This is a genomic window from Acidovorax sp. ACV01 (assembly GCF_014851495.1).
GTDB lineage: Bacteria > Pseudomonadota > Gammaproteobacteria > Burkholderiales > Burkholderiaceae_C > Acidovorax > Acidovorax radicis.
Genome location: NZ_JACUZT010000005.1, coordinates 1 through 115,343, shown reverse-complemented (window position 1 = coordinate 115,343; position 115,343 = coordinate 1). Strand labels below are relative to the sequence as shown.

General features: G+C 64.1%; 100 protein-coding genes, 2 tRNA genes, 1 rRNA gene and 1 riboswitch (1 of these 104 running past the window's edge). Of the genes, 29 read left to right on the top strand and 74 right to left on the bottom strand.

The features are described from left to right. Positions 1–1,132 carry the 3' portion of an MATE family efflux transporter gene (locus tag IB243_RS15620; RefSeq protein WP_192428183.1) on the top strand. 236 nt of this gene lie to the left of the window's left edge, so 1,132 of the gene's 1,368 nt are visible here — the last part of the coding sequence; its start codon lies beyond the left edge, outside the window; its stop codon occupies positions 1,130–1,132. Here IB243_RS15620 and phoR read toward each other — a convergent pair. From phoR to pstS, 7 genes are all read right to left on the bottom strand, one after another. Then, entirely contained in the window at positions 1,086–2,432 is a 1,347-nt protein-coding gene (gene phoR, locus IB243_RS15615; RefSeq protein ID WP_010457906.1) for a phosphate regulon sensor histidine kinase PhoR, read from the bottom strand. The genes IB243_RS15620 and phoR overlap by 47 nt on opposite strands. A gap of 117 nt (positions 2,433–2,549) precedes the next feature. Further along, a complete protein-coding gene (gene phoB / locus IB243_RS15610) occupies positions 2,550–3,257 on the bottom strand; it encodes a phosphate regulon transcriptional regulator PhoB (protein ID WP_029412769.1) in 708 nt (235 codons plus the stop codon). 21 nt (positions 3,258–3,278) lie between these two features. Continuing rightward, positions 3,279–3,980 (bottom strand): phosphate signaling complex protein PhoU, encoded by a 702-nt coding sequence (gene phoU / locus IB243_RS15605; protein ID WP_010457902.1) that lies wholly within the window; start codon positions 3,978–3,980, stop codon positions 3,279–3,281. A gap of 11 nt (positions 3,981–3,991) precedes the next feature. Continuing rightward, on the bottom strand, positions 3,992–4,774 hold the full coding sequence (gene pstB, locus IB243_RS15600; RefSeq protein WP_010457898.1) for a phosphate ABC transporter ATP-binding protein PstB: 783 nt from the start codon (positions 4,772–4,774) through the stop codon (positions 3,992–3,994). Positions 4,775–4,834: 60 nt separating this feature from the next. After that, positions 4,835–5,689 (bottom strand): phosphate ABC transporter permease PstA, encoded by an 855-nt coding sequence (pstA, locus tag IB243_RS15595; protein ID WP_010457896.1) that lies wholly within the window; start codon positions 5,687–5,689, stop codon positions 4,835–4,837. Positions 5,690–5,731: 42 nt separating this feature from the next. Then, complete coding sequence (pstC, locus tag IB243_RS15590; RefSeq protein ID WP_370540345.1) at positions 5,732–6,721, bottom strand: phosphate ABC transporter permease subunit PstC; 990 nt, start codon at positions 6,719–6,721, stop codon at positions 5,732–5,734. A 111-nt stretch (positions 6,722–6,832) separates the two neighbouring features. After that, positions 6,833–7,855, bottom strand: a complete 1,023-nt coding sequence (gene pstS, locus IB243_RS15585) for a phosphate ABC transporter substrate-binding protein PstS (protein WP_010457892.1) — start codon at positions 7,853–7,855, stop codon at positions 6,833–6,835. A 279-nt stretch (positions 7,856–8,134) separates the two neighbouring features. Here pstS and IB243_RS15580 point away from each other — a divergent pair, with 279 nt between their 5' ends. Then, complete coding sequence (locus IB243_RS15580; RefSeq protein WP_057270484.1) at positions 8,135–9,613, top strand: Ppx/GppA phosphatase family protein; 1,479 nt, start codon at positions 8,135–8,137, stop codon at positions 9,611–9,613. Between the two features lie 57 nt (positions 9,614–9,670). After that, positions 9,671–10,204, top strand: coding sequence for a hypothetical protein (locus IB243_RS15575; protein WP_225584984.1), 534 nt, complete (start codon positions 9,671–9,673; stop codon positions 10,202–10,204). Positions 10,205–10,248: 44 nt separating this feature from the next. Here IB243_RS15575 and IB243_RS15570 read toward each other — a convergent pair whose 3' ends face one another. From IB243_RS15570 to IB243_RS15550, 5 genes are read right to left on the bottom strand one after another with little or no spacing between them, the layout of a single operon-like run. Beyond that, on the bottom strand, positions 10,249–10,713 hold the full coding sequence (locus IB243_RS15570; RefSeq protein WP_192428179.1) for a histidine phosphatase family protein: 465 nt from the start codon (positions 10,711–10,713) through the stop codon (positions 10,249–10,251). Beyond that, positions 10,710–12,878: a polyphosphate kinase 1 gene (ppk1, locus tag IB243_RS15565; protein ID WP_225584983.1), complete on the bottom strand. Its 2,169-nt coding sequence runs from the start codon at positions 12,876–12,878 to the stop codon at positions 10,710–10,712. Before ppk1 ends, IB243_RS15570 begins: the two co-directional genes overlap by 4 nt. A gap of 39 nt (positions 12,879–12,917) precedes the next feature. Then, complete coding sequence (locus IB243_RS15560; protein ID WP_192428460.1) at positions 12,918–14,006, bottom strand: glycosyltransferase family 1 protein; 1,089 nt, start codon at positions 14,004–14,006, stop codon at positions 12,918–12,920. Then, positions 14,003–14,878 carry a UDP-2,3-diacylglucosamine diphosphatase gene (locus IB243_RS15555; protein WP_192428175.1) on the bottom strand — a complete coding sequence of 292 codons (876 nt, stop codon included), beginning with the start codon at positions 14,876–14,878 and terminating at the stop codon, positions 14,003–14,005. Before IB243_RS15555 ends, IB243_RS15560 begins: the two co-directional genes overlap by 4 nt. Then, positions 14,878–15,714: a GNAT family N-acetyltransferase gene (locus tag IB243_RS15550; protein ID WP_192428173.1), complete on the bottom strand. Its 837-nt coding sequence runs from the start codon at positions 15,712–15,714 to the stop codon at positions 14,878–14,880. The genes IB243_RS15555 and IB243_RS15550 overlap by 1 nt, the downstream gene beginning before the upstream one ends. A gap of 243 nt (positions 15,715–15,957) precedes the next feature. Here IB243_RS15550 and IB243_RS15545 point away from each other — a divergent pair, with 243 nt between their 5' ends. Together IB243_RS15545 and IB243_RS15540 are read left to right on the top strand one after the other, a co-directional pair. Then, positions 15,958–18,870, top strand: a complete 2,913-nt coding sequence (locus IB243_RS15545; protein WP_192428459.1) for an EAL domain-containing protein — start codon at positions 15,958–15,960, stop codon at positions 18,868–18,870. Positions 18,871–19,015: 145 nt separating this feature from the next. Next, positions 19,016–21,241, top strand: coding sequence for a bifunctional diguanylate cyclase/phosphodiesterase (locus tag IB243_RS15540; protein WP_192428171.1), 2,226 nt, complete (start codon positions 19,016–19,018; stop codon positions 21,239–21,241). A gap of 229 nt (positions 21,242–21,470) precedes the next feature. Here the strand turns inward: IB243_RS15540 and IB243_RS15535 are convergent, their stop codons facing one another. The 6 genes from IB243_RS15535 to IB243_RS15510 all read right to left on the bottom strand — a co-directional run bounded on the left by IB243_RS15535 (position 21,471) and on the right by IB243_RS15510 (position 28,324). Further along, positions 21,471–22,511 carry an amino acid ABC transporter substrate-binding protein gene (locus tag IB243_RS15535; RefSeq protein WP_192428169.1) on the bottom strand — a complete coding sequence of 347 codons (1,041 nt, stop codon included), beginning with the start codon at positions 22,509–22,511 and terminating at the stop codon, positions 21,471–21,473. A gap of 25 nt (positions 22,512–22,536) precedes the next feature. Next, positions 22,537–23,097 carry a GNAT family N-acetyltransferase gene (locus tag IB243_RS15530; protein WP_225584982.1) on the bottom strand — a complete coding sequence of 187 codons (561 nt, stop codon included), beginning with the start codon at positions 23,095–23,097 and terminating at the stop codon, positions 22,537–22,539. 82 nt (positions 23,098–23,179) lie between these two features. Further along, on the bottom strand, positions 23,180–24,514 hold the full coding sequence (glmM, locus tag IB243_RS15525) for a phosphoglucosamine mutase (protein ID WP_192428165.1): 1,335 nt from the start codon (positions 24,512–24,514) through the stop codon (positions 23,180–23,182). Positions 24,515–24,619: 105 nt separating this feature from the next. Continuing rightward, positions 24,620–25,447 carry a dihydropteroate synthase gene (gene folP / locus IB243_RS15520; RefSeq protein WP_192428163.1) on the bottom strand — a complete coding sequence of 276 codons (828 nt, stop codon included), beginning with the start codon at positions 25,445–25,447 and terminating at the stop codon, positions 24,620–24,622. A 116-nt stretch (positions 25,448–25,563) separates the two neighbouring features. Continuing rightward, positions 25,564–27,486 carry an ATP-dependent zinc metalloprotease FtsH gene (ftsH, locus tag IB243_RS15515; protein WP_057225747.1) on the bottom strand — a complete coding sequence of 641 codons (1,923 nt, stop codon included), beginning with the start codon at positions 27,484–27,486 and terminating at the stop codon, positions 25,564–25,566. Between the two features lie 175 nt (positions 27,487–27,661). Continuing rightward, complete coding sequence (locus tag IB243_RS15510) at positions 27,662–28,324, bottom strand: RlmE family RNA methyltransferase (protein ID WP_192428161.1); 663 nt, start codon at positions 28,322–28,324, stop codon at positions 27,662–27,664. 47 nt (positions 28,325–28,371) lie between these two features. Here IB243_RS15510 and IB243_RS15505 point away from each other — a divergent pair, with 47 nt between their 5' ends. After that, positions 28,372–28,845 carry a YhbY family RNA-binding protein gene (locus IB243_RS15505; protein WP_010457873.1) on the top strand — a complete coding sequence of 158 codons (474 nt, stop codon included), beginning with the start codon at positions 28,372–28,374 and terminating at the stop codon, positions 28,843–28,845. Further along, the gene (locus tag IB243_RS15500; protein ID WP_010457872.1) at positions 28,845–29,621 is read left to right on the top strand and encodes a hypothetical protein; all 777 of its coding nucleotides are present in this window, start codon (positions 28,845–28,847) and stop codon (positions 29,619–29,621) included. Before IB243_RS15505 ends, IB243_RS15500 begins: the two co-directional genes overlap by 1 nt. Before the next feature lie 36 nt (positions 29,622–29,657). On the opposite strand, the gene IB243_RS15495 is transcribed toward IB243_RS15500, so the two are convergent. The 5 genes from IB243_RS15495 to carA all read right to left on the bottom strand — a co-directional run bounded on the left by IB243_RS15495 (position 29,658) and on the right by carA (position 35,669). Continuing rightward, entirely contained in the window at positions 29,658–30,107 is a 450-nt protein-coding gene (locus tag IB243_RS15495; protein WP_010457871.1) for a DUF4149 domain-containing protein, read from the bottom strand. 11 nt (positions 30,108–30,118) lie between these two features. Continuing rightward, positions 30,119–30,595, bottom strand: coding sequence for a transcription elongation factor GreA (gene greA / locus IB243_RS15490; RefSeq protein WP_010457870.1), 477 nt, complete (start codon positions 30,593–30,595; stop codon positions 30,119–30,121). A gap of 181 nt (positions 30,596–30,776) precedes the next feature. Then, the gene (gene carB / locus IB243_RS15485; RefSeq protein ID WP_192428159.1) at positions 30,777–34,043 is read right to left on the bottom strand and encodes a carbamoyl-phosphate synthase large subunit; all 3,267 of its coding nucleotides are present in this window, start codon (positions 34,041–34,043) and stop codon (positions 30,777–30,779) included. A 10-nt stretch (positions 34,044–34,053) separates the two neighbouring features. Continuing rightward, entirely contained in the window at positions 34,054–34,476 is a 423-nt protein-coding gene (locus IB243_RS15480) for a hypothetical protein (protein WP_010457868.1), read from the bottom strand. A 20-nt stretch (positions 34,477–34,496) separates the two neighbouring features. Beyond that, the gene (carA, locus tag IB243_RS15475; RefSeq protein WP_192428157.1) at positions 34,497–35,669 is read right to left on the bottom strand and encodes a glutamine-hydrolyzing carbamoyl-phosphate synthase small subunit; all 1,173 of its coding nucleotides are present in this window, start codon (positions 35,667–35,669) and stop codon (positions 34,497–34,499) included. A gap of 291 nt (positions 35,670–35,960) precedes the next feature. Here carA and IB243_RS15470 point away from each other — a divergent pair, with 291 nt between their 5' ends. After that, positions 35,961–36,776, top strand: coding sequence for a hypothetical protein (locus tag IB243_RS15470; RefSeq protein ID WP_192428155.1), 816 nt, complete (start codon positions 35,961–35,963; stop codon positions 36,774–36,776). 59 nt (positions 36,777–36,835) lie between these two features. Here the strand turns inward: IB243_RS15470 and IB243_RS15465 are convergent, their stop codons facing one another. From IB243_RS15465 to rpsB, 16 genes are all read right to left on the bottom strand, one after another. Further along, a complete protein-coding gene (locus tag IB243_RS15465; RefSeq protein WP_192428153.1) occupies positions 36,836–37,609 on the bottom strand; it encodes an RNA methyltransferase in 774 nt (257 codons plus the stop codon). A gap of 12 nt (positions 37,610–37,621) precedes the next feature. Further along, a complete protein-coding gene (gene rnhB, locus IB243_RS15460) occupies positions 37,622–38,248 on the bottom strand; it encodes a ribonuclease HII (RefSeq protein WP_029412735.1) in 627 nt (208 codons plus the stop codon). Continuing rightward, positions 38,214–39,377 (bottom strand): lipid-A-disaccharide synthase, encoded by a 1,164-nt coding sequence (gene lpxB / locus IB243_RS15455; protein WP_192428151.1) that lies wholly within the window; start codon positions 39,375–39,377, stop codon positions 38,214–38,216. Before lpxB ends, rnhB begins: the two co-directional genes overlap by 35 nt. A 10-nt stretch (positions 39,378–39,387) precedes the next feature. Continuing rightward, a complete protein-coding gene (gene lpxA / locus IB243_RS15450; protein WP_057225736.1) occupies positions 39,388–40,176 on the bottom strand; it encodes an acyl-ACP--UDP-N-acetylglucosamine O-acyltransferase in 789 nt (262 codons plus the stop codon). Between the two features lie 21 nt (positions 40,177–40,197). After that, entirely contained in the window at positions 40,198–40,638 is a 441-nt protein-coding gene (gene fabZ, locus IB243_RS15445; protein ID WP_010457855.1) for a 3-hydroxyacyl-ACP dehydratase FabZ, read from the bottom strand. A gap of 16 nt (positions 40,639–40,654) precedes the next feature. Continuing rightward, entirely contained in the window at positions 40,655–41,638 is a 984-nt protein-coding gene (lpxD, locus tag IB243_RS15440) for a UDP-3-O-(3-hydroxymyristoyl)glucosamine N-acyltransferase (protein WP_192428149.1), read from the bottom strand. A gap of 24 nt (positions 41,639–41,662) precedes the next feature. Continuing rightward, positions 41,663–42,184 carry an OmpH family outer membrane protein gene (locus IB243_RS15435; protein WP_010457852.1) on the bottom strand — a complete coding sequence of 174 codons (522 nt, stop codon included), beginning with the start codon at positions 42,182–42,184 and terminating at the stop codon, positions 41,663–41,665. Next, positions 42,184–44,481, bottom strand: coding sequence for an outer membrane protein assembly factor BamA (gene bamA, locus IB243_RS15430; protein ID WP_010457849.1), 2,298 nt, complete (start codon positions 44,479–44,481; stop codon positions 42,184–42,186). The genes IB243_RS15435 and bamA overlap by 1 nt, the downstream gene beginning before the upstream one ends. 45 nt (positions 44,482–44,526) lie before the next feature. Then, entirely contained in the window at positions 44,527–45,891 is a 1,365-nt protein-coding gene (gene rseP, locus IB243_RS15425) for an RIP metalloprotease RseP (protein WP_192428147.1), read from the bottom strand. Between the two features lie 26 nt (positions 45,892–45,917). After that, on the bottom strand, positions 45,918–47,096 hold the full coding sequence (ispC, locus tag IB243_RS15420; RefSeq protein WP_029412730.1) for a 1-deoxy-D-xylulose-5-phosphate reductoisomerase: 1,179 nt from the start codon (positions 47,094–47,096) through the stop codon (positions 45,918–45,920). Next, a complete protein-coding gene (locus tag IB243_RS15415) occupies positions 47,096–47,950 on the bottom strand; it encodes a phosphatidate cytidylyltransferase (RefSeq protein WP_192428145.1) in 855 nt (284 codons plus the stop codon). The genes ispC and IB243_RS15415 overlap by 1 nt, the downstream gene beginning before the upstream one ends. A gap of 27 nt (positions 47,951–47,977) precedes the next feature. Further along, entirely contained in the window at positions 47,978–48,709 is a 732-nt protein-coding gene (uppS, locus tag IB243_RS15410) for a polyprenyl diphosphate synthase (protein WP_192428143.1), read from the bottom strand. A gap of 23 nt (positions 48,710–48,732) precedes the next feature. Beyond that, entirely contained in the window at positions 48,733–49,293 is a 561-nt protein-coding gene (frr, locus tag IB243_RS15405; protein ID WP_057225725.1) for a ribosome recycling factor, read from the bottom strand. A 51-nt stretch (positions 49,294–49,344) separates the two neighbouring features. Then, positions 49,345–50,067, bottom strand: coding sequence for a UMP kinase (gene pyrH / locus IB243_RS15400; RefSeq protein WP_010457839.1), 723 nt, complete (start codon positions 50,065–50,067; stop codon positions 49,345–49,347). A gap of 59 nt (positions 50,068–50,126) precedes the next feature. Beyond that, positions 50,127–51,059 carry a translation elongation factor Ts gene (gene tsf / locus IB243_RS15395; RefSeq protein WP_192428141.1) on the bottom strand — a complete coding sequence of 311 codons (933 nt, stop codon included), beginning with the start codon at positions 51,057–51,059 and terminating at the stop codon, positions 50,127–50,129. 104 nt (positions 51,060–51,163) lie between these two features. Further along, positions 51,164–51,916, bottom strand: a complete 753-nt coding sequence (rpsB, locus tag IB243_RS15390) for a 30S ribosomal protein S2 (protein WP_010457835.1) — start codon at positions 51,914–51,916, stop codon at positions 51,164–51,166. Positions 51,917–52,110: 194 nt separating this feature from the next. Here rpsB and IB243_RS15385 point away from each other — a divergent pair, with 194 nt between their 5' ends. The 3 genes from IB243_RS15385 to IB243_RS15375 all read left to right on the top strand — a co-directional run bounded on the left by IB243_RS15385 (position 52,111) and on the right by IB243_RS15375 (position 56,353). Next, complete coding sequence (locus IB243_RS15385) at positions 52,111–53,469, top strand: amidase (RefSeq protein ID WP_192428140.1); 1,359 nt, start codon at positions 52,111–52,113, stop codon at positions 53,467–53,469. Positions 53,470–53,518: 49 nt separating this feature from the next. After that, on the top strand, positions 53,519–54,751 hold the full coding sequence (locus IB243_RS15380; RefSeq protein WP_192428138.1) for an FAD-dependent oxidoreductase: 1,233 nt from the start codon (positions 53,519–53,521) through the stop codon (positions 54,749–54,751). 75 nt (positions 54,752–54,826) lie between these two features. Further along, complete coding sequence (locus IB243_RS15375; protein WP_192428136.1) at positions 54,827–56,353, top strand: NAD(P)H-hydrate dehydratase; 1,527 nt, start codon at positions 54,827–54,829, stop codon at positions 56,351–56,353. A gap of 81 nt (positions 56,354–56,434) precedes the next feature. Here the strand turns inward: IB243_RS15375 and IB243_RS15370 are convergent, their stop codons facing one another. Beyond that, positions 56,435–57,175, bottom strand: coding sequence for an AraC family transcriptional regulator (locus IB243_RS15370; protein ID WP_192428134.1), 741 nt, complete (start codon positions 57,173–57,175; stop codon positions 56,435–56,437). 98 nt (positions 57,176–57,273) lie between these two features. Between IB243_RS15370 and IB243_RS15365 the strand changes: the two genes are divergently transcribed. Then, positions 57,274–58,281 carry an alpha/beta fold hydrolase gene (locus IB243_RS15365; protein ID WP_192428133.1) on the top strand — a complete coding sequence of 336 codons (1,008 nt, stop codon included), beginning with the start codon at positions 57,274–57,276 and terminating at the stop codon, positions 58,279–58,281. Between the two features lie 120 nt (positions 58,282–58,401). On the opposite strand, the gene rnr is transcribed toward IB243_RS15365, so the two are convergent. Further along, the gene (gene rnr, locus IB243_RS15360; RefSeq protein WP_192428131.1) at positions 58,402–60,732 is read right to left on the bottom strand and encodes a ribonuclease R; all 2,331 of its coding nucleotides are present in this window, start codon (positions 60,730–60,732) and stop codon (positions 58,402–58,404) included. Positions 60,733–60,751: 19 nt separating this feature from the next. Here rnr and IB243_RS15355 point away from each other — a divergent pair. Further along, a tRNA-Leu gene (locus IB243_RS15355) sits at positions 60,752–60,836 on the top strand. Between the two features lie 187 nt (positions 60,837–61,023). Continuing rightward, a tRNA-Leu gene (locus tag IB243_RS15350) sits at positions 61,024–61,108 on the top strand. Between the two features lie 156 nt (positions 61,109–61,264). On the opposite strand, the gene IB243_RS15345 is transcribed toward IB243_RS15350, so the two are convergent. After that, a complete protein-coding gene (locus IB243_RS15345) occupies positions 61,265–64,027 on the bottom strand; it encodes a DUF349 domain-containing protein (protein WP_192428129.1) in 2,763 nt (920 codons plus the stop codon). 946 nt (positions 64,028–64,973) lie between these two features. Here IB243_RS15345 and IB243_RS15340 point away from each other — a divergent pair. The 4 genes from IB243_RS15340 to IB243_RS15325 all read left to right on the top strand — a co-directional run bounded on the left by IB243_RS15340 (position 64,974) and on the right by IB243_RS15325 (position 69,005). After that, entirely contained in the window at positions 64,974–65,813 is an 840-nt protein-coding gene (locus tag IB243_RS15340) for a lytic transglycosylase domain-containing protein (RefSeq protein WP_192428127.1), read from the top strand. An 89-nt stretch (positions 65,814–65,902) separates the two neighbouring features. Beyond that, positions 65,903–66,058: riboswitch (ZMP/ZTP riboswitch) on the top strand. A gap of 35 nt (positions 66,059–66,093) precedes the next feature. Continuing rightward, complete coding sequence (gene glyA / locus IB243_RS15335; RefSeq protein WP_192428125.1) at positions 66,094–67,338, top strand: serine hydroxymethyltransferase; 1,245 nt, start codon at positions 66,094–66,096, stop codon at positions 67,336–67,338. 21 nt (positions 67,339–67,359) lie between these two features. Continuing rightward, complete coding sequence (nrdR, locus tag IB243_RS15330) at positions 67,360–67,809, top strand: transcriptional regulator NrdR (protein WP_010457813.1); 450 nt, start codon at positions 67,360–67,362, stop codon at positions 67,807–67,809. A 293-nt stretch (positions 67,810–68,102) separates the two neighbouring features. Next, positions 68,103–69,005: a DMT family transporter gene (locus IB243_RS15325; RefSeq protein WP_010457811.1), complete on the top strand. Its 903-nt coding sequence runs from the start codon at positions 68,103–68,105 to the stop codon at positions 69,003–69,005. 38 nt (positions 69,006–69,043) lie between these two features. Here the strand turns inward: IB243_RS15325 and IB243_RS15320 are convergent, their stop codons facing one another. After that, a complete protein-coding gene (locus IB243_RS15320; protein WP_192428124.1) occupies positions 69,044–70,861 on the bottom strand; it encodes a bifunctional UDP-sugar hydrolase/5'-nucleotidase in 1,818 nt (605 codons plus the stop codon). A gap of 193 nt (positions 70,862–71,054) precedes the next feature. After that, the gene (gene aroC, locus IB243_RS15315; protein WP_192428122.1) at positions 71,055–72,152 is read right to left on the bottom strand and encodes a chorismate synthase; all 1,098 of its coding nucleotides are present in this window, start codon (positions 72,150–72,152) and stop codon (positions 71,055–71,057) included. Between the two features lie 166 nt (positions 72,153–72,318). On the opposite strand from aroC, the gene IB243_RS15310 reads away from it, so the two are divergent. After that, a complete protein-coding gene (locus IB243_RS15310; RefSeq protein ID WP_225584981.1) occupies positions 72,319–74,553 on the top strand; it encodes an EAL domain-containing protein in 2,235 nt (744 codons plus the stop codon). A gap of 32 nt (positions 74,554–74,585) precedes the next feature. On the opposite strand, the gene IB243_RS15305 is transcribed toward IB243_RS15310, so the two are convergent. Next, on the bottom strand, positions 74,586–75,038 hold the full coding sequence (locus tag IB243_RS15305; RefSeq protein ID WP_057225702.1) for a CBS domain-containing protein: 453 nt from the start codon (positions 75,036–75,038) through the stop codon (positions 74,586–74,588). 110 nt (positions 75,039–75,148) lie between these two features. On the opposite strand from IB243_RS15305, the gene IB243_RS15300 reads away from it, so the two are divergent. Next, positions 75,149–76,462 (top strand): O-acetylhomoserine aminocarboxypropyltransferase, encoded by a 1,314-nt coding sequence (locus IB243_RS15300; protein WP_057225842.1) that lies wholly within the window; start codon positions 75,149–75,151, stop codon positions 76,460–76,462. Positions 76,463–76,547: 85 nt separating this feature from the next. Beyond that, positions 76,548–77,366 (top strand): alpha/beta fold hydrolase, encoded by an 819-nt coding sequence (locus IB243_RS15295; protein WP_192428120.1) that lies wholly within the window; start codon positions 76,548–76,550, stop codon positions 77,364–77,366. Positions 77,367–77,409: 43 nt separating this feature from the next. Here IB243_RS15295 and IB243_RS15290 read toward each other — a convergent pair whose 3' ends face one another. After that, the gene (locus tag IB243_RS15290) at positions 77,410–78,660 is read right to left on the bottom strand and encodes a DUF418 domain-containing protein (RefSeq protein ID WP_192428118.1); all 1,251 of its coding nucleotides are present in this window, start codon (positions 78,658–78,660) and stop codon (positions 77,410–77,412) included. 123 nt (positions 78,661–78,783) lie between these two features. Here IB243_RS15290 and IB243_RS15285 point away from each other — a divergent pair, with 123 nt between their 5' ends. Further along, positions 78,784–79,119 (top strand): Mpo1-like protein, encoded by a 336-nt coding sequence (locus IB243_RS15285; RefSeq protein WP_192428116.1) that lies wholly within the window; start codon positions 78,784–78,786, stop codon positions 79,117–79,119. A 96-nt stretch (positions 79,120–79,215) separates the two neighbouring features. On the opposite strand, the gene IB243_RS15280 is transcribed toward IB243_RS15285, so the two are convergent. After that, positions 79,216–80,511 carry a YihY family inner membrane protein gene (locus tag IB243_RS15280; RefSeq protein ID WP_192428114.1) on the bottom strand — a complete coding sequence of 432 codons (1,296 nt, stop codon included), beginning with the start codon at positions 80,509–80,511 and terminating at the stop codon, positions 79,216–79,218. A gap of 21 nt (positions 80,512–80,532) precedes the next feature. Between IB243_RS15280 and IB243_RS15275 the strand changes: the two genes are divergently transcribed. From IB243_RS15275 to IB243_RS15265, 3 genes are all read left to right on the top strand, one after another. Next, positions 80,533–80,991, top strand: a complete 459-nt coding sequence (locus tag IB243_RS15275; protein ID WP_192428112.1) for a DUF2069 domain-containing protein — start codon at positions 80,533–80,535, stop codon at positions 80,989–80,991. Between the two features lie 90 nt (positions 80,992–81,081). Then, on the top strand, positions 81,082–82,506 hold the full coding sequence (locus IB243_RS15270) for an FAD-binding oxidoreductase (RefSeq protein ID WP_192428110.1): 1,425 nt from the start codon (positions 81,082–81,084) through the stop codon (positions 82,504–82,506). A 93-nt stretch (positions 82,507–82,599) separates the two neighbouring features. Next, positions 82,600–83,067, top strand: coding sequence for a GNAT family N-acetyltransferase (locus tag IB243_RS15265; RefSeq protein ID WP_057225693.1), 468 nt, complete (start codon positions 82,600–82,602; stop codon positions 83,065–83,067). 184 nt (positions 83,068–83,251) lie between these two features. On the opposite strand, the gene IB243_RS15260 is transcribed toward IB243_RS15265, so the two are convergent. From IB243_RS15260 to IB243_RS15190, 15 genes are all read right to left on the bottom strand, one after another. Then, complete coding sequence (locus tag IB243_RS15260) at positions 83,252–83,740, bottom strand: GNAT family N-acetyltransferase (protein ID WP_192428108.1); 489 nt, start codon at positions 83,738–83,740, stop codon at positions 83,252–83,254. Next, a complete protein-coding gene (locus tag IB243_RS15255) occupies positions 83,737–84,015 on the bottom strand; it encodes a hypothetical protein (protein ID WP_192428106.1) in 279 nt (92 codons plus the stop codon). Before IB243_RS15255 ends, IB243_RS15260 begins: the two co-directional genes overlap by 4 nt. Positions 84,016–84,087: 72 nt before the next feature. Further along, the gene (locus IB243_RS15250) at positions 84,088–85,125 is read right to left on the bottom strand and encodes a PfkB family carbohydrate kinase (protein ID WP_192428104.1); all 1,038 of its coding nucleotides are present in this window, start codon (positions 85,123–85,125) and stop codon (positions 84,088–84,090) included. A gap of 31 nt (positions 85,126–85,156) precedes the next feature. Beyond that, positions 85,157–86,650, bottom strand: coding sequence for a xylulokinase (xylB, locus tag IB243_RS15245; RefSeq protein ID WP_192428102.1), 1,494 nt, complete (start codon positions 86,648–86,650; stop codon positions 85,157–85,159). Between the two features lie 147 nt (positions 86,651–86,797). Continuing rightward, positions 86,798–87,733: an AraC family transcriptional regulator gene (locus tag IB243_RS15240; protein ID WP_192428100.1), complete on the bottom strand. Its 936-nt coding sequence runs from the start codon at positions 87,731–87,733 to the stop codon at positions 86,798–86,800. A gap of 41 nt (positions 87,734–87,774) precedes the next feature. Beyond that, positions 87,775–89,166 (bottom strand): D-arabinitol 4-dehydrogenase, encoded by a 1,392-nt coding sequence (dalD, locus tag IB243_RS15235; protein ID WP_192428099.1) that lies wholly within the window; start codon positions 89,164–89,166, stop codon positions 87,775–87,777. Between the two features lie 19 nt (positions 89,167–89,185). Continuing rightward, positions 89,186–89,920: an SDR family oxidoreductase gene (locus IB243_RS15230; RefSeq protein ID WP_192428097.1), complete on the bottom strand. Its 735-nt coding sequence runs from the start codon at positions 89,918–89,920 to the stop codon at positions 89,186–89,188. Then, on the bottom strand, positions 89,917–90,969 hold the full coding sequence (locus IB243_RS15225; RefSeq protein ID WP_056163517.1) for an ABC transporter ATP-binding protein: 1,053 nt from the start codon (positions 90,967–90,969) through the stop codon (positions 89,917–89,919). Before IB243_RS15225 ends, IB243_RS15230 begins: the two co-directional genes overlap by 4 nt. Positions 90,970–91,021: 52 nt before the next feature. After that, on the bottom strand, positions 91,022–91,870 hold the full coding sequence (locus IB243_RS15220; RefSeq protein WP_056163515.1) for a carbohydrate ABC transporter permease: 849 nt from the start codon (positions 91,868–91,870) through the stop codon (positions 91,022–91,024). Positions 91,871–91,887: 17 nt separating this feature from the next. Continuing rightward, positions 91,888–92,751 (bottom strand): carbohydrate ABC transporter permease, encoded by an 864-nt coding sequence (locus tag IB243_RS15215; protein ID WP_057270516.1) that lies wholly within the window; start codon positions 92,749–92,751, stop codon positions 91,888–91,890. A 230-nt stretch (positions 92,752–92,981) separates the two neighbouring features. Then, positions 92,982–94,316: a sugar ABC transporter substrate-binding protein gene (locus tag IB243_RS15210; RefSeq protein WP_192428095.1), complete on the bottom strand. Its 1,335-nt coding sequence runs from the start codon at positions 94,314–94,316 to the stop codon at positions 92,982–92,984. Positions 94,317–94,710: 394 nt separating this feature from the next. Next, the gene (locus tag IB243_RS15205; RefSeq protein WP_192428093.1) at positions 94,711–97,194 is read right to left on the bottom strand and encodes a TonB-dependent receptor; all 2,484 of its coding nucleotides are present in this window, start codon (positions 97,192–97,194) and stop codon (positions 94,711–94,713) included. A gap of 306 nt (positions 97,195–97,500) precedes the next feature. Beyond that, complete coding sequence (locus IB243_RS15200; RefSeq protein WP_192428091.1) at positions 97,501–98,586, bottom strand: FecR domain-containing protein; 1,086 nt, start codon at positions 98,584–98,586, stop codon at positions 97,501–97,503. Next, complete coding sequence (locus tag IB243_RS15195) at positions 98,583–99,095, bottom strand: sigma-70 family RNA polymerase sigma factor (protein ID WP_192428089.1); 513 nt, start codon at positions 99,093–99,095, stop codon at positions 98,583–98,585. The genes IB243_RS15200 and IB243_RS15195 overlap by 4 nt, the downstream gene beginning before the upstream one ends. Before the next feature lie 83 nt (positions 99,096–99,178). Next, the gene (locus IB243_RS15190) at positions 99,179–99,697 is read right to left on the bottom strand and encodes a hypothetical protein (RefSeq protein WP_192428087.1); all 519 of its coding nucleotides are present in this window, start codon (positions 99,695–99,697) and stop codon (positions 99,179–99,181) included. A gap of 116 nt (positions 99,698–99,813) precedes the next feature. Between IB243_RS15190 and IB243_RS15185 the strand changes: the two genes are divergently transcribed. From IB243_RS15185 to xth, 4 genes are all read left to right on the top strand, one after another. Then, entirely contained in the window at positions 99,814–100,653 is an 840-nt protein-coding gene (locus IB243_RS15185) for a thymidylate synthase (protein ID WP_192428085.1), read from the top strand. 104 nt (positions 100,654–100,757) lie between these two features. Beyond that, positions 100,758–101,369, top strand: a complete 612-nt coding sequence (locus IB243_RS15180) for a DUF4337 domain-containing protein (protein ID WP_192428083.1) — start codon at positions 100,758–100,760, stop codon at positions 101,367–101,369. A 17-nt stretch (positions 101,370–101,386) separates the two neighbouring features. Continuing rightward, a complete protein-coding gene (locus tag IB243_RS15175; RefSeq protein ID WP_192428081.1) occupies positions 101,387–101,875 on the top strand; it encodes a dihydrofolate reductase in 489 nt (162 codons plus the stop codon). 75 nt (positions 101,876–101,950) lie between these two features. After that, the gene (gene xth / locus IB243_RS15170) at positions 101,951–102,727 is read left to right on the top strand and encodes an exodeoxyribonuclease III (protein WP_192428079.1); all 777 of its coding nucleotides are present in this window, start codon (positions 101,951–101,953) and stop codon (positions 102,725–102,727) included. Between the two features lie 205 nt (positions 102,728–102,932). Here the strand turns inward: xth and IB243_RS15165 are convergent, their stop codons facing one another. The 12 genes from IB243_RS15165 to rrf all read right to left on the bottom strand — a co-directional run bounded on the left by IB243_RS15165 (position 102,933) and on the right by rrf (position 115,341). Further along, entirely contained in the window at positions 102,933–103,871 is a 939-nt protein-coding gene (locus IB243_RS15165; protein ID WP_192428077.1) for a PA2169 family four-helix-bundle protein, read from the bottom strand. A gap of 190 nt (positions 103,872–104,061) precedes the next feature. After that, positions 104,062–105,693 (bottom strand): nitrogen regulation protein NR(I), encoded by a 1,632-nt coding sequence (ntrC, locus tag IB243_RS15160; RefSeq protein WP_192428075.1) that lies wholly within the window; start codon positions 105,691–105,693, stop codon positions 104,062–104,064. A 323-nt stretch (positions 105,694–106,016) separates the two neighbouring features. Beyond that, a complete protein-coding gene (gene glnL, locus IB243_RS15155) occupies positions 106,017–107,039 on the bottom strand; it encodes a nitrogen regulation protein NR(II) (protein WP_192428457.1) in 1,023 nt (340 codons plus the stop codon). Positions 107,040–107,135: 96 nt separating this feature from the next. After that, entirely contained in the window at positions 107,136–107,642 is a 507-nt protein-coding gene (locus IB243_RS15150) for a hypothetical protein (protein ID WP_010457745.1), read from the bottom strand. A gap of 212 nt (positions 107,643–107,854) precedes the next feature. Beyond that, a complete protein-coding gene (gene glnA, locus IB243_RS15145; protein WP_010457743.1) occupies positions 107,855–109,270 on the bottom strand; it encodes a type I glutamate--ammonia ligase in 1,416 nt (471 codons plus the stop codon). Positions 109,271–109,444: 174 nt separating this feature from the next. Beyond that, complete coding sequence (locus IB243_RS15140) at positions 109,445–110,266, bottom strand: molybdopterin-binding protein (RefSeq protein ID WP_192428073.1); 822 nt, start codon at positions 110,264–110,266, stop codon at positions 109,445–109,447. Beyond that, positions 110,263–111,201 (bottom strand): EI24 domain-containing protein, encoded by a 939-nt coding sequence (locus tag IB243_RS15135; RefSeq protein WP_225584980.1) that lies wholly within the window; start codon positions 111,199–111,201, stop codon positions 110,263–110,265. The genes IB243_RS15140 and IB243_RS15135 overlap by 4 nt, the downstream gene beginning before the upstream one ends. Positions 111,202–111,239: 38 nt before the next feature. Further along, positions 111,240–112,253, bottom strand: coding sequence for a sterol desaturase family protein (locus tag IB243_RS15130; protein WP_192428069.1), 1,014 nt, complete (start codon positions 112,251–112,253; stop codon positions 111,240–111,242). Between the two features lie 79 nt (positions 112,254–112,332). Beyond that, a complete protein-coding gene (locus IB243_RS15125; protein WP_192428456.1) occupies positions 112,333–113,163 on the bottom strand; it encodes a polysaccharide deacetylase family protein in 831 nt (276 codons plus the stop codon). Continuing rightward, entirely contained in the window at positions 113,163–114,146 is a 984-nt protein-coding gene (locus IB243_RS15120; RefSeq protein ID WP_192428067.1) for a beta-propeller fold lactonase family protein, read from the bottom strand. Before IB243_RS15120 ends, IB243_RS15125 begins: the two co-directional genes overlap by 1 nt. Positions 114,147–114,387: 241 nt before the next feature. After that, positions 114,388–115,140, bottom strand: coding sequence for a 16S rRNA pseudouridine(516) synthase (locus IB243_RS15115; RefSeq protein WP_192428065.1), 753 nt, complete (start codon positions 115,138–115,140; stop codon positions 114,388–114,390). Positions 115,141–115,228: 88 nt separating this feature from the next. Beyond that, positions 115,229–115,341, bottom strand: a 5S ribosomal RNA gene (gene rrf / locus IB243_RS15110). Positions 115,342–115,343 lie beyond the last annotated feature (2 nt).

The window sequence follows — 115,343 nt, the reverse complement described above, 5'->3', positions numbered from 1 at the left end:
CCTGGGCCGGTCTCTGCGGCAGTCGCTGTACCTGTGCGGCGTGGCCTCACTGGTGGGCATGGCCATCCTGCTGTCCCCCGGACCCCTGCTGCGCTGGACCGAGGTGCCGCCGGCCCTGCGCACCGAGGTGGAAAGTTACCTGGCCGTGCTGGCCCTGGCATTGCCGCCTGCCCTCCTCTTTCGCATCTACAGCACCTTGAACCAGGCTCTGGGGCGCCCCCAACTGGTGACCTGGCTGCAGGTGGGCTCGCTGCTGATCAAGCTGCCCCTGTCGATCTGGTTCACCTTTGGCGGCGCAGGGCTGCCCGCGCAGGGCGTGGTGGGATGCGCCTGGGCCACCCTGGTGGTCAACTGCAGCATGCTCGCGCTGGCGATCTGGCTGCTGCGCACGCGGGACATCTACGGGCCCCTGCACATCTGGCGCCGCATGGAGCCCCCGCACTGGCCCACCATCGGGGGGTTTGCACGGTTGGGCATCCCGGCGGGGCTTGCCGTCATGGTCGAGGTGACGTCGTTCACACTGATGGCGTTGTTCATTGCACGCCAGGGCACCACCGCATCGGCGGCGCACCAGATCGCGGCCAATGTGGCGGCTGTGCTCTACATGGTGCCGCTGTCGCTGGCCATCGCCACCAGCGCCCGCGTCAGCTACTGGCTGGGCGCTGGCGATCCCGCACGGGCGCGCAAGGTGGTTTTTATAGGTTTTAGGCTCTCTGCGCTTATTGGTATTGCGCTAGCAGCTATTTTATTGATAGCAAAAAGTCACATTGGCGGTGTGTACTCCACCAACACCGGCGTGGTGGCCCTGACGGGCGGGGTCATGGTGTGGGTCGCGGCGTACCACGCAGCCGATGCGCTGCAGACACTGTGCGTGTTCGTGTTGCGCTGCTACCGCATCACCGTGGCGCCGCTGGTGGTGTATTGCGTGCTGCTGTGGGGGGCAGGCTTGGGGGGTGGCTACCTGCTGGCCTACCAGGGCCAGGGGCCCTGGGCAACGGAACCATCGCCCACCCCCTTCTGGGCCGCGAGTGCCGTGGCCTTATGGATAACCGCGGCGCTTTTCATGGCCATGCTCTGGACAGCCATCAGTCCGGCAGCAAGAACCCGCGCAGCCGGTTCGCCGGAAAGGTGACCGTGAACACCGAGCCCTTGCCCAGGGTGCTGGCAATGTCCAGCGTGGCACCATGCCGCTGCAGGACATGCTTGACGATGGCCAGCCCCAAGCCTGTGCCGCCGGTCTCGCGGGAACGGCTGCGGTCCACGCGATAAAAGCGCTCTGTCAGGCGCGGCAGGTGCTCGGGGGCGATACCCGGCCCCGTGTCTTGCACCGAGAAAACTGCGCGGCCATCTTCCATGCGGTGCCACGCCACCGTGATCACCCCGCCCGCAGGCGTGTAGCGCACTGCATTGCTGATGAGGTTCGACAACGCGCTTTGCAGCTCGGTGGGCACACCCGCAATGTCGCCTTCGGCCTGCAAGGCGTTCATCGGCGGAAAAACCATGACATGCTGGCGCGGCTGGTTCTGCGTGAGCAGGGACGACAACGCACGCCCCTCCTCTTCGCAGCGCTGCATCAGTGCCTGAACAGGTGTCCACTCTGCCATGCCGGGTGGCGGGCTGCCCTCCAGGCGCGACAGCGTCAAGAGGTCTTGCACCACGCTTTGCATGCGCAGCGCCTGTTGGGCCATCATGCCCAGGTAGCGAGACCGCTCTTCCGCGCTCAAGGGCAGCGTCTGCAGGGTTTCGACAAAACCGGTCAACACGGTCAGGGGCGTGCGGATCTCATGGGACACATTGGCCACGAAGTCACGCCGCATGGCCTCGGCCTGCTCCAGCGCCGTGACATCGCGCGACAGCAGCAGGGTGCGCCCATCGCCATAGGGGTGCAGATGCACCGAGATGCGCACCGGCCGCGAAGGCGTGCTGAAACGCCCCTCCAGCACCACATCGTGGGTGAAGTCCTGGGCGGCAAAGTAGGCGGTGAACTCGGGGTCACGCACCAGGTTGCCGATCGACTGCATCACATCGCGCTGCGCATCAAAGCCGAACTGGCTGGCCGCCATCTGGTTGCACCACTCGATGCGGCCTTGCGCATCCAGCAAGACCACTCCATTGGGCGTGGCCTGCAGCGCGGCCAGGATCTCCTGCAGCCGGTCCTGGCTGTCGCGGATCTGGGCCTCCTGCCTGCGCAAGAGGCGCCGCGCACGGTCTGCCGCCTCGCCCCAAATACCGCGCATGGCCGGGACTTCGGACAGATCCCCCGTGCGCAGCCAGCGCAGCACGCGCGCACCGCGCAGCAGGTCCCAGACAAACCAGGCCCACGCCGCCAAGGCTGCACCCAGGGCAGCGCCCCAGGGGCCGCCACCGTGCCACCACCCCAGCCCACCACCCGCTATCTGCCAGAGCAGGAAATACGAAATACGCCACAGCATGCGGTCAGCAAAGCCTTCTCAGAAAAGCAGGGGCGCATCCTGTGCGCCCCATCGACAACATCAGGCTTGCGCCCTCAGCACCCGTTCACCCTATTGCAGGGGATCGTGAACAGGCGCTCACGCCTGCAACTGCACCTGGGGCTGTGCCGTGAGCCGGTAGCCCGCACCGCGCACGGTTTCCACCATCACGGAGGCGGCGCCCAGCGCTTCGCGCAGGCGCTTCACATGCACGTCCACCGTGCGCTCCTCGATGAAGACATGGTCGCCCCACACCTTGTCGAGCAGCTGCGAGCGGCTGTGCACACGCTCGGCATGCTTCATTAGGAAGTGCAGCAGCTTGAACTCCGTAGGACCCACCTTGAGCGGCTGGCCCTGGAAGGTCACGCGGTACGTTCCGGCATCGAGCACCAGCTCGCCAATGGTCACGCTGTCGCTGACCTGCTCGGGCGCACGACGGCGCAGCACCGCGCGGATGCGGGCCAGCAGTTCCTGCGTGGAGAACGGCTTGGTGATGTAGTCGTCCGCACCAGCATCGAGCCCAGCAATCTTGTCGGGCTCATCGCCGCGGGCCGTGAGCATCAGGATCGGGATCGGTTTGGTGCGGCTGTCGGCCCGCCATTTGCGGGCCAGCGACAGGCCGCTTTGTCCGGGCAGCATCCAGTCGAGCAGGATGACGTCGGGCAGCACGGCATCCAGCTCGCGCTGGGCCGAGTCTCCGTCTTCCGCCCAGAAAGGCTGGAATCCGTTGTGGCGCAGATTGACAGCAATCAGCTCGGCAATCGCGGGTTCGTCCTCCACGATGAGGACGCGTGGGAGCTTTCTCATAAATGTGCCAAAGCCCTTTCGCTACAAGACAGCCGACTCGATCTCGTCGAGGGCAGTGTGGCGCACATCCTTGCCCTTGACCAGATAGATGATGAGCTCGGCCACATTCTTGGAATGGTCACCGATGCGTTCGATCGCCTTGGCCAGGAACAACAGGTCCAGGCTGGGCGAGATGGTGCGGGGGTCTTCCATCATGTACGTGATGAGTTTGCGCACGAAGCCATCGAACTCCTTGTCGATCAGGTCATCCTCCTTGAGGATGGCCACAGCCGCCTTGACGTCCAGCCGCGCAAACGCATCCAGCGTCTTGCGCAACTGGCCGGAGGCCAACTCGGCGGCCACGCGCAAATCGCTGGAGGGAAGTGAACGCGGCGCACCGCCCTCAATGATGGAACGCACCATGCGGGCCATCTTGTTGGCCTCGTCGCCCATGCGCTCGAGGTTGGCCGTAGCCTTGGAGAAAGCCAGCAACAGGCGCAGGTCGCGCGCGGTGGGCTGGCGGCGGGCGATGATAGACGACAGCTCCTGGTCGATTTCGACCTCCATCGCGTTGATGCGGGTTTCCATCGAAGCTACGGTCTCCACGGCCTCCAGGCTGAACTGGGACAGGGCGTACACAGCCTGCCGAATCTGCGATTCCACCAGGCCGCCCATCTCCATGACACGGGCGGACACGCTGTTGAGTTCGCTGTCGAACTGGGACGAAAGATGTTTATCGGGCATCTGCTGTCTCCTTAGCCGAAACGGCCGGTAATGTAGTCTTCGGTTTCCTTGCGCTCGGGCTTGAAGAAGATCTGTTCGGTGGCGCCGAACTCGATCATCTCGCCCAGGTACATGTAGGCCGTGTAGTCGCTGCAACGGGCTGCCTGCTGCATGTTGTGCGTCACGATGGCAATCGTGTAGTCGTGTTTGAGCTCGTCGATCAGCTCTTCAATCTTGGCGGTGGACAGCGGGTCCAGCGCCGAGGTAGGTTCGTCGAGCAGCAGCACCGAGGGCTTCACCGCCACACTGCGTGCAATGCACAGGCGCTGCTGCTGGCCGCCGGACAGCGACAGACCGCTCTGGTGGAGCTTGTCCTTGACTTCGGTCCACAGGGCGGCCTTGGACAGCGCCCATTCCACGCGGTCATCCATCTCGCTTTTGCTCAGCGTTTCGTAGAGCTTCACGCCAAAGGCAATGTTGTCGTAGATGGACATGGGAAACGGCGTGGGCTTCTGGAACACCATGCCGATGCGCGCACGCAGCAGGTTGATGTCTTGCTTGGCGTCCAGGATGTCCTGGCCGTAGAAGTTGATCGTGCCCTCGGCACGCTGACCCGGGTACAGGCTGTACATGCGGTTGAGGGTGCGCAGCAGGGTGGACTTGCCACAGCCCGAGGGACCGATGAAAGCGGTCACCTTGTGCTCGGCAATGTTGAGGCTGACGTTGCGCAGTCCCTGGAACTTGCCGTAGAAGAAGCTCAGGTTGCGCAGTTCCAGCGCATTTTTGCTGGGGGTGACGGTAGCAGTGGCGTTCATTGTCAAATCCTGAAAATGGAGGCGGTCTTGTCTGTGTGTGCGATGCGAGGGCGGGCAGGATCAGACGCGGTTTTTCTCGCGCAGGAACACCCGTGCCACGACGTTGAGAATGAGCACGGACAGCGTGATGAGCAAGGCACCGCCCCAGGCCAGGCGCACCCAGTTTTCATAGGGACTCAGGGCAAACTGGAAGATCACCACCGGCAGGTTGGCCATGGGCGCATTCATGTTGGTACTGAAGAACTGGTTGTTGAGTGCGGTGAACAACAAAGGCGCCGTCTCGCCGCTGATGCGGGCGACGGCCAGCAGCAGCCCCGTCATCACACCGCTGCGCGCAGCGCGCAGGGTGACCATGGTGGACACCTTCCAACGCGGCGCCCCCAAAGCGAAGGCCGCTTCACGCAGGCTGCCGGGCACCAGGCGCAGCATGTTCTCCGTGGTGCGAACCACCACTGGCACGGCAATGAGCGACAGCGCCAGGCTACCGGCCCAACCCGAGAAGTTGCCGACCGTCGCCACGGCAATGGCATAGACGAACAGGCCCAGCACGATGGAGGGCGCAGACAACATGATGTCGGTCACAAAGCGGGTGAGCTCGGCCGTTTTGCTCTGGTCGCCATATTCCGCCAGGTACACGCCGGCCAGAACACCAATCGGTGTGGATACCAGTACGGTAAAACCCACCATCATGAGACTGCCGACGATGGCGTTGGCCAGGCCCCCGCCTTCCGATCCCGGGGCTGGCGTCGACTGGGTGAACATGTTCCAGTCCAGCGCGGCAAAACCGTTGGAGAGCAGAACGCTCAGGATCCAGAGCAGCACGAACAGGCCCAGCACCATTGCACCCAGGGACAGGGTCAGACCGATGGCATTGGAGCGCTGGCGCTTTTTGTAGAGTTGTTGGTTGAATTCCATGGAGCTTGTCTCAAAAGAGGTTCATGGTCAGGGCGGGCGGAGTCAAAGGCCCTTGGCTTTTTCGGCGCGCAGCATCATGATCTTGGCCGCCGAAAGCACAACGAAGGTAATCACGAACAGCAGGAAACCCAGCGCGAACAACGTGGAAAGGTGAAAGTCGGCAGCTTCGCCGAACTCATTGGCGAGCGTGGAGGCAATCGAGGTCCCCGGGGAGAACAGCGACGTAGGCATGCGGTTGGCATTGCCGATCACAAAGGTCACCGCCATGGTCTCGCCCAGGGCACGGCCCAGGCCCAGCATCACCCCGCCGATCACCCCCTTTTGCGTGTAGGGCAACACGACGCGGCGCACCACCTCCCAGGTCGTGCAGCCCAGGCCGTAGGCGGACTCGCGCAGGATGGGCGGAACAATCTCGAACACGTCGCGCATCACGGCAGCCACAAAAGGCAGCACCATGAACGCCAGCACAATGCCAGCCGCCAGGATGCCGAACCCGTTTGTGCTGCCCCCAAACAGAAACCCGACCAGCGGCATGGAGCCCAACAGCTTTTGCACCGGCATCTGGAAGTAGTCCGCGAACAGCGGGGCAAACACAAAGAGGCCAAACATGCCGTAGATGATCGAAGGCACCGCCGCCAGCAGCTCCACTGCAGTGCCCAGCGGGCGCCGCAGCCACACGGGGCATGTTTCCGTCAGAAAAAGGGCGATGCCGAAAGCGAGTGGCACTGCGATCAGCAGCGCAATGCCTGCACTGGCCAAGGTGCCGACGATGGCAATCGCGGCGCCGAACTCTTCGTTGATGATGTCCCATTCCACGCGCCAGATGAACTGGGCACCGAATTTGTGAAACGTCGGCCACGCGTAGACAAACAGCGAGACGATGATGCCCAGAAGCGCTACCAGCACCAGCAGCGAAAGACTTTGGGTGAGACGATGGAAAAGGATGTCCTGAAGACGCTGCCGCTTGGCAATCGATACCATCGACTCTGTGGGGGCGTCTGTCTTCTTGACGGACCCGGATTGCGAACTCATGGTGGTTCCCACGCTCATATTGACTCCCATCTGGCTTCTGGAGATCCCCACAAACCAGCACCCATCGGCCAGACCAGCCGGCCAATGGTGGGTATTTTGGGGCAGACTGGCTTATTTCTTGATCTGCGACCAGACTTTGGAGCGGATCTCGGCGGTCAGGCTGTCAGGCAGCGGGACATAGTCCAGATCCGCAGCCATACCCTTGCCGTTCTTGAACGCCCAGTCAAAGAACTTCAGCACTTCAGCCGATTGGGCTTTGTCCGCAGGGTCCTTGTACATCAGGATGAAAGAAGCCGTGCTGACGGGCCAGCTTTCGGCACCCTTGGCATTGACCATCGAGATGCCCATGCCCGGCACGCTGAACCAGTCTGCGCTGGCTGCTGCGGCGGCGAAGGTCTTGTCGTCAGGGCTCACATACTTGCCGTCCGCATTCTGCAGCTGCAGGAAGTTCATGTTGTTCTTCTTGACGTAGGCGTATTCCACGTAGCCCACTGCGCCCTTCACCCGGGTCACATTGGCGGCCACGCCTTCATTGCCCTTGCCACCCACGGACGAAGCGGCTGGCCATTTCACGGCAGCGCCCTTGCCCACGGAATCTGCCCATTCCTTGCTGACGGCAGACAGGTAGTCGGTCCAGTTGAACGTGGTGCCCGAACCATCTGCGCGGTGGACCACGGTGATGTTCTGGTCTGGCAGGGTCTTGCCAGGGTTCAGTGCAGCAAGCTTGGCATCATTCCACTTGGCGATCTTGCCCAGAAAGATTTCTGCCAGCACAGGGCCGGTGACGCGCAGTTCGCCAGGCTTGAAGCCTTCCAGGTTGACCACGGGCACCGTGCCACCAATGATGGCGGGGAACTGCACCATGCCGTCCTTCTCCAGATCGGCACCAGAAACCGGCGCATCAGAGGCACCAAAGGCTACGGTCTTGGCGCGAATCTGGCGGATACCGCCGGACGAACCGATGGACTGATAGTTCAGCCCTGTGCCGGTTTCCTTCTTGTAGGCTTCGGCCCATTTGGCGTACATGGGAAACGGAAAGGTAGCGCCCGCGCCGGTGATGTCCGCTGCAAAGGCACTGCCTACCGCCATGGTGGCGAGTGCTACAGCAACGGTTTTGAGAAATGTGCGTTTCATTATTCAGTACCTTTTGGCTAGGGTTATCAGGAACAGGATGAACTCTAGGGCCCCAAGATGACAATTCAGTGACACACAAACCCTCGTCGTAGCCAACTGCCACACGACCACCCGCCTTTACCCGATGCGGCTTGCATCGTCATGAATTTGTCATGCAAGCGGCAGACACTGGCAAAGATCACAGCCCGCCCTCCCACCGCCCTTGTGGCAACGTGCGTCGCGGGGGGGCACACCAGATGGTCGCGGTACCATGCCGAACGAAGCTCCAACCAGAAAAACATGCAGAACGGCACACGCCTCGCCGCAGTCGACCTCGGCTCCAACAGTTTTCGCCTCGAAATCGGGCGCTATGAGTTCGGTCATATCCAGCGGGTGGAATACCTCAAGGAGACCGTGCGCCAGGGCAATGGCCTTGACGAAGATCGCAATTTGACACGCGACGCCATGGAGCGTGGCTGGGCCTGCCTGGCGCGGTTTGGCGAGCGGCTGGCCGGGTTTCCACGCGCCCAGGTTCGCGCCGTGGCCACACAGACGCTGCGCGAGGCACGCAACCGGGAAGAGTTTCTGTTGCGCGGCAGCGAAGTGCTGGGCTATCCCATCGACGTCGTCTCTGGCCCCGAGGAAGCACGGCTGATTTACCAGGGCGTAGCCCGCTTGCTTCCGCAATCCGACGAGCGCCGCTTGGTGGTGGACATCGGTGGGCGTTCCACCGAATTGATTTTGGGCCAGCAGTTCACACCCCACGCCGTGGCTTCGTACCGGGTGGGCAGTGTTGCCTGGTCGCAGCGCTACTTTGCCAACGGCGAGTTCACCGCGCAGGCCTTCCTGGCAGCCGAGATCGCAGCCAAGGCCGTGTTAGACGAAGCGCTGGAGACCTTCCAGCCCGACGCCTGGGAGATAGCCTATGGATCATCCGGCACCGCCGGAGCCGTTGGCGACGTGCTGACGGCTGCGGGTGGGCCACAAGGCCTCATCACCCGCGAAGGCCTCCATTGGCTGCACGAGCGACTGCTGCGCGCCCAGTCAGCGGACCGCATACGCCTGGAAGGCCTCAAGGAAGAACGGCGCGCCGTCATCGGCGGAGGCATCAGTGTGTTGCGCGCCGTGTTTGACCTGCTGGACATCGAGCAGATGCATGTCGCCCAGGGTGCCTTGCGCCAAGGTGCACTCTACGATCTGCTCGACCGCGAACAACCTGGCACCGACCTGCGGACCACCACCGTAAATGGCCTGATGCAGCGGTTTGGTGTGGATATAGAACACGCGGAGCGTGTCGCACGCACTGCGTGTGCCCTGTTTGATCAGGCCATGCCTTTCGGGAGCGAGCGCGCATCGCGAAAACTCGATTGGGCCGCCCGGCTGCACGAGATTGGCTGCCTGATCTCCCACAGCGACTACCACCGCCACGGCGCTTACATCCTCGACAACACCGACGCCGCTGGATTTGCCGTCCCCGAACTTCACCGCCTCGGGATACTGGTTCAAGGGCAACGCGGCAAGGTGCGCAAACTGGAAGCGGACTTGCAAGACTCCGTCTTCGCGCTTCAGCTGCTCAGCATGCGCCTGGCCGTGGCACTGTGCCACGCCCGCCGCGACCCGGACACGGCCGGTCTTTCGTTGCAAACAGAAGGCCCGCGTTTCATTCTGAGAGCCCGCGCCGGCTGGGCGGCGATCTTTCCACAATCGGCACACCTGCTGCGCGAGGAAATTCAGGCATGGCTAAAGACACCTTGGGAACTGGTGGTTGACCTACCGTGAGCATCAGAAATAAACTATATAAACTGTTTATACCGTTTATCGAAAAATTCCTTTGTCATGACCACATCCAGCACCACTACTGCGCCAGCAGCCCTCGCACCGAACCCCGCGCCAGCAACTCCGGCAAAGTCGGTCAAGACCACTGCTGCGACTACCAAGACCTCGGCCAAAGCAGCGGTTGCCGCCAAGCCACCGAAAAAATTGGCGGCAAAGCCCGCCGCGGTTCCCAAGAAAAAGGCACCCAGCGCCAAACAGGTGACACCCAAACAGCCCAAGGCACCCACACCGGCAGCCACCCGGGACGTCAAGGCCAAGAAGCCCAAGCTGGTGCGCGACAGCTTCACCATTCCCAAAGACGAATACGCAGTCATCGAAACACTGAAGCAGCGCTCAGCCGCTCTCGCCCAGCCGGTGAAGAAAAGCGAGCTGCTGCGTGCGGGCCTCAAGGTCTTGGCAGCGATGTCCGACGCGGCCCTGCGCAGCGCGGTGCAGGCAGTGCCATCCATCAAGACGGGACGCCCGAAGGCAGACGCAGCACCGGCAACACCCATGCCAGCCACAAAGACGACCACCAAAGCCACGCGCAAGTAAGCCCACTGTTCTGCGCCGGGTGAGGCCCCTCGGCGCAACCGGCATCAAAGAAACTCGGGAGATTGGACCGCGATCAGCAACGTCTGGCTCTGGTCCAGCCGTTGCCGCTGTCTCAACCACCAGACAGCCCCCTTGCGCACGGCGCACTCCGAAGCCTGGAGCCCCATCAACTGCGCAATGGTCTGGCCCAGCACGGGTTGATGGCCCACCACCAGCACCGTGCCCTTGGCGCGTGGCCATTGCACAAGATCCAGCAGATCCTGCGGAATTGCACCAGGTAACAGCTCGGCGCGCATCTTGAATTTTCGCCCCAGAGCGCTTGCAGTCTGCTCCGTGCGCCGCGACGGACTGGCGAGCACACGCAAACCTTCGGGCAATTGCCGGTCCAGCCAGGCGGCCATGCGTGCAGCCTGCTTCTCCCCACGCGACGTCAAAGCTCTCGCCAGATCGTCACCCCCCTCTGCGGGCTCTTCCGCCTCCGCATGGCGCCACAAAATGAGGTCCATCATGCCGTCCCCTGATCCACGTGCGCCACCGATGGGGCCGGACCATACCGGACCATCAGAGCGTTCTGTGCGCCCAAACCATCCTGGGGACGAGGAGCCCTGCCGTAGGAGCCATCTGCGTTCAGGGTCCAGGCATCCCGTTCATCATGCAGATAGGCGACCAGGCATTCATCGACAATCTGCTGACGCAGGCGAGGGTCGGTCACGGGCCAGGCCAGCTCCACCCGCCGCATCATGTTGCGGTTCATCCAGTCGGCACTGGAGAGATACAGATCCTCCTCATTCCCGCTGCGGAAATAGAAAACGCGCGTGTGTTCCAGAAACCGGCCAATGACCGAGCGCACACGGATGTTGTCGGTCACCCCAGGGACTTGGGCAGCCAACATGCAGGCACCGCGCACGATGAGGTCAATGCGTGCCCCGCGCTGGCCGGCCGCAATCAGGGCGCGCATCAGGGCCTCGTCTGTCAGGGCATTCATCTTGGCGACGATGCGCGCATCCTCTCCCCTACTGGCGGCCAGCCCCACTTGTTCGATTTTTTCCAGCATGCGCCGGTGCAGATGGAACGGCGCCAGCATCAGCTTGCGCAGCTTGGGCGGACGGTTCTGGCTCGCCAGATGGTTGAACACCCCATCCATGTCAGCAGTGGTTTCCTCATCGGCCGTGAGGTAGCTCAGATCGGTATAGAGCCGCGCAGTACGCACGTTGTAATTGCCGGTGGAAAGGTGCCCATACCGCCGCAGTTTTCGCCCTTCCCTGCGCGTAACGAGCAGCATTTTGGCGTGCGTCTTGAGCCCCACCACACCGTAGACCACCTGCGCACCAATGGACTCCAGGGCCTCGGCCCAGTTGATATTGGCCTCTTCATCAAACCGGGCCTTGAGTTCCACCACGGCCATGACCTCCTTGCCGCGACGCACCGCCTCGGAGAGCAGATCCATGAGTTCGGAGTCCGCCCCGGTTCGGTAGATCGTCTGTTTGATGACGAGCACGTCCGGGTCATTGACGGCTTCGCGCAGAAAGGCGAGTAACCCATCAAAACTTTCGAACGGCTGATGGATCAGCACATCGTGCTTGCGCAGTTGCTCCAGAATGGACACGCCGGACTGCAATTGCCGAGGCCAGGCAGAGTTCCAGGGCGCAAACAGGAGGTCCGGGGCATCCACCAGATCCACGAGTTGTGTCAGTCGCACCAGATTCACGGGACCCTGCACCCGGAACAGGGCAGCTGCCGGCAAGGCAAATTGCGCCAACAGAAAATCCGACAGAAACTGCGAACATCCAGAAGACACCTCCAGCCGCACCGCTTGCCCGTAGTGCCGGTGCTGCAAGCCCTGGCGAAGTGCGGTCCGCAGATTGCGCACGTCCTCCTCGTCCAGTGCCAGGTCTGAATGGCGCGTGACGCGGAACTGCGAGAACTCCGTGACCTCGCGCCCCGGGAACAAATCCTCCAGATGCGCCCGGACAATGCTGGAAAGACTCACGAAAAGCGCTTCCCCGGGGGCAACGCGGTCAGGCATGCGAATGAGTCTTGGCAGGGCCCGGGGCACCTTGACGATGGCGATCTCGTTCTCGCGGCCAAAGGCGTCGCGACCTTTCAACCGGACAATGAAATTCAGCGATTTATTGGCTACCTGTGGAAACGGATGTGCCGGATCCAAGCCCACCGGAATCAGCAAAGGCCGAACTTCGTCCAAAAAATAATCGTGGACCCACCGCTTTTGCGCGGGAGAACGCTCGCTGTAGCCCACGATGCGAATCCCGTGTGCGGCAAACGCCGGCACCAAGGACTCGTTGTACAGCGTGTACTGCCGCTCCACAAGGCCGTGCACCTTGGCGGCCATGGCTTCGAAGGACGCCGTTGAATAAAGCCCCTTGGTCTCGCCCTTCTGCGCCGCGGTGATGTGTGGCGCAGCGCGCACCTCAAAAAACTCATCGAGATTGGAAGACACGATGCACAGATAGCGCAGCCGCTCCAGCAAGGGGACATCCGTCCGCACGGCCCAGTCAAAAACCCTCTCATTGAAAGCCAGGATGCTGTGATCTCTGTCCAGAAACATCTGAGGAGGGTGGCTGGTGGATTGCACTAACGTACAGCTCGTGCCACTGTCATGCAACAGGGAGGTGGTGGCATGTGTGCCAGCATGATCGAAAGGCAAAGGCAACATGGGTACGCAAACGCGGCAAGTGCAGGATGCCTGCAGTATTTAACGCCCAGATGACAGCGATGTGACAGGTTTTGTGACAGTCACACAAGATGCATCCTGCACACGGGCGGGGACCAGGTACTGTTCAAACAGCCGGGCGGCATGAGCCCAGGTGAAATCGAGTGCCCGCGCGCGCGCTTCGGACCGGGGAATCGCCAAGGCCTGCTGGCTTGCCAGGAGCAGATCATCCTGCAGCACACCCCCTTTAGGGGCCTGGCCAGAATGCGCTCCCAGCACTTCCATGGGGCCATCCTCGGGATACGCTGCCACAGGCGTCCCGCAGGCCATGGCCTCCAGCATGACCAAACCAAACGTTTCTGACCGGCTTGGAAATACAAACACATCAGCGGCCGCATAGACCTCTGCCAGAGCCGCGCGATCCAGGATGCCCAGCCAACGAACCTGCGGGTACTTCGCCTTGAGACGTGCCTCCAGCGGCCCGACTCCACAAACCACCTTGGAGCCCGGCATGTCGAGCCGGAGGAAAGCTTCGATGTTCTTTTCGTACGAAATCCGCCCCACATACAGCGACACCGGGTGCGCCAGAGTGCCCATGAGCGGGCTCTGGGTGGTTGCGCCATGGAACGGAAAAACCCGCGTGTCGACTCCATGGGTCCACGGGCGCAAATTGCGGAAGCCCCGACGCTCCAGCATCTGCAGAACGCCTTGCGTGGGCACCATCACTCCCGAGGATGGACGGTGGAAATGCCGGAACAGCGCGTACCCCCAACCAAGCGGCACACGCAGCGCCGCATGCAATATTTCCGGAAAACGCGTGTGGAAAGCCGACGTGAACGCCAGGCCCTTGCGCAGGCAGTAGCGGCGCCCCGCCCAGCCCAGCGGCCCTTCTGTGGCAAGGTGGATGGCATCGGGCTGCATGGCGTCCAGTACCTCTGCCACGCGCTTTGTCGGCCGCACGGCCAGGTCGATGCCGGGATAGCCAGGGCATGGACGGGTTGCAAATTGACCGGGGTGCAGCACTTGCACCTCGTGCCCGGCAGTTTCAAGCGCCTGCACCAGTTCCAGCAGGGTGGTAACCACCCCATTCACCTGGGGAAGCCAGGCATCGGTCAACAAGGCAATTTTCATAACACAACAGCGGCCTCGGCCTCGGCCTGGGGGATATTTGCGACCGGAGAAGCCGGCCACTGCAGCAGTTCCAGTCGGCCGTCCATGTGCTCGACCAGGGCGGTGTGGCTTTCCACCCAGTCGCCGTCATTGCAATACAGGGTCCCGCCGATCTCCCGCATCTCAGCACGGTGGATATGGCCACACACCACGCCATCATGTCCCCTGCGGCGCGCTTCGGCTGCCACGGCCACTTCAAAATCAGTGACGTAGTTCAGTGCTTTCTTGACCTTGCCCTTCAGGTACGCCGACAGGGACCAGTAGGGCAAACCCACGCGGGCACGCAGGGTGTTGAGGTGCCGGTTGAGTTTGAGGGTGAACTCATACAGGTTGTCGCCCAGATACGCCAGCCACTTGGCACACTGGATGACTCCATCAAAGTGGTCGCCGTGCGTGACCCAGAGACTGCGACCATCGGCCGTCGTGTGAACCGCATCGGCCCGCACCTCGATGCCACCAAAAGAGTGGCCTACGAACGCACGGGCGAATTCGTCATGGTTGCCGGGTACAAACACCACCCGACACCCTTTGCGCGCGCGGCGCAGGAGCTTTTGCACCACATCGTTGTGGGCTTGTGGCCAGAACCACTTGCGGCGCAGTTGCCAACCATCCACGATGTCGCCGACCAAGTAAAGGTGATCGCTGGGATGGTGCTTGAGAAAGTCCAGCAATGCGACCGCCTGGCAACCTGGAGTACCCAGATGCAGATCAGAAATAAAGACCGCGCGGTACCGGCGATGACCAGCGGCGGATGCCTGCGCGTCGTCGGCTGTGTCCTCGGGGCCCAAGGACGGTTCCATCCAGGGACCCAAGGCATCGAACGCGGTGCGCATCAGGCCCCCAGAAAATGCTTGCGATAGCGGGGATGAAGATCTGCCAGACGCATCAGCATCGGCAGGTCTGCGGTGTTGAAATCCGGGTCCCAGGCCGGAGCGCCCAACACGCGTGCCCCGAGCCGCAGGTAGCCTTTGATGAGTGCTGGGGGCTCTACCGTGATCGAGCCATCAAGCTGCTCCACGGGCAAGGGCAACCGGGGGAGCACGTGGTATTCGATGGGGGCCAGGTGCGTCTTGCGCACCTGCTGCCAGATGCTGGCGGCAGCATCGCCGCTCACAACGCCGTTGTAGAGCATGGGAATGCTCGCGCAGCCGATCATGGTGTCCAACTGGTTGCGCACCATGAAATCCGCCAACGCGCTCCACAAGGCCATGATCACGCCACCGTGGCGATGATCGGGGTGCACGCAACTGCGCCCCAGTTCCACCATGCGGGGACGCAGCGAACGCAGCCGCGTGAGATCGAACTCGGTATCGCTGTAGGTACCACCAACGCGTCGGGCTTGTGCCGGAGTGAGCACCCTGTAAGTCCCAATGACTTGCTGGCTCTGGGCATCGCGCACCAACAGGTGTTCGCAGTAGTCGTCGAAGAGGTCCACATCATGGCCCGGGATGGGGGTCGTCAATCGAGCGCCCATTTCCGCTGCAAACACGTCGAACCGCAGCCGCTGCGCCTGGCGCACTTCGTCTTCATGGCGCGCCCAGGCCACCTGAATGGCGCCACGTTCCGGCACCAGACGCGCTGCGCCAGACAGAGTACCCGCACCACGAAGTCCCCTCGGAGAAGCAACTTCGGCTGGCAGGGGCGGTGTCAAGGTGGGCAATTCATTCATGGTGCAACATCTCCTTGCGTCAGGACGGTTTCGGCTGGAGGCCCCAACCATGGGCTGGGAACCGTTTTCCCCTGGGAGCGAGTGTGAAATTGGCACATGACGCAGCCATGTCGATGGCATGTCAATGCCGTGACATGCGTACCCTGGGAAGGCACCTACGCAGGCAATCGTTGGGCCTGCATAATTGGTCCAGGAACTCGTACCGTGCACGCCTCCTTCCCCGCCCGCCCCCGAAGCCCTGCCATGGGCGCGCTGGTCGTGTTTGTTCTGGCGGCACTGTGTGCAGGCGCTTTGGTGTGGGCGTTGGAGCGTCAGGAACAGGCACAGCAGCGCACTCAGGTGACAGACATGGCGGGCGACCATGTGCAGGCCTTGCAGCGCGCCATCGAACTGGCCCTGTCCGCCAACAACACCCTGGTCGCCTTGGTACGCCAAGGCAAAGGGCAGGTGACGCAGTTTGAAGAGATCGGCACCCAGATGCTGCCGTTCTACCCTGGCATTGCGGCCATGGGCCTGTCCCCCAATGGCGTGGTTAGGCACGTGGTGCCGCGCCAGGGCAACGAAAGCTCCATCGGTTTCGATCAACTCAATGACCCGCGTCAAGGTCGCGAATCCGCCAGGGCACGGGAGTCAGGCCTGCTGACCCTGGCTGGCCCCATGGAGCTGGTGCAAGGCGGGCTGGGGGTGGTGGGGCGCCAGCCGGTCTATCTGGAGGATGCCCAGGGTCACCGCACCTTCTGGGGCTTTACCTACGTCACCATCCGCCTGCCCGAGGTGCTCGCCACTGCGCGCCTGCCGCAACTGACCCAGCGGGGATACCACTACCGGCTGTGGCGCATCCGGCCCGATACGGAAGAAGAGCAGACGATTGCAGCCTCTGCACCGCCCCCGGGCCCCGATGCCGTGGGCCGGTCGCTGACCTTGCCCAATGGACAGTGGACGCTGAGCCTGACCCCCATCAAGGGTTGGGGAGACCCGGGCGTGCTGGCCATGCGATGCGCGATCGCCTTGCTGTTTGCCTTGATGATGGCCTACGTGGCCCGGCTGCTGTTCGAGCTGAAAGAGCATGAGCGCGGCCTGGCCTACCAGGTGGCGCAGCGCACCTCGGAAATCCAGGCAACCCAGCAGCAATTGCACGCCACCATCGACGCCATACCGGATCCGCTTTTCGAGCTCGACCAGGATGGTTTTTACTGCAGCGTGCACAGCCCGCGCGCGGAGCTGCTCATGGCCCCCGCCGAAACGCTGGTGGGACGCAACGTGGCCGATGTGATGCCTGCGCTGGCGGCCTTGTCAGTGATGGACGTGCTGAATGAAGCCCAGGCGCAGGGCTGGTCCACCGGGCGGCAGATCATGCTCGACCTGCCCCGCCTGGGCGCCACCTGGTTTGAGTTGTCTGCGGCGCGCAAGGCGACTTCCCCCAACGCAAAACCCCGGTTCATTGTGCTGTCGCGCGACATCACCGAGCGCAAGCGGTCCCAGGAGCAGTTGCAACTCACCGCGCAGGTGTTTGACCAGAGCAGTGAAGCCATCGTGATCGCCGATGCAGCCCATACCATCGTGCGCATCAACAGGGCGTTCACGCGGATCACGGGGTATGCAGAAGCCGAAGCGGTAGGGCAGTCAGTGCGTCTACTCACCGTCGCGGGGCCCGGCCAAGACTTCGATGCGGATACCGTCTATGCACAGCTGCCGCAGGGCGGAAGCTGGGAAGGCGAAGCCCTGGGACACCGCAAAGACGCCTCCACTTACCCCCAGTGGCTGTCGGTCAGCAGTGTGCGAGACGGCAATGGTGTGGTCACCCATTCCATCACGCTGTTCCGTGACATCACCCAGCAGCGCGAGGCCCAGGACCGCATTCAACGCCTGGCGCACTTCGACCCGCTCACGAACCTGCCCAACCGCGCGCTGCTGGCAGAACGCGCCCATCGCCACATTGCCGATGAGCAGGTACGGGGTGGCACACTGGCGATGCTGTTTCTAGACCTGGACCACTTCAAGAATGTCAATGACTCACTGGGCCACAGAATTGGCGACATCCTGCTTGTGGCGGTGGCACAAAGGCTTCAGTCCCTCTTGAGGCCCCAGGACACGGTCTCGCGCCTGGGCGGTGACGAGTTTCTTCTGTTGCTCCCATCCACCACTGCAAGCGCTGCCGCCGAAATGGCCATGCAGTTGCTCGCGGCCGTGGCCCAGCCGTTTCAGATCGATCCTTACGAGCTCACCACCACCTTGTCGGTCGGCATTGCGATGTATCCGGCCGATGGCGAATCGTTCGACACGCTGTACCAACGGGCGGATGCCGCCATGTACCGCGCCAAACAAAACGGGCGCAACCGGTACGGATTTTTTACCGCCGATATTGAAGCGCGTACGGCCCGCGCCTTGCTGATAGAAAACGCACTGCGCCGTGCACTGGAGCGCAATCAGTTTGAGCTGCACTACCAGCCACAGGTCTCGCTCTCCACGCGCCAGGTGGTAGGCGCGGAGGCCCTGCTGCGCTGGCGCCACCCCGAGCTGGGCCTGGTGTCACCGGCAGAGTTCATCCCCGTCGCCGAAAGCAGCGGCATGATCGTGGCGATTGGCGAATGGGTCATCCACACGGCGGTGACCGACATCAAGCGCTGGCTGGATCTGCACCTGCCCCTGCGGGCCGTCTCCGTGAACGTTTCTGCCGTGCAATTCAGGCACCCTCAACTGCCCGAGATGGTGACCCGCTGCCTGGAACAGGCCGGCCTGCCGGCCCGCAGGCTGGAGCTGGAGCTGACCGAAGGTGCCGCCGTCGACGACCCTGCCGCTGCACTGGCGATGATGGACCAGTTGCACGACCGGGGCGTGCGCCTGTCGATGGATGACTTTGGCACCGGGTACTCGTCGCTGAGCTATCTCAAGCGCTTTCAGATCTACAAGCTCAAGATCGATCAATCGTTCGTACGCGATCTTGAAGAGGATGCCAACGACCGCGCCATCGTCAGCGCCATCATCCGCATGGCGCAGGCTCTGGGCATGCAGACCACGGCCGAAGGGGTGGAAACCGACGGACAGCTCGAGTTTCTGCACGCGCAGGGCTGTGATGAAGCCCAGGGCTTTTACTTTAGCCGCCCACTGCCGGCCGACGCCTTCGAGGCCTACCTGCGCGGACAGCAGGCACGCTAAGGCTGGCTAAGATCGTGAACACGTTCTTACTTGGTGCTGCGACGGTGCGGAAGGTGCGGGAGGGGCGCCGGCGGCTGTAAGGGAGCACTGCTACACTTTGGTACAAATTACCAAGGCCGCCAGGCCCTACGCCCGTACCGGTCTCATGTTTGCGCCGTTCAGCACTCCAGAATTGCAGCGTCCTGGAGTTGCCACCGACACTCCCCTGCAACGCGCGCTGCGCGAACAACAAACCCTGCTCGACAGCGCAGGCGTGGGCATTGTGTTCCTGCGCCAGCGCAGTGTGGTGCGCTGCAACCAGCGGTACGCCGAGATTTTTGGCTATGCCAGCCCCGAGCGGTTGGTGGGACTCAACACCGAGGCGTTCTACCCCTCGCGCGAGGCGTTTCGCGATCTGGGCCGCACCGCCTATCCCGTGCTGGCCCAGGGCCAGGCATTCCGCGTCGAGCGCCAACTGCGCCGATGCGATGGCAGCTTGTTCTGGGGCAGCCTGACGGGGCGGCTCATCAACCCACAGGACACGACAGAAGGCTCCATCTGGATCCTGGACGACATCGATGAGCAAAAGCGCGCCCAGGCGGCGCTGGGTGCGGCAGTGCGTGAAAAGCAGTTGCTCTTCGACAGCGCGATGGTGGGGATCGCGTTCCTGCGTGACAGGCATCTGACCCGCTGCAACCACCACTTTGAACAGATGCTGGGCTACCAGCCGGGAGAACTGGCAGGCAGCCCCTCGCGCCAGTGGTACGCCAGCGATGCCGCCTGGGAAGAAGTCGGCCGCCGGTGCTATCCGCAGCTGGCCGCAGGCCACTCCTACGAAGGCGAGCTGGAGCTGTGCCGCAAGGACGGGACCCCCGTGATCTGCGAGGTGCGCAGCAAGTCCATCGACCCTGCCGATCCGTCCCAGGGCTCCATCTGGATCACCATGGACATCACGGAGCGCAAGCAGGCGCAGGCCCTGCTTGCCAGCACCCACGAAGACCTGGAAAGGCAAGTGCAGGACCGCACCCGCGAACTGCGCGAAACCGTGGACAACCTGCACCGTGAGATCAACGACCGCAAGGCCGATCAGGAGCGCATCTACTGGCTGGCCCACTACGACGCCCTGACAGGCCTGCCCAACCGCACGCTGCTGGCCGAACGGGCACAGCAGGCCATCCGCGTCGCCCAGGAAGGCAACACGCCGCTGGCCCTGATCTTCCTGGACCTGGACCATTTCAAGCATGTGAACGACTCCCTGGGCCACCGCGTGGGCGATGCGCTGCTGGTGGAGATCGCCAAGAGGCTTCGTGCAGTGGTGCGCGACAAGGACACGGTCTCGCGCCTGGGGGGCGATGAATTCATCCTGCTGCTGCCCGGCGCCAACGCGCACGGCGCCGCCCGCGTGGCCGGCAAACTGCAGGAGGCATCGCGCCAGCACTACCAGATCGACCACCACGAGCTGACCATGGCGCCATCCATGGGCATCGCGCTGTTCCCGCAAGATGGCGCGGACTTCGACACGCTGACCCAATCGGCCGATGTGGCCATGTACCGCGCCAAGCTGGATGGCCGCAACACTTTCAAATTCTTCACCCCCGAAATGCAGGCGCAGTCGGTGCGCGCGCTGCAGCTGGAAAACGCCCTGCGCCGTGCGCTGGAGCGCAACCAGTTCCACCTGCACTACCAGCCGCAGATGAGTCTGACCAACGGCTCCGTACGCAGCGTGGAAGCGCTGCTGCGCTGGCAGCACCCGCAGCTCGGCGGAGTGTCGCCGGCAGAGTTCATTCCCATTGCCGAAGACAGCGGGCAAATCCTGCAGATTGGGGAATGGGTGCTGCGCACCGCGCTGGCTCAGCTCAAAACCTGGCGCACCAGCGGTTTTCCCAAACTGACAATGGCCGTGAACCTGTCTGCCATCCAGTTTCGCCAGCCCCAGCTGCCGGAGCTGGTGAGCCGCATGCTGGCCGAATTCGATCTGCCGCCCGACTCCCTGGAACTCGAACTGACCGAAGGCGTGGCGGTGGACGACCCGCATGCCGCGGTGGCCACCATGGACCAATTGCACGCGCGCGGCGTGCGCATGTCGATGGACGACTTTGGGACCGGCTACTCATCGCTGAGCCAGCTCAAGCGCTTTCAGATTTTCAAGCTCAAGATCGACCAGTCGTTCGTGCGCGACCTGGGCGATGACGGCAACGACCGCGCCATCGTGAGCGCCATCATCCGCATGGCCCAGGCGCTGGGCATGCGCACCACGGCCGAAGGCGTGGAGACCGAAGGCCAATTGGCCTACCTGCGTGAGCAGGGCTGCGACGAGGCGCAGGGTTACCACTTCAGCATGCCGCTGTCTGCGCCAGAATTGGAAATTTTCATGCGGCGGCAGCTGCATTGAACAACGTTTGCCGACAGGACCATGCCCAGACCAATGGCTCCTGAAAGAGCCACGGGAGCCACGGGAGCCACAGGCAACCGCATCGGGTGGAACAATTAGATAAAAATAGCCTCTGGCGCTTGATACACAAGCGTTAAAAGCTATTTATTTAATAGCAAACAAAATTCAAGCCGCCGGAAGACCGAACACCCAGCGCCTCACCGCCCAAGTTGACCCCAACCCACCGAGATCAGCGGATCGGGAAGGCGTACATCAGGCCCTGCTTGTTCCACAGATTGTTGAGACCACGTGGCAGCGCCAGAGGCGACTTCTGACCGACATTGCGCTCAAAGATCTCGCCATAGTTGCCCGTGGTCTTGACAGCGCGCAGCAGCCAATCACGGTCCAGCCCAAGCAGCTTTCCGGTGTCTTCCGAGGAGGTCCCCACGATGCGCTGCACCACCGGCTGGGTACTGCTGGCCTTCAGCTGGTCCGCATTGGCCTGCGTCACGCCGTGCTCTTCGGCTTCGATGAGGCCGTAGATCACCCACTTGACCACGGCAAACCACTCGTCGTCACCCCGCCGCACCAAGGGTCCCAGGGGCTCCTTGGAGATCAGTTCCGGCAAGATGGTGTGTGTTGTCGCGCCTTGCGGAACACCACTGCGCAGGGATGCCAGACCCGATGCATCGGTGGTGAACGCGGTGCAGCGGCCTGCCAGATAGGCGGACGTTGCAGCATCCACCTTCTCGAACATCACGGGCTTGATGTCGAGGTCGTTGGCACGGGAATAGTCAGCCAGGTTCTTTTCGGTCGTGGTCCCCGACTGCACACATACGGTCTGCCCCTTGAGCTGGCGGATGTTCTTGATCTTGCTCTTGGCAGGCACGATGAAGCCCTGGCCGTCGTAGTAGGTCACGGCCGTCTGGTGCAGGCCCAGCGATGCGTCACGTGCCAGCGAGAACGTGGTGTTGCGCGACAGCACATCCACCTCACCGGATTGCAAGGCGGTGAAGCGTTGTGGCACGTCCAGCGGCACATACTTGACCTTCTGGCCATCGCCCAGCACTGCGGCGGCAAGCGCCCTGCAGACATCGACATCGAGGCCTGACCACTTGCCGCTGGAGTCCGCCATCGCAAACCCGGCCAGCCCGGTGTTGACGCCACACACCACCTGCCCGCGCGCCTTGATGCCATCGAGCGTCTTGCCCGCATGGGCGGCGGGCGCCGCGAGCAACCCCGCCAATGCAGTGGCGCCCACCGCGGCGATCTGGCCCAGAAATGTCTTCATACGGTCTTGTCTCCCGGAAAATGATTCAGAGTGCCGCAGGTGGCGCAGCCTCTGCCCCATCCAGCATCTTCTGCAGGAACTGGGCTTGCCCCATGCTGGGGTCGAGCGTGTAGGCGGCAAAGCCTTCCCGTTCATATGCGCGCAGGGCACTGTGGTTGCCTGAAAGCACTTCCAGCGTGAGCTTGCAGGCACCACGCTCGCGCGCCAGTGCCTCCACCGACTGCAGCATGCGCTGGGCAATGCGGTGACCCCGCCAGCCGGGCGCCACCACCACGTCATGCACGTTGACCAGGGGCCGGCACGCAAAGGTCGAAAAACCCTCCAGGCAATTGATCAGGCCCACGGGCACCTCGCCATTCAGCGCCGAGGCGTCAGCCGCCCATGCGATCACGCTGAAAGCCTGCGGCCGCTGGCGCAGCGCCTCGGGCAAGCCGCGCTGGACCTCGGCACTGAGCGGAGCGCCGCCACCGGCCACGTCCCTTGCATAGCCGTCGAGCAACTCAACCAACGCCTGGGCTTCCCGGGCGTTGCCATAGTCCACGGGGCGGACGGTGATGGCGGAGGGTGTGTCAGTGTTTGAAGGCATCAATGGTTCGGGGCTGGCGGTAAAGACAGCAGCGTAGCGGATCGCACGGCGTGCCCACCGGTTGAGAGGGCCTGCGGAGCCATCAGCCGGCACGGGCCGCGTCGGCCAGCTTCTGCGCACAGGTGCTGGCCTGCTGCGCGTCGCGCGCTTCCACCATCACCCGCAGCAGCGGTTCGGTGCCGCTCGCGCGGATCAACACACGGCCCGATGCGCCCAGCTCCTGCTCAACCGCCTGGGTGGTGTCTGCCAGCAAGCGGTTGGCTTTCCAGTCCTGGCCAGGGGCCAGGCGCACATTCAGCAGCACCTGCGGATAAAGCGTGATGTCGGCCAGCAACTGCGCCAATGTGCGGCCGCTGCGCACACAGGCCTGCAGCACCTGCAGTGCGCTCACCAAGCCGTCGCCGGTGGTGTGGCGGTCCAGCGCCAGCAGGTGGCCCGAACCCTCGCCGCCCAGCACCCATTTGTGCCGTGCCAGTTCTTCGAGCACATAGCGGTCGCCCACCTTCGCACGCACAAACTTCACACCCCGGGCCTGGAGCGCCACTTCCACCGCCATGTTGGTCATCAGGGTGCCCACGACGCCCGGCACATGCTCATCGCGGCCCATGCGGTCCGAAGCCATGAGGTACAGAAGCTCGTCGCCGTTGTACAGGCGCCCCGTGGCATCGACGATCTGCAGGCGGTCCGCGTCGCCATCGAGCGCAATGCCATAGTCGGCGCGGTTGGCGCGCACGGCGCGCACCAGCGCATCAGGGTGCGTGGCCCCCACCTCGTGGTTGATGTTGAGGCCATCGGGCGAGCAGCCTATCGACAACACCTCGGCACCCAGCTCGTGGAAGACCTTGGGCGCCACCTGATAGGCCGCACCGTGTGCCGCATCGACCACAATCTTGAGGCCCTTGAGGGTCAGGTCCTGCGGAAACGTGCTCTTGCAGAACTCGATGTAGCGGCCAGCGGCATCATCGAGCCGCCGCGCCTTGCCCAGGCTGGCCGAATCGGCCCACACGGGTGGCTCGCCCACTGCGGCCTCCACAGCCTGCTCCCAGGTGTCGGGCAGCTTGGTGCCCTGTGCGCTGAAAAACTTGATGCCATTGTCGGGATAGGCGTTGTGGCTGGCGCTGATGACCACCCCCAGGCTTGCACGTTGCGCGCGGGTCAGGTAGGCCACGCCTGGGGTGGGCAAGGGGCCCAGCAGCACCACGTCCACACCGGCGGAGTTGAAGCCTGACTCCAGCGCACTTTCCAGCATGTAGCCCGAAATGCGGGTGTCCTTGCCAATCAGCACGGTGGGTCGGTCCTCGGTCCTGCGCAGCACGCGCCCGACGGCATGGGCAAGGCGCAAAACAAAATCCGGGGTGATCGGTGGCTGCCCGACGGTGCCACGAATCCCATCGGTTCCAAAGTATTGGCGCATCATGTTCTAGCGTCTCCTCGTATGAATCTCATTGTTTGTTATCCACGGCCAGAGGGCCTGGCATGTGCTCATTCATACAACGCCACAGACCACCCAAGACCGAATCCATCAGGCCGCTTGCATCGCGCGCCACACGGCGAGCGCCGCCACCGTTTCGCGGACATCGTGCACGCGCACCACCGAAGCGCCCCGCTCCACGGCCAGCACAGCGGCCGCCACACTGGGCACCATGCGCTGCTCTACTGCCAAGCCCGTCACCGCCCCCAGCGATGACTTGCGGGACCAGCCTGCCAAAAGAGGATAGCCCGCAGCCCGCAACGCCGACTGGTGCGCCAGCAGCGCAAAATTCTGCTCCACCGTCTTGCCAAAACCAATGCCCGGGTCCAGCACAATTCGATGCTTTTTGACTCCTCGCGCTTGTATATCAAGCGCAGAGCGCTGCAAAAAGTATAGCACCTGCGCCACCACATCGCCCTCCATCGGGGCCGCTTGCATGGTCTGGGGATCGCGGTGCATGTGCATCAGACAGACCCCGCATTGCGGGTGCGATACCACCACCTCCGCCGCCCCCGGCTGGCGCAGCGCCCAGATGTCATTGACGATGTCGGCGCCCAGGTCCAGCACCGCGCGCATGACCTCGGGCTTGTAGGTGTCGATAGAAATGGGTACGCCCAGGGACACCGCGCCCTGCACCAGCGGCACCACACGCGCTAGCTCTTCGTCCAGAGGCACCGCCGGACTGCCGGGGCGCGTGGATTCCCCGCCAATGTCCAGAATGTGTGCGCCGTCGCGCAACAACTGCTCGCAATGCCGCAGGGCCGCTGCAGTGGAGGCATGGCGCCCGCCGTCGGAGAACGAGTCCGGCGTAACATTGACGATACCCATCACACGGGGCTCTGTCAGGTCAATGGTGAAACGGGAGGTCTGCCAGATCATGGGAGCATCGAGAAAAGGTCACGGGCGCTTTCCTTTTGAAGATCGGGAAGCAGCACAACACCGGCCATGAAAAACGGGGCACAAGGCCCCGTTTCAACGAATGGACCGGCCAGCACTCAGGCGGCCGATGGCGCGGTGTCCGTCGTCACCGCAGGCGTGCCACCGCTGGAATTGTCACCGCCCGATGAGGGAGGAGTGCGTGGCGTCCAATCCTTCGGAGGACGGGGCTCCTTACCAGCCATGATGTCGTCCAGCTGCTCGGTATCGATGGTTTCCCATTCGAGCAAGGCCTTCGCCATGGCGTGCATCTTGTCGCTGTTCTCCTCGATCAGGCGGCGGGCCAGGTTGTACTGCTCGTCGATGATGCGACGCACTTCCATGTCCACCTTTTCCATGGTCTGCTCGCTCATGGTGGTGGTCTTGGTCACCGAACGGCCCAGGAACACTTCGCCTTCGTTTTCTGCATAGACCATGGGGCCCAGCGCATCCGTCATGCCGTAACGGGTGACCATGTCACGCGCAATGTGCGTGGCACGCTCGAAGTCGTTGCTGGCGCCGGTGGTCATCTGGTTCATGAACACTTCTTCGGCAATACGGCCACCGAACAGCATGCTGATCTGGTTGAGCATGTACTCGCGGTCGTAGCTGTAGCGGTCTTGTGCAGGCAGGCTCATCGTCACGCCCAGGGCACGGCCGCGGGGAATGATGGTGACTTTGTGCACCGGGTCGCACTTGGGCAACAGCTTGCCGATCAGCGCGTGGCCGGACTCGTGGTAGGCCGTATTGCGGCGCTCTTCCTCGGGCATGACCATGCTCTTGCGCTCAGGGCCCATCAGGATCTTGTCCTTGGCCTTCTCGAAGTCCTGCATTTCCACGGTGCGGGCGTTGCGGCGCGCAGCCATCAGTGCTGCTTCGTTGCACAGGTTGGCCAAGTCGGCACCGCTCATGCCGGGCGTACCGCGGGCGATGATGCTCGGGGCCACGTCCTGCCCGATCGGGATCTTGCGCATGTGCACGTTCAGAATCTGCTCGCGGCCACGGATATCAGGCAGCGTCACATACACCTGGCGGTCGAAGCGGCCGGGGCGCAGCAGCGCAGCGTCCAGGATGTCGGGGCGGTTGGTCGCAGCCACCACGATCACGCCCAGGTTGGTCTCGAAGCCGTCCATCTCGACCAGCATCTGGTTCAGGGTCTGTTCACGCTCGTCGTTGCCGCCGCCCAGGCCCGCACCACGCTGGCGGCCCACGGCGTCAATTTCATCGATGAAGATGATGCAGGGGGCGTTCTTCTTGGCGTTGTCGAACATGTCGCGCACACGGGCCGCGCCCACGCCGACGAACATTTCCACGAAGTCCGAGCCCGAGATGCTGAAGAACGGCACCTTGGCTTCGCCCGCGATGGACTTGGCCAGCAGGGTCTTGCCGGTACCAGGAGGGCCGACCAGCAGCAGGCCGCGGGGAATGCGGCCACCCAGCTTCTGGAACTTCTGCGGGTCCTTCAGGAAGTCCACAACTTCCTTGACTTCTTCTTTAGCCTCGTCGCAACCCGCAACGTCCGCGAACGTGACCTGGTTGTTGTTCTCGTCGAGCATGCGTGCCTTGCTCTTGCCGAAGCTGAAGGCACCGCCCTTGCCGCCGCCCTGCATCTGGCGCATGAAGTACACCCACACGCCGATCAGCAGCAGCATGGGGCCCCAGCTGACCAGCAGGGTCATGAGCAGGGAGCCTTCTTCGCGGGGCTTGACGTCGAACTTGACGTTGTTGTTGATGAGGTCGCCCACTAGGCCGCGGTCGAGGTAGGTGGCCGTCGTGCGGATCTTGCGGTCGTCATTGGTGACGGCCACGATCTCGGTGCCGCCCTGGCCTTCCTGGATGGTCGCGCTCTTGATGCGGTTGCTGCGGACTTCCTCCAGGAATTCCGAGTAGCCGACGTGGCCTGCGCTGGCGCCAGAACGGGTGTCAAACTGTTTGAACACCGTGAACAGCACCATGGCAATAACGAGCCACACGGCAATTTTTGAAAACCACTGATTGTTCAAGCGGGGCTCCAGTTGCGGAAAACAGAAAACGGACACACTGCCGTCATGGCACGCATGTGCGGCCCATTTTAGGTGTTTCAAGCCATCCGGCCATCCCTATTCCCCCTAGCGGCCATGGAAACAGCACGGGCTTTGGGGTCGGATTTCACAGATTCTTGACTTGAGGCAAGCCCCTTCAGGGGGCCTCCTTGAGGCCCATGCCCACCAAAAAGGTTTCGGACGATTTATCGCGCGAGGCCTTGGGCTTCAACGGTTTGACCACTTTGAAGGTCTGCTTGAACAGCGTGACGAGATCACTGTAACCACTGCCGTGAAAAAGCTTGACGACGAGGGCCCCATCCGGTTTCAAATGGTTGCAAGCAAACTCCACGGCCAGCTCGACCAGGTGGGCAATGCGCGCCGCATCGGCCGATTCGATACCGGACAGATTGGGGGCCATGTCCGAAACCACCACATCCACCACCTTGCCGTCGAGCGCTGCCTCCAGCCGCCCCAGCACGTCGGCCTCTCGAAAATCTCCGTTGATATAGGTGACGCCCTCGATGGGTTCCATGGGCAGGAGGTCCAGCGCAATGATGGTGCCATTGAGCTGGCCCGCTGCAGCCCCAGCCGGCGACATGCGCCTGCGCAGGTACTGGCTCCAGGCGCCAGGCGTGGAGCCCAGGTCCACCACGGTATACCCAGGCTTGATGAGACCCAGTTGTTCGTCGATTTCCTTGAGCTTGTAGGCTGCGCGGGCCCGAAAACCCTCTTTGTGGGCCAACTTGACATAGGTGTCGTTGACATGGTCATTCAACCACGCCTTGTTGACCTTCTTGCTTTGGGTTTTGACTTTCATACAGCTCCATTGTCTCTCGACAATCCGCACCGCCGATAATACGGCCCATGCCCCAAATTCAACTGACTCCCGCCGAGCGCCGGGAACAACGCGCCAACGCCCACCACCTGGACCCCGTCGTCCTGATCGGCGGCGATGGCCTGACCCCTGCCGTTCAGAAGGAAATCGACGCTGCCCTGAATGCCCACGGGCTGATCAAGGTGCGTGTTTTCAACGACGACCGCGTGGCCCGGGAACTGATGTACCAGCAGCTCACCGCAGAACTCAACGCTGCACCGATTCAGCACATCGGCAAGCTGCTGGTGCTCTGGCGCCCTCAGCCGGTCAAGGAGCGCACGGTCGATGAAGACCGCATGCCCGGCCCGCGCGACGTCAAGGTCCTGAAATACAGCAAGCGCGGCGGCCAGCGCCCCGAGATCAAGCAACTGCGCGTGCTGGGCAACCAGCGCCTCACTTCGGGTGGGCAGATCAAGCGCGCCAAGCCCAAACAAAAATCCATCAAGAAGCGCCAGGCGGACTGATGAGCCCTGAAGCAGTCCCTGCAACCTTTGCAGCACCTGCCGGCACGGCGCCCGCCCGCCACATCCTCTGCATGAAATGGGGCACGAAATACGGCCCCGAATACGTCAACCGGCTTTACGCCATGGTGCGCCGGCACCTGAGCGGGGACTTTCACTTTGTCTGCCTGACCGATGACAGCGCCGGTATCCGCAGCGAGGTGCAATGCCTGCCCATCCCGGCGCTCGATCTGCCGCCGGGCATTCCCGAACGGGGCTGGACCAAGCTGGTCACTTTCAGCAAGGACCTGCACGGACTCCGGGGCACGGCCTTGTTCCTGGATGTAGACGTGGTCATCACCGGCCGCCTGGACGATTTCTTTACTAGGCCGGGCGAGTTTCTGATCATCCACGACTACAAGCGCCCCTGGCGCGTCACGGGCAATTCATCGGTCTACCGGTTTGAACTCGGGGCGCACCCAGACGTGCTGGAGCACTTTCGCGCGCATTTCGCAGAAATCCGCGAACAGTTCCGCAACGAACAGGCTTATCTCTCGGATTTTCTGCATCGGCAAGGCAAGTTGCAGTACTGGCCCGAAGCGTGGTGCCCGAGTTTTAAATACCACGGCATACCGACTTGGCCGACCAACTACTGGCGCGCCCCGTTCGTGCCAGCCGGTGCGCGCATCGTGATTTTTCATGGGGAGTGCAATCCGCCCGATGCACTGGCCGGGCGGCGCAACCGGCGGTTTCGCTACATCCGACCCGCGACCTGGGTAGCAGAGCATTGGCGCGAATAGTCGGCCCCACCTCGGACTGAGAGCCCAGGCCACGACTCAAGCGCTGTCTGGCCCATCGGCGGCAGATGAAGGCTTCAGATCGTGGCGCAGCGTGTGCCACAGCACGGCCAATGCGCAGCACCACTGAAGCACATACATCACCGTCCCCACGCTGTGCCACAGGCGCAGATCCTGCCGCGCCACAATGCGCGGTGCGACGCCAAACTGCGTGAGCAGCGCCAGCAGCAGACCGCCAAGTATGAAAACCATAGCAGCTTGCGCCCATGGATACTGCGCTACGGCCTGTTTTGGCCTTGAAACCAGCAGCAAAACCAGGCAACAAGCCACCGCCACCCAGGTCTGCGCCGCGAACAGCTTGGCCGCCATGTTGCCCGCCACCATGGGCGACGGAAGGTGGGCAAACAGCATCGGAACCACCAGAAACCCAATGGTGGTCAGGCTGCCCCACCAGAGGGCAGCCACCAAAGCGGGGAGGCGATGGAGCATGCCGCGCCTGTTCACTGGTAGCTGACCGCCACCACTTCGTAGCGACGAACGCCGCCGGGCGCCTGCACTTCGGCAGTGTCGCCCTCCTCTTTGCCGATCAGTGCCCGGGCAATGGGGCTGGAGATATTGATCAGGCCGAGCTTCAAATCTGCCTCGTCTTCGCCCACGATCTGGTACTTCACCATATCGCCAGACTCTTCGTCCTCCAGTTCAACCGTGGCGCCGAAAACGACCTTGCCACCGCCGTCCACGCCGCTCGGATCAATCACCTGGGCCACCGAGAGTTTGCCCTCGATCTCCTGAATACGGCCCTCGATAAAGCCCTGGCGATCCTTGGCAGCGTCGTAGTCGGCGTTTTCGCTGAGGTCGCCTTGAGCGCGCGCTTCGGCAATAGCCGTGATCACGCCCGGGCGCTCGACGGTCTTGAGGCGGTGCAGCTCTTCCTTGAGCTTTTCAGCGCCGCGCTTGGTAATCGGAATGGTGGCCATCGTGTTGCGTCTCCAAAAGTCAAAACGGTGAAAGCGCCAAGAGCACTTCCACCGGTCAGTCACCACATCACGCCCGGGCTGCGCAGGGCGATACAAATGGCAAGTCTACAAAAGGAAACCGCCGCACGTTGCCGCGCGGCGGTGTCTGTTCAGGCGAAGATTATGCCGCTTTTGCCGGGGCTCAGGCGACCAGTTGGGCGTGCAGCTCCTGCACCGAATAGACGTCGAGCTTGTCCAGGTACTTCATGCCTTCCACCGCCGCTTCGGCGCCGAAGATGGTGGTGAAGGTGGTCACGCGGGCCAGCAGCGACGAGGTACGGATGGCACGCGAATCGGCAATCGCATTGCGGCGCTCTTCCACGGTGTTGATGACCATGACAATTTCGTTGTTCTTGATCATGTCCACGATGTGCGGGCGGCCTTCGGTGACCTTGTTGACCACCTTGACCGGCACGCCGGCCGCTTCAATCGCAGCGGCCGTGCCCTTGGTGGCCACGAGCTCGAAGCCCAGGGCGACGAGCTGGCGTGCGATGTCGACAGCGCGCGGCTTGTCCGCGTTCTTCACGGTCAGGAACACCTTGCCCGAGGTGGGCAGCTTGGTGCCCGCGCCGAGCTGGCTCTTCACGAAGGCTTCGCCGAAGGTCTTGCCCACACCCATCACTTCACCGGTGGACTTCATCTCGGGGCCGAGGATGGTGTCCACGCCCGGGAACTTCACGAAGGGGAACACGGCCTCCTTCACGCTGAAGTACGGTGGTGTCACTTCCTTGGTGATGCCTTGCGACGCCAGCGTCTGGCCGGCCATGCAGCGCGCGGCCACCTTGGCCAGCTGGATGCCGGTCGCCTTGCTCACGAAGGGCACCGTGCGCGAGGCGCGCGGGTTCACTTCGAGCACGTAGATCACGTCCTTGCCGTCGACTTCCTGGATGGCGAACTGCACGTTCATCAGGCCCACCACGCTCAGGCCGTCGGCCATGGCGGCGGTCTGGCGCTTGATCTCGTCGATGGTGGGCTGCGACAGGTAGTACGGCGGCAGCGAGCAGGCGGAGTCGCCGCTGTGCACGCCCGCCTGTTCGATGTGCTCCATCACGCCACCGATGAAGGTGACGCCGGCGGAGTCGCGCACGCAGTCAACATCGCACTCGATGGCGTTGGACAGGAAGCGGTCCAGCAGCACGGGCGAGTCGTTGCTCACCTTGACGGCTTCGCGCATGTAGCGCTCCAGGTCACGCTGCTCGTGCACGATTTCCATCGCGCGGCCGCCCAGCACGTAGCTCGGGCGCACCACCAGGGGGTAGCCCAGGGCGGCGGCCTTTTCCAGGGCCTCGGGTTCGGTGCGCGCAGTCGCGTTGGGCGGCTGGCGCAGGCCCAGCTCGCCCAGCAGCTTCTGAAAGCGCTCGCGGTCTTCGGCCGCATCGATCATGTCGGGGCTGGTGCCGATGATGGGCACGCCAGCGGCTTCCAGGCCCAGGGCCAGCTTCAGAGGCGTCTGGCCGCCGTACTGCACGATCACGCCGACCGGCTTTTCCTTGTCCACGATCTCCAGCACGTCCTCAAGCGTCACAGGCTCGAAGTACAGGCGGTCGGACGTGTCGTAGTCGGTAGAGACTGTCTCAGGGTTGCAGTTGACCATGATGGTCTCGTAGCCGTCCTCGCGCATCGCCAGCGCCGCATGCACGCAGCAGTAGTCGAACTCGATGCCCTGGCCGATGCGGTTGGGACCGCCGCCCAGCACCATGATCTTCTTGTTGCTGGTGGGCTCCGACTCGCATTCCGCGACGCCGCCGTGCGTGGCAGCTTCATAGGTGGAGTACAGGTACGCCGTATTGGTGGCGAACTCGGCCGCACAGGTGTCCACGCGCTTGTACACCGGGCGCACCTTCAGTGCGTGGCGTGCTTCGCGCACGGCCTTTTCGGTGGTCTTGAGCAGCTTGGCCAGGCGGCGGTCGGAGAAGCCCTTTTGCTTGAGCGTGAACAGCGTGCCCGCGTCGAGCGCCGCCAGGGCGCCCTCGCCTTTTTCGGCCACCAGCTTGTCGATGTCGAGTTCGATCTTCACGATCTGCTCGATCTGCACCAGGAACCACTTGTCGATCTTGGTGAGGTCAAACACTTCGTCGACCGACAAACCCATGGCGAACGCGTCGCCCACGTACCAGATGCGCTCGGGGCCGGGCTCGCCCAGTTCCTTTTCGAGCACTTCGCGGTCCTGGGTCTTCTCGTTCATTCCGTCCACGCCCACTTCCAGGCCGCGCAGGGCCTTCTGGAAAGATTCCTGGAAGGTGCGGCCCATGGCCATGACCTCGCCCACGGACTTCATCTGCGTGGTCAGGCGGCTGTCGGCGGTCGGGAATTTCTCGAACGCGAAACGCGGGATCTTGGTGACCACGTAGTCGATGGAAGGCTCGAACGACGCGGGCGTGATGCCGCCCGTGATCTCGTTGCGCAGCTCATCGAGCGTGTAGCCCACGGCCAGCTTGGCAGCGACCTTGGCAATGGGGAAACCCGTGGCCTTGGAGGCCAGCGCCGAGGAGCGCGAGACGCGCGGGTTCATCTCGATCACGACCATGCGGCCGTCCTGCGGGTTGATCGAGAACTGCACGTTGGAGCCGCCCGTGTCCACACCGATCTCGCGCAGCACTGCCAGGGAGGCATTGCGCAGGATCTGGTATTCCTTGTCGGTCAGCGTCTGCGCGGGGGCCACGGTGATCGAGTCGCCGGTGTGCACGCCCATCGGGTCCAGGTTCTCGATGGAGCAGATGATGATGCAGTTGTCCGCCTTGTCGCGCACCACTTCCATCTCGTACTCTTTCCAGCCGAGCAGGGATTCTTCGATCAAGAGTTCGTTGGTGGGCGAGGCTTCCAGGCCGCGCTTGCAGATGGTCTCGAACTCTTCTGGGTTGTAGGCAATGCCGCCGCCCGTGCCGCCCAGCGTGAAGCTGGGGCGGATCACGGTGGGAAAGCCCACGCTCTTTTGCACAGCCCAGGCTTCATCCATGCTGTGGGCGATGCCCGAGCGCGCGGATCCCAGACCGATCTTGGTCATGGCGTCCTTGAACTTCAGGCGGTCTTCGGCCTTGTCGATGGCCTCGGGCGTGGCGCCGATGAGCTCGACCTTGTACTTGTCGAGCACGCCGTTGTGCCACAGGTCCAGCGCGCAGTTGAGCGCGGTCTGGCCGCCCATGGTGGGCAGGATGGCATCGGGGCGTTCCTTGGCGATGATCTTCTCGACCGTCTGCCAGGTGATGGGCTCGATGTAGGTCACGTCGGCCGTGGCCGGGTCGGTCATGATCGTCGCGGGGTTGCTGTTGATCAGGATGACCTTGTAGCCCTCCTCGCGCAGCGCCTTGCAGGCCTGTACGCCGGAGTAGTCGAATTCGCAGGCCTGGCCGATGATGATCGGGCCAGCGCCGATGATGAGAATGCTTTGGATGTCTGTGCGTTTTGGCATGGTGCGTCGATCAGTCGATCGTGGGTTCGGCTGCCTGGGGGCTGGAGGTAGGGGCAGAGGCTGCTGCGTCTGCGGGCAAACGCCGCTGGGTCAACTTGGCAAGCAGCGCCTGCACCCGTTCGGGAGGAAGGTTCTTCTGCATCAGTTGCAGCAGGCCGTCGCCCTGAATCAGCGGGCGCAGGACCTCTTCTTCCGCGTCATAAAACGTCACTTCCCACTCCTGCAGCAGTTCTGCAAAGGCGGCATCGTCCTGGGTCTTGCCCTTGGCCACGAGCGTGACGAGAGGCATCGCCTTGTTCTCGATAAACGCTTTTTTGTAGGGCTTTTGCGCCCAGCGCTCGGTGAACCACTCACGGTGGGGCGATGGCAGGGTCAGGACACGCTTGTGGATCGCCTTTTCCAGCGATGCGAGAGGGAAGCTGAAGAGTTTCATGGCGCTGTTTCCTCCCGTGCTCAACCGGCTTTCGCCGCGCGCATGGCGTCGGTGAAGCGGTCGAAGAGATATGCAATGTCGTGCGGCCCGGGGGAAGCTTCAGGATGCCCCTGGAAGCAAAATGCCGGCTTGTCCTTGTGGACCAGCCCTTGCAACGTGCCGTCAAACAGGCTGACGTGCGTGGCGCGCAGATTGGCAGGAAGCGATTCCATGTCCACCGCAAAACCGTGGTTCTGGCTCGTGATGCTCACGCGGCCGGTGTCCAGGTCCTTCACCGGGTGGTTGGCACCATGGTGGCTGTGCGTCATCTTGAAGGTCTTGGCGCCTGCGGCCAGGGCCATGATCTGGTGACCCAGGCAGATGCCGAACGTGGGCATGCCACTGTCCACGATGGTGCGGGTCGCTGCGATCGCGTAGTCGCAAGGCTCCGGATCGCCAGGGCCATTGGACAGGAAAACGCCATCGGGCTTGAGTGCCAGCACGTCGGCGGCAGGCGTCTTCGCGGGTACCACGGTGACCTTGCAGCCGCGCTCTGCCAACATGCGCAGAATGTTTTTCTTCACACCAAAGTCATAAGCCACCACGTGGAACTGCGGCGCTGCCAGCTCGCCGTAGCCAGAGCCCAGCTTCCATTCGGTCTGCGTCCACTCATAACGCGATACCGTGGTCACCACCTGGGCCAGGTCCAGCCCGGCCATGTTGGGGGCCGCCTTGGCCTTGGCAATGGCTTCGTCGATGAGCGCCTGCGTGACAGACTGGCCAGCGGCAAGGCCGATGATGGCGCCGTTTTGAGCACCCTTGCTGCGCAGCAGGCGAGTGAGCTTGCGGGTATCGATGTTGGCGATGGCAACGGTCTTCTCGCGCACCAGGTACTGCGAGAGCGTTTCTGTGGAGCGGAAGTTGCTGGCCAGCAGGGGCAGGTCTTTGATGATCAGGCCTGCAGCATGGACCTTGTCGGCTTCGATATCCTCCACATTGACGCCGTAGTTGCCGATGTGCGGATACGTGAGGGTCACGATCTGCTGGCAGTAGCTCGGGTCGGTGAGGATTTCCTGGTAGCCGGTGATGGCGGTGTTGAACACCACTTCGCCGACGGTGGTGCTGGTGGCACCAATCGAATTGCCGATAAAGACCGTGCCGTCTGCGAGCGCCAGGATGGCGGGCGGGAAATTTCCCTGTAGAGACAAAAGCACTGGGTTCTCCGGATGGTTACGGTCGCCCGGCGCCTGCAGGCCGCTTGCAAAGGATATTTGCAATCGAGTGCCAGCGGCTGCTCTCAGATGGGTTGTTGCTTTGGGTGCGGTCGGGCGACGCTGTTGCGAGAAAAGCTCCCGATTATACCCTTCAGGGGGTAATCAACGGCAAATGCATGTCTTGCATAACCTTGTTACGTAAGCAAGTGTTCCAGGCATTTCAGGGAACAACAGCCGCCCTAGACTTCGGCCGGTTTCCATCCCTCACACCCACACCAAAGGCTGCCTCCCATGCGCGTTTTTCTCCGCCCCCTCGCCCTGTCCCTGGCCAGCCTCTGTGCCACCATGGCAGCCCATGCCCAGGAATTGGCCAAATATCCCCAGGTCTTCGTGGCCCCCCAGGGGGTTGAAGTCGTGCTGGCACCCACCGTGGACGGGAAACAGGCCCTGGTGCGCGTGAGCGGCATCAACGACCCCATCGACCAGATTGTGTTTCTGAGCCAGCTGGAGCAGCAGGGCTCGGCGCGCGAGGTGTACGCCACCACGCTCGACGGCCGCAGCTACGGCCTGCTGCAAAAGCAGAGCCAAGCCTATCGCAATGGTGAACACTATGTGGTGTACCTGCCCGGCAAACGCGATGGCGTGCCACTGGCCTTCAGCGAAGAAAAGAGCAAGGCCTTCAAGCTGGCCGACCTGCAGGCCAGCTACAAGAGCCAGCAAAAACAGGGACTGCAGGAAAAGCTGGCCCGCTTTGACCGCAACAAGCGCCTGGCGGGCGTGCAGGCCGAACTGGCCAAGGCCGACCAGGATGCCACGGCAGCATGCGGTACCTCAGTGAAAACCAACGTTGACTGGGCCACGATTGATGACGAGAAACTCCAGACACTGAGCATCGGCAGCTTCTGCGGCGTGGTGGCATCAGAGCTGGAATCCATGTGCCGCAACACCCCCGCCTTCAAAAGCACGGCGTCCGGCGTGGGCTTGGTGCAATGCAAATTCGCACCGCAACTGAAGATCCGCGTGGAGAACCAGCAAGTGCTGTTCAGCACCGAGAAAGATGCCGCCAACCAGGGTGAATTCGTGCGCCAATTCCTGCGCAATCTCTAAAAAGGTAAAGGACAGCAGGCAAATCCAGCCTGCTGGAGGCAGCCCCAAAAGACGGGGTTTCAGCGCCCAGCGCCGCTCGCATGCAGGCAAATCGCTGCAGCGGCCGCCACATTCAGCGACTCCTCGCCGCCAGGCTGCGCGATGCGGATGTGCATCGCGGCCCGCGCCTCCAGGGCTGGGGAAACGCCCTGCCCTTCGTGGCCCAAAACCCAAGCGCAAGGCCAGGGCAAGGCGGCACGGTGCAGCCAGTCTCCGGCGTGCGAACTGGTCACCAGCATAGGTACCTCCAGCGATTGGAGTTCGCCGAGCTCCACGCCTTCGATCAGGTCCAATGCGAAATGCGCGCCCATGCCTGCGCGCAACACCTTGGCGGACCACAACGCGGCGCTGCCCTTGATGGCGACCACTTGGCGGAATCCAAATGCCGATGCACTGCGCAGGATAGAGCCCACATTGCCGGCGTCCTGCACGCGGTCCAACACGACGGTCGCCGCACCCGGGCGCAAGGCGGCAGGCGACGGCAGATCAATGATGAAACCCATGCGCGCCGGTGATTCCAGACCACTGATGTCGGCAAACAGCGAGTCGGCAATTACTACTATTTTCATAGCAGCCTGCACCCACTCCACTTGCGCCAGGGGCCAAAAAGACTCAGAAAACACCGCAATCGATGCACGCTGTCCCCGTTCCACGGCCGCGCGACACAGGTGATCCCCCTCCAGCCAGACCCGGCCCTGCTTGCGGTAGGCCGTGGTGTCCTGCGCAAGACGGCGCAGGTCTTTCACGAACGTGTTATCCCGTGAATGGATGGTAGTGATGGAGGAAGATGTCATGGGTGGGCAGATTCAGCCGCGCAGGTTCTGCGCCACGGGTGCAAAGGAACGCCGGTGGTGAACGCAGGCCCCATGCTCTCGCAGGGCCGCCATGTGCACGGCCGTGCCATAGCCTTTGTGGCCGGCAAATCCGTATTGGGGAAATTCTTCATGCACTTGCACGCACCAGCGGTCGCGGTGCACCTTGGCCAGGATGGATGCGGCCGAGATGGCTGGCACCAGCGCATCGCCCTTAACGATGGCCTCGGCCTGGATGCCCAGCGTAGGCAGCCGATTGCCATCGACAAGCACCATGACAGGCTTCAGGCGCAGCCCCATCACGGCCCTCCGCATGGCCAGCATGGTGGCCTGCAGGATGTTGAGCTGGTCGATCTCCTCCACGCTGGCCTCGGCAATGCTGCAGCACAGCGCCTTGGCGCGGATTTCGTCATAGAGCCTCTCGCGCCGGGCCGGCGTGAGTTTCTTGGAGTCTGCAAGACCGGCGATCGGGTTCAGGTCATCCAGGATGACAGCGGCAGCCACCACGGGCCCCGCCAGCGGGCCACGGCCCGCTTCATCCACGCCGGCCACAAGACCTTCCGGGTGCCATGGCAGGCAGGCCTGTTCAGGCAGCGGGATGGAGGATTTTCTGGATCGCATCGGCTGCCAGTTGGGGAGTGTTGCGTAACAGGCTTTCATGCAGCACGGTAAACCGCTGCTCCAGGGCCGTGATTTTCTCGGGATGGTGCTGGCGCGCATCCAGCCATTGCAGCGTTGCTCCACAGAGCGCCTGAGGTGTCGCGGCATCCTGAATCAGCTCGGGCACCACGAATTCACCACACAGGATGTTGGGCAGCCCCACCCAGGGCTGCAACTGTTTGCGACGCATGAGCCACCAGCTCAGTGGGTGCATGTGGTAGCCGATGACCATGGGACGCTTGAACAGGGCAGCCTCCAGCGTGGCGGTACCGCTGGCGATCAACGTGGTGTCGCAAGCGGCGAGCACGGCGTGGGACTGCCCGGATACGACTTGAACCGCACCACCCAGTCCAGCGGCCTGCGCTGCCTGCACGATGCGGTCGCGCAGCGCCGGAACGGCTGGCAATATCAATTTAATAGCTGGGCGCGCTTGAAGAATAAGCGCTGCAGCCTCAAAAAATGGCCGGGTGATGTAGGTAATCTCCGAGGAGCGGCTGCCCGGCAAAATGGCCAGCACTTCATCTGAATCCTGTAGACCGAGCTGGGCACGGGCGGCAGCGCGGTCCGGCACCATGGGAATCACACCGGCAAGAGGATGCCCTACATAAGTCGCAGCAATGCCATGGCGCGCCAGCAGTTCAGGCTCGAACGGAAAGATGCACAGCACATGGTCGGCGCTGCGGCGTATCTTCTCGACACGGTCCGCGCGCCATGCCCAGATCGACGGGCACACGAAATGCACGGTCTTGATGCCCGCCGCGCGCAAGTCGGCCTCCAGTCCCAGGTTGAAATCAGGGGCATCCACGCCGATGAACACATCCGGACGATCCTTGAGGAGCCGCTGGCGCAACTGCTTGCGAATGCCAAGAAGCTCGCGCAACCGGCGCAACACTTCCATGCTGTAGCCATGCACAGCCAGCTTCTCGCTGGGCCACCAGGCAGCGAATCCGCGGCGCTGCATCTGGGGGCCACCAATGCCGCAGGACTGCAGGCCCGGCCAATGGGACTGCATGCCGTCGATCAGCAGACCTGCGAGCAGGTCACCCGATGTTTCGCCCGCCACCATGGCGATGCGGGGAGGCGTCTTCACGGTGATCGCCTCAACGCACGATGCCGCGCGTAGCGTCGGCCAGGAACCGCTCCATCATCGCCACATCGCCTCCGGCATCGGGGGCGGTTTGAGCCAGCTCGCCAATGGCGGCACGTGCGGCCTCCAGTGTGAGGCTCTGGCGATAGATCAGCTTGTGCATCTGCTTGACAGCACCAATGCGCTCGGGCGAGAAGCCACGGCGGCGCAGCCCCACCACGTTGTAGCCCCGCACGGCCAGCGGGTTGCCATCCACCAGCATGAAAGGGGGCACGTCCTGTGTCACTGCGCTGGCAAAGCCCACCATGGCATGGGCTCCGACCTTGACGAACTGGTGGATGCCGGTGAGCCCTCCCACCGTCACCCAATCGCCCAGGTGCACATGGCCCGCCAGCGTGGTGTTGTTGGCCAGCGTGGTGTTGTTGCCCACATGGCAATCGTGGGCGATGTGGGTGTAAGCCATGATCCAGTTGTCGTCTCCCACCGTGGTGACGCCGCCAGCCTGGGGCACACCCAAATTCAGAGTGCAGAACTCGCGGATGGTGTTGCGGTTGCCGATGACCAGTTTGGTGGGTTCACCTGCGTATTTCTTGTCCTGCGGGATGGCGCCGATCGAGTTGAACTGAAAGATGCGGTTGTCGGCACCAATCGTGGTGCGCCCTTCGATCACACAATGTGCACCGACCGTCGTGCCCGCACCGATGGACACATGCGCGCCGATGACCGCATACGGCCCGACCGTGACCGTGGGGTCCAGGTTGGCGCCGTCCGCAACGATGGCTGTGGGATGGATATTGCTCACGATCCAACGGGTCTGGGCCGATCAACCCACGCTGCGCATGGTGCACATGAGTTCGGCCTCGCAAGCCACTTCCTCGCCCACGCTGGCCACACCCTTGAATTTCCAGATGCCACCACGGACACGGTCAATCGTGATGGACAAGATCAGTTGATCCCCCGGCTCCACAGGGCGCTTGAAGCGTGCGCCATCAATGCCCACGAAGTAGTAGATATTGTTCTCGTCGGGCACTTTGCCCATCGCATCAAACGCCAGCAAGCCTGCAGCCTGGGCCAGCGCTTCCAGGATCAACACGCCAGGCATCACTGGGCGGCCAGGGAAATGACCCATGAAATAGGGCTCATTGAACGTCACGTTCTTGATGGCCTTGATGCGAGTGTTGCTCTCAAGCTCGATCACTTTGTCCACCAGCAGGAACGGGTAGCGGTGGGGCAGTTGCTTGAGAATTGCGTGAATATCCATCATCGAGTTGTTCTTCCGTTCATGCTGCTTTGAGGGCCTGCTCCAGCGCCTTGATGCGCTCTCGCAAGCTGTGCAGTTGTTTGAGTGTTGCAGCGTTTTTTTCCCAGCGCGCATTGTCGTCGATGGGAAACATGCCCGTGTATTGCCCAGGCCGGGTCAGCGAGCGTGTGACCACCGTGGCTGCCGAGATATGCACGTTGTCTGCCAGCTCCAGGTGGCCCAGCACAATGGCCCCGCCACCCACCGTGCAATGCGCGCCAATGGTCGCACTGCCAGCCACACCCACACATCCAGCCATGGCCGAGTGTTTTCCGATGCGTACGTTGTGGCCGATCTGGATCAGGTTGTCGAGCTTGACGCCATCTTCGATGACGGTGTCCTGCAGTGCACCCCGGTCGATGCAGGTGTTGGCACCGATCTCGACATGGTCACCAATGCGGACGGCTCCGAGCTGTTCGATCTTGACCCATTGCCCATGATCGGGCGCAAAGCCAAAACCATCCGCCCCGATCACGACACCGGCATGCACGATGCAGTGCGCGCCGATATGGCAATCCTCGCCCACGGTCACACGCGATTTGAGCACTGTCTCTGCGCCCACGTGCGCGCCACGTTCCACCACACACAGCGGTCCAATGGTCGCAGTGGGATGCACCTGTGCCGTGGGATCGACCACCGCGCTGGCGTGCACACCGGCTTGGCGCTCGGGCGCATTGCGCTGTCGCCACAATTGGGTAGCTCGCGCAAAGTACACGTAGGGGTTGTCCACCACGATGCAGGCACCACGCGCCACCGCCACATCACGCATGGCAGGCGCCACAATGACACAGGCCGCCCGGGAGGCGGCCAGTTGCTGTTGGTAGCGGGGGTTGCTCAGGAAACTGAGATCTCCCGGCCCGGCAACCTCCAGGGGCGCAATGCGGGAGATGACGACATCCTTTGCCACACCTCCTTCCAGCGAGCCGCCGAGCGCATCAACTATGTGCCCAAGAAGCAAGCTCACGCGCCACCTGTCCAGCGCTGTGGCTTACTTGCCTGCAGCGGCATTCAGCGCCTTGATCACCTTGTCGGTGATGTCATGCTTGGGGTTGATGTAGACCGCCTCTTGCAGGATCACGTCGTACTTCTCGGCTTCAGCCACTTGTTTGACCACCTTGTTCGCACGTTCGAGGACCTGGGACAGTTCCTCGTTCTTGCGGGCGCTCAGGTCTTCCTGGAACTCGCGGCGCTTGCGCTGGAATTCGCGGTCCTGATCCACCAGCTGGCGCTGGCGGGTGGTGCGCTGGCTTTCAGCCATGGTCGGCGCTTCACGCTCGAACTTCTCAGTAGCGGTCTTCAGGGTATTGCCCATGTCCACCAGTTCTTTCTCGCGGCGGGAGAACTCCTGCTCCAGCTTGGCCTGTGCAGCCTTGGCAGTGCTGGCCTCACGGAAGATGCGGTCTGTATTGACAAAACCGGCTCTGAACGACTCTTGCGCTTGCGCAGGGGCTGCCACGGCCAGGGAGCCAAGCAGCAGGGCCAAAGAGATATGGCGAGAAATGGATTTCATTAGAAAGACGTTCCAATCTGGAATTGCAGTTTCTGGATTCTATCGCCAGCGAACTTGCGCACCGGTTGCGCAAAGGCGAGACGCAAAGGACCGAGCGGAGAAATCCAGCTCAGGCCCAGCCCCACGGATGAACGCATGTCACTGAAGGTAACCTTTTCGTTTTCTCCGTACACATTACCCACGTCAAAGAATGTGAATACGCGCAGTGTCCGATCGTTCCCTGCGCCTGGGAACGGAGCGATCAGCTCCGCGTTCAGTGTCACCTTCTTCGGCCCCCCCAAGGAGGCACCCGTCACGTCGCGCGGGCCCAAGGTCCCTTGATCGAAGCCACGCACCGAACCCAGCCCCCCCGAATAGAAGTTCTTGAACACCGGGAATGGCCTGCCATTCATGCCTTTGCCGATCCCCACCTCGCCATTGAAGGCGACGGTAAAGCGCTTGTTCAGAGGCACGTACTGCTGGTATTGGTAGTTGGCCCGCACATAACGCGCGTCTCCGGCCACCGACCATTCGGAGTTGAGGCGCTGATAGCGGCCGGAATTGGGTGCCAGGGCACTGTCGCGATCATCCCGCGACCAGCCGATCGTCAAGGGAATGGATGTGCTGCTGTAGCCAAACTGATCCGCGTAGGCCAGGTAGGTCGCGGGAATGTTCGTGCCGGCCTTGATCTTGGTCTGCTCCAGGCCTCCACCAAAAAACACGGTATCGGTCTCACTGAACGGCACCCCGAATCGCACCGATGTCCCGGTGGTCACCAGCTCATAGTTGCCACCCTGGTCTTCATAAGGCTTGTCCGTGCGGTAGTACACATCCAGCGTCCGCGAAATCCCGTCCGGCGTGAAATACGGATTGGTGGTGCTGAACACCAGCGTACGGCGGTATTTGCTGGTATTGACATCAATGCCCAGGTAATTGCCGGAACCAAAAATATTCTCTTGCTTGATACCGAATGACAGCGAGACCTTGTCGGCACTGGAAAAGCCCACGCCCATCTGCAACGAGCCCGTGGGTTTTTCGGCCACATTGATCACCAGGTCCACCTGGTCGGGAGAGCCCGGAACCTCCTGGGTCTCCACATTGACCTCGGTGAAGTAGCCCAGGCGGTCCACGCGGTCGCGCGACAGGCGGATCTTCTCTCCGTCATACCACGAGGCCTCGTACTGGCGGAACTCCCGGCGGATCACTTCGTCGCGCGTGCGGTTGTTGCCGCTGACGTTGATGCGGCGCACATAGGCTCGGCGCGACGGCTCCACCTGCAGGACAAAGGCAACGCGGTTGTTTTCGCGATCAATCTCAGGCACGGCTTCTACCCGCGCGAATGCAAAACCAAACCGCGAGAAATACTCCGAAAAAGCCTTGGTTGTTTCAGTGACCTGGTCGGCGTTGTAAGGCTCGCCCGCGCGAATCGTGACCAGGGATTTGAACTCGTCTTCCCGGTCCAGGTAGTTGCCTTCCAGCTTCACGCCGGAGACTACATAACGCTCGCCTTCCGTGACATTGACGGTGATGGAAATGTCCTGCTTATCCGGCGAGATGGCGACCTGGGTGGAATCGACACGAAACTCCAGATAACCGCGCTGCAGGTAGTAGGAGCGCAGGGTCTCCAGGTCGGCGTTGAGTTTTGCGCGTGAATAGCGATCGGACTTCGTGTACCAGCTGAGCCAGCCGCCAGTGTCCTGATCGAACAAGCCTTTGAGGGTGGACTCACTGAAGGCCTTGTTGCCAACGATGCGCACATCCTTGATGCGGGCGGGATCACCCTCGACCACGGTGAAAGTCAGATTGACACGATTGCGTTCAATCGGGGTCACCGTCGTGACGACCTCGGCACCATACAGGCTCTTGTTGATGTATTGGCGCTTGAGCTCTTGTTCGGCCCGGTCGGTCAGCGCCTTGTCATAAGGACGGCCTTCGGTCAATCCGACATCGCGCATGGCCTTCTTGAGCGCATCCTTGTCAAACTCACGGGTCCCGGCGAAGTCCACATCAGCCACCGTGGGTCGCTCTTCCACCACGACCACCAGCACATTTCCAGCCGCCTCCAGGCGCACGTCCTTGAACAGCCCCAGACCGAAAAGTGAGCGGATGGCCGCAGCGCCTTTTTCGTCGTTGTAGTCGTCACCCACCCGCAGTGGCATCGAGGCAAACACGGTGCCGGGCTCCACACGCTGCAGGCCCTCGACGCGAATATCTTGCACCTTGAAAGGCTCCAGAGCCCATGCCGCGTTGGCGACAAAAATCATGGCTGCAACGGCCGATGCGGTACGCACGCCCAGGCGATTGATGTGTTTTTTCATGAATGAAGCTGGCGCCGCAGTTGCATGGCAAGCGCGGCAAAAGTGTTAGCCAAAGAGCCGGGTGATATCGTTGAACAGGGCAATGGACATCATGAGAAGCAAGACTGCAACACCTCCGCGCTGCAGGCGCTCCATCCATGCGTCTGACACCCCCCTGCCCGTGACACCCTCCCAAAGATAATACATCAGGTGCCCTCCGTCCAAGACGGGGAGCGGCAGCAGGTTGAGCACGCCCAGGCTCACGCTGATCAGGGCGAGGAATACGAGGTACTGCGTCAGCCCCAGGCTGGCCGAACGTCCGGCATAGTCTGCGATGGTCAAGGGGCCACTGAGGTTCTTGAGGGATGCCTCGCCGATCAGCATGCGCCCCATCATCCGAAGCGTGAGGATGGACACGTCCCACGTCTTGACCACGCCAGCCCAAGCCCCCTCGAACAGACCGTATTCGACCATCACGAATTCGGGGGGTGCTCCGACATAGGCGCCGATGCGCCCGACTGTCGCGCCCAGCTCCGCTTTGGCCTCAGGCAAGACCTCCATGGTCAGCACCTGTCCCGATCGATCAACGCGCCAGGACTGGACCAGCGGCTCATTGCCCCGCACGGAATGGCGGATCAACTCGCGCAACTGCTGCCCATCCACCACATCGCTGGCACCGATCTTGAGGACCACATCCCCCTGGCGCAATCCGGCTCGGGCAGCAGCGCCATCAGGCATGACCTCCCCGAGCAAGGGGCGCGTCCACGGACCAAGGATTCCTATTTTTCGAAAAAGCTGGGCATCCGCCTCGCGGCTGTCGATCTTCGACATGTCCAGCAGGATTTCCCGGTGCACGGCGCCCGACTGCGGCTGCACGTCCAAGCGAACGGCCAGACCCTCGAGGGCCCCGCGCGTGAGCAGCCAGCGCAGGTCTTCGAAAGACCGCACGGGTTCCATGTCGTCCGAACCCAGCGCGGCCTGCGCCACCAGCTCACCGCCGCGCAAGCCCGCACTCTGCGCGACGGAGCCAGCGACCGGACTGGCGAGAACCGCCTTCGGCTCCTCCACGCCATTCCAGTTGACGATCGAATACAGCAGTACAGCCAGCAGCAGGTTCGCCACAGGACCTGCTGCAACAATGGCCGCGCGGGACCGCAGAGGCTGTGTGTTGAAGGCCAGATGCCGCTCTTCGGGCGCCACAGGCGCCTCCCGCTCGTCCAGCATGCGCACATAACCACCCAGCGGAAACGCGCCCAGCACGAACTCCGTGGGCGAGCCTTTGGGCTGCCAGTGCAGCAGCGGTTTGCCAAAGCCCACCGAAAAACGCAGCACCTTCACTCCGCATGCCACTGCCACCCGGTAGTGGCCGTATTCGTGCACGGCAATCAGAAGGCCCAGGGCCACGATGAAGGCAACGATGGTAAGGAGCATGTACGGGTCCGTGGTGCTGTGAGAACTCAGGCAGCCAGGCGGCCTGCGGCGTGCTCGGCAGCATTGCGGGCCTGGGCATCCAGGTCCAGCAGGGCTTCGAGCGAATCGGGCTTGGAGGGCAAAACCGCATCCAAAGTTGCAAGATTCACGGCATGAATATGGTCAAAACGCAGACGACCGGACAAAAATGCCCCGACGGCCACCTCGTTCGCGGCATTCAATACGGCGGTTGTCCCTTCGGCCGCCCTCAGCGCCTGCCAGGACAGGTGCAAACCCGGAAATCGATGGGCATCGGCGTCTTCGAACGCCAGCGCAGTCATGGCCGAAAAATCCAGCTTGCTCGCGCCGCTCGCGATGCGCTCTGGCCAGGCCAGGCCGCAAGCAATTGGAACCCGCATGTCGGGCGTTCCCAGCTGCGCCAGGATGGACGCATCCTTGAACTGCACCATGGAATGGATGATCTGCTGCGGGTGGATCACCACCTTGATCTGGTCTGGAAGCAGATCGAACAGCCAGCGCGCCTCGATCACTTCGAGCGCCTTGTTCATCATCGTGGCCGAATCCACCGAGATCTTGCGGCCCATCGAAAAATTGGGATGCGCACAAGCCTGGGCCGGCGTGATCTGTGACAGCGTCGCCGGATCACGCTGGCGAAAGGGCCCCCCCGAAGCGGTCAAAAGGATGCAGTCGATCCGGTCGGCCCAGGTCGCTGGATCTTCTGGCAGGCATTGGAAAATTGCGGAGTGCTCGCTGTCGATGGGCAGCAGCGTCGCCCCACCGTCACGCACCGTCTGCATGAACAGCCCACCACCGACGACCAGGGCTTCCTTGTTTGCCAGCAGCAGCCGCTTGCCCGCGCGCGCCGCAGCCAGACAGGGCGCCAGGCCGGCCGCACCCACGATGGCCGCCATCACGGCATCCACATCAGCGTGCGACGCTATCATTTCAAGAGCATCTTGCGCTTGAAGGACTTGCGTTGGAAGGCTATTTGCCGCTAACTTTTCAGAAAGAAGCGCCGCATGGGGAGCACTCGCCATCACTGCATAACGGGGGTGGAATTGCGCGCACTGCGCAAGCATCAGATCCACCTGCGTTGCAGCACTGAGCGCAAACACCTCAAAGCGCTCAGGATGGCGGGCCACCACGTCCAGCGTGCTGGTACCAATGGAACCGGTGGAACCCAGGACAGTCAGTCGTTGTTTCATCATTGTGTGGTCAGACTCGTGAGCATCATCGCCAGGGGCAGCGTCGGCAACAAGGCATCCACCCGATCCAGCACCCCGCCGTGCCCGGGCAGCAGGCCGCTGCTGTCCTTGACACCGGCGCTGCGCTTGATGAGCGACTCGACCAGGTCACCCGACACACTCATGGCCACCATGAACAGCGCCGCGATCACCAGCAGCCACCAGCCGTGTTGTGCCATGCGGCTGTAGAAGCTGGGCACGGTCGCCTGCCAGTGGGCATCGGCCGCCACCCAGAGGAAGGCCATGACCATCACGCCCGCCAAACCGCCCCACACGCCCTCCCAGCTCTTGCCAGGGCTGATGGAGGGGGCCAGTTTGCCTTTGGTGAAGCGCAGGCCAAAAGCACGGCCTGCAAAGTAGGCAAAAATGTCGGCAACCCACACCAGGAGCAGCACCGACAGCAAGAAGTTGATGCCAACATTGCGCGCTTGCACGACTGCCAGCCACGCAAGCCACAGGACCAGGACCCCAGCCACCAACCGCACCGCCGCAGGAATCCGGGGCCAACCGGGCACGCCAGCCTTGAGCAACCAGGCAGTCGCCAGCACCCAGAGCCCCCCACCGACGACCCAGAGGGCGGTCAACGGACGGTTCACCCAGCCCAGGGCCCACGATCCAGCGCACAAAGCGACACAGGCGCCCCCCACAGCCAGGGAACCTGCCTGTCCAAACCCGCTCAAGCGGCCCCATTCCCATGCACCGGCCGCCATGAGCACCAGCACAACCACGGTGAAGGGCACGGTGGATGGGTAGAAAAGCGCCGGCAACAAAATGGCCAGCAGGACAAGGGCTGTAATGACGCGCTGCTTGAGCATGGGGCCTTTCAGAACCTGTGCAGGTTCTCAGCCCGGCATCGGATGGGGATGCGCGGACAGGATTTGTTCGGAGGTTTTGCCAAAACGGCGCTCGCGACCTCTGAAGGCTGCAATCGCCTCGTCCAGTGCCGACTCGTCGAAATCCGGCCACAACCGGTCGCTGAAGAAAAACTCGGAGTATGCGGCCTGCCACAGCAAAAAGTTGCTGATCCGCATTTCCCCCCCGGTACGAATCACCAGATCCGGGTCGGGCACGTGGGCCATGCCCATCGCACCATGTAGGCTGGCCTCGGTGATGGCTTCACCACGCGCCGCCAGAGATGCCGCAGCCTGGGCAATGTCCCAGCGACCACCATAGTTGAAACACACGTTGAGCACGAGGCGGGTGTTTTCGGCTGTGGCTGCTTCTGCATGCGCCAGGCCATCGCGTACCTTCTGCGAAAGACCGGCACGCTCACCCACGAAGTACAGGCGCACCCCATCCTTCTTGAGCTGCGGCACTTCGCGCGCCAGCGCCATCGCCAGCAGCTCCATGAGGCCGGAGACCTCATCGGCCGGCCGGTTCCAGTTCTCGGAAGAAAAGGCAAAGACGGTCAGCACACCCACGCCGCGCTCCACACAAGCGCGCGCGCAGCGTCGCAGTGAATCAACCCCTTGCTTGTGGCCTGCCAGGCGCGGCAGGAAGCGGCGCGTGGCCCAGCGGCCGTTGCCATCCATGACGATGGCAATGTGGTGTGGCACCACCGGAGATACAGACATGTGAACGTTCAAGCCCTTCGGGCTTAAACCGCCATGATTTCCTGCTCTTTGGCAGCCACCAGCGCATCGATCTCGGCGATGTGCTTGTCGGTGACCTTCTGCACGTCGGTTTCGGCGCGCTTCTGGTCGTCTTCGGACGCCAGCTTGTCCTTGACCAGCTTCTTAACGGATTCGTTCGCGTCACGGCGCAAGTTGCGCACGGCAATCTTGGCACTCTCGCCTTCGTTGCGGGCCAGCTTGGTCATTTCCTTGCGGCGCTCTTCGCTCATCGCGGGCATCGGAACGCGGATCAGATCACCCATCGATGCGGGGTTCAAACCCAGGTCGCTTTCGCGGATCGCCTTTTCAATCTTGGCACCCATGCCCTTTTCCCAGGGCTGCACACTGATGGTGCGCGAATCGATCAAGGCCACGTTGGCAACCTGGCTCAATGGAACCAGAGAGCCGTAATACTCGACCTGCACCGTATCGAGCAGCGCGGGGTTGGCGCGGCCGGTGCGGATCTTTTGCAGATTGTTCTTGAAGGCCGAGATGGACTGGTCCATCTTGGTTTCAGCATTCTTCTTGATGTCGGCAATCGTCATGTTTTCTCCTCAGGGCCGACCTGCATCCCATGCAGGCCGCAGCCATCGTCGTCAAGCGTAAACCAGCGTACCTTCGTCTTCACCCATCACCACGCGCTTCAGGGCGCCGTGCTTGATGATGGAGAACACCCGCACAGGCAACTTCTGGTCGCGACACAGGGCAAACGCGGTCGCATCCATGATGCCCAGATTGCGGGACATGGCCTCATCAAAGCTCAGCTTTGTGTAGCGCGTGGCGGTGGGGTCCTTCTGGGGGTCGGCAGTATAAACGCCGTCCACCTTGGTTGCCTTGAGCACCAGTTCGGCGCCAATTTCGGCACCACGCAGCGCAGCTGCAGTGTCGGTGGTGAAGAACGGATTGCCCGTGCCAGCAGCAAACACGACGACCTTGCCCTCTTCGAGATACTGCAGCGCCTTGGGACGTACATAGGGCTCGACCACCTGCTCGATGGCAATGGCAGACATCACGCGGGCCACCAAGCCCTGCTTGTCCATCGCATCGGCCAGGGCCAGTGCGTTCATTACGGTAGCCAGCATGCCCATGTAGTCAGCGGTGGCACGGTCCATACCGACCGAGCCACCCGCGACACCACGGAAAATGTTGCCCCCACCAATCACCACGGCCACCTGGACACCCAGGCGGGTCACTTCGGCGATCTCCTCCACCATGCGCACGATGGTGGCGCGGTTGATACCGAAGGCGTCGTCCCCCATCAGCGCCTCACCAGACAGCTTGAGCAGGATGCGCTTGTGGGCTGGTGCAGCGTTGGACATGGGAAATTTCTCCGGTAGGTGGTGCTGAGCTTTGGTGGTTTTTTTGCCGGAAACGGCGATCAGGCAGCGGCCTTGGCGGCTGCGACCTGGGCGGCCACTTCGGCAGCGAAGTCGTCCACCTTCTTCTCGATGCCTTCGCCCACGACGTAGAGCGTGAAGCCCTTCACCGTGGTGTTGGTGGCCTTCAGCATTTGCTCGACGGTCTGCTTGCCGTCCGCAGCCTTCACGAAGACCTGGTTGAACAGCGAGACTTCCTTGAGGAACTTCTGCACGCCACCTTCGATGCGCTTGGCAACGATTTCGTCGGATTGCACAGGCTTGCCTGCGGCCACGGCCACAGCGGCATCTTCGGCGGCCTTGGCGGCTGCCACCGAACGCTCTTTGGCGATCAGGTCGGCAGGCACATCAGCACTGGTCAGTGCCACGGGCTTCATGGCTGCGATGTGCATGGCCACGTCCTTGGCAGCGACTTCGTCGCCTTCAAATTCCACGACCACACCAATGCGCGAGCCGTGCAGGTAGGAAGCCAGCTTGCTGCCGCTGCCACCGAAGTGCTGGAAGCGGCGGAACGACATGTTTTCGCCGATCTTGCCGATCAGGCCCTTCCGCACGTCTTCCAGCGTGGGACCAAAGCTGTCTTGCTCGTAGGGCAGTGCACCCAGCGCAACCACGTCGGCGGGGTTGTGCTTGGCCACGAGTTCGGCAGCAGCCTTGGCCAGGGCCATGAAGCTGTCGTTCTTGCTCACGAAGTCGGTTTCGCTGTTCACTTCGATCAGGCCACCGGTGGTGCCGTCGATGTAGCTGGCCACCACGCCTTCGGCGGTGATGCGCGAGGCGGCCTTGCCAGCCTTGGTGCCGAGCTTGACGCGCAGCAGTTCTTCAGCCTTGGCCATGTCGCCGTCAGCTTCCGTCAGCGCCTTCTTGCATTCCATCATCGGTGCATCGGTCTTGCCACGCAGTTCGGCAACCATGCTTGCGGTAATTGCAGCCATCTTTATTCCTTCAGTATTCAGTTCAATCGATTCAGATTCCGCCTAAAAAAAAGGGGGCTCACCAGGGCCCCGCTTTTTTTCGCGACGGATCGCGCAGCCAGGTATCAGGCGGCAGCTTCTTGCACTTCCACGAATTCGTCGGTGCTCTCGGCGGTAGCAGCCTTCACGACTTCGTTCACGGCGTTGGCGCGGCCTTCGATGATCGCGTCAGCGATGCCACGGGCATACAGCGTCACGGCCTTGGCCGAGTCGTCGTTACCAGGGATCACGTAGTCGATGCCTTCAGGCGAGTGGTTGGTGTCAACCACACCGATCAGCGGAATACCGAGCTTCTTGGCTTCGGCCACGGCAATCTTGTGGAAGCCCACGTCGATGACGAAGATGGCGTCGGGCAGTGCAGTCATGTCCTGGATGCCGCCGATGTCCTTTTCGAGCTTTTCGATTTCGCGGGAGAACGTCAGTTGCTCCTTCTTGCTCAGGCTGTCCAGACCGGCTTCTTGCTGGGCCTTCATGTCCTTGAGGCGCTTGATCGAGGTCTTGACCGTCTTGAAGTTGGTCAGCATGCCGCCCAACCAGCGTTGGTCCACGAAAGGCACGCCAGCGCGCAGGGCTTCGGTGGACAGGATTTCACGGGCTTGGCGCTTCGTGCCGACCATCAGGATCGTGCCGCGGTTGGCAGCCAGTTGCTTGGCGAACTTTTGGGCTTCCTGGAACAGTGGCAGCGACTTTTCCAGGTTGATGATGTGAATCTTGTTGCGATGGCCGAAGATGTAAGGGGCCATCTTGGGGTTCCAGAAGCGGGTTTGGTGACCGAAGTGGACACCGGCTTCCAGCATTTCGCGCATGGTAACGGACATAAAAATACTCCAAAGGTTAGGTCTAAAATCAGCCCCAATATTTGCAGCGCCGTGATCTTCACGAACGCCACAACACCTTGACAGGGCTGGTTTGCGATTGGTCTTGCCGCAGCTGCCACACTCACGATGCATGCACTGTGCACACACTGCTTGCGCCACAGCACCCAGCAAAACCCAAAGATTCTAGCACACCCATGCACCCTGACCTGACCGCCGTCCGCGACCAACTGCGGGACGGCACCACCACCGCAGTGGCCGAGCTGGAACGCTGCATCGAAGCAGCCCAGGCTCCCGCCAATACACACAGCTTCGTGCGCACGCTGTTTGACGCGGCGCGCACCACAGCGGTGCAACCCGGTCTGGCCCACCTGCCACTGGCTGGGCTGGCGGTATCGGTCAAAGACCTGTTTGACATTGCCGGACAACCCACCCCAGCGGGCTCCACCGCCCTGTCAGGGGCTCCCGCAGCAGTTGCCGACTGCCCCGCTGTGGCCCGGCTGCGCGCGGCAGGCGCCAGCCTCGTCGGCCGCACGAACATGGTGGAGTTCGCCTTCTCCGGGGTGGGCGTCAACCCTCACTTCGGCACACCTGCCGCCTGGGACGCCCGCTTTGGCGCCCTGCCCGGCGCACCCCGCGTGCCTGGGGGGTCTTCCTCCGGCGCCGGGGTTTCGGTGGCTACCGGGGCCGCTTTCATAGGACTGGGGTCCGACACGGGGGGGTCCATCCGCATCCCAGCGGCGCTCAACGGCATCGTAGGCTTCAAGAACACCGCCCGCCTGGTGCCCACGGCCGGCGCCGTGCCACTGTCTACCACCCTCGACACCGCTTGTGCCATGACACGCACGGTGCGCGACGCCATCGTGGTGCACGAGGTGCTGGCCGCCCGGCGCGTCACGCGCAGTCCGGCACCGCTGTCGCAGTACCGGTTCGCGGTTCCCTCCACGCTGTTTCTGGAGGCGCTGGACGCCACCGTGGCCCGCGCGTTCGAACGCAGCGTGGATGCCTTGCGCCAGGCCGGCGCCCAGATCGACACCATTGCCCTGCCAGCTGTGCTGGAGCAGCCGGCCTACGGCTTTGCAGCCCCCGAAGCCTACGCCTGGCACCGCGAGCTGCTGCAGCGCGCAAGCGACCGCTACGACCCCCGGGTGCGCATGCGCATTGAAAAAGGCGCCACCCTGATGGCCTGGGAATACATCGATCTGCTCCAGGCGCGCCAGCAATGGATCGCACGCATGCTCGCTGACATGGAGGACTATGACGCCCTGCTGTCCCCCACCGTGCCCATCGTGGCCCCGCCCATTGCCAACGTGGCACGGGCCGATGGGGTGGACACAGCGCAAGACACCGCACGCGACGCCGAATTCTTCCGCGTCAACAACCTGCTGCTGCGCAACACCAGCGTGGTCAACCTGCTGGACGGCTGCGCGCTGTCCCTGCCCTGCCACGTGCAAGGGGAACTCCCGGTCGGCCTGATGGTCTGGCACGGGGCCCTGCGGGATGACACGGTGCTCAATGCAGGCCTGCAGATCGAGCAATTACTACAAAAACAATAGCTACCAGCGCTTTTTCATCAAGCGCTAGACGCCAAAAACCATCAAATTCATGAAGATTGCCATCGTGGGCGCCGGCATCATCGGCGTCACCACCGCATACGAGCTGGCCAGCGACGGCCACGAAGTCTCCGTTTTTGAACAACGCAGCGCAGCCGCCGAAGAAGCGAGCTTCGCCACCGCAGGCCTCCTGGCCCCCCACCTGCTCAGCCCCTGGTCTGTGCCCGGGTTTGGCCATGCCTTGAGGCTGCTGGGCCCCCACGCCACCGTGCGGCTGGCTGGAGGGCTGAACCGCGCCAACTGGACGTGGCTGCGGCGCTGGCGCAATGCCACACGCGCCAACAGCGCCCCGGCGGCCACGCTGGAACGCCTGGCCCAATACAGCCAGGCCCGCCTCCAGGCCATTGCCAGCCAGCACGAACTTGACTTTGAAGTCTGCGCAGGACGGCTCGTGCTGCTGCGCACCGAGCAAGAGCGCACACAGATCCAGCCTGCGCTGCAGGTGCTGCGCGACTGCGGAGTGGCCCTGCGCGAAATCGACGCCCAGGTGGCGCGCCAGATCGAACCCGGCCTTTCGCCCGAGGCACCGCTGGCAGGCGCCATCCACCTGCCCGACGCCAGCGCAGGCAACTGCCGCCTGTTTGCACAACTGCTGCGTCAGGGCACCCAGGGCTCAGGCGTGCACTTTGTGTTCAACACCCGCGTGGATCGCATCAGCAGCAGCCCCACCGGCGTGGCAGTGCAGGGCGAATCGGACGTACACCGCTTTGATGCCGTGGTGCTGTGCGCCGGCATGGCATCAGCTGCACTGATGCCCCCCCTGGGCCTGCGCTTGCCCATGGCGGCGGTCTATGGCTACTCGGTCAGCGCCCCGCTGCGCGAATCCACGCATGCCCCTCTTGCCAGCGTGGTGGACGCATCCCAGCAGATCTCCATCACCCGCCTGGGGCAGCGTGTGCGCATTGCCGGGGGCGCCGAACTGGCGGGCGCCGATGCCGAGCACCACACAGCCACCTTGCAGCGCCTGTACCGTACGCTCAACGACTGGTTTCCAGGCGGCGCGCAGCTTTCGTCGGGCGTGCAGATCTGGCGCGGCGCACGCCCCCTGCTGCCCGATGGAGCCCCCGTGGTGGGCGCCAGCGGCGTGCCGGGCCTTTGGCTCAACACCGGCCACGGCGCGGGCGGCTGGGCCCTGGCCTGCGGCAGCGCCCGGGCCGTGGCGGACCTGATCGCCCAGCGCGAGCCCGAGGTATCGCTGGACGGATTGGGCATGCGGCGGTTCTGAGCCAGTCTGCGCTTTCACCGCACCGGGCTGCGGCGCACAATGGCGGGCGCCCTGCCCTATGCAGCGCATCTCCCCATGCACCGCATCACTGCCCACGAGCCCCACGCCCTGTTCAACACCGCCGCCACGCGCCGCATGGAGCGGGCCGCAACGGCCACCCTGCCACCGCACACCCTGATGCAACGCGCCGGCCTGGCCGTGGCGCAGCTGGCCCAGGCGTTGGCGCCCCACGCACGCACGGTGTGGATTGCCTGTGGCCCCGGCAACAACGGCGGTGATGGGCTGGAGGCTGCGATGCACCTGCAGCGCAGCGGCCACCAGGTGGTGGTGACCTGGCTGGGCCAGCCCGACACGGCCCCAGTAGATGCCAAGGCTTCGTGGCAGCGCGCACGGGATGCCGGCATCGTGTGGGCCGAGACCGCTCCGCACGACCTCAGCGCCAATGACCTGTGCATCGATGCGCTGCTGGGCATCGGCATCTCTTCTGCACCCAGCACAACCGCCCGCACGCCCGATGCCCGGTTGCGAGCCTGCCTGCATGCGCTGCGGCACAGCCCTGCCCCCGTGCTGGCCGTGGACCTGCCCAGCGGGCTGGATGCCGACACCGGTCAATTCGCACCGGGCTTTGCCCCCGACACCGCAGCCCCCCACAACCACCACCCGCGCCCGGCGCACCACACGCTGAGCCTGCTCAGCCTCAAGCCCGGCCTGTTCACCGCCGCCGGGCGCGATGCTGCGGGCCAGGTGTGGCTGGACGACCTGGGCGTGGCGCCAGGGCATGAGCCGCCCAACGCCTGGCTCTCCGGCCCGGCGCTGGCCGCGCCCCGCTCCCACGCCAGCCACAAGGGCAGCTACGGTGACGTGGCCGTGGTGGGCGGTGAGGGGCTGGCCGAGCGTGGCCTGGGCATGGCCGGTGCGGCCCTGCTGGCCGCATCGGCCGCCCTGCACGGCGGAGCGGGACGGGTGCTGGTGGCCTTGCTCGACAACGGGCATCTGCAACTGGACCCGCAGCAGCCCGAGCTGATGCTGCGCCACTTCGATGCCCTGGCGCTGGAGCAACTCACGGTGGTCTGCGGCTGTGGCGGCGGCCAGGCCATCGCACGCGTGCTGCCCGAGGTCATCACCCGCGCGGCCCGCCTGGTGCTGGATGCCGATGCGCTCAACACCATTGCCACCCAGGCCGCGCTGCACGCGCTGGTGGTGGCGCGCGGCCAGCACGGGCAACCCACGGTGCTGACACCCCACCCGCTGGAGGCCGCCCGCCTGCTGGGCCTGACCACCGCCGAAGTCCAGGCCAACCGGCTGGGCGCTGCACAGCAACTGGCGGACCAGTTCAATTGCGTGGCCGTGCTCAAGGGCTCGGGCACCGTGATTGCCGCGCCCGACCGCGTTCCTGCCATCAACCCCACGGGCAACGCACGGCTGGCCACGGCCGGCACGGGCGATGTGCTGGCAGGCATCGTGGGCGCCCACCTGGCAGCAGGCGCCAGCGCCTTGCGCGCGGCCAGCGAAGCGGTGTACCAACATGGCCAGGCCGCCGATGCATGGCCAGCGGGCCAGGCGCTCACCGCCAGTGCGCTGGCGCGAGGCGTGGGCGGCTGACCAGCGCAGGCGCAGGTGTCAATGCGCGTCACTGGCTCTGCGGCAGAGGGCGCAGCACCGCCCCCAGCACTACGCTGAACTTCACGCCAGCAACGTCACTTCCTTGAGCGGCTTGAGCACGCTCGATGGCGTCATGCCAAAGGTCTGCCGAAACATGCGGCTGAAATGGGCCGAGTCAGAGAACTCGCCATGCAGCGCCGCATCGGTCAGGCGCGGGCTCACGGCCAGCCCCGCCATGGCCAGTCGCACCTGCGACCACACACGATAACTGCGCAGGCTCACCCCCATCTCCGCGCGAAACAGGTGGTTGAAACGCGAGGCCGACAATTGCACGCCGGCCGCCAGCCCGGCGCGCGCCAGCCGCCCCTCCTGAGGATGGCGCAGGGCGTGCAAGCTGCGCGCCACACGTGCGTCCAGCAAGGGGCCTTCGTCGTCGCATGGGCAGTGCAACAAGGCCGACAGATCAAAGTTGCGCAGATAACCCTCCATGGCGCTGCGTGCGGCGACAGGAATCGCCACATCCAAAACCACCCCACCCCGTTGCAGGAATGGACCACGCAAGCTGCGCGCCTCGCGCGAATCGGGCTCCAGGTACACCAGGGCCACCGTTTCGCCGCGGGGGTCAAACAGATGCTCCACACCCGCAGCCACCAGCGCGCTGTGGCACGTCTCCATCTGCCCCAGTCCCCAGTGCAGGGCAAACCGGCCTGACAGGCCCATCAGCAACACCGGCGCCGCATGGCAGTGCCAGCCCGTGGCCGGGATCTCCCCCACATAAAGCGCCTTGTCAGTGCCAAGGGTCAGTGTGTTGCGTGCTGGCATAGCCCAAACCTACAAGTTTTGTCATCGCGTTCTCGATAGCCTTGCCCAGCACGTACCGCCGCAGCGGCAATGAACACCCATTTTTTGGAGACTGGCTCTTGAAACGCATCGCTCTTTTGTCTGCCGCAGCCACCTTGGCCTTGGGCGCCACCGCGCTCTACTATGGCGCGCCCTCGCTGTTCAAGGAGCCCTTGCTCAGCCTTAACCGCAGCCTGTCGGGCATGGAAGAAAAAACCATCTCTGCGGCGATGCACACCGTCCACTACCTCGACAGCGGCACAGCCCAACGCCCTACACCGGGCGGCAGCAACGTCACGCCCATCGTTCTGCTGCACGGCATTTTTGCGGAGAAGGACCATTGGGTGGATTTTGCGCGCCCCCTCACCAGCCAGTACCGGGTGATTGCCCCAGATATCCCGGGCTTTGGCGAGAGCACGCGGCGCGACGACCAGGCCTACGACTACGCCGCCCACGTCACGCGCTTGGCCGCGTTTCTGGACGCCCTCGGCCTCCCGCGCGTGCATCTGGCAGGCAACTCGATGGGCGGCACCATCGCTGCCCTCTTTGCCCTGCAGCACCCCGAACGCGTGGCCAGCCTGGCTTTCATCGGCGCACCCCACGGCATCCGGTCACCCCAGCCGAGCGCCATGGACCGACTCATCGACGCCGGGCAACGCCCGCTGGTGGCCCACGACGCCGCCGCCTTCGACGCCATGATGGCCCTGGTGTTTGAAAAGCACCCCTTCCTGCCCCACCCCATCCTGTACGCGTCCGAACAGGATGCGCTGCGCAACGCCACCTCCAACACGCGCCTGTGGGACGCGCAGCTGAAAGACCGCTACCTGCTAGAGCAGCACCTGAGCAAGCTGCAGCACCATCCCACCTTGGTCCTGTGGGGCGAGAGCGACCGCGTGTTCGACCGCTCTGGGCTTTTGCCGCTGCAAAAGCTGCTGCCCCAAGCCCAGGCCGAAGCACTGCCCGGCATCGGTCACCTGCCCATGATGGAGGCGCCCGCTGAGACGGCACAGCGGTATGCCCGCTTTTTAAGCCCCCTTGCCCACCCCGCGCAGCCGGACCACAAGGGCTTCAGCGCAAGTATTCAATAAAAATAGCTGCTAGCGCTTGTGTATCAAGCGTTAGCAGCTATCAATTAGTGAGCAATTAATCTTGCAAGCCTGCGCGTCGGCGAGCGCCTCTTCGTGGGCTTTGCCGTGGTTTCGTCCTGGTCAGCCCCGGCGAGGCTTGCGCGCCTTGCCCTTGCTGGACTTGCCTGCGACCGTCTTCTTAACGGAGGCTTTCAGGGACTGAATCGGTGACCGCGCCGCCCGCTCACGCGAGAGACCCGCTTGCTCCGTGGCGGACGGGGCTGCGCCCTTGTCGGCCTTGCGTCCGCCGGACCGGCCACCCGCCTTGCGGGCGCCACCGCCTGCTCCGTCGGAGCCCACACCCTTGTCCTTGAGCGCGCGGCCGAGCAGTTCCTCGCCTTCACGCACCAGGCGGAAGTCGATCTTGCGGCCATCCAGATCCACGCGGCTGACCTGCACCCGCACGCGCGCACCGATGGCGTAGCGGATACCGGTACGCTCGCCACGCAGTTCCTGGCGTGCCTCATCGAACTTGAAGTACTCGCCGCCCAGCTCGGTGATGTGCACCAGCCCTTCCACATACATCGCGTCGAGCGTGACGAAGATGCCAAAGCTCGTCGCTGCGCTGACCACGCCGCTGTATTCCTCGCCCAGATGCTCGCGCATGTACTTGCACTTGAGCCAGGCTTCCACGTCGCGGCTCGCCTCGTCGGCGCGGCGCTCGTTGGCACTGCAGTGCAGGCCTGCGGCCTCCCAGGCTTGGGTGTCGCGGCTGGGCGGTGCCACATCCTTGCGGGGCTTGGTGCCGGGCGCTGCCACCCGGGCCGCCAGCCGTTTGGCCAGCTTGGCATGGGCTTCGCCGGGTGTGGGCAAGGACGGCAGCGCATACTTCGTCTTGCTCAGGATGGCCTTGATGACCCGATGCACCAGCAGGTCGGGGTAACGCCGGATCGGGCTGGTGAAATGTGTGTAGGCATCGAACGCCAGCCCAAAGTGGCCACTGTTGACGGGCGTGTAGATAGCCTGCTGCATGGAGCGCAACAGCATGGTGTGGATCTGCTGCGCGTCAGGCCGCTCTTTGGTGGCCTGGGCAATCGCCTGGAACTCGGCGGGCTTGGGATCATCGCCAATCGTCATGCCGACGGCCATGGCCTTGAGGTAGTTGCGCAGGATCTCCTGCTTCTCGGGCGTGGGGCCTTCGTGAACGCGGAACAGGCCAGGCTGTCCGCCCTGGGCGATGAAGTCGGCACTGCACACGTTGGCGGCCAGCATGGCCTCTTCGATGAGCTTGTGCGCATCGTTGCGGGTGCGTGGCACGATTTTTTCGATGCGGCCGTTTTCGTCGCAAACGATCTGTGTTTCGGTGGTTTCAAAGTCCACCGCACCCCGCTGCTGGCGCGCAATCAGGAGGGCTCGGTACACATCGTGCAGGTTGAGCAGGTCCTTGACGCGGTCCTTGCGCTTGCTGGCCTCGGGGCCGCGCGTATTGGCCAGGATGGCGGCCACTTCCGTGTACGTGAAACGCGCATGGCTGAACATCACGGCCGGGTAGAACTGGTAGGCGTGCACTTCGCCCTTGGCGGTGACCAGCATGTCGCAAACCATGCACAGGCGCTCCACCTCGGGGTTGAGGGAACACAGGCCGTTGCTCAGCTTCTCGGGCAGCATGGGAATCACGCGGCGCGGAAAGTACACGCTGGTGGCGCGGTCGTACGCGTCGATGTCGATGGCGCTGCCGGTCTCCACATAGTGGCTCACGTCGGCAATCGCCACCAGCAGGCGCCAGCCCTTGCTGCGGCCCACCTTGGCGGGCTCGCAATACACGGCATCGTCGAAGTCGCGGGCATCTTCGCCATCGATGGTGACCAGGGGCACGTCGGTCAGGTCCACACGACGCTTCTTGTCCTGCGCGCGCACCTTGTCGGGCAGCTCTTTGGCCTGCGCCAGGCACTCGGCGGAGAACTCGTGCGGCACGCCGTACTTGCGCACGGCGATCTCGATCTCCATGCCGGGGTCGTCCACCTCGCCGAGCACTTCGGTGATGCGGCCCACGGGCTGGCCAAACAGTGCGGGGGGCTCGGTCAGTTCAACAACGACAACCTGCCCTGGTTTGGCGGCGCCGGTGGCGCCTTTGGGGATCAGTACATCCTGGCCGTAGCGCTTGTCTTCGGGCGCCACCAGCCACACACCGCTTTCCTGCAGCAGGCGGCCGATGATGGGTTGCGGCGGGCGTTCGATGATCTCGGCCACGCGGCCTTCGGGACGACCACGGCGGTCCTGGCGCACGATGCGCACACGCACGCGGTCCTTGTGCAGCACCGCGCGCATTTCATTGGGGGGGATATAGATGTCGCCTTCGCCATCGTCGCGGATAACGAAACCGTGTCCATCACGGTGCCCCTGCACGCTGCCTTCAATCTCGTCCGACAAATGCGCGGACTGCGCGCCGGGGGTGGTTTTTTTGATATACAATCTTAGACTTTCCTGAAATGCCCAGGTGGCGGAATTGGTAGACGCACTAGTTTCAGGTACTAGCGAGTAACATCGTGGAGGTTCGAGTCCTCTCCTGGGCACCAAGTTTAACGACAACCTGCGAAGGTTTTCAAAATATCGAAGCCGCTGCAAACACAGCGGCTTTTTTATTTTCTGCATGCAGTTGTCCAATCCGGCCCCAGGAAGCCGAACAGACACATTTTTGAAAATTCTTTGGCAACTTGTCAGAAGCCTCAATTACTTGTTCTATAATTCGAGGCTGATCTGAAAGCCCAGGTGGCGGAATTGGTAGACGCACTAGTTTCAGGTACTAGCGAGTAACATCGTGGAGGTTCGAGTCCTCTCCTGGGCACCAAACATATAAAAAGCCGTTGCAATCGCAACGGCTTTTTTGTTTTTGGAATTCCATTGGCGGACAACTCCTCTCCTCCAGCAATCCCACCTTCGCCAAGCACGGCAACCGCCGAGCCTCAAGGGCATGCGCGCAAAAGCGCGCACGCCCCCATTCACATCACTTGCGCAGCAACGTCTTCAGCACATTCTGCAAACGGCGTGCACTCACCGCATCACTGGCACTGGCCAGCACGCGCGCCGCATCCTGACCCCAAGTCTGGGCAGGCGCAGGATCATTGCGGCGCGTGAGCAATTGCAATTGCAGCATGCGCCGGGCAGCAATGTGCTCAGCTGGCGTGGGAGCCTCGGCTGCCATCTCCAGACGCAGCAGCGCCTCGGACGCATCTCCCTTGGGAGCAGACGACAGCGCTTGCGCCCAGGCGCTGCGCACCGATGCAGTCACACCCGAGCCCAGATCCTGCGTACCAGGCACAAGCGCCGCATCGCGCTTCTCCCATGCCGTCAGCAGCTGAGTCAGCGCCTCTCCATGAGCCTGCGCCGCCAGCTTCTTCAAAGCCAGCTGGGCGTGCTCCATGGCTTCGCGCTGGGCTCGGAACGCCGTGTCACCCAGGCGAGGGCCTCGATCCTCGAACGCCGGGCGATCGCCAAAACGGCCACCACGGTCCACGCGATCGCCCATGCGGCCATCGCTGCGCGGACCGCGGGCACCGTCGCGGTCGCCGGGACGGGCATCACGACGCTCACCCTGGCGACCTCCACGGCCAGGAGCTGCAGGCGCGTCCTTCTTCATGCCAGGACGGTCATCACCACGCACCGCCACCACGGGTCGCGCTGCGGGCTTGGGCGCTGCAGGTGCCGTTGCGGGGGCCTCGACTGCCGCACCGTCACCACCATCAGGAGTTTCCGCGGATTCAGTCGATCCGTTTTCGACAGCAACAGGGGCAGAATCCGCCTGCGCGTCTGCATGCGACTGTGCATCCTTGTGCGCCGTGGCAACGGCTTCCGCCGCCTGCGCCTGACCGCGCAGCGCGGCCTCCAGCGCCTGCATGGCCGAACGGATCTGTTGTGCATCGCCGCTGGCGTTGGCGGCCTCCAGCGCCTTGGACGCCTCCAGCACCACGCGATCACGTGCGCTCAATTCGGTGACAGCACGCTCGCGGTCCGCCGACTTGCGGTTGAAGGCTTCATCAATGGGTTTACGGAAGGCATCCCACAGCTTCTGCTCGTGCTTGCGGTCCAGAGGCACCCCCTGCGCCTCAGCCTGCCAGCGCTGCTGCAGCGCCTTGACCGCATCGATGCGCAAGGTGGGCGCCGCACCAAGGGCCATGGCCTCGTCGATCATCGCGTGGCGGCGGGCCAGGCTTTCCTTCTGCGCAGTTTCGAGTGGCGCTGCTGCCAGGGAAATCGCCTGCTTCCAAAGAGGTTGCAACTCCGCAAAAAGCTTCTCCCCCACATGGCCGCCTTCGCGCCAGCGATCACCAAACTGGTGGAGGGCACGGTTGATGGCCTTCCAGTCGCCGGAGGCAGCATGCTCGTGTGCCCATGCCTTGACTTCTTCGATCAGCGCCAGGCGCTGAGCCTTGTGCTCTGCCGCCTCGGTACGGATCTTGTCCAGCCAAGCCTCCACCACCTTGTGCGCAGCATTGCAGGCTTCGTCGAATTTCTTCCACAGACCATGGTTGGGTGCCCCACCCTGGTCCGCCTGTTTCCATTGTTCACGCAGGTTGCGCAGGGTTTCCTGCATCTTGCGGCCGCCCAGAGCCTGGCCTTCAGGGCGGTTGAGCAAGGCCTCAGCCTTGGCCACCAGGTCTTCACGCACCTGGTCCGCACTCCAGCGTTGCCAGCCTTCCAGTTCACCCGCCGCCACCAGGGCTGCGTGGACCTGTTGCTCCAGAGCATTGTCGATGTGTTTGCCGTGCACCTTCAGCACAGCGCGCAGCGCGGCTGCAGCGCCAGCACTGGCCTTGCCATGGCCCTCGGCAGTTTCTTTCTCAAGGACTGCCAGGGCTTCGCGCACGCCCTGCACAGCCTTCTCAACAACTTCAGGCGCCACCTTGGGCTTGGCCGCACGCGCAGGCTTGGCTGCCGCCGCTGCAGCAGCGGCCTCTGTGGGCAGGCCACGCGCTGCACGCAGCTCATCAGCCCAGACAGGCACAGGAGGCAACGGCGCGCCAGCATCCTCAGAAGCCGCCACAGCCTGGGCCACCGCGGGTTGAAATGCCTCCCATACCACCAACAACTGGGTGCGCGACGCATCGAGCAGCGGTGGAAACCGTGCTTCTACGCTTGCCCAGCTGGCATCGCCGGTCAATTCCTGCGCCTGTTCCTGCCAACGCGCCACATCGGCACGCAGCAGTTCGAGCGCAGCCTGGGCGTCGCGCCAGGGCTTGGTAGAGAGCACTTCGATGCGCTGGGCCAGCAACACGGCCGCCTCTCGCTGCACTTGGACGCGGTGCTGCAGATCCTCAATGACCTTCACGCGGTCCGCGACCTGCACCTTGAGCAGCGACAACGGCTCGCGCGACAGCGGCGCGCCCGCTTTGGCGGCGTCGCGTTGCCATGCCAAGGCATCGGCAATGTTGAGTTTGGGGGCTGACAGCAGCGCCTGCGCCTTTTCCGCCCACTCGGCGGCAATGGCCTCCTGGCCCTTGGCGCGGCGGATTTCATCGAGGCGCTCACGCACCGCGCGCGCAGCGCCCTTGTCACGCCCGCTCAGTTCTTTGAAAACCTCCTGCAACTGCTCATGGGCCGGCTGGGTTGCCAGCCAGTCACGAATGCGGGAGGCGCGCTCGCCGGAGGTGGCGGCAGAAAAAGCGCCACCGGTCAACGCATCAAGCGGATGCGGCTCATGGGTTTTGGCCGGGGCCGGATTCACTTCAGGTGCGTCGGACATTTTGCTGCGGGAAAAAAATGGAAACATGGATCCAATGGATAACAAAGGCGGCCCCGGGCGCATTGCCTGAAGGCCTGCCCCGGCAACTGCGCTGCACGCGCGCCAGGGCAACAAAGAAGCTATTTTCACCGGGTTTGGCAAACAGGCCGCAGCATGACGGTGTGCCAAGCCCCGGGGGTGATCTGGCACAAGGCTTTGCCAGACGGGCTGACATGCTGCGGCCCCGCCAGGGTGCCGCCCGCTACTGCGGGCGAACTGCCGCTGCTCTAGGGAACAGCCCCCATTATCTATATATAAGGGCCAAGGGCCCAAAAAGCACGCCACACCACCAATAAGAAAGCCCGGCAGACAGTGCCTCATGGACTGCCTGCCGGGCTTGACGGCTGACACAACGGTCTTTGCCATCGGTCGCAATGCGGAGATGAAGGTCCACATGGCGAGGAGGCAAGGTATTGCCTCCAGGGTTTGCCGTGGAAGCCGCATCTGCTGCACCAGGGCACTGCGTGCCCTCGGAGGGAGACTTGTCTTCGTCTGGCGATGCCTGAAATCTACAGGCAACGCAACCTTACCAAAGCTGCCGCTGCAACTCAAACTGGATTCTCAATGGCGAAAAGACCGGCGATTGAATTTGACACGTCCATGTAACAGGCATCCCCACAGACCTGGGCGCCAGACACGCACACGCCCCCCAAAAGCTGTGATTTTTCACATGTTTTTCATAACTCAATGATCTTAAAAATTAATTTGTTAGTATTGACTAAGCATTTAGTGAACTTCTAGAATCCGCCAGCCCCGAAAACAGGCTAGTAAAAACCCCAACCTCGCTGCCGAACCCGGCTAAGTCAAAGCAGGCCCCAAGCACACCCAAGACGTGCGGCCTCACTTGATGGCGTACCAATCCAGGCGATCCGCCGAGACGAGACAGTCCCCGATGACTGCCCGGCTCACTGCGGCGCCTCAGAAAGGAAGAGCTATGACAGCGTCAGGAAAAATGATCTCCGGCGTACGGACCTTTGTGGCCGACGTGACCGAAGGTTTTCTTGAAATCACCCACAACAGCTTCGCCCTCATCGGCCTGGCTGTCGCCTTTGTCGTGATCACCCTCACGGCCCGCCCGGACTTGCGCCAGGCTGGCGAAGCGCAATTGATGAACTGGCTGCAAGCCCGCCAGGTGGAAGTGCTTGGCATGCCCATCGAACCGGAAGCCAGCGAGCGCGCCACGGCAGGTAACCCCAAGGACCTGCCCAAAGAGCAGGCCGCAGTGGCCTTCTGGCTCAGCAAGAAGTACCGCGTGGCCCCCGAGCCGCTGAGCGTGCTGGTGGCAGAGGCCTATGAAATCGGCGCGAAGTCCAAGATTGATCCCACGCTGATCCTTGCCATCATGGCTATTGAGTCCAGCTTCAATCCGTTTGCACAAAGCGCCGTTGGCGCTCAAGGGCTCATGCAGGTGATGACCAATGTGCACACCGACAAGTACCAGAATTTTGGCGGGCACTTTGCAGCCTTTGACCCGGTGAGCAATCTGCGCGTGGGCGTGAAGGTCCTGCAGGAGTGCATTGCACGCGCCGGCTCGGTGGAAGGTGGACTGCGCTTTTACGTGGGCGCGGGCAACATGGCCGACGACGGCGGTTATGCGGCCAAGGTGATGTCTGAGCATTTCCGCCTGCGGCAGGTCGCAGGCGGCCGCACCATGCCCACCACGCCACCTCCAAGCCTCTCCACACAAGCTCCCGTACAGGCCATTCCGGTCTCTGCACCGCCCGCAACGCCAGCAGCCAGCGGCGACAAGGTGGCCCTGCTCTCCGCGCTCTGACCTGGGCTTCTAGCCCGGGGGAAGCACACCTCCCCGGGGCACGCCCCTCAGCTCCCCGACACATTTGCGCACGCCACGTCAGCTACACTAGCGATGTACGCGACTGGCGATAGGCGCGGCATCTGGACACAGGGTGCCGCCGCTGACGTGGAAACCGACAAGGGCTTGCCTCTTGTGAACCACTGGGAAGCGTGCCGCACGGGGTTCATCCCTTCTGCGTTCAGCCGTTCGCCTGGGCAGCCCTTGTTTCAAGGGACACAAGTTCATAGGACTGCCAATCATGTACGACCGCAATCTTCTTGTCGAACAAACCGACCCCGAGCTGTTTGCCGCCATCCAGGCTGAAAACGCCCGGCAAGAGCACCACATCGAGCTGATCGCCAGCGAGAACTACGCCTCCCCCGCCGTGATGTGGGCGCAGGGCACGCAACTGACCAACAAATACGCCGAAGGCTACCCTGGCAAGCGCTACTACGGTGGCTGCGAGCATGTGGACGTGGCCGAGCAGTTGGCCATCGACCGCGTCAAGCAGATCTTCGGCGCCGAGGCCGCCAACGTGCAGCCGCACTGCGGAGCCTCCGCCAACGAAGCCGTGTTCCTGGCCTTCTTGAAGCCCGGCGACACCATCATGGGCATGAGTCTGGCCGAAGGCGGCCACCTGACGCACGGCATGCCGCTGAACATGTCCGGCAAGTGGTTCAACGTGGTCTCCTACGGCCTGGATGCCAACGAAGCCATCGACTACGAAGCGATGGAGAAGAAGGCCCACGAAACCAAGCCCAAGCTCATCATCGCCGGAGCCTCGGCCTACAGCCTGCACATCGACTTCGCACGCTTTGCCAAGGTGGCCAAGGACGTGGGCGCGATCTTCATGGTGGACATGGCCCACTACGCTGGCCTGATCGCCGCGGGCGTGTACCCCAACCCCGTGCCGCACGCCGACGTGGTCACTTCCACCACCCACAAGAGCCTGCGCGGCCCCCGTGGCGGCATCATCCTGATGAAGGCCCAGCACGAGAAGGCCATCAACAGCGCCATCTTCCCCGGCCTGCAAGGTGGCCCGCTGATGCACGTGATCGCGGCCAAGGCCGTGGCGTTCAAGGAAGCGCTGCAGCCCGAGTTCAAGACCTACCAGGAACAGGTTGCCAAGAATGCCAAGGTGGTGGCCGAGACGTTGACCGCACGCGGCCTGCGCATCGTGAGCGGTGGCACGCAAAGCCACGTGATGCTGGTGGACCTGCGCGCCAAGGGCATCACCGGCAAGGAAGCCGAGGCCGTGCTGGGCGCCGCCCACATGACCATCAACAAGAACGCGATCCCCAACGACCCTGAAAAGCCGATGGTCACGAGTGGTGTGCGCATCGGCACCCCTGCCATGACCACGCGCGGCTTCAAGGAAGAAGAAGCCCGCATCACCGCCCACCTGATCGCCGACGTGCTGGACAACCCCCGCGACGAAGCCAATATCGCTGCGGTGCGTGCCAAGGTCAATGCGCTGACCGCACGCTTCCCCGTCTACCGTTAAGCCAGGGACTCGGCAGCCACCATGAAGTGCCCCTTCTGCAGCCACCTCGAAACGCAAGTCGTTGAAACGCGGGTGTCTGAGGATGGGGTCTTCATCCGCCGCCGCCGCCAGTGCGGCGCGTGCGACAAGCGCTTTACCACCTACGAACGGCCGGAAGTGAACTTCCCGGCCATCGTCAAAAAGGACGGCCGGCGCATCGAATACGAGCGCGGCAAGCTGCTTGCCTCGTTCAACCTGGCGCTGCGCAAGCGCCCGGTCAGCACCGACCAGATCGACAGCGCCATCGAGCGCATCGAGGAAAAGCTGCTCAACCTGGGCCAACGCGAAGTGATCTCCAGCCGCATTGGCGAGCTGGTGATGCGCGAACTCAAGAAGCTCGACAAGGTGGCCTACATCCGCTTTGCCAGCGTGTACCGCAGCTTTGAAGACATCGACGACTTCCGCGCCATGGTCGATGAAGTGCGCAAGTAACCGGCACCTGCATTCGTATCTGCACCGGTGTTCGCCCCAGGGCCGGGCGATTTCAAGGATTTTTGCAATCCAGCGCTTCACCAGCAAGCGCTAGCAGCTACAAATAATATAGCAAACAAGCATCCACAGAAGATGGATGTACGCCGGAGTGGGCCACCGCTGTCGCGTATGCCACACCGCAAAATACTCCTGTATTGATAGCTACAAACGCTTTCCGAATAAGCGCTAGAGGCCAATTTGACTTAAAAATTGGCTTGGCGTGCGCCGGTGCGCCCCCCCGCCAGTGCCCGACAATGCGCCCGGTGAAAACCCGCCACTTCCTGCAGCTGGTGCTGCTGTCCGCCCTGTGGGGCGCCTCGTTTCTTTTCATCCGCATTGCCAGCCCTGTACTGGGGCCCAACGTCATGGCCGCGCTGCGCATTGGCCTGGCCACGCTGACGCTCATCGGCATCATGCGGGTCGCCAACGAATCGTGGCCGTGGCGCCATTGGCGGGAGCTGCTCGGGCTGGGTACGCTCACGGTCGCGGTGCCCTTCCTGCTCTACTCGTGGGCCGCCTTGCACCTGCCGGCGGGGTACAGCTCACTGCTCAACACCATGGCCGTTCCGTTCAGCGTACTGGCCGCTGCGTGGATGAAGGAGGACACGCTGAGCCTGCGCAAATGGCTGGGCTGCCTGTGCGGCTTTGCGGGCGTGGCCCTGATCGTGCAGCTGGGCCCCATGGAGCCCACGCCAGCGCTGCTGATCGCGGCCCTGGGCTGCATCGTCGCTTCGGCCTGCTACGGCGTTTCGACCACCTGGATGAAGCGCGCCACCACCCGCATGTCGCCCCTGTCGATCGCCGCCGGCATTCACGCCGCAGCGCTGGTGTTGCTGCTGCCGGGTGCGGCCTGGAGCCTGCCCGAAGCGCACTTCACACCGGGCGCGCTGGCTGCTGTGGCGGTGATGGGCGTCGTGACCTCGGGCCTGGCCTACTGGCTCAACCTGCGGGTGCTCCAACATGTCTCGCCCGTGGCGGCCATGAGTTCGGCTTTCATGATTCCGCTGTTCGGCGTGGCCTGGGGCCACATCTTTCTGGACGAGGCATTGGGCACCGGGATGGTGTGGGGCGGAGCGCTGGTGCTGGTGGCCACCGGTCTGGTGACCGGCTTCAACCCATTGCGCTGGTTGGCGGCACTGCGCCCAGGGCGCAGCTAAGTGCCGGACAACACCGCCCAACCACCCGAACGGGCAGTTCAGCGGGCCACGCGGGAAATACGGTCGATGGCGGGCACCGGCACCGGACTGTGGGCGCGGAAGTAGGCCTCCAGCGCGTCCAGGTCCAGCCCACCCACCAGGCGGTCACGGCCTTGGGCCAGCACCGTGAAGTTGTCGCCACCGCTATCGAGGTAGCTGCTCAGCACCACGCGCACCAGCGCATCGTCCTGCAGCGGTGTGCCGTTCAGCGCCATGTGGCTGATGCGCGCACCCGCTGGCTGGGTGAGGTCGTAGCGGTACGAAAACCCTGCCGACGCCGACAACACCCGGGGCCGCTGCACGGTGTTGCTGCCGCTGGCGAACTGCTGTTCCAGCGCCGCCTTGACCTGCGCTCCCGTGAAGGTCTTGACGACCAGCTGGTTGCCGAATGGTTGCACCGCAAACAACTGGCCGTAGCGCACCAGCCCCTGTCCGTCGGGCACCAGGTCAGCGCGCAGTCCACCCGGGTTCATGAACGACAGCTGCGCCCCACCCTGCTCCGGTGCACGCGTGGCATGAAGCTGCGCGTCGGCCACCAGGTTCCCCAGCGCGCTTTCTAGCGATGGAGCCGGCGTGCGCCGCAGGGCCGCAACGGCCTGCCCCACGGGACGCTGGGCCAGCGGCACGGCGGCGGCGCGGTAGGTGTCGATGACCTTCTGCACCTGCGGATCGGCCGGAAAGGTCGGCACGGCCGAGGTGAGCGGCACGTGCCCCTGGCTGCCGGTGAAAGCCTCGCCCTGCACCACCACGTTGCGCGCCGCCTTGTGCACCACGCGGCGCGTCCGGGGGTCTACCCGCAATTGAATGTCCGTGAGCAGCGTGCCGTACTGCCCGGCGCTGGTCAGCAGAAAGGGTTTGGCAGGGTTCACGCGGCTGTAGTCGCAGACATAGGCCTGGTGCGTGTGGCCCGAAACCACCACGTCCACGGCCGGATCCAGCCGCTCCAAAATGGGGACGATGTCGCCGGAGAGGCCCGCGCAGCTAGTCTCCTGCACACCCGCCGTGGTGCTACCGCCCTCGTGGATGACGACGGCGATCACATCGGCGCCCTGGGCCCGCAGCTGCGGAATCAGGGCATTGGCCGTGGCCGCTTCGTCCTCAAAGCGCAGGCCCGCAACGCCCGAGGGGCTGACCATGGTGGGCGTGGCCTGCAGCGTAAGCCCGATCACGCCCAGGGTGACTGTCACCCCACCCTCCGTGAAGCGCTTGAGCCCGGTGGCGGGCAGCAGCGTGCGCCCATCCTCGGTGCGCACGGTGTTGGCGGCCAGAAAACCGAACCGTGCGCCCGCAAAGGGCTGGCTGATCTGGCAGGGCTGGCGCGCGGTGAACTTCTCGCAGCCACCCTGCTGCAGGCGCAGCAGTTCGCGCCAGCCCCGGTCGAACTCATGGTTGCCCACGGCATTGAAGTCAATCTGCATGAGATTGACGGCCTCGATGGTGGGCTCGTCCAGGAAGAGCGAGGACACCAGTGGCGACGCACCCACCATGTCCCCTGCCGACACCACCGCATGGTGCGGGCCCCGGGCCTTGAGCGCCGCCATGGCACTGGCCAGGTAGGCCATGCCCCCTGCAGGCGCGGCCACGGGCCCTGACGGCCCCTGCACCCTGTGCGCCATGTGGGGCGGCTCCAGGTTGCCATGCAGGTCATTGAAGCCAATCAGCGTGATGTCGATGTACTCGGGCCCCTGCCCGCCCGCGAACGGCACGGCCGTGCCGCAACCCGCCAGCAGAGCCCCGAGCGCGCCCACCGCGGCAAGCGCCGACCCGCTGCGAGCCCAGTCCGATCCATTGAATGCCTGTGCCAACAACCTGCGCATGGGACTGCCTTGTTCAATCAAATAGGACTTACGCAAATCTGGATGCAACAGCCGCCTAGCCATGGAGCGAGCCGCATGCCCGAACCCAGTTTTTGCATAAGTCATGTCAAAGAAAAAAGGGCGCACATCGCTGCACGCCCCGCCATCACCTGCTTCAGCGCGCCCGGGCCCGCCCCGCAGCGCGCTGCACCCGCTACAGGAACGAGGCCTGGATGGGCGGCACCGGCGGCACCACATCGCCGCATTGGGCACGGTGGCGCAGGGCATGGTCCATGACGACCAGTGCGAGCAGCGCTTCGGCAATCGGCGCGGCACGGATGCCCACGCAGGGGTCGTGGCGGCCCTTGGTGATGACTTCGGTGCTCTTGCCATGCACATCGATCGATTCGCGCGGACTGATGATGGAGCTGGTCGGCTTGATGGCGATGCTCACCTCCAGGTCCTGCCCGGTGCTGATGCCGCCCAGCACGCCACCCGCGTTGTTGGTGCGAAAGCCCTGGGGCGTCATCGAGTCGCCGTGCATCGTGCCCCGGTGGGCCACGCTGGCAAAACCAGCGCCAATCTCCACCCCCTTCACAGCGTTCAGCCCCATCATGGCGTGTGCGATGTCGGCGTCGAGCTTGTCATAGAGCGGCTCGCCCAGCCCTACAGGCACGCCGGTGGCCTGCACGCGAATGCGGGCACCACACGAATCACCGGCCTTGCGCAGGGCGTCCATGTAGTCCTCGTACTGCTGCACGTCGGCCACGGGGGCGAAGAAAGGGTTGCTGCGCACATGGTCCCAGCTCTCGAACGGGATGGCCAGCTCACCCAGCTGGGTCATGCAGGCCCGGAACTGGGCGCCGTACTGCTGGGCCAGCCACTTCTTGGCCACCGCACCGGCGGCCACCGTGGGCGCAGTGAGCCGGGCCGAAGAGCGGCCACCGCCGCGCGGGTCGCGGATGCCGTACTTGTGCCAGTAGGTGTAGTCGGCATGGCCGGGGCGGAAGCTCTCGGCGATGTTGCTGTAGTCCTTGCTGCGCTGGTCGGTGTTGCGGATCAACAGCGCGATCGGTGTGCCGGTGGTCTTGCCCTCGTACACGCCGGAGAGGATTTCCACCGCATCGGGCTCGTTGCGCTGGGTGACGTGGCGGCTGGTGCCGGGGCGGCGCCGGTCCAGGTCCGCCTGGATGTCGGCCTCGGTGAGCGGCATGCCGGGCGGGCAACCGTCGATCACGCAGCCAATGGCCGGGCCGTGGGATTCACCAAAGTTGGTGACTGCGAATAGGGAACCGAAGGTATTGCCGCTCATGGCGATGGATTATCCCAGAGCGGCGACCACCGGCTCGGCACACGCGATGGAGCACCCTGCATCAAGGCCGGGGTGCGAAATGTGGTGCAGACAAACACACGCCACAAACGCGCTTGGCATTGCAACGCGCGCTTGCTAGCATCAGTACCCGATCTTTGGGACGTTCATGCCCGTTTCAGCCCCGCACTCTTCCGATTCCCCATCCCACCCCGGCACCCCGCCGCCAGCCCCCCTGGCCGATGCCCCGTTGCGCCGGGCATTGGACGCCAGCGACAACGCCATTGTGATGAGCGACAGTGCCAGGCACGTGGTGTATGTCAACGAAGGGTTCACACGCCTGTTCGGGTTCAGCCCCACCGAGGTCCTGGGCAAATACCTCAGCGATGTGTTGCTGGGCCCGCACTCCGACCCCGGGCTGCTGGGGGAAATCCGTGACGGCATCCACAAGCAGGGCGTCTTCCATGTCGAGACGCTGCTGTACAGCAAGGCCGGCCAGCCGCGCTGGGTGGCGATGATGATCAATGCCTCGGACGAGGCCTCGGGCGGGCCGGGCGGCACCATCACGGTGCTGACCGACATCACGCTCACCAAAATGCACGAAGTGCTGCAAAAGCGGGTGCTCGAGGGAATGGTCAACGAACTGCCGCTGGCAGACCTGATGACCCTGGTATGCCGCGAAGTCGAACGCATCGCCCCCGAAGTCACGGCATCCATCCTGGCCGTGGACGAGCGGGGCCTGCTCCGCCCGCTGGCGGCTCCGGGGCTGCCGCCTGCCATCAGCCAGGCGCTCGACGGAGCTCCCATCGGGCCCCGTGCGGGCTCCTGCGGTGCCGCAGCCTTCCGGGGCGAACCCGTGGCGGTCACAAACATCGCCACCGACCCCCTGTGGGCCGACTACCGCGCCCTGTTTGAGTCCAGTGGCATGCGGGCCTGCTGGTCCAGCCCGATCTGTGACCATACGGGAAAGGTGATTGGCACCTTTGCGTTCTACTTTCGGGAGCCGCGCGGCCCGGACGCGCTGCACCACCGGCTGGTGGACGTGTGCCTGCACCTGTGCGCGCTGGCCATTGAGCGCAACGCCACACGCGAGCGTATTCACCAGCTTGCCTTCTTTGACGAACTCACCGGGCTGCCCAATCGCGCCATGTTCCGCAGCAGTGCCGCACGGGCGCTTGTCAGCCTGCGGCAGGACAACCACCCCGGCGCGCTGCTGTTCATCGATCTGGACCGCTTCAAGCAGATCAATGACATACAAGGCCATGCCGCAGGCGACGCACTGCTGTGCGAGGTGGCCAAGCGGCTGACGCAATGCCTGCGTGCGCGCGATCTGATTGGCCGCTTGGCGGGTGATGAATTTGTGCTGCTGCTGTCCGAATGCACCACCGAGCAGGCCGTGCAGACAGCCCACCGCATGCTGCAAGAAATGGCACGCCCCATGGACATCCACGGACAGGCCCATGTCTGCCACGCCAGCATTGGCATTGCGATGTTTCCGGAAGATGGCGATGCGATCGACACACTCCTGCGCCATGCCGACCAGGCCATGGTCCAGGCCAAAAGCGATCACCGGCACAGCCTGCAATTGTTCAGTGCCGAAATGAACCGGCGCGCGCAGGAGCGCGCCGCCCTGGAACGTGCCTTGCGCCAGGCCCTGGCCGACCGCAGCCTCAGCCTGCACTACCAGCCCCAGGTGCTCAGCATTGCACCTGGCACCCTGCACGGCGTGGAAGCCCTGGCGCGCTGGCAACACCCCGAATGGGGCATGGTGCCCCCCACCCGGTTCATCCCCGTGGCCGAAGAAGCCGGGCTCATTCACCAGCTGACCCTGTGGCTGCTGGACGAAGCCTGTGCACAGCTGTCGGCATGGCGTGCGGCCGGCCACAGCGTGCCCTGCGTGGCCGTGAACCTGTCGGGGCGCAGCTTCCACCAGGCAGAGTTTGCACAGCAGGTCTGTGATGCCCTGGAGCGCCACGGCCTGAGCACGGACGATGTGCTGCTGGAGATCACCGAAAGCGTGATGATGGACGCGCGACCGGTGACGCTGGCCAACATCGAGGCGCTGCACAACAAGGGGTTCAAGCTCTCGCTGGACGACTTCGGCACGGGTTACTCCAGCCTGAGCTACCTGCACCGCCTGCCCATCAGCGAACTCAAGCTGGACATGGCGTTTGTGCAAGACCTCACCACCAGCCCCACCGCACGCGCCCTCACGGTGTCGGTGCTCAGCATTGCCCACAGCCTGGGCACGGTGGTAGTGGCCGAAGGGGTGGAAACCAGCGGGCAACAGCAATGGCTGCAGGCCCACGGTTGCCCTGTCATGCAGGGCTATCTGTTTGGCAAACCCATGCCACCGGATGAGCTGGAGGCCTGGCTTGGCGCGCAGGTGCCGGGCCTGCGCTGAGAATAGAGCCCGGTACCCGGGCGACGCGGCGGTCAGCCGCTGCGGGACTCGTCTTCCGGCCAGTCGCGGATGTAGGCCTTGAGCATCTTGTTCTCGAAGTTCTGGCTGTCCACCACGGCCTTGGCCACGTCGTAGAAGCTGATCACGCCCATGAGCATCTTGCGGTCCATCACGGGCATGTAGCGCGCATGGCGGTCCAGCATCATGCGGCGCACTTCGTCCATGTCGGTTTCGAGCGTACAGGTCAGGGGTGCATCGTCCATCGCCGTGCGCACCAGCATCGTCCCCACGCTGCCGCCGTTCTTGACCACGGCCTGGATCACCTCGCGGAAGGTGAGCATGCCCACCAGGTCTCCATGCTCCATCACCACCAGGGAGCCGATGTCGCGTTCGGCCATCAGGCCCACGGCGCCTGCCAGCGGTTCGTCGGGCGAAGCGGTGTACAGGGTGTTGCCTTTGACGCGAAGGATGTCGCTGACTTTCATGGTGCTGGGTCTCCGAGAGGGCAAGAGCAGCGCGGCAGGCGCTGTAGACAATTTGCTACCAAATATAGCCCACAATGCCCGGCTGAATTGACAACATGGGAGACACACAGATGCCCGGTTACTCCGACCCCGGCTTTGACACGCTGGCCCTGCACGCTGGCGCCAGCCCCGACCCCGCCACCGGCGCACGCGCCACCCCCATCCACCTGACCACGTCATTCGTCTTTGAATCGAGCGACCATGCGGCCTCGCTGTTCAACCTGGAGCGTGGCGGGCATGTGTACAGCCGCATCAGCAACCCCACCAACGCGGTGCTGGAGCAACGCGTGTCGGCCCTGGAAGGCGGCGTGGGCGCCATCACCACCGCCAGCGGCCAGGCAGCGCTGCACCTGGCTGTGGCCACATTGATGGGCGCAGGCAGCCACATCGTGGCCAGCACAGCCCTGTATGGCGGCTCGCAGAACCTGCTGCACTACACGCTCTCGCGTTTTGGCATCGAGACCACCTTTGTGAAGCCCGGCGACATCGACGCCTGGCGCGCCGCCGTGCGGCCCAACACCAAGCTGTTCTTTGGCGAGACCGTGGGCAACCCGGGCCTGGATGTGCTGGACATCCCCACCGTGAGCGCTATTGCCCACGAGGCGGGCGTACCGCTGCTGGTGGACTCCACCCTGACTTCGCCCTGGCTCATGCGGCCGTTGGAACATGGCGCCGATCTGGTCTACCACTCGGCCACCAAGTTCCTCTCGGGCCACGGCACTGTGGTGGGGGGCATCGTGGTGGATGGCGGCAGTTTTGACTGGGACGGCCCCAAATCCGCCGGCAAATTTGCCGAGCTGACCCAGCCCTACGACGGCTTTCACAACATGGTGTTCACCGAAGAAAGCACTGTGGGCGCCTTCCTGCTGCGCGCACGCCGCGAGGGCCTGCGCGACTTTGGCGCCTGCATGAGCCCGCACACGGCCTGGCTCATTCTGCAGGGCGTCGAGACCCTGCCGCTGCGCATGGCGCAGCACATGCGCAACACCGAGAAGGTGGTGGAATTTCTGGCCGCGCAGCCCTTCGTGTCACGCGTGGGCCACCCCATGCTGGCATCGCACGGGAGCCATGCGCTCGCGCAAAAGTTGCTGCCGCGCGGCGCGGGCTCGGTGTTCAGCTTTGACCTCAAGGGCAACCGCGAACAGGGCAAGAAATTCATCGAAACCCTCAAGGTCTTCAGCCACCTGGCGAATGTGGGCGACTGCCGCAGCCTCGTGATCCACCCTGCCAGCACCACGCACTTCCGCATGACCGACGAGGCCCTGGCCAGCGCGGGCATCACCCAGGGCACCATCCGGCTGTCCATTGGCCTCGAAGACGCCGATGACTTGATCGACGACCTCAAGCGCGCGTTGAAAGCCGCCGAGAAAGCAGTAAACCCATGAACCCCCACGCTCATCACTTCGTGTATTCGCTGCCCCCCAAGGGGACGCAGGCCTCCCTTGGGGCGGCCCGGCGGGAGTCCTGACCATGCACCTCCAAGTCAACGGCGCTGCCATCTATTGCTACACCGGCGGCAAGGCATTTGATGCTGCCAAGCCCACGGTGGTGTTCATCCACGGCGTGCTCAACGACCACAGCGTGTGGGCCCTGCAAAGCCGCTACATGGCCAACCACGGCTGGAACGTGCTGGCCATCGACCTGCCGGGCCACTGCCGCAGCGACGGTGAAGCGCCCGCATCGGTGGAACAGGCGGCCGACTTCATTGGCGCACTGCTCGATGCCGCAGGCGTGCAGCGCGCGGCGCTGGTGGGGCACAGCTGGGGTTCTCTCATCGCCATGGAAGCCGCCGCGCGGCTCAAGGACCGCGTCAGCCACCTGGTGCTGGTGGGCACGGCCTTCCCGATGAAGGTGTCGCCCGCCCTCATCGAGGCCTCGCAGAGCGACCCCGAAAAGGCCCTGCGCATGGTCAACGTGTTTTCGCGCAACACGCTGGCGGCGCCCCCGTCTGCGCTGGGGCCGGGCACCTGGGTGTTTGGCGCCAGCATGGCGCTGGGCCGCAAGGTGCTGCGCAGCAACCCGGCCGTCAACGTGTTCCACCGGGGGTTTGTGGCCTGCGACAGCTATGCGGGGGGCGAGGCCGCCATGGCGCAACTCACCTGCCCAGTGCTGTTTGCGCTGGGCGCGCAGGACCAGATGACCGCGCCCAAGGCCGCGCAGGGTTTGATCAGTGCTGCACGTGCAGCGGGCAAATCGGTGCAGGTGGCAAACCTGCCGGTGGGCCACCACCAGATGACCGAGGCACCGGAAGAAACGCTGTTCGCGCTGCGCGATTTCCTGGCCCGCTGATCCCGCAGAGGCAATACACGCCGCTGGCCTGCCGCACCGCAGGTCAGCGTGCGCCGCGCCGCCAGACAGGCCACTGCCAGAGCGTGAAGGCCCGCAGCAGCCACTCCACCGGGCCATAGGCATGCATGGCCATCCAGCGGCGGCTCCACGCCAGCTGGGTGGCGTACAGCACCAGCACGCCCAGCACCACCCACCCTGGCGACACCTGGCCCACCAGCGCCAGGCCATAGGCCGTGAAGACCAGCGCCCCCACCAGCGACTGCAGCAGGTAGTTCGACAGCGCCATGCGTCCCGCAGGCTCCAGCGCCGCGCCCAGCCGCTGCCCGGCAGGGCCGCGCTGCAGAAGCCACAGCAGCAGCGCAACATAGCCAAAAGTGAGCAGCGGCGCGGTGGCCAAATCCACCGCCAGCGCGGCCAGGCCCACCTGCTCGGGCTGCTGGGCCCCGCTGGCCCCGGACTGCACCGAGGCATAGAACAACGCGCCCGCCACACCCACAGGCAGGCAACACGCCATCCAGCGGCGCAGCCGCGCGGGTTGCCGCGCCACGGTGGCCAGATAGCCGGTGCGGTGCGCCGCCAGCCCCAGCAGGAACATGGCCAGCGCACACGGGCCCTGCACGAATACCAGCACAAACCACACGCCCTCGGCCATGTCCCGCCCACGCTGCGCAATGGCCTCCAGGGCACTGGCGCGATACGCCTGCGCGGCCTGCTGCGCCTTCGCGTGCAGCTCGGCCAGGGGCAGGTCCATCGGCGGCACCTGTGCCACCAGCCAGGCCAGCAGGCCCCAGCCCCCGGCAGTGGCGCCCAGCAGCGCCAGTGCCAGCACCACCGCCATGGCCGGGCGCACGCCCCGCCATGCGAGCAGCAGCAGGCCCAGCAGCGCGTAGGTGACCAGGATGTCGCCCGCAAACAGCAGCCACGCATGCCCCAGCCCCAGCAGCAAGAGCCCCAGCAAGCGCCGCAGAAAGCGCGGAACAAAAGCGCTGCCGGCGCGCTGGGCGGCGTCCATCTGCAGCGCAAAGCTGTAGCCGAACAGCAGCGAGAACAGCAGGTAGAACTTGGTCTCGAAGAGGAAGCTCACCAGCCACCGCACAGCGTGGTCCACGGGCCGCGAGAAGGCCGGGTCGGACACCCCCACGCCAAAGTAGGTAGAGGCAAAACTGCCCGCATTGACCATGAGGATGCCCAGCAGCGCAAAGCCGCGCAGTGCATCGATGGCGTGCTCGCGGCCCACTGACGGGGCACTGCCAGGTGGGGTGGTGGTGGATTCAATGGAAGTCATCATGGCCATAGTGGCAGAACCCGTTCAAGGACAGCCCGCAACAACCCCTGTCCATCAAGGCACAGCATTTTTTGGGGCCTGGGCGTATAAAGCGATTGGCACCGGGGCAGTCCCGCCCACAAGGAGACAACGATGGACATCAGTGCACCCCACCCCCCCACCGACCCGCGCACCTTCAAGCGCTTTGCCGACTTCTACCCTTTCTACCTGAGCGAGCACAGCAACCGCATCTGCCGCCGGCTGCATTTCGTGGGCTCCACGCTCACCCTGGTCTGCATGGCCATGCTGCTGGCCACGGGCAAGCCGCAGTACCTGCTGTACGGGCTGCTGTGCGGCTACGGCTTTGCCTGGGTGGGTCACTTCGGCTTTGAGAAGAACAAGCCCGCCAGCTTCAAGCGGCCGCTCTACAGCTTCATGGGCGACTGGGTGATGTACAAGGACATCTGGACGAGGAAGGTGCCGTTCTGAAGCGGTGATTCGCCACAGCTGCCACGGCGATAAATTCAAGTAAAAACAGGCCCTAGCGCTTATCCAACAAGCGCAAGTAGCTATATTTTCGATAGCTTACACAAACCCTACTCGCTGCGCGCCCAGGGCGGGGTCAGCGCCAGCACCCGGCTGCAGCACATCCTCCAGCAGCAATCCGTCCAGCCGGGCCTGTGACCACAGCGGCTGCAGGCTCTCGGCGCGCTCCAGCAGCAGGCGCTGCACCAGCGGTGCGAGGGGTGTCGCGCCCGGGTTGGCCAGCAGCACATAGCGGGGCTCGGGCACATCCGATGCGTCCACGGCCGCATCGTTGACCTGGCCCACCCAGTCCAGCGCGGTCAGCGCCTCCAGCACCGGGGCCAGCTGCAGCACGTCCACCCGCAGCAACTGGGCGAGCTGGCCAGGGCGCAGGCCTTTGAGAGGCTGGTGGCGCACGCGGTGCAGCTGCTGCAGCACCTCCACCGCCAGCTGAAACGTCCAGCCCGCCACCGTGCTGCGCCGCGCCACACCCGCCAGCAAACTGGGCAGGTAGGCCGTGACCACCGCCCCCAGCAGCACGATGACCCAGGCCACATAGATCCACACCAGCAGGATAGGCAGCGTGGCAAACGCGCCATACACCACCGAATAGGTGGGCACCTTGCCCAGGTACAGCGCCAGCACCTTTTTGGCCAGCTCGATGCACACCGACACGAACAGCCCGCCCGTCCAGGCATGCCGCCATTTGACCGGCGTGTTGGGCACATAGTGGTACAGCGACGCCATGCCGCCCGCGAGCACCACGAACTGGATCGAATCGAACAGCAGCTGCACACCATCGGGCAGGCGCTTGACCAGCCCGCCCGAGGCCGACATCACATACGACGTGAGCGCCAGGCTGGCCCCCATGAGCAGCGGGCCGAGCGTGATGGCGGCCCAGTAGATCAACACCCGCTGCCCCAGCGGCCGCAGCCGCTGCACGCGCCAGATGTCGTTGAGGGTGCGGTCGATGGTCAGGATCAGCGCCAGCGCCGTCGCCAGCAAGATGCTGAAACCGGCCACCCCCAGGCTGCTGGCCTTGGCTGCAAACTGCGTGAGGTAACCGAGCACCTGGCGCGAGATGCTGTCGGGCACCAGGCTGTTCACCAGCCAGCCCTGCAGCGCATCCTGCAGCTTGCCGAAGATGGGGAACGCCGTGAACACCGCCAGTGCCACGGTGAAGAAGGGCACCAGCGCCAAAATGGTGGTGAAGGTGAGGCTGCTGGCGGTCAGGCCCAGGTGGTCTTCACGGAACCGCTCGCGCAAGGTCTGCGCAGTGGTCCGCCAGGGAAAGTGCGACAGCTCGGTCATCAGCGCTTCGGTGCGCGACGCTACTGTCTGTAAGGAAAAGGGCATGGCCGATATGATGCCACCCCAATGACTGCCTCCCCCGCCGCTCCTGCCACCCCAGCCGCCGCTTCCGTGCCCGCGCTCCCCTCCGACAACTCCGTGGCCGCCACGCGCTGGGTGGCCACCGGCTGCCTGCTGGCGCTGATCGCGCTGTGCCTGGCCTGGGAGCTGGCGCTGGCACCGCTGCGCCCCGGCGGCTCCTGGCTGGCGCTCAAGGCGCTGCCGCTGTGCATTCCGCTCGCCGGCATCCTCAAGAACCGCATGTACACCTACCGCTGGGTCAGCCTGGTGATCTGGCTGTATTTCACCGAAGGCGTGGTGCGCGGCTGGAGCGACAAGCCGCCCTCGCAATGGCTCGCCTGGGCCGAGGTGGCGCTGTGCCTGGTGCTGTTCACCGCGTGCACGCTGCACGTGCGGCTGCGCCAGCGCAATGCGAAGGCCGCGGCAGCAGCAGCGGCAGTCCCTGCGGCCACATCGGCGCCCTGATGGCTGTCAATGCATGTTGATGCCATCGATGCCGCGAACACCCTGGATGCTGCTGCCACACCCTTTTCCTGACTTTGAAAAAGCTCTGCCATGACCACTTTGCTTGACACCCTGCGCACCCTTGTCGGCCCCGCCCATGTGATCACCGAAGGCGACCTCTCTGCCTGGGAGCAGGACTGGCGCCGCCGCGTGCGCGGCAAGGCCCTGGCCGTGGTGCGCCCCGCCAGCACGCAGGAAGTGGCCGCCGTGGTCAAGGCCTGCGCCGCAGCGGGCACCTCCATCGTGCCGCAAGGCGGCAACACCGGCCTGGCCGTGGGCTCCACACCCGACGACTCCGGCACGCAGATCGTGCTGAGCCTCACGCGCATGAACGCGGTGCGCAGCGTGGACACCGACAACCTGACCATGACCGTGGAAGCCGGCTGCATCCTGCAGAACCTGCAGGACGTTGCGCAGAACGCGGGTGTGCTGTTTCCCCTGTCGCTGGCGGCCGAGGGCAGCTGCACCATCGGCGGCAACCTGGGCACCAACGCGGGCGGAACGCAGGTGGTGCGCTATGGCAATGCACGCGACCTGTGCCTGGGCCTCGAAGTGGTCACCGCCCAGGGCGAGGTGTGGGATGGCCTCAAGGGCCTGCGCAAGGACAACACCGGCTACGACCTGCGCGACCTGTTCATCGGCAGCGAAGGCACGCTGGGCATCATCACCGCCGCCACGCTCAAGCTCTACCCCGAGCCCGCAGCACGCCTCACGGCCTGGGCTGCCGTGCCGTCGATGGAACACGCCGTGGCGCTGCTGGGCTTGGCGCACAAGCAGCTGGGCGCGGGCCTCACGGGCTTTGAGGTGATGGGGCAGTTTGCGCTGAGCCTGGTGGGCAAGCACATGCCACAACTGCGCGTGCCGTTTCTGGGCGACGACAACGCGCCCTGGTGTGTGCTGCTCGAAAACTCCGACAGCGAATCCGAGGAACATGCCCGCGCCCGTTTCGAAGCGCTGCTGGAGACCGCGTTCGAGCTGGGCTGCGTGACCGACGCCGTGGTGGCCGAGAACCTCACCCAGGCCAGCCAGCTCTGGCACATCCGCGAAAACATTCCGCTCGCGCAGGCCGAGGAAGGCCTGAACATCAAGCACGACATCTCCATCCAGATCTCGCGCATCCCCGCCTTTGTGGCGCACACCGATGCGGTGCTGCAGCGCGAAATCCCCGGCGTGCGCCTGGTCAACTTTGGACACCTGGGCGACGGCAACCTGCACTACAACGTGCAGGCGCCCGCGGAAGGCGATGCCAAGGCCTTCCTGCGCGACCATGAGCAGCATGTGCACCACCTGGTGTACGAGGCCGTGGCCGAGTTCGGCGGCTCGTTCTCGGCCGAGCATGGCATTGGCGAGCTCAAGGCCGACAAGCTGGAGAAGTACCAATCGCCCGTGGCGCTATCGATGATGCGTGCCATCAAGCAGGCGCTGGACCCGCAGGGGATCATGAATCCCGGGCGGGTGCTGCAGCCACGCGCCTGACAGACGGTGGCCCCACAAGGCCACAGCCCCCGCACATCCCTTGCGCCCCCTGTTCACCGCCCATCCGCAACCCTTTCCAGGAAGGCCCGTCCCATGACCGCTACCGTTTCCGTGCGCCCCGTTCAGTCCGAAGACTACGCCGCATGGCGGCCGCTCTGGGATGGCTACAACGCGTTTTACGGCCGCTTTGGCGCCACTGCGCTGCCCGAACACATCAACGCAACCACCTGGCAGCGCTTGCTGGACCCGGCAGAGCCCGTCTTCTGCCTCGTGGCGCAGGACACTGCGGACGGCAAGATCCTCGGGCTTGCGCATTACCTTTTTCACCGCAGCACGACACGCATCGATCCGATCTGCTACCTGAGCGACCTGTATACCCACGAAGCCGCACGGGGCCGGGGCGTGGGGCGTGCGCTCATCGATGCCGTCTACGACGCGGCACGCGCGGCCAGATCGTCCCGGGTGTACTGGCAGACCTACGAAACCAATACCACCGCGCGAGTGCTGTACGACAAGATGGCCAAGCACCACGGGTCCATCGTCTACGCGCAGGAACTCTGATCAACGCCTGCCAGCCACGCCGGATTTACTATTAAAACAATAGCTGCTTGCGCTTACGCATCAAGCGCCAGAGCCATTTTTTATCAAAATTCTCGCTTCCAACGACGGCCACAACCCTGATGAACAGGGCACTCGGCGGGGTCGTGGCTCTGGGCATCGCGTTCCACGCGGCCCAGAGCGCTCTTCAGAACACCTTGCGCATCGGCTGCGCCTGCAGCCCTGCCCAAGACTGCACTGCACCTGCGGGTTCATAGCCATTGCGGCGGTAAAAAGCCTCCGCCGTGCGCGTACTCTCCAGCTCCAGGGCCGCCAACCCCAACTCTCGCGCACGGGCCTCGGCCTCACGCAACAAGGCGCGGCCTACGCCCTGGTGCAAGGCCTCTGGCACCACATAGCAAAGCGCCAGCGTGGTCCGCGTCAGCAGAGCAAAACCCACCATCGCCTCCCCGCAGTACGCGGCCCACGCCGTTGCATCGGGCGCGGTGATCCACGCGGCCAGGTTCTCCGGGGTCTTGTTGGCCAGCCATGCGGCGAGGATGGCGGGGTCGCTACCGTGGTCGGGCGCGCAGCAGTGGGTGATGGACTGGCGGACGACGTGGCAGGCGGCTTGTGCTGTACCGCAGCCGATCGGTACGACGCACAGTGCGTGGGGCGCCTCACCAGAGGCCGTCATGCTGCTGAGCCCCATCGCACCACACTCACCAGCCCCACCGCCAGCACTGCATAGAACAGGAAGCCCGCCATGTACACCCCGTTCGCGGTCACCACACGCTGGCCGTCACGCCGAAACGACAACGCCCCTGCGGGTGCAAAGATGCGGGCTTCCTTGTTGCGCGCGTTTTCCGTGCGCCAGCGGCCCAAGCTGAGAACGCGCACCAACAGCGCACCGGTATACACCAGCAGCACCTCCACCACCGACCACAGCATCGCAACCACAAACTCTGTCATCTGCATCCTCCGGGAATTTGCGAGGGGAAATGATAGACGGCCCGAAGATAAGAACGTCTGCGGTCCCGTTCCTCAAGCTGGGTCTTGGGCTGCCGGATGCAGCCGACTCCACGCGTCTGCCGCCTCCCACCCCGGTGGAACACAACCCTGCTCCATCACGCACAGGCTCGCGCTGGCCAGCGCGTGGCGCAGCGCGTGCTGGCACGTTTCAGCCGTCAAGCTTGCGACGAAATGCGCAAAACTCTCTGCGCCACCGGCAGCCTGCGCCTGCCGCAGCAGGTGCGCCAATAGTCCGGCCAGAAAACTGTCGCCCGCGCCCACGGTGTCCACCACCTGCAGCGGCTGGGCCTCCTTGGCAAAACACTGTGCGCCGTTGCGATGCAGCAGCCATGCACCATCCCCGCCCAGCGTCAGTGCCAGCAGGTGGGCCTGGGGGTTGGCGGCCAGCAGGTGGCGGGCGCGGGCCAACGCGTCAGTGCCGGGCACGGCAAGGTGGTCCAGGTCTTCGTCGCTGACCTTGATGATGTGGGCGTGGGCCAGCGCGGCGTGCACCGTGGTGCGGTAGGCAACCAAGTCGGGCATGACGGAGGGGCGCAGGTTGGCATCGGCCACTACGCAGCGGCCTGCTGCGCGCTGGGCTTCGAGCCAGGGCAGGTAGATGTCGATGTCGCGTGCGTCCAGCGCCAGCGCGCCGGTGCACACCACTTGCAGTGCGGGCAAGGCGATGCAGGCATCGTCCAGGCCTTGTGCCGACACGGCGCGGTCGGCCACGCCCTCGCGGTAGAAGGCGTAGTCGGGGTGGCCGTGTTCATTGAGGTTGACCACGGCCAGTGATGTGACTTGTTGCACCGGCTCGGGCTGGGCGAGCAACACGCCGTCGGCGACCAGCTGCGCGGCCAGCTCGCGGCCAAAGCGGTCGCGCGACAAGGGGTTGAGGTACTGCGTGCCCACGCCCTGCCGGGCCAGCGCGCGGCACAGGTTGTACAGCGCACCGCCCAGGCACGACAGGTAGCTGCCATCGGGGCGGCGGATGAGGTCGATAAGGGCCTCGCCTGCAATGGCGGCCTGTATGGGAGCCGTGGCCTGGGAAGTGTTGTGTACCGAAGTCATGGTGGATGTGAAGAGGATGCGGACAGCAGCATCAGAACTGCGATTGCAGTGCCGGGTATAGCGCGACAAAGCGGGCGTAGCGCTCGGCCAGCAGGGCTTGTTGTGCGGGCTGGGGGCTGAAAGTGGCGTCGGCGGGCAGGGGCTGACACCAGTGGGCTTCGTCGCCACCGCAGGCCATGGCAGCCAGGCGGGCGGCGCCCAGGGCAGCGGCGGCGTGTGCGCCCTGGGGGCGCTGCAGCGGGCAATCCAGGGCGCTGGCCAAGAGCTGCGCCCAGGGGTTGCTGCGGGCTCCGCCGCCGACCAGCGCCAGGGCGGGATCGCCATGCCCCGAAACGCCGACGGCACTGCCCTGCCCCACCCCTGCGGCGCGCATGGCGTTAAGGCCATCCAGCAGGCCAAAGCCCACGCCTTCGATCACGGCGTAGGCAAGGTCGGTGGCGTCGTGTTCGGCGCGCAGGCCCATGAAGACACCGGTCGCAGCCGCATTGTTGTGCGGCGTGCGCTCGCCGCTCAGGTAGGGCAAGAACAGCGGTGCCTGTGCCTGCCGGCTGGCGGGCATGGCGCCCACGGCGTCCGACAGCTGCGCCTCATCGCCCCGCCCCGTGAGCCGCGTGACCCAGCCGAACGCACTGGCCGCGCTGAGCATGACCGACATGTGGTGCCAGCGCTGCGGCAGCGCATGCGCAAAGGCGTGCACGGCGCGTTCGGTGGCAGGTGCAAAGGCATTCGTCACACGAAAGACCACACCCGAGGTCCCCAGCGACACAAAGCCCTGGCCCGTAGTGCGGGCGCCCACACCCACGGCGCTGGCGGCGTTGTCGCCCGCGCCTGCCGCCACCACCACCCCATCACCCAAGCCCCAGCGGCGCGCCACATCGCCGCGCAAGGTGCCGGTGGCCGCGCTGCCCTCGGCCAGCAGCGGCATGTGCGATGCATCGAGCCCCGAGGCCTGCAGCATCGCCGGGCTCCAGGCGCGGGCCTGCACATCGAGCCACAGCGTGCCGGATGCGTCGGACATGTCGCTCACCGCATCGCCGGTGAGCTGCAACCGCAGCCAGTCCTTGGGCAGCAGCACGGTGCGGATTTGTGCAAACACCTCTGGCTCGTGCGTGCGCAGCCACAGCAGCTTGGGCGCGGTGAAGCCGGGCATGGCGAGGTTGCCGGTGATCTGGCGCGAGGTGGGCACAGCCTGCTCCAGTGCGGCGCATTCCGCACTGGCGCGGCCGTCATTCCACAGGATGGCGGGGCGCAGCACGTTGGCCTGCGCACCCAGCACCACGGCGCCGTGCATGTGGCCCGACAGCCCCACACCCCGCACCTGCGCCCACGCGGCAGGCGCCTGCGCGCGCAGCTGCGCCACGGCGGTTTCTACCGCGGCCAGCCAGTCTGCCGGGTGCTGCTCGCTCCAGGTGGGCTGGGGGCGGTATTGGGCCACGGCAGCGTCGGCAGTGGCGATCACGGTCTGCGTTTCGTCGAGCAGCAGGAGCTTGACACCCGAGGTGCCTAAATCGATTCCGAGGTACATGGATGATGGGCAAATGTCAGTGGATCAAAGTGAAAGCGATGCCCCAGCCGCTTGCAACGGGAGCGCTCCAGGCCAGGGACGCCCAGCGAGGGCTACTTCGCAGCAAGGGCGTCGCCCCCTTTTCAGGGGGAAGGCGCTGCAAGCGACTCAGGGGGACTTGCCATACCGCCCCACACCCTGCTTGCGGTACTCGCTCGGCGTCATGCCCTTGATGTCCAGAAACCGGCGGTTGAAGTTGGCCATGTTGTTGAAGCCCACGTCGTACGCGATGTGGGTGATGTAGCGGTCGGACTCCATGAGCAGCTGGCAGGCGCGGTTCACGCGCACCAGGTTCACGAAGTCGGTGAAGGTGTTGCCCGTGGCCCGGCGAAAGAAGCGTGAGAAGCGGCTTTCCGTCATGCCGAGCTCTTGCGCCAGGTCGGCAGCTGCCAGTGGTTCGGCCAGGTGGTCGGTGATGCGGCTCACGATGGCATTGATCTGGTCGAGCTGGGTGTCGTTGTCCTCGCTTTGCAGCTGCGTGCTCGACAGCAGGCGAAAGTCGGTGCAGCGCGCCAGGTCGCTCATGAATTCGCAGAACGCGCCGAACCGGGCCAGCCCCTGGCGCGCCTTGATGCGGTGCCAGTGGTCTTGGGCCTGCGCTTCCATGCCAAAGAACTCCACGCCGTGGCGCGCGCGCTCCAGCAGAGGCAGCACCTCGCGCAGCTCGGGGATGGTTTCGCTGCTGGCCACCAGCGGCGCGTGCGAGAACTGGATCACCAGGTCGCGCAGCGGCACGCCCCCTTCGGGCAGGTCCATGCTGATCCAGTTGTGCGGCAGACGCGGCCCCGTCAGCACCAGGTGGCCGGGCTGGAACTGCCCGATCCAGTCGCCCACGAACACCTTGCCCGACGTCGCGGTGATGAGGTGCAGCTCGTACTCGTCGTGGTAATGCCAGCGCGCCAGCGGCGTGGGAAACCCGTGCGACAGGCAGCGGATGAAGCCCGCCGTCTCGGGCGACTCATAGCCCAGCGCAGGCGAGCGCACATAGTCGTGCTCCAGCTCGGGTTTGGTCTGGCGCGGGGCAATGGGCGTTTTCACGGTCATGGCAGGGTGTGGGCGGACAGTCCGTTGAAGTTACACCAGCATCAGGCCTGCGCACGGTCCGCCACAAAAACCAACACGCGGGCGTAGGCTTTGCGCAGGGTTTCCACCAGCTTCGGATGGCTGGCCATCTCGCCCCACAGCGTCGTGTCGGCCGCAAAGGCGGCGACCGGGTCGGTGGCGTCGCAGATGGCGTGCGCCACGGCCGGGTCCATGGCCTGGTCCTGGTAGGTGTAGGGGATCTGACCCGCGTGCCAGCGCTGCAGGTAGGCCAGGAACAGCGCGGGCAGCATGGCCACGCTGTCGAACGGCGCGCTCTGCGCCAGCTTGTCGCGGATGGTGGGCGCGATCATGCCGGGGATCTTGGAGAACGCGTCCATGGCCACGCGCTGGTTGGTGTCTGCGATGGCGGGGTTGCCGAAGCGGTCCAGCACCACGTCGCGGTAGGCCTCCAGGTCGATGGGGCATGGCAGCAACACGGGGACCGCATCGTCGGTGACGTAGTCGTAGGCCATCTGGCGGATGGCGGCATCGTGTGTGCCTTCGTGGATGTACTGGTAGCCCGCCAGCGTGCCGGCCCAGGCAATGCAGCTGTGGGTGGCGTTCAGCAGCCGGATCTTGGCCTCTTCATGCGCCTGTACCGACTGCACCATCTCCACGCCCACGGTCTCCCAGTCGGGCCGGCCGGCGATGAAGTCGTCTTCGATGACCCACTGGATGAAGCTCTCGCCCATCAGCGCCGCCTTGTCGTCCCAGCCGGTGGCTGCGCGCACGCGCTCGGCCACGTCGGGCGTGGGGCGCGGGGTGATGCGGTCGACCATGGCGTTGGGGCTGCCGGTGTGCTGCACCACCCAGGCCTTGAGCTCTGCATCGCCCAGCGCGTCGATGAACTGCAGCAGGCCACTGCGCGAGCGGTCGCCGTTGTGGCGCAGGTTGTCGCAGTTCATCAGCGTGACGGGGCCGGCGCCCGAGCGCATGCGCGCGCGCAGGATGCTGACAAGGCCACCATAGATGGTGTGGCCCGCCTGGCCGGCTTTCACGGCCGCGAGGTCGGCGCGCAGGTCGGCAAACGTGGACCAGTCGAGCTGGTTCTGGGCATCGAGGTAGTAGCCCGCCTCGGTCACCGTGAAGCTGATGATGCGCGTGGCGGGGTCGGCGCCCGCAGCGATCAGCGGGGCCAGGTCGTCCTGGTAGGGGATCACGCGCTGTATGGATTCGATGACGGTGTAGCTGCGCTCGCCCTGGGGCGTGACGGTCTCGAGCGTGTAGCGGCCGCCCTGCGTCTGCAGGGCCGCGATGGTGTCGGCCATGTCGGGGCGCAGGTTGCCGCCCGCGATGGCCCAGCCCGTGTCACCTTGCTGGCGCAGCTGGTGGACGTAGACGGCCTGGTGGGCACGGTGGAAGGAGCCCAGGCCCAGATGCAGGATGAAATTCATGGTGCGTGAAGACGGGTATTCAGAGATCAAAATTCGTGGGCATCATCACGACGTCGCGGATGGTCATGCCGCGCGGGCGGGTGAGCATGAAGAGCACCACGTCGGCCACTTCGGAGGCCTCGATGAGGCTGCCGCTGGCCTTGGCCTCGGCGAGCTTTTCCGCGGGCCAGTCGGCCAGCAGCGAGGTGATGACGGGCCCGGGCGAGATGGAGCCCACGCGGATGCCGTGCTTGAAGACCTGGCGGCGCACGGTCTGCACGAAGCAGTTGACGGCCCACTTGGACGACGCGTAGACGGGCTCCCAAGGCGTGGGGAAATGCGCGGCCAGCGAGCTGGTGACGATGATGTCGCCCCGGCCGCGCTCGATCATGTGGGGCAGCACGTTATGCACGTTCTTCATCACCACGTTGACGTTCAGGTTCAGCATGCGGTCGATGGCATCGGGGTCGGCATCCACCAGGTCGCCGCCCACATACAGCCCGGCGTTGGCGTGAAAGATGTCCAGTTGCCCCGCGAGCGCCAGCGTGCGCTGCAGAAGGCTGGCGCATTGCTGGGCATCGAGCAGGTCCAGCACCAGCGGCAAGGCGCTGGGGCCGATGGCGGCGCACGCCTTGGTCAGCGCGGCTTCGTCGCGGTCGATCAGCACCACGCGCGCGCCGGCATCGGCCATGGCCTGGGCGCTGGCGAACCCGATGCCCGAGGCAGCGCCGGTGACCGCCGCCACCTGCCCTTGCAATGTCTGCGCGGCACTCATGCTGCGTGGCCCGCCACGACGCGGCCAGCGGTGTCGAACCAGTGCGCGTGCGATGCATCGATGTCCAGGCTGACCGCATCGCCTGCGCGCAGGCCGGTGCGGTCGTTCTGGCGCGAGACGAACTGCGCGCCGCCGGGCGTGCTGACGTAGATCAGCGTCTCGGCGCCCAGCGCTTCGATCAGGTCCACCTGGCCGCCCACGGGCGTGGCGCCGGTGTGGCGCACGGTGATGTTCTCGGGGCGCAGGCCGATGGCGCCCACGGCGGCGCCGTCGCGGGCCGTTGGCGCCTGCTGTTGCACGGGCTGCGGCAGCTTGTCGACGGGCACCACGTTCATCTGCGGCGTGCCGATGAACTGGGCCACGAACTGGTTGGCAGGCTTGTCGTACAGCTCCAGCGGCGTGCCCACCTGCTCGATGACGCCGTCGCGCAGCACCACCACGCGGTCGGCCAGCGTCATGGCCTCGACCTGGTCGTGCGTGACGTAGATGGTGGTGGCGCCCAGGTCGCGGTGCAGCTTGGCGATCTCCACCCGGGTCTGGCCGCGCAGCGCTGCGTCGAGGTTGGACAGCGGCTCGTCGAACAAAAACACCTTGGGCGCACGCACGATGGCGCGGCCGATGGCCACTCGCTGGCGCTGGCCGCCCGACAGCTCCTTGGGCGTGCGCTGCAGGTAGCTGGTGAGGTTGAGGATGCGCGCGGCGTTCTGCACCTTGTCGTCGATCACCTGCTTGTCGACCTTGGCGAGCTTGAGGGCGAAGCTCATGTTCTCGTACACGCTCATATGCGGGTACAGCGCGTAGCTCTGGAACACCATGGCCAGGTCGCGCTTGCTCGAGGGCTGGTCGGTGATGTCGCGGCCGTCGAGCATGAGCGAGCCGCCGTCGATGGCTTCGAGCCCCGCGATCAGCCGCAGCAGCGTGGATTTGCCGCAGCCCGAAGGGCCGACGAAGACGATGAACTCGCCCTGCTGGATGGTGAGGTCGATGCCCTTGATGGCGCGGTGCTCGCCGAAGAATTTTTCGATGCCGCGCAGTTGAAGGTAGGCCATGGAATCGGGTTCCTGAAATCTTGAAAAACTGTGGGAAAGACAGGCTGCGGATTTACTTGACCGCGCCGAAGGTCAGGCCCTGAACGAGCTGCTTCTGGCTGAACCAGCCGAACACCACGATGGGCGCAATGGCCATCAGCGACGCGGCGGACAGCTTGGCCCAGAACAGGCCTTCGGGGCTGGAGTAGGACGCGATCAGCGTGGCCAGCGTGCCGGCCTTGGCGGCGCTCAGGTTCAGGCTCCAGAAGGCCTCGTTCCACGACAGCACCAGGCACAGGAGGCCGGTGGATGCGAGGCCGCCCATGCCCAGGGGCAGCAGCACCAGGCGCACCTCTTGCCACAGCGTGGCGCCGTCCATGCGCGCGGCCTCCAGGATCTCGTGCGGGATGTCCTTGAAGTGCGAGTACAGCATCCAGACCATGATGGGCAGGTTGGACAGCGCGAACACGATGATCAGCGCGAGCTGCGTGTCGAGCAGGTGGCTCTTTTGCGCCAGCACGTAGATGGGCACCAGCGCGCCCACGGCGGGCATCATCTTGGTCGACAGCATCCACATGAGGATGTCCTTGGTGTACTTGCCCTTGAAGAAGGCCATGGCATATGCCGCGGGCGCGGCCAGCATCAGCCCCACCAGGGTGGACAACACGCTGGTGATGACCGAGTTCTTGGCGTACAGCAGGTAGTCGCTGCGCTCTTGCACTTCATGGAAGTTCTCGAGCGTGGGCGTGAAGACGAACAGCGGCGGCACCGCGATGGCCTGCAGCTCGGTCTTGAAGGCCGTGAGGAACAGCCACCCGAGCGGAAAGAACAGCAGCAGCGCCACGCCCCAGGCAGCGGCGGTGCGCAGGGCCAGCAGGCCCAGCGGAAAGTTGGAACGGCGTCGTGTGGTGGTTGCAGTCATGTGCGTTGCCTCTGGTCTTATTTGTCGAGGTTCTTGCCAACCATGCGGATCAAAAACACCGCTGCGATGTTGGCAAGCACCACCGCGAACAGCGCCCCGGCCGAGGCCACGCCCGCGTCGAAGTTGAGCAGCGCCTGCTTGAAGATCAGGAAGGTGACGTTGGTGCTCGCATCGCCCGGCCCGCCGGCCGTGGTGGTGTAGATCTCGGCAAAGATGCTGAGCAAGAAGATGAGTTCGATCATGACCACCACGGCCACCGAGCGGCCCAGGTGCGGCACGTACAGGTAGCGCAGCTGCTGCAGGTAGTTGGCGCCGTCCATGCGCGAGGCTTCCAGCTGCTCGTGGTTCATGCTCTGCAGCGCGGTCATGAAGATCAGCGTGGCGAACGGCAGCCATTGCCACGACACCATGACGATGACCGAGAACAGCGGGTGGTCGGTGAGCCAGTCCACCGGCGCCGCGCCAAAGAAGATCCACACCTGCGCGAGCACGCCGTAGATGGGGTTCATCATCATGTTCTTCCACATCAGCGCATTGACCGTGGGCATGACGAAGAACGGCGATATCAGCAGCACCCGCACGATGCCCCGGCCCGGAAAAGGCTCGTTGATGAGCAGCGCGATCGCCACGCCGAAGAACACCGTGATGAGGATCACGCTGCCCAGCAGCAAGATGGTGTTGACCACCGCCGCGCCGAACGATGGGTCGGTGACGAAGTACTCAAAATTCTCCAGCCCCGCAAAGCCCGTCTGGTCGGGCTGCATGAGGTTGTAGCGGATGAGCGAGAAGTAGATCGTCATCACCAGCGGCACGATCATCCAGAGGAATAGCGTGGCCATGGCTGGCGTGAGCAGCAGACGGGGAAGCAGGCGGCGGTTCATGGGAGTCTCGGAGAAATCTGGACGGGGTCACACCCTGAAGGCCAGAGCGAAGAGATCGACAGGACAGGCTTCGAGTCGGCGTGCATCCGGCGAAGCCACCGACATCGGAGAAGTAAGCGTTCAGCCGGCGTAGCGAGCGGTCCGAGGTGGGGGTGCTGTACCGGAGCCGTACTCTCGTACGGCGAGGAACACCACCCCCAGATCGGGCCGCGCAGTAGCCGGATGAATGCTTACTTGTAGTAGCCGGCTTTCTTCATTTCGCGGTCCGCCGACACCTGCGATGCCTTCAGCGCCGCATCCACCGTCGTCTTGCCCGCCAGCGCCGCGCTCATCTGCTGGCCCACCGCGATGCCGATGGCCTGGAACTCGGGAATCGCCGCGAACTGCACACCCACGTACGGGCTCTTGGGCAGGGTCGAGTCGGTCGGGTTGGCCGAGTCGATGGCGACCTTCTCGGCGGCGGCAAAGCGGGCGGCCTTCTGGAATTCAGGCGATGCGTAGGTGCTCTTGCGCGTGCCGGTGGGCACGTTGGCCCAGCCGTTGGTCTTGGCGACCAGCTGGATGTAGTCCTTGCTCGTGGACCAGGTGATGAACTTCTGCGCGGCGTCGACCTTCTTCGAACCGGCGGGGATGGCCAGGTTCCACGACCACAGCCAGTTGGCGCCCTTGGGCGTGTTCATGGTGGGCGCCTGGGCAAAGGCCATCTGGTCGGCCACCTTGGACTGCTTGGGGTCGCTCACGAAAGATGCCGCGATGGTCGCGTCCACCCACATGCCGCACTTGCCGGAGTTGGTCAGTGCCAGGATCTCGTTGAAGCTGTTGGCCGACGAGCCGGGTGGGCCGTAGTTCTTGAGCAGGTCCACGTAGAAGGTGATCGCGTCCTTCCAGGGCTTGGATTCGAGCTGCGGCTTCCACTGCATGTCGAACCACTGGCCGCCGAAGGTGTTGACCAGTGTGGTCAGGAACGCCATGTTGTCGCCCCAGCCCGGCTTGCCGCGCAGGCAGATGCCGTATACGCCGTTCTTGGGGTCGTGCATCTTGGCGGCCAGGTCCTTGATCTGCGGCCAGGTGGGGCGCTCGGGCACCTGCACGCCGGCCTTGTCGGCCAGGTCCTTGCGGTACATGAGCATGGAGCTTTCGCCGTAGAACGGCGCGGCGAACAGCTTGCCGTCGATGGACAGGCCGCCCCGCACGGCGGGCAGCAGGTCGTCCACGTCGTAGGCGGCGTCGGTTTTGAGCTCCTGCAGCCAGCCCTTCTTGCCCCAGATGGGCGCCTCGTACATGCCGATGGTCATCACGTCGAACTGGCCGCCCTTGGTGGCGATGTCGGTGGTGACGCGCTGGCGCAGCACGCCTTCTTCGAGCGTGACCCACTTGAGTTTGATGTCGGGGTTGGCCTGCTCGAAGTTCTTGCTGAGCTTCTGCATCTCGATCATGTGGCCGTTGTTCACGGTGGCGATCACGAGCTCGGTCTGCGCACTGGCGGCGCCGCACAGCGACGTCAAAGCCAGCGCAACGGCGACGGCCAGGCGCTGGGGCATGGGGACAGGGGTGGAATGTGGCATCGGAAAAGTCTCCTCGGTCGTTGGTATGGGAATCTGCCTTTCAACACCGGCGCAAGGCATGCAGGCATTGACGGACTGAACGATACCGATGCTGCGATGCTCGATTGGTACTCCAGACGCCTCCACAAATACTAATTTGCACCAGATACTCAGGATTTATACCTAGATGTGTCAACAGGGTATCTAACCGAGTGCGAAAAGGTGCCTATCCCGTTGCAGCGTTGGTGCAGCGAATGCCCCGGATTACTATCAAATCAATAGCTGCCAGCGCTTACCTGTCAAGCGGTAGAGGCCAATTCAATCCACATTTTCTGCACCAAGGCCCACCGCAGGTGACGCCAATACCCCCTCCTCCCTCCATTTGCCCGCCCGCCCACGGCAGCACTGCTCCCCTTCAGAAATCCACCGTGGCAGAGAGAGTCACTGTGCGAGGACTTCCCACATACAGCCAGTTGCCGGAGCCGCTGGACCAGTAGTTGCGGTTGAACAGGTTGTCCACGCCCGCGCGCAGCACCAGCGGCCGGCCCCAGGCCTGGGTCTTGTAGCGGGCGCCGATGTCCCAGCGCGTCCAGCCCGGAATGCGCCGCAGGTTGGCGGCGTCCACCTGCTGCGCGCTGCTGGCGATCATGCGGGCCGACAGCGTCAGCCCCGGAACAGCAGCCACGTCGTGGTCGCTGCCCAGGTTGAGTTGCCAGCGCGACACATTGGGCGCGGCGTTGCCGTTGTAGGTGCCGCCTTCGGTTCGGGTCAGCCGGGCATCGTTGAAGGTCACGCCGCCCAGCAGGCGCGTGCCCCGCGCCACCTCGCCAAAGACATTGAGCTCGACCCCGCGGTTGCGCTGCTCTGCACCGACCTGGTAGGTGAACGTGCCGTCGCCGTTGGAGGCAACGAGCCCGCTCGGCTTCTGGATGTGGAACAGGCTCGCTGTGGTGCTGAAGCGGCCCCAGTCGGCCTTCACGCCCACCTCCCGCTGCTTCGTGCGGACCGGCGGAAACACCTGCCCGGCGTTGGTGGTGCCCAGTGGCGCTGAATCGCCCTGGACCAGCCCTTCGATGTAATTGCCGTAGACCGATACGTTCGGCTGTAGCTTGAACACCGCGGCCAGCGCCGGCGTCACCGCGTGCTCGTCGTACGCGGCGCTGCCGGCCCCGGTGGTGGTGTCGTACTTGACGACCTTCACGCGCTGGTAGCGGGCGCCCAGGGTGACGGACAGGCGGTCTTGCCACAGCGAGACGGTGTCGGACAGCGCCACGGACGGCAACTGCAAGGAATCGGTCTGTGGCGGCCGCGATGAGAAACCGTCGATGGACGGACGCGCGGTGGCCGCGGGCGCATACATGTTCGTGGCGAAGCTGTCGAAGCCGTAGTACTGCGCCGTGAAGCCGCTGTCCTTCTTCAGGTACGACGCATGCAGGTGGATGCGGTGCGTAAGCTCGCCGGCACGCACCGTGCCCTGCAGGCCGCCTTGCAGGGTGCGGTAGTTCGTCCAGTTGGGCCAGAAGTATGTGGTGGCCTGCGCGTCGCCCTGCACGTTGGTCACGAACACGTCGGTGGCGAGGTAGCGGGACCGCGTGTGGCTGCCACCCGCGGCTGCAGAGAGCGTCCAGTCCGGGGTGAGCTCGTACTCGGCTTTGGCCAGAAGGTAGTTGCTGCGCGACCTGGCGAACTCCCAGTCCTGCGCGATGCGATGGCTGGCCCGGGGCGGCCTGGGGATGGCAATGCCGTCGTCGATGCCGAAGCCCGCGGCGCCTTGCGGCGCTTCGTTGTTCATCGTCTGGTGGCCGGCATCCACCGAGGCCCGCAACTGACTGCCCCGGTAGTCCACGGCCAGCGCCGCAGCGCCCAGCTCGACGGACTGGCCCTGGGTGGCGGTCTTCCCGTCACGGTAGATGCCGTTGAAGCGCACACCCCACTGGTGGTCGTCGCCGAACCGGCGGCCCACGTCCAGGTGGCCGCCCAGGTTGCCTCTGGACAGGTACGTGGTGGTCAGGCGTGTCAGCGGCACATCGCCCGCGCGCTTGGGCACCAGGTTGATGGCGCCGCCCACCGCGCCGCCCGCCCCGGGCGCCATGCCGTTGAGCAACGCGTTGGGGCCCTTGAGCACCTCGACGCGCTCGGCCGCTTCGACCGCCACGGCACGGTTGGTGGCGATGCCGCCGATGCCGTCGAACAGCACCGAGTCCTGCACCGAGAAGCCGCGGATCAGAAAGATGTCGCCCCCCGCAGCAGCGTTGTTCAGGCTGTAGGACACCGTTCTCACGGACGGATCGTTGGCCAGCACATCGGCCACGGTGATCGCCTGCTGGTCCTGCATGAGTTCCGCCGTGTAGCTGGTGATGTGAAACGGCGTGTCCATCAGGCTCTGGTGGCCCAGCAGGCCGACCCGGCTGCCCGTGGCAACCTGGCCGCCAGCATAGGCGGGCGGCAAATCGCCGGGCGCTGCCTCGGCGCTGGCCGTCACGGTGACGGCGCCCAGGGTGGCGGCATCGCTGAGCCGGGGTGCCTGCGCTGCAGGGCGCGATGCCTCGCGCAGCGTGAAGACGCCGCCCGTGGTCTGCCGCAGTTCCAGCCCCGAACCTGCCAGCGCGCGGCGCAGTGCCTCGGGCGCATCGAAGCGGCCCCGCACGGGCGCCGCGTTGCGGCCTTCCACCAGTTGCGCATCGGCGGTGAGGGCCAGGCCCGCGTCACGCGCGATGCGGTTGAGGGCTGCTCCCAGCGGCCCGGCGGGCAGGTCGTAGTCGCGCACTGCCGCAGCGCTGGCCGTGGCCGCAGGGACCTCTGCCGTGGCTGGCTGTGCGGCCGCGGCAGAAGCGCCCAACGCGAGCAGCAGCGCCGCAGCGCAGGGGTTCAGCGGAAAGGGGAGAACAGCAGAGGGCATGGGTCAGGCTCCGAGACGGTCACGTCAGAAAAGAGGGGCAACCGTGCCGATGCACGGTCTCTGTCTGATTGCCGAACGGGTGCCGAAAAGTGAGAGGGGGCCGGGGCCATTTATTTTTTGGGCCGGCATCGCTGGTGGGTGGGGTGCCAGCTGGCAGGGGCGATCTGGGTTGATCTGCTTCGGCTGGTGGATCTGGGTTGAACGGAATGGAACCGTCGATCAGCCGCACCAAGTCGCTCATCTTTTGATAGCTGCCAGCGCTTTCCCATCAAGCGGTAGCGGCCTATTTTCTTGAAATTTTCATCCTCAGGGCGCAGCATGCGGCTTGAGCGTGACCCACCAGCGCGTAGTCCAGACCACATCGACCGGCACGGCCGCGGTCAGCGCCAACAGGGCCTGGTCGGAGTCCGCCAGGGGCAGCGTGCCCGTCACGCGCAAACCGGCCACGCGGGGGTCGACAGCCAGGCGGCCGACCCGGTGCCGCGCGAGCGTTGCCACCACCTCGCCCAAGGGTTGGTTGTCCACCACCAGCATGCCGTCCTTCCAGGCGTCGGCATCGGGCGGGGCCGCCCATGGGTCCACCCGCCCGCCCTCCAGCCGCGCGCCCTGCCCGGCCCGCACGATGCGCTCGGCAGCGCACGGCTCGGACGCTGCTGCCGCACAGGTCGCCGGGCGGGCCGCGACGGCGGACTGGGTGACGGCGACCTCGGTGGCGGGCGCGCCACGGCCCTGCGCTTCACCGATACCAGCGGTGTGCGCCTGTGGCCAGCGGCGCACGGTGAAGCGGGTGCCCAGGGCGCGCAGGCTGCCGTCCTCGGTCAGCACGACGAACGGGCGCTGCTCGGCCGGGTCGGCATGGCTGGTTTCCACGGCCACCTCGCCCGCGCGCAGGTGGATGGTGCGCTGGTCTTGGCTGAACACGACATCCACAGCGCTGCGGGTGTTCAGGTGCAGCACGGTCTGGTCGGGCAGCACGATGGTGCGGCGCTCGCCGGTGGCGGTGCGGTGGTCGGCCAGCAGTTGGCCCACGGGCTGGTAGCGGTCCAGCACCAGCACGCCGCAGGCCAGCGCCAATGCCAGTCCCAGCACGGCGCCCGCCACACGGGCTGGACGGCGCCGGCGCGGTGGCAGCAGCAACGCTGCGCGGGCTCCGGGACCTGCGGCGGCGCGGGTCAGGTGCTGGTCGATGTCGCCCAACTGGCGCCAGGCGCGGGCATGGTCGGGGTGTGCAGCCAGCCAGTCGGCCAGGGCTTGCGCGTCCGCCGGCGAGATATCGCCCTCACCCTGGCGCAGTTGCCAGCCGATGGCGGCCTCCAGCACGGCAGACGGCACGGGATGGTCGTCGCCTGCCCCACCAGGGGGGCCGCCCGTGGTCCAGCCCGCGCTGCTCACGCCGCGCCACCGAAGCGCAGGTGGTAGGCGTGGCGCATGGCGTTGGCCAGGTATTGGCGCACGCGGGGCACCGACACTTGCAGCTGCTCGGCAATCTCTGCTTGCGTGAGGCCATCGAGCCGGTTCATCAGCCACGCTGCGCGCGTCTTGGGCGTCAGGCCCTGCAACACTGCATCGACCGCGTGGAGCATCTGCACGGCGGCCAGGCGCTCTTCGGGGGATGGCTGCAGCACCTCGGGCTGCAGGGCCAGGTCGGCCAGGTAGGCGCGCTCCAGTTCACCCCGGCGCCAGAAGTCCACCAGCAACCCGCGTGCCACCGTGGTCAGGTAGGCGCGCGGCTCGCGCATCGCTTCGGGGGCGATGGCGGTGGGCCGTGCGAGCAGGCGCACGAAGGTGTCCTGCGCCAGGTCGGCCGCGTCGTCGGCACAACCGAGCCGCCGGCGCAGCCAGGACTGCAGCCACCCGTGGTGGTGGCTGTAGAGCGCGTGCAGGGGATGAGCGGCAGGCATGGCGTGGCGGCCTTTTTGAGAATGATTCTTGATTATAGAAATGCATTCTCAGTTGTGCCCAGCCCCGCGCGGGGGGCGCCTGCTTAGCGCGCTGCGTTCTCCATCATTCTGGCGACGTCGGCCGGCAAAGTCTTCGGCGTACCCTGGTCCTGCACGTCCCATTCCTCCCCACCGGTGAGCAGCCACAGGCGCACGGTGTCGTTGGCGGCGTGGACCACGACGGCAGCGGCCTCCGTGCCGCCCTCGTGCTGCCGGTTGCCGGTGATGTAGAGCATGGAGCCGTCCTGACGCAGGGGGCCGCTCACCTGCAGGTTCTCCAGCAGCACGTTGTAATTGGTCGGACCGAGCAGCCCGCGCAGCCGCTCGGCCAGCGGGCCGGCGCGCAGAAAGTCTGCGCCCCCCACCGGATAGTTGCCCACCTGGGTTTGCAGGTTGGCCCAAGGGTTGGCCGGTGCGGCGGATGCGACCGTGGGCACGGGGCGCACGGCCTTGGGGGACGCGGTGGGCGCCGTGCCGCCGCAGCCTGGCAGCACGAGCAGCAGGGCCAATGGAAGGGAGGCCAGCACGGCGCGGCACACAGGGGCTGGAGAGACCAGGCGCATGATCGGGGGCTTCTTTCTGAAAAGAGCAGCTGGACAAAAAGGTGTGCGAGCTTAGCCTGTCCGGCACCTGCGGACCCGCGCCCCTCTAAAATCGCTTCTTTCGCCTTCCAACCGCCATGACAGAACACGCCCGCCCCGTCCGCTCGCAATACGAAGACTTCATGCGCCATGTGTTCACCCACGGTGTGCACAAGTCGGACCGCACGGGCACGGGCACAACGAGCGTGTTCGGCCACCAGATGCGGTTCGATTTGAAGGAAGGCTTTCCGCTCGTCACCACCAAGAAGGTGCACCTGCGCTCCATCATCCAGGAGCTGCTGTGGTTCCTCACGGGGTCGAGCAACAACAACTGGTTGAAAGAACGCGGCGTCACCATCTGGGACGAATGGGCGCGCGAAGATGGCGACCTGGGCCCGGTGTACGGCGTGCAGTGGCGCAGCTGGCCCACGCCGGACGGCGGGCACATCGACCAGATCAGCGACGTCATCAAGACGCTCCAAACCAATCCCGACTCGCGCCGCATCATCGTGAGCGCGTGGAACGTGGCCGAGCTCAACAAGATGGCGCTCATGCCCTGCCACGCGTTCTTCCAGTTCTACGTGGCGCCAGCGCAGGAGCCCGGCGGGCGCGGCACGCTGTCCTGCCAGCTGTACCAGCGCAGTGCGGACATCTTTTTGGGCGTGCCGTTCAACATTGCCAGCTACGCCCTGCTCACCCACATGGTGGCGCAGCAGTGCGACCTGGATGTGGGCGACTTCATCTGGACCGGTGGCGACTGCCATATCTACAGCAACCACCACGAACAGGTGCAGACGCAGCTGGCGCGCACGCCCTACCCGTACCCGGTCTTGAACATCCAACGCAAGCCCGACAGCATCTTCGACTACCAGTACGAAGACTTTGAAGTGGTGGACTACCAATGCCACCCGGCGATCAAGGCCCCTGTCGCCGTTTGACCAGCCAACAGCCCTCTTTGGCACCCCATACCTCTTGAGCCCCAGGGGCAGGCGCAACAGCGCCTTGCCCGCATCCACCCACCCACCACCACGAGCTTTTATCCATGTCTTCCGGCGGATTTCACGTACACGGCCCCCACGACCACGCAGTGGAGCATGCCACCCACGGCCACGGCGACCACACATCGGACCATGGCGCTGAAGGCGGCAACGGCTCGTCCATGAACAAGATCGCCATGTTCACCGCCATCGTGGCGACAGTGGGCGCGATCTTTTCGTACATGGGCGGCGCCACGCAGGCCAACGCCGGGCTGCTCAAGAACGACGCGGCCATCAAGAAGACCGAGGCCTCCAACCAGTGGAATTACTTCCAGTCCAAGAGCACCAAGCAGTCCCTGGCCGAACTGGCCCGCGACCTGGCGCCCGATGAGCGCAAGGCCGGTTACCAGACCAAGGTGGAGCGCTACGAAACCGAGAAAAACGAGATCAAGGTCGTGGCCGAAAAACTCGAAGCCGACGCCCACGAATTCGACCGCAAGAGCGAGGCACAAATGCACCAGCACCACCGCTGGGCACAGGCCACCACGGCGCTGCAGGTGGCCATTGCTCTGGCCGCCATCGCGCTGCTGACCCGGAAAAAATGGCTGGAATACGGCATGTACGGCGTGGCTGCCTTGGGCCTGGGCGTGGGCGCCCTCGCCGCCTTGCACATCTGAAGCCAGGAGGCCCCACCATGCCCGTGCACATCATCTACGCCCGCGCTGCCAACGGCGTCATCGGCAAGGACAACCGCCTGCCCTGGCACATCCCCGAAGACATGGCGCATTTCAAGCAGCTCACCCAGGGCTGCCCGGTGGTGATGGGCCGCAAGACCTGGGACTCGCTGCCCCCGCGCTTTCGCCCCCTGCCCGGCCGCACCAACATCGTGGTCACGCGCCAGGCCGACTGGCAGGCCGACGGCGCCGTGCGCGCTGCCAGCCTGCAAGACGCGCTGCAGCAGGCCACGGCCGGCCAGACTGTGTGGGTGATCGGCGGCGCTCAGATCTACACAGAGGCCCTGCCCCTGGCCGACTGCCTGGAAGTGACCGAGATCGACCAGGATTTCGACGGAGATGCCCACGCGCCCACGCTGGGCGCGGAATGGGCAGAATCTGCACGCAGTCGCCACGTCAGTACCAGCGGGCTGCCGTTCAGCTTTGTGACCTATGTGCGTGCAGGTTGATGCTGCATTTGGCTCAAGTAGCTCATTAATTAATAGCAATTAGCGCTTACCTATCAAGCGCTGGAGGCCAAAAACATGCAAATCTCCACCTGGAACGTCAACTCCCTCACCGTCCGGCTGCCCCAGGTGCTGGCCTGGCTCGCGGCCAACCCGGTCGATGCACTGTGCCTGCAGGAGCTCAAGCTCACCGACGACAAGTTTCCGCACGACGCGTTCAAGGAAGCGGGCTACGACACCGTGACCTTTGGCCAGAAGACCTACAACGGCGTCGCCATCCTGAGCCGCCACCCGATGCGCGACGTGGTGCGCAACATCCCCGGGCACGCAGATGAGCAGGCCCGCGTCATCGCAGCCACGCTGGACACCCCGGACGGCGCGCTGCGCCTGGTGAACTGCTACTTCGTGAACGGCCAGGCCCCGGGCACGGAGAAGTTTGCCTACAAGATGCTATGGCTTGCAGCCCTGCACCGCTGGCTGCGCGAAGAGCTGCTGGCCCACCCGCGTCTGGCGCTGCTGGGCGACTTCAACGTGGCGCCCGAAGACCGCGATTCGTTCGACCCCGTGGGCCTCAAGGACACGATCCACCACACGGTGGAAGAGCGCCAGCACTTCCAGGACCTGATTGGCCTGGGCCTGACAGACACCTTCCGCATGTTCGAGCAGCCTGAGAAAAGCTACTCGTGGTGGGACTACCGCATGCTCGGGTTTCAGAAGAACCGGGGGCTGCGCATCGACCACATCCTGGTGAGCGATGCGCTGCGCGCCAGCGTGACCGCCTGCACGGTGGACCGCGCCCCACGCAAGAACCCGCAACCCAGCGACCACGCGCCCGTGGTGCTCACCATGGCGTAACGGCCCCTGGCGACGCAACCCGCGCGGCAACCAGCTGGAAGCCCGGCCTACACAAAAGGCTGCAAGGAAAATCCTTGCAGCCTTTTGTTTTTGGGGAATCGCCGCGCAAGAAAGCTGCGCCCAGAAATCCCTATGGCCTGTGACCTACGACTTGCGACGCGCCGCGAGCCCCTGAACGGAACCCCAGCGCGCAAGCCGTACCCGATCAGCTGTTGGCGAAAGTGTCGCGCAGGCCACGTACTTCATCGTGGTTGCGCTGCGCGCCCTGGGACTGGCGCTCCACCAGGGACCGCACATCCAGCGGCAGGGTGGCCTTCAAGGCCTTGCGGTAGCGGGCCACGGCAGCGTCCTCGCCGCGTTCGCACTCCTGCAGCACGGCCTTGTCATCGTGCACAGACAGGGCGGACTTCACCGACACCCAGCCCCGGTGCAGCGCGCCCGCCACGGTGCCACCCGACGCGGGTTCTCCACCCAGGCGGCGGACTTCGTGCTCCAGTTCCACGGCGGCAGCCGCACATTCACGCGCATGGCGCTGGAATACGCCCTTGAGTTGCGCAGAATCTGCGTGCTCGGCGCAGGCGGTGAAGCCGTATTCGCCATCGCGGGACGACTCCAGCAGGTCGTTGAGCACATCGACCACGTCTTCGTTGTCCACGATATCCATGGGGCGGTCGTCGTTCAGGCTGGAGCGTGCTACCCGTTCCCAGGCAGCGCGGGCGGCAGGGCGGGCATCCGTCCAGGCCAGGCCATCCGAATGGCGCGCGCGCCAGTCATCGGCAAGGCGGGGCTCCACCGCCTCGAAGTCGCCTTCGTAGCGGCTCACCGAAGACCAGCCCAGCTCGTAGGCGGGGCGGTATTGTTCATAGGTGCGGCCACCCACGTAGTAGGGCTCGCGGTGGAAACTTTCGCGCCAGTAGGCATCTTCCTCGGTGGGGTTGACCGCCTCGGCGGCAGCCTTGCCCGCCAAGCCCCCGGCGACAGCACCAGCCACGCCGCCAATGGCTGCGCCGACCGGGCCGCCGAAGGCACCCGCAGCGGCACCCGCAGCCGCGCCACCCAGGGTAGCACCCACCCCGGTGCCGACGGGATGGGAACCCGGTTCGTTGGTCAAAGGGTCACGGTTGGCATCGTTGAAATCCGACATAGAAGCTCTCCGGTTGGTTGACAGTGCCTTCATTGTTGAAGTCACTTCCGGAGGGCCGGGTCGGCCCATGGAGGGCCTGCTTGTAGGACATCGGGAGGTCGGCCTGCACCGCATCCACCAGAGCAGGCGCACCCGAAAACTACAAATTTAATAGCTGCTAGCGCTTTACCACCAAGCGCTAGGTGCCATTTCAGGCTTCATCGGGGGCATCCAGCCCCAGTTCCTGGATCTTGCGTGTGATGGTGTTGCGGCCAATGCCCAGGCGCTGCGCGGCTTCCATGCGGCGCCCGTGTGTGGCGGTGAGCGCCGTGCGGATCAGGCGCGACTCGAACCGCCGCGTGAGGGCATCCCACACCTCGGGCTGCCCACCCGCCAGCAGCTTCTGCGCCTCGGTCTCCAGCGCCTGCTCCCAGGTAGCAGCGGGGCCAACGGCAGCACCCATTCCCGCAGCCACAGGGACCTCGGCGGAAGGCCAGTGTGCCGCAGCTCCAGGGGCAGGCACGCCGCCCACCGGTGGCTGCGCGGTGGCAAAGGCTGGTTGCAGCCCCCCGACCATTTCCACGGGCGGTGCAGGAGCGGCCTGCACGGCTGCGACCGCAGCAGCAGCCGGCTCGCTGCCGGGTCGCGGTGCAGGCTGGTAAAGGGGCGCTTCCAGCACCTCGGGCGGCAGGTCCTGCAGCGAGATGACCTGGGCGGGCGCCATCACCGTGAGCCAGTGGCAGATATTCTCCAGCTGGCGCACGTTGCCCGGAAACGCAAACTGTTCCAGCCGTGCAATGGCCGAATCGGCAATGCGCTTGGGCTCCACGCCGAGCTGCCGCGCGCTTTGCTGCAGGAAGTGGCGCGTGAGCACGGGCACGTCTTCATGCCGCTCGCGCAGCGCGGGCAGCCGCAGGCGGATGACGTTGAGGCGGTGGAACAAGTCCTCGCGGAACCCACCCTCCTTCACGCGTTTTTCCAGGTCCTGGTGGGTGGCGGCGATCACGCGCACATGGGCCTTCACGGCCGCATGGCCACCCACACGGTAGAACTGGCCGTCAGACAGCACGCGCAGCAGGCGCGTCTGCAGGTCGAACGGCATGTCGCCGATTTCATCGAGGAATAGCGTGCCGCCCTCGGCCTGCTCGAAGCGGCCGCGCCGCTGCGTCTGCGCACCGGTGAAGGCGCCGCGCTCGTGGCCGAAGAGTTCGGATTCCAGCAGATCCTTGGGGATGGCTGCGGTGTTGATGGCGACAAAGGGCCCATCGGCGACCGGCGAATGCTTGTGCAGCGCACGCGCCACCAGTTCCTTGCCCGAGCCCGATTCGCCGGTGATGAGCACCGTGACCTGGCTTTGGCTCAGCCGGCCGATGGCGCGGAAAACATCCTGCATGGCAGGCGCCTGGCCCAGCATCTCCGGGGCTTCCGCCTGGCGCTCTTCGGTGACTTCCTCGCGCTGGCTTTCTTCCACCGCGCGGCGGATCAACTCCACCGCCTTGGGCAAGTCGAAGGGCTTGGGCAGGTATTCGAATGCGCCGCGCTGGAAGGCCGACACGGCGCTGTCCAGATCGGAGTACGCCGTCATGATGATGACGGGCAGGCCGGGCTGCAGTTCGCGGACTTTCTCCAGCAGTTGCAGGCCCGAACCGCCAGGCATGCGAATGTCGCTCACCAGGACCTGGGGGCCCTGCCGCGCAGGGTCGCCGGGGGTGATGTCGGCCAGCGCATCGAGCACTTCGCGGGGGTGCGTGAAGCTGCGCGTGGGCAGGTTCTCGCGGGCCAGGGCCTTTTCGAGGACGAAGCGGATCGAGGGGTCGTCATCTACTATCCAGATCGGCTTCATATGTTTTTCTTACCTTCCCTGTGGTTGCGTGTCAGGGACCATCGTGCGCTGCCAAGAACCTGTTCAATATCTTTTTGGAGTCGCACAAGTGCTTTGCCGGGATGGAATGCTAGGCGCGGTGCGCCGCCGATAGCCCGTGCTATCGGCAAACTCCGCAACGCCGCAGACCGCCCGGCAAGGCACTTGCCCGAAGGGTTGGAGTGCAATCGGGCGATTGGAAGCCTCGACTGCTTGCATGGGCTTAAGCCCATGCGGCGCATTCGAAGCATCCACTCATCCCGATTGCACTCCAATGCGACCTCCAAAAAGATATTGAACAGGTTCTAGGGCAAGGGAATCAGGATGCGGAAGTCGGTGCGACCCGGTACGCTGTCGCATTCGATCAACCCATGATGGCGCTGCACGAAGGTTTGTGCCAACGTGAGCCCCAGCCCTGACCCGCCATCCCGACCCGATACCAGAGGGTAAAAAATACGCTCCTTGATCGCGTCGGGCACGCCCGGTCCGTTGTCGATGACATGCAATTCCAGTGCCAGCCGATAGCGCTGGCGACCAAACGTTACTTGTCGGGCCACGCGGGTGCGCAGTGTGATCGTCGCATCCCCCTCAGCAATGCGCTCGGTCAGCGCCTGGGCCGCGTTTTGCACGATGTTCAACAGCGCCTGGATGAGCTGGGCACGGTCACCCCGGAACTCGGGGATCGAGGTGTCGTAGTCGCGCAGCACCTTGAGGCCCTGCGGGTATTCGACCAGCACCAGGGACCGCACCCGCTCGCACACCTCATGGATATTGACGTCGCCCACGAGGTGCGGGTGGCGGTGCGGCGCCAGCAACCGGTCCACAAGGCTTTGCAGGCGGTCGGCCTCGTGGATGATGACCTGGGTGTATTCCGTCAGTTCGCGGCTTTCGAGTTCCATCTCGAGCAGCTGTGCAGCGCCGCGAATCCCGCCCAGCGGGTTCTTGATCTCATGGGCCAGGTTGCGGATCAGCTCCTTATTGGCCTGTGCCTGGTCCAGCAAGCGCTCTTCACGGTCCTGGCGGGCCTGCTGCTCCAGTGGCCACAGCTCCACCAGGATTTCGCCAACCTGCTCGGCGTCGGCCACGCTCACATGCACGGGCACCGGGTCCTGGTGCTGGCGCTTGAGGCTTGCTTCATACCGCAAGGCCGCAAAGTCCTTGCCCCGGGCACCGGCGAGTGCCGTCTGCAGCAAGGCGGGGTCGGTGAAGAAGGTGGAGAAGTCCACGCCCTCCAGGGTCCGGCGCGACAGGCCCAGCGCATTCTCCAGCGCCGCATTGGCGAATTGCACTGCGCCATCGGCGCGCAACACCGCCACCAGAGTGGACATGAGGTCCAGCGAATGAAAGCGCCCCGTGTCGGAGGTCGGGGCTTCAGTAAAGGGCGAGGAACTCACAAGCGTGCCAGGCTAGTAAAAAAGGGGGGGTCAGTTGGCCGGAAGACGGGCGATTTCGCGCTTGATGCCTGCGATATCACTCTCGCTGCGTGCCACGCTGGCCTTGAGTTCTGCCGTACGTTCCATGTAGCGCTGGGGGTTGCGCAGATCCAGCGCATTGCGTTCAGGCGCGCCGCCGTTGTATTCCTTCACCAACTCGGCATGGCGTGCCTCGGCCTTGCGCAACTCGGATTCGAGAATGGCCCGGGCATCGGCATCGCGGGCCTTTTGGTCGTTGTTGTTGACGCGGGGCGCAGACGGTGGCGACGCCGGGGACGCTGTACCCGCCCCCGCTGCAGGGGCTGCCGCAGCGGCGCCCGCGGGCCGGGTGCCCTGGACCACGGTGACATTGCCCCCCTCTACCAGCTTGCAGCCGCGCTCCTTGGCCTGCTGGGCATTGTTGGTGTATTCATTGCCACAGCGGTAGATGCGGTCTTGCGCCCACGCGGCGGGAGCCGTCGCGGCGATCAGTAACAGGGTGATGAGCGTTTTCTTCATTCGGTTTCCTCGCACTGCCATGCAGGGGTTCGGGGGAGTATCCCCCAATCGCCACGCATCGCCAATCCAACACCAGCGGCCCCGGACGGGCCTTTGTACAAGGATGCAACGGCCCAGCCACTGGTTCCGTTTCAAAAGTCCCAGGTCCTTGTGCGCAATAAAAAAGGCGGCCTGAGCCGCCTTTTGGAGAGTAATTGCCTTCTGGCAGGCAATTACAGGGAGTAGTACATGTCGTACTCGACAGGGTGAGGAGCCATGCGGAAACGCGTGACTTCGCCCATCTTGAGGTCGATGTAGGCATCCAGCATGGAGTCGGTAAAGACGCCACCCTTGGTAAGGAAACCACGGTCCTTGTCCAGATAGTCCAGCGCTTGGTCCAGGCTGTGGCACACGGTAGGCACCAGCTTGTCTTCTTCGGGTGGCAGATGGTACAGGTCCTTCGTGGCGGCTTCGCCGGGATGGATCTTGTTTTCCACACCATCCAGGCCGGCCATCATCAGGGCCGAGAAGCACAGGTAGGGGTTGGCCGATGGATCGGGGAAACGCGCTTCGATGCGGCGGCCCTTGGGGTTGGCCACATACGGAATACGGATCGAGGCCGAGCGGTTGCGGGCCGAGTAGGCCAGCTTCACAGGGGCTTCGAAACCGGGCACCAGGCGCTTGTACGAGTTCGTACCTGGGTTGGTGATGGCGTTCAGGGCACGTGCATGCTTGATGATGCCGCCGATGTAGTACAGCGCGAAGTCCGACAGGCCGGCATAGCCGTCGCCTGCGAACAGGTTCTTGCCGTCCTTCCAGATGGACTGGTGCACGTGCATGCCGGAGCCGTTGTCGCCAGCGTAGGGCTTGGGCATGAAGGTGGCGGTCTTGCCGTAGGCGTTGGCCACGTTCCAGACCACGTACTTCAGGACCTGGGTCCAGTCGGCGCGCTCGACCAGCGTGCTGAAACGCGTGCCGATTTCGTTCTGGCCAGCGCCTGCCACTTCATGGTGGAACACTTCGACCGGAATGCCCAGGGATTCGAGGATCAGGGACATTTCAGCGCGCATGTCTTGCGTGCTGTCGACGGGAGGCACGGGGAAGTAGCCGCCCTTGACGGTGGGACGGTGGCCGCGGTTGCCGCCTTCGAGCTTGGCACCCGAGTTCCAGGGGGCTTCGTACTCTTCGATCTCGAACATGACCTTGCCAGGTTCGTTGGACCAACGCACGCCGTCGAAGATGAAGAATTCTGGCTCTGGGCCGAAGAAAGCGGTGTCGCCCAGGCCGGAGGCCTTCAGGTAGGCTTCAGCGCGCTTGGCGATGGAGCGTGGATCGCGGTCGTAGGCCTTGCCGTCACCGGGTTCGATCACGTCGCACTGCAGGAACAGCGTGGTTTCTTCAAAGAAGGGGTCGATGTTGGCGGTGCTGGGGTCGGGCATGAGTTGCATGTCCGAGGCTTCGATGCCCTTCCAGCCGGCTACCGAGGAACCATCAAATGCATGGCCGGACGTGAACTTGTCTTCGTCGAAGTGGGAAACTGGCACGGTCACGTGCTGTTCCTTGCCACGGGTATCGGTGAAACGGAAGTCAACGAACTTGACTTCGTTCTCCTTCACCATCTTCATCACGTCTGCAACGGTCTTGGCCATCAGGTTCTCCTGGATAAAGCGCTTGTTGAAAAAAGGAATTTGCCGATATAAAAGCAGTTTGCGTGCCAGCCGGGTGCAGCCGCCGCACTATGAAGGAGCACTACGGACTGCGAGCCGATGGGGCATCCGTCAGATTGCACCAATACAGTGCAATCCACCCATTAAGACCAGACATCACAAGTTGCGCACCAATTCGGGGCCACAGTTCGCACCAAATTCGTGCAGTCCGTTTTTCAGATCCAGCCATGCGGCCGGAACCAGGGAAGCAGGACCTTTGACGCCCAGTTCGATGTGCCGCCCGTATTGTGGATGATCCACGCTGGGCAAACTGAACACCCGGACCTCGGGGTGCGTTTTTTCGATGTGCTCCATGAGGGGTGTCAAAGCCGCCTCCATCGCCCCATAGACCACCACCGACTGCTCGGTCTGCGGTGTGCGATTGAAAAACGCCGCGTAGTGGTGGTCCAGCACCCCTTCGATCATGGGCCAGGCCATGACGGGGAAGCCGGGCACGAAATGCACCGTTCCACCGCCCTCCCCATTGCAGCTGAAGCCGGGGATTTTGTTATAGGGGTTGGGAATGATGCGGGCGCCTGCCGGAAACACCCCCATGTTGAGCCGGTGCACGTTGTCAGCGCGGTCCGGTTCGTACAGCACACCCTGCTCCCGCGCGACGTCCTGCATGCGTTCACGGATCAGCGCCTCAGCTTCAGTGTGCAGTACGAGCTCCCGGCCCAGCGCGCGCGCCGCGCACTGGCGTGTGTAGTCATCGGGCGTGGCCCCAATGCCGCCGCAGGAAAACACCACATCGCCCGAAGCGAAGGCGCGCTGCAAGGTGGCCGCAATGCGATCCGGGTTGTCGCCCACATAGTCGGCATAGGCCAGCGAAAGCCCGCGCGCTGACAGCAGTTCGATGACCTTGGGCATGTGTTTGTCAGCGCGCTTGCCGGACAGGATTTCATCACCCACGATGATCAAGCCGAAGGTAGGGGTCATGGTGTAGGGGTTCCGTTGACAGGAGACTCTGGGGCGGGAAGATGAGCTGGTGCCGGAGCCACAAGCGCCTGCGTGGCATGCACCGGCTGCTTTGTTTCGACAGCCGCTACGGTAGGGACGTCAGCGGGAGCCCTGCTGTCGCCCTCTGCCCGCAAACGTTCGAGCGCCGCCAGACAATAGTGCGTGAACCACAGCGACGAAAAGGCAAAAACCAGGGTGTAAATCCAGATCGCCAGTGGCACGAGAACAAAGAACGCTGCGGCAAAAACCACGCCCGAGGCCCACACGATGCTGGGAGCAGCCCCCAGATAGCCCGTCAGGATGCCAATGCCCAGCAGGCTGCTGCGATGGCGGCGGAAAAGCTCCTGCCGCTCCTCCTTGCTCGCATGCTCGGCCAGCGCATCAAACGCCATCACGCGGTAGGTCAGCCAGCCCCAGATCAACGGGGGCAGAATGAGCACCAGCGGCGGTACCAGCCACAGGGGCACCGATACCACCAGGGCAATCAATGCCAGCACCGTGGAGCTGACCGACCAGGCGACGCTGGCGATGAACGACCCACCCTTCTTGCGCTCCAACATCGGGAAACGCCGATCGGCCACCAGGGCCACCAGTGCAGGTGTCATGAGCACCGCCACCACCAGCAGCGAGACCACCACCAACGCGGGCGCCACGGCCAGAACCACCATGAGGGGAGCCACGACCGAGGTGATATCCCCCAGCCCCCAACCCTGCAACCAGTTCCAAAAGCTGGCCAGGAGCGAAGAAGCATCCAGCAGCGTGCGCATGCCCTGCACGGCCCCATCCCAGTACAAATAGCCCAGCCCCAACGCCAGCGCCACCATCAGCAGCAACGGCAAGCCGGACAAGGCCACCACGCGGGGCCGCAGGCAATAGGCGGCGGCGCGCCAGAAAGAATCGAGCAAGAGTCCCATGCCGGCAAGCATACCTTCTTGACCGCGGGGAGGGGCTTTCAAGCCTTGCCCAGCAGCCTCAGCACCCCCCGCCATTGCTGGGACCAAAAGCCCCCGCCATAGTCCCGCAACCGCCCGTCCGGCCCCGGCTCCACCTGATCGCGCACCCCCGTGGGATCAAAGCGCAATTCAAAATTGGCAGTGCGCATCAGCATGTCCCACCAGGGTAGCAATACGCCAAAGTTGTGTCCCCCCAGGACCACGCGGTACTTGGCATCTTGCGCCGCGGCAGCCTCCCCCGACAGTGGCTTGACGGTTTCGTGGCCTATTCCAACGCTGTGGTGCAGCCGGTGAAAACGCGGGCTGATCCACAGCCGCTCGCCCCAGTGGCCAAACCAGAGCCGCACATTGGCGTGTTGAAAGCTCTCGCTGAGCTGCGTAATGGCCACAATTGCGATGAACTGCCCAGGCGCCACCCCGATGAGCTGCGCCACCACCACCAGGATGGTGTCGCGCAACAGGTCATCCAGCAGATGGTTGCGGTTGTCGCTCCACATGGTCATCTGGCGCTGCGCATGGTGCAAGGAATGCAGGCGCCACCACCATTCAAAGTGGTGCTGCCCACGGTGAATCCAGTAGTCCACAAAGTCAAACACCACCAGGTACAGCAGCAGACTGACCCAAGGCACGTCGGTGAAGCCGGGCCAGAGGCCATCTAGCTGGAAGGTGCTGACGCCCGCCACCCGCAATGTACCGAAGAGAGAGTCCGTCAATGGGTCCACAGCGAGGAAGAGACCCAGGCGGAACAGCCCCAGCCGGTGAATCAGCGTGTAGAGAATATCGGTGCGAATCGTTGCGCGGTCGGTCACGGCCTCCACCGGCCGCCAGCGCTGCAAAGGACCGATCACCGCAGCGATCACCACCAATTGCAGCAGGCCCACAAGAATCCAGCCCGCGGCCTCATAGCCGCTTTCCAGCTGGTTGCCCAGCCCCATGGTGAACATCACTGGCTGCAACAGGCTTTCAAAAAGCCACTGCTGAGCCGCATCAAAACCGTTGCCTAGCCAACCCATTGCATCATGCTCCGTCTATCTCACCACACATGCCCGCTCCCCGGGCGGCATTCGCGACCATGTACTGCGCCAACCCCTGTCAACGGCCTGCCAAAGGCGCGTAATCGGGATGCTCTCGCAGTGTCCGAAAGCAAAATCCTCGCTCCTTGAGTCCGGCGATCAGCGGCTCCAGCACTGCTGGCGCCCAGGGGTCCTTGCGCGACCAGATCCCCAAATGTGCAAGCAGGATGTCGCCACTGCGCACATCCCGCAAAGCCTTGCTCAGCAGCGCCGTATTGCTGGCCTTCTCACTGGGCAATTCATCCCCCAGGAATCCTGCCGGTGACCACCCCACATGCGTGTACCCACATGCATGGGCGCTGGCAAGCAACTGCGGCGAAGTCTTGCCACCCGGGGCGCGAAACAAGGGCAAAGGTGTCTTGCCGGTCACGAGCTTCAACCGATCCGCTGCCCGGGCAATCTCCTTGCAATACCCGGCCGCTGTCAGCACAAAATCCTGCCCCTCGCGCGGTCCGGCCGAAGGTCGAACCCGGAAAGAGGGGGCCTGCGCTGTCCCTAGATCGGCTCGCCAGTAGGTGTGGTCCCAGGTGTGCGATGCAAACTCGTGGCCCTCTGCAGCCCGGGCCCGCCACCAGGAAGCCCAGTGTTCTCCCAGGCTGCCATCCCCTTCCCGGGTGCGCTCGTTGGCAGCGAAGAATGTCACACGGACTTGCTGGCGCGCCAGAACGTCTGCCACCAAAGGTGCCACGGCCATGTGGCCGGTGTCGAACGTCAGGTAAATGGGCTTGTTACAGTCTTTTTGGGCACTAGCGCTTGATACAAAAGCGCTAACAGCTACAAAACATATAGCAAAACGAGCTCGCCAAGCCTTTTCCTGGCAATGTGCGGGTGCCCCGACACCGTGGCCCATCAGCGGGGCGCGTGCTGCAGCGTCCATACGCCATGGGGGGACTTGCCCACCGTGACTTGCCGCACGACCTTCTTGGCCTCCGTGTCCACTACAGAAAGCTTGCGCGCCCAGCGGGAGCTTACGTAGATGAAGCGGCCGTCGGCCGACACTTCCATACAGTCTGGCCCACCGGGCACGGGGTAAGTTTCGACCACCTGCTGGGCGGTCATGTCGATCTTGCTGATGGAGTTTGCGACCCGGTTACTGACATACAGATGCCGCCCATCGCCCGCTGCACGAAAGGCGTGGGCGCCGTTACCCGTCTTGATCTTCTTGATGCTCAAGGGCTCGCGCCCCGAGACATCAAACACCTCGACGCTGTCACTGCCGGTCAGGCCCACAAAAAGGCGCTTGTCGTCTGCGCTGCCATATACGTCTGCAGGCATGGCACCCGTTTTGGTGCGCCACTTGATCGTCTGTGTTGCGATATCGATGGCCACCAGCTCATCGCTGTCCTGCATCGTGGAATACACCGTGGTGCTGCGGCTGTCGATCCACAAATGGCTGGGTGTCCGGGAGGTGGCCACCCGCTGGACGAGGTTCAACTCCTTCCCATCCCAACGGTAGAAATCCACGTGATTCAAGCGATTGGCCGCTGTAATGAACCACTTCATGTCGGGAGTAAACCGCAGATGGTAAGGATCCACAATGCCCCGGACCGTGCGTTGAACCTCTGCGGTGCGCGGGTCCAGGAACGTCAGAGTGTCCCCCAGCGCGTTGGCCACAATGATCGACTTCTCATCAGGCGTGAGGTAGAGATGGTGGGGCTCCTTGCCAGTCGGGATGCGGGCCGTCTCGGTCCAGGTCACCGGGTCAATGACACTGACATTGGCTTCGAGGGAGTTCAGCACAAACAGTGGAGGGGCGGCAGCCAGCGCCCCCCCTATCGAGATCCACAACCCACCCAAGACAGCGCACGTACGTGCAATCGAGAAAATCTTCACAGAACCACTTTCAACAGAGCCCAAGAGTGTAGCTCTGCCCCTGCCAATGCCCAGCGGAAGAACACGTAACATCCTTGACGTAGCGCGGATTCCAATCTGTCAACAGGGTTCGAATCGCCTGATGGAGTGCCCAGTCCATCCCATCGAGCAGTCAGCATCTAGGTTTCTGCCATCTTCGGCGCATGCGGTGGTCTCGTATCGCCCCCCGACACTCGGTGCGGTGACGGCTTAGCCCAATCCCTCAACTCGACTGGGTCAGCAAGCTCAAATCCTCGTGGCTGAGCCACTTCCATTCCCCGGGCTGCAGATTAGCGGGCAACTCCATGGCCCCGATCCGCGACCGATGCAGGCCTTCCACACGATTGCCCACAGCAGCCAGCATGCGCTTGACCTGGTGGTACTTCCCTTCTGTCAGCGTGAGATTCAGCTGATGGCTCGCTGTCTGTTCACAAGCGGCCGCCTTCACCGGTTTGGGGTCGTCGTCCAAAACCACCCCCGCCAGCAAGCTCGATATCTGCTTTTCGTCCACCGGATGTTTCGTTGTGACCTGATACACCTTGGGTACGTGTTTCTTGGGGGAACTCATGCGGTGGATGAATTGCCCATCGTCGCTCAACAGCAACAGTCCCGTGGTGTCCTGGTCCAATCGCCCCACCGCCTGCACCCCTTGCACCGCACTTTTTGTAGGCCGCTGCCGCAAAGGTGCTGGCAGCAAGGTGTAGATGCTGGGATAGGTCGAGGGTTTTTGAGAGCACTCTGTGCCTGCCGGTTTATGCAAAAGCACATAGGCTTTGGAGTAATACGGCCAATCAACACCCTGAACGCGCAGTTGAAGACCTTCGGGCTCCAACTCAGCCGTTGCATCAGCACATGGCAAGTATTCCTGCATATCGGATTGCGATTCACACACAAACACCCAGCCCTGCTGAACCAGCCCTGCACAGACACGGCGAGTGCCAAAACCTTGGGAATACAAAATATCTTGGAGCTGCATAGCAATGGGCAGGAAAAGAAAATTCTTGAATCACAAAGCAAAACGCCCTCCTACTCGAACGAGTAGAAGGGCGGTTTGGGCTGTAAGAGCCTGACGATGACCTACTTTCACACGGGAACCCGCACTATCATCGGCGCAAAGTCGTTTCACTGTCCTGTTCGGGATGGGAAGGAGTGGGACCAACTTGCTATGGTCATCAGGCA

Excerpts from the sequence above, each read along its gene's own strand:
- IB243_RS15130 (WP_192428069.1), bottom strand. The coding sequence starts at position 112,253 with ATGGGTTGGCTAGGCAACGGTTTTGATGCGGCTCAGCAGTGGCTTTTT.
- IB243_RS15435 (WP_010457852.1), bottom strand. The coding sequence starts at position 42,184 with ATGAAATCCATTTCTCGCCATATCTCTTTGGCCCTGCTGCTTGGCTCC.
- IB243_RS15135 (WP_225584980.1), bottom strand. The coding sequence starts at position 111,201 with ATGGGACTCTTGCTCGATTCTTTCTGGCGCGCCGCCGCCTATTGCCTG.
- xylB (WP_192428102.1), bottom strand. The coding sequence starts at position 86,650 with ATGTACCTCGGAATCGATTTAGGCACCTCGGGTGTCAAGCTCCTGCTG.
- IB243_RS15560 (WP_192428460.1), bottom strand. The coding sequence starts at position 14,006 with ATGAAAATTGCCTTGTTGACCGATGCCTGGCTTCCCCAGGTGAATGGG.
- tsf (WP_192428141.1), bottom strand. The coding sequence starts at position 51,059 with ATGGCTGCAATTACCGCAAGCATGGTTGCCGAACTGCGTGGCAAGACC.
- IB243_RS15225 (WP_056163517.1), bottom strand. The coding sequence starts at position 90,969 with ATGGCCTACCTTCAACTGCGCGGCATCGAAAAATTCTTCGGCGAGCAC.
- glyA (WP_192428125.1), top strand. The coding sequence starts at position 66,094 with ATGTACGACCGCAATCTTCTTGTCGAACAAACCGACCCCGAGCTGTTT.
- IB243_RS15285 (WP_192428116.1), top strand. The coding sequence starts at position 78,784 with ATGGACATCAGTGCACCCCACCCCCCCACCGACCCGCGCACCTTCAAG.
- IB243_RS15230 (WP_192428097.1), bottom strand. The coding sequence starts at position 89,920 with ATGAGTGCCGCGCAGACATTGCAAGGGCAGGTGGCGGCGGTCACCGGC.
- IB243_RS15280 (WP_192428114.1), bottom strand. The coding sequence starts at position 80,511 with ATGCCCTTTTCCTTACAGACAGTAGCGTCGCGCACCGAAGCGCTGATG.
- IB243_RS15175 (WP_192428081.1), top strand. The coding sequence starts at position 101,387 with ATGCCCGTGCACATCATCTACGCCCGCGCTGCCAACGGCGTCATCGGC.
- phoU (WP_010457902.1), bottom strand. The coding sequence starts at position 3,980 with ATGCCCGATAAACATCTTTCGTCCCAGTTCGACAGCGAACTCAACAGC.
- IB243_RS15195 (WP_192428089.1), bottom strand. The coding sequence starts at position 99,095 with ATGCCTGCCGCTCATCCCCTGCACGCGCTCTACAGCCACCACCACGGG.
- IB243_RS15375 (WP_192428136.1), top strand. The coding sequence starts at position 54,827 with ATGCACCGCATCACTGCCCACGAGCCCCACGCCCTGTTCAACACCGCC.
- rseP (WP_192428147.1), bottom strand. The coding sequence starts at position 45,891 with ATGCTCCTTACCATCGTTGCCTTCATCGTGGCCCTGGGCCTTCTGATT.
- IB243_RS15470 (WP_192428155.1), top strand. The coding sequence starts at position 35,961 with ATGCGCGTTTTTCTCCGCCCCCTCGCCCTGTCCCTGGCCAGCCTCTGT.
- IB243_RS15185 (WP_192428085.1), top strand. The coding sequence starts at position 99,814 with ATGACAGAACACGCCCGCCCCGTCCGCTCGCAATACGAAGACTTCATG.
- rpsB (WP_010457835.1), bottom strand. The coding sequence starts at position 51,916 with ATGTCCGTTACCATGCGCGAAATGCTGGAAGCCGGTGTCCACTTCGGT.
- dalD (WP_192428099.1), bottom strand. The coding sequence starts at position 89,166 with ATGAATTTCATCCTGCATCTGGGCCTGGGCTCCTTCCACCGTGCCCAC.
- IB243_RS15480 (WP_010457868.1), bottom strand. The coding sequence starts at position 34,476 with ATGAAACTCTTCAGCTTCCCTCTCGCATCGCTGGAAAAGGCGATCCAC.
- rnhB (WP_029412735.1), bottom strand. The coding sequence starts at position 38,248 with ATGCGATCCAGAAAATCCTCCATCCCGCTGCCTGAACAGGCCTGCCTG.
- IB243_RS15215 (WP_057270516.1), bottom strand. The coding sequence starts at position 92,751 with ATGAACCGCCGCCTGCTTCCCCGTCTGCTGCTCACGCCAGCCATGGCC.
- IB243_RS15510 (WP_192428161.1), bottom strand. The coding sequence starts at position 28,324 with ATGAAAGTCAAAACCCAAAGCAAGAAGGTCAACAAGGCGTGGTTGAAT.
- IB243_RS15220 (WP_056163515.1), bottom strand. The coding sequence starts at position 91,870 with ATGACTGCAACCACCACACGACGCCGTTCCAACTTTCCGCTGGGCCTG.
- IB243_RS15165 (WP_192428077.1), bottom strand. The coding sequence starts at position 103,871 with ATGTCGGATTTCAACGATGCCAACCGTGACCCTTTGACCAACGAACCG.
- pstC (WP_370540345.1), bottom strand. The coding sequence starts at position 6,721 with ATGAGTTCGCAATCCGGGTCCGTCAAGAAGACAGACGCCCCCACAGAG.
- phoR (WP_010457906.1), bottom strand. The coding sequence starts at position 2,432 with ATGCTGTGGCGTATTTCGTATTTCCTGCTCTGGCAGATAGCGGGTGGT.
- IB243_RS15540 (WP_192428171.1), top strand. The coding sequence starts at position 19,016 with ATGTTTGCGCCGTTCAGCACTCCAGAATTGCAGCGTCCTGGAGTTGCC.
- IB243_RS15310 (WP_225584981.1), top strand. The coding sequence starts at position 72,319 with ATGCCCGTTTCAGCCCCGCACTCTTCCGATTCCCCATCCCACCCCGGC.
- ispC (WP_029412730.1), bottom strand. The coding sequence starts at position 47,096 with ATGAAACAACGACTGACTGTCCTGGGTTCCACCGGTTCCATTGGTACC.
- phoB (WP_029412769.1), bottom strand. The coding sequence starts at position 3,257 with ATGAGAAAGCTCCCACGCGTCCTCATCGTGGAGGACGAACCCGCGATT.
- nrdR (WP_010457813.1), top strand. The coding sequence starts at position 67,360 with ATGAAGTGCCCCTTCTGCAGCCACCTCGAAACGCAAGTCGTTGAAACG.
- ntrC (WP_192428075.1), bottom strand. The coding sequence starts at position 105,693 with ATGAAGCCGATCTGGATAGTAGATGACGACCCCTCGATCCGCTTCGTC.
- folP (WP_192428163.1), bottom strand. The coding sequence starts at position 25,447 with ATGATCTGGCAGACCTCCCGTTTCACCATTGACCTGACAGAGCCCCGT.
- glmM (WP_192428165.1), bottom strand. The coding sequence starts at position 24,514 with ATGATGCGCCAATACTTTGGAACCGATGGGATTCGTGGCACCGTCGGG.
- IB243_RS15545 (WP_192428459.1), top strand. The coding sequence starts at position 15,958 with ATGGGCGCGCTGGTCGTGTTTGTTCTGGCGGCACTGTGTGCAGGCGCT.
- carB (WP_192428159.1), bottom strand. The coding sequence starts at position 34,043 with ATGCCAAAACGCACAGACATCCAAAGCATTCTCATCATCGGCGCTGGC.
- ppk1 (WP_225584983.1), bottom strand. The coding sequence starts at position 12,878 with ATGTTGCCTTTGCCTTTCGATCATGCTGGCACACATGCCACCACCTCC.
- glnL (WP_192428457.1), bottom strand. The coding sequence starts at position 107,039 with ATGTCCACTCTGGTGGCGGTGTTGCGCGCCGATGGCGCAGTGCAATTC.
- IB243_RS15370 (WP_192428134.1), bottom strand. The coding sequence starts at position 57,175 with ATGCCAGCACGCAACACACTGACCCTTGGCACTGACAAGGCGCTTTAT.
- pstA (WP_010457896.1), bottom strand. The coding sequence starts at position 5,689 with ATGGAATTCAACCAACAACTCTACAAAAAGCGCCAGCGCTCCAATGCC.
- IB243_RS15495 (WP_010457871.1), bottom strand. The coding sequence starts at position 30,107 with ATGCTCCATCGCCTCCCCGCTTTGGTGGCTGCCCTCTGGTGGGGCAGC.
- IB243_RS15530 (WP_225584982.1), bottom strand. The coding sequence starts at position 23,097 with ATGCCTTCAAACACTGACACACCCTCCGCCATCACCGTCCGCCCCGTG.
- IB243_RS15260 (WP_192428108.1), bottom strand. The coding sequence starts at position 83,740 with ATGACGGCCTCTGGTGAGGCGCCCCACGCACTGTGCGTCGTACCGATC.
- greA (WP_010457870.1), bottom strand. The coding sequence starts at position 30,595 with ATGGCCACCATTCCGATTACCAAGCGCGGCGCTGAAAAGCTCAAGGAA.
- IB243_RS15570 (WP_192428179.1), bottom strand. The coding sequence starts at position 10,713 with ATGATGGACCTCATTTTGTGGCGCCATGCGGAGGCGGAAGAGCCCGCA.
- IB243_RS15320 (WP_192428124.1), bottom strand. The coding sequence starts at position 70,861 with ATGCGCAGGTTGTTGGCACAGGCATTCAATGGATCGGACTGGGCTCGC.
- IB243_RS15580 (WP_057270484.1), top strand. The coding sequence starts at position 8,135 with ATGCAGAACGGCACACGCCTCGCCGCAGTCGACCTCGGCTCCAACAGT.
- IB243_RS15340 (WP_192428127.1), top strand. The coding sequence starts at position 64,974 with ATGACAGCGTCAGGAAAAATGATCTCCGGCGTACGGACCTTTGTGGCC.
- IB243_RS15190 (WP_192428087.1), bottom strand. The coding sequence starts at position 99,697 with ATGCGCCTGGTCTCTCCAGCCCCTGTGTGCCGCGCCGTGCTGGCCTCC.
- IB243_RS15255 (WP_192428106.1), bottom strand. The coding sequence starts at position 84,015 with ATGACAGAGTTTGTGGTTGCGATGCTGTGGTCGGTGGTGGAGGTGCTG.
- IB243_RS15250 (WP_192428104.1), bottom strand. The coding sequence starts at position 85,125 with ATGACTTCGGTACACAACACTTCCCAGGCCACGGCTCCCATACAGGCC.
- IB243_RS15550 (WP_192428173.1), bottom strand. The coding sequence starts at position 15,714 with ATGAATGAATTGCCCACCTTGACACCGCCCCTGCCAGCCGAAGTTGCT.
- IB243_RS15275 (WP_192428112.1), top strand. The coding sequence starts at position 80,533 with ATGACTGCCTCCCCCGCCGCTCCTGCCACCCCAGCCGCCGCTTCCGTG.
- aroC (WP_192428122.1), bottom strand. The coding sequence starts at position 72,152 with ATGAGCGGCAATACCTTCGGTTCCCTATTCGCAGTCACCAACTTTGGT.
- IB243_RS15500 (WP_010457872.1), top strand. The coding sequence starts at position 28,845 with ATGAGCCCTGAAGCAGTCCCTGCAACCTTTGCAGCACCTGCCGGCACG.
- IB243_RS15115 (WP_192428065.1), bottom strand. The coding sequence starts at position 115,140 with ATGCAGCTCCAAGATATTTTGTATTCCCAAGGTTTTGGCACTCGCCGT.
- IB243_RS15345 (WP_192428129.1), bottom strand. The coding sequence starts at position 64,027 with ATGTTTCCATTTTTTTCCCGCAGCAAAATGTCCGACGCACCTGAAGTG.
- IB243_RS15125 (WP_192428456.1), bottom strand. The coding sequence starts at position 113,163 with ATGGGCCACGGTGTCGGGGCACCCGCACATTGCCAGGAAAAGGCTTGG.
- IB243_RS15505 (WP_010457873.1), top strand. The coding sequence starts at position 28,372 with ATGCCCCAAATTCAACTGACTCCCGCCGAGCGCCGGGAACAACGCGCC.
- IB243_RS15465 (WP_192428153.1), bottom strand. The coding sequence starts at position 37,609 with ATGACATCTTCCTCCATCACTACCATCCATTCACGGGATAACACGTTC.
- xth (WP_192428079.1), top strand. The coding sequence starts at position 101,951 with ATGCAAATCTCCACCTGGAACGTCAACTCCCTCACCGTCCGGCTGCCC.
- pyrH (WP_010457839.1), bottom strand. The coding sequence starts at position 50,067 with ATGTCCAACGCTGCACCAGCCCACAAGCGCATCCTGCTCAAGCTGTCT.
- uppS (WP_192428143.1), bottom strand. The coding sequence starts at position 48,709 with ATGTCTGTATCTCCGGTGGTGCCACACCACATTGCCATCGTCATGGAT.
- IB243_RS15180 (WP_192428083.1), top strand. The coding sequence starts at position 100,758 with ATGTCTTCCGGCGGATTTCACGTACACGGCCCCCACGACCACGCAGTG.
- pstS (WP_010457892.1), bottom strand. The coding sequence starts at position 7,855 with ATGAAACGCACATTTCTCAAAACCGTTGCTGTAGCACTCGCCACCATG.
- fabZ (WP_010457855.1), bottom strand. The coding sequence starts at position 40,638 with ATGATGGATATTCACGCAATTCTCAAGCAACTGCCCCACCGCTACCCG.
- IB243_RS15380 (WP_192428138.1), top strand. The coding sequence starts at position 53,519 with ATGAAGATTGCCATCGTGGGCGCCGGCATCATCGGCGTCACCACCGCA.
- bamA (WP_010457849.1), bottom strand. The coding sequence starts at position 44,481 with ATGAAAAAACACATCAATCGCCTGGGCGTGCGTACCGCATCGGCCGTT.
- IB243_RS15270 (WP_192428110.1), top strand. The coding sequence starts at position 81,082 with ATGACCACTTTGCTTGACACCCTGCGCACCCTTGTCGGCCCCGCCCAT.
- IB243_RS15290 (WP_192428118.1), bottom strand. The coding sequence starts at position 78,660 with ATGGCCATGATGACTTCCATTGAATCCACCACCACCCCACCTGGCAGT.
- IB243_RS15325 (WP_010457811.1), top strand. The coding sequence starts at position 68,103 with ATGCGCCCGGTGAAAACCCGCCACTTCCTGCAGCTGGTGCTGCTGTCC.
- IB243_RS15385 (WP_192428140.1), top strand. The coding sequence starts at position 52,111 with ATGCACCCTGACCTGACCGCCGTCCGCGACCAACTGCGGGACGGCACC.
- IB243_RS15415 (WP_192428145.1), bottom strand. The coding sequence starts at position 47,950 with ATGCTCAAGCAGCGCGTCATTACAGCCCTTGTCCTGCTGGCCATTTTG.
- IB243_RS15210 (WP_192428095.1), bottom strand. The coding sequence starts at position 94,316 with ATGCCACATTCCACCCCTGTCCCCATGCCCCAGCGCCTGGCCGTCGCC.
- IB243_RS15150 (WP_010457745.1), bottom strand. The coding sequence starts at position 107,642 with ATGAAGAAAACGCTCATCACCCTGTTACTGATCGCCGCGACGGCTCCC.
- IB243_RS15300 (WP_057225842.1), top strand. The coding sequence starts at position 75,149 with ATGCCCGGTTACTCCGACCCCGGCTTTGACACGCTGGCCCTGCACGCT.
- IB243_RS15555 (WP_192428175.1), bottom strand. The coding sequence starts at position 14,878 with ATGCGCACCGCGTTCGATGCCTTGGGTCCCTGGATGGAACCGTCCTTG.
- IB243_RS15305 (WP_057225702.1), bottom strand. The coding sequence starts at position 75,038 with ATGAAAGTCAGCGACATCCTTCGCGTCAAAGGCAACACCCTGTACACC.
- frr (WP_057225725.1), bottom strand. The coding sequence starts at position 49,293 with ATGACGATTGCCGACATCAAGAAGAATGCTGAAACCAAGATGGACCAG.
- IB243_RS15205 (WP_192428093.1), bottom strand. The coding sequence starts at position 97,194 with ATGCCCTCTGCTGTTCTCCCCTTTCCGCTGAACCCCTGCGCTGCGGCG.
- pstB (WP_010457898.1), bottom strand. The coding sequence starts at position 4,774 with ATGAACGCCACTGCTACCGTCACCCCCAGCAAAAATGCGCTGGAACTG.
- IB243_RS15575 (WP_225584984.1), top strand. The coding sequence starts at position 9,671 with ATGACCACATCCAGCACCACTACTGCGCCAGCAGCCCTCGCACCGAAC.
- glnA (WP_010457743.1), bottom strand. The coding sequence starts at position 109,270 with ATGGCCAAGACCGTTGCAGACGTGATGAAGATGGTGAAGGAGAACGAA.
- IB243_RS15265 (WP_057225693.1), top strand. The coding sequence starts at position 82,600 with ATGACCGCTACCGTTTCCGTGCGCCCCGTTCAGTCCGAAGACTACGCC.
- IB243_RS15240 (WP_192428100.1), bottom strand. The coding sequence starts at position 87,733 with ATGACCGTGAAAACGCCCATTGCCCCGCGCCAGACCAAACCCGAGCTG.
- IB243_RS15140 (WP_192428073.1), bottom strand. The coding sequence starts at position 110,266 with ATGACCCCTACCTTCGGCTTGATCATCGTGGGTGATGAAATCCTGTCC.
- IB243_RS15535 (WP_192428169.1), bottom strand. The coding sequence starts at position 22,511 with ATGAAGACATTTCTGGGCCAGATCGCCGCGGTGGGCGCCACTGCATTG.
- IB243_RS15295 (WP_192428120.1), top strand. The coding sequence starts at position 76,548 with ATGCACCTCCAAGTCAACGGCGCTGCCATCTATTGCTACACCGGCGGC.